This window comes from Deltaproteobacteria bacterium, assembly GCA_021737785.1.
GTDB lineage: Bacteria > Desulfobacterota > DSM-4660 > Desulfatiglandales > Desulfatiglandaceae > AUK324.
The window spans coordinates 1-115,343 of sequence record JAIPDI010000001.1; the positions used below are offsets into that span (position 1 = coordinate 1).

At 53.3% G+C, this 115,343-nt stretch carries 109 protein-coding genes and 3 pseudogenes (2 of these 112 only partly in view); 64 read left to right on the forward strand and 48 right to left on the reverse strand.

Annotated features, from left to right (window positions below; translation table 11 throughout):
• Positions 1-152 precede the first annotated feature (152 nt).
• From K9N21_00005 to K9N21_00015, 3 genes and pseudogenes are all read left to right on the forward strand, one after another.
• Positions 153-973: pseudogene (locus tag K9N21_00005) on the forward strand (4Fe-4S binding protein).
• Entirely contained in the window at positions 973-1,863 is an 891-nt protein-coding gene (gene rarD / locus K9N21_00010; protein ID MCF8142280.1) for an EamA family transporter RarD, read from the forward strand. Before K9N21_00005 ends, rarD begins: the two are co-directional and overlap by 1 nt.
• A 43-nt stretch (positions 1,864-1,906) precedes the next feature.
• The gene (locus K9N21_00015; protein ID MCF8142281.1) at positions 1,907-2,431 is read left to right on the forward strand and encodes a DUF3795 domain-containing protein; all 525 of its coding nucleotides are present in this window, start codon (positions 1,907-1,909) and stop codon (positions 2,429-2,431) included.
• Positions 2,432-2,499: 68 nt separating this feature from the next.
• Here the strand turns inward: K9N21_00015 and K9N21_00020 are convergent, their stop codons facing one another.
• The 6 genes from K9N21_00020 to sdhC form a co-directional block, all read right to left on the reverse strand.
• On the reverse strand, positions 2,500-3,234 hold the full coding sequence (locus K9N21_00020) for an MBL fold metallo-hydrolase (protein ID MCF8142282.1): 735 nt from the start codon (positions 3,232-3,234) through the stop codon (positions 2,500-2,502).
• Between the two features lie 589 nt (positions 3,235-3,823).
• On the reverse strand, positions 3,824-4,138 hold the full coding sequence (locus tag K9N21_00025; protein ID MCF8142283.1) for an NIPSNAP family protein: 315 nt from the start codon (positions 4,136-4,138) through the stop codon (positions 3,824-3,826).
• Positions 4,139-4,291: 153 nt separating this feature from the next.
• Positions 4,292-6,031, reverse strand: coding sequence for an FAD-binding protein (locus K9N21_00030; protein ID MCF8142284.1), 1,740 nt, complete (start codon positions 6,029-6,031; stop codon positions 4,292-4,294).
• A 28-nt stretch (positions 6,032-6,059) separates the two neighbouring features.
• Complete coding sequence (locus tag K9N21_00035; GenBank protein ID MCF8142285.1) at positions 6,060-6,782, reverse strand: succinate dehydrogenase iron-sulfur subunit; 723 nt, start codon at positions 6,780-6,782, stop codon at positions 6,060-6,062.
• A gap of 40 nt (positions 6,783-6,822) precedes the next feature.
• Positions 6,823-7,161 carry a succinate dehydrogenase, hydrophobic membrane anchor protein gene (gene sdhD, locus K9N21_00040; protein ID MCF8142286.1) on the reverse strand — a complete coding sequence of 113 codons (339 nt, stop codon included), beginning with the start codon at positions 7,159-7,161 and terminating at the stop codon, positions 6,823-6,825.
• Positions 7,162-7,173: 12 nt separating this feature from the next.
• Complete coding sequence (gene sdhC / locus K9N21_00045; GenBank protein MCF8142287.1) at positions 7,174-7,554, reverse strand: succinate dehydrogenase, cytochrome b556 subunit; 381 nt, start codon at positions 7,552-7,554, stop codon at positions 7,174-7,176.
• 391 nt (positions 7,555-7,945) lie between these two features.
• Between sdhC and K9N21_00050 the strand changes: the two genes are divergently transcribed.
• Together K9N21_00050 and K9N21_00055 are read left to right on the forward strand one after the other, a co-directional pair.
• Complete coding sequence (locus K9N21_00050) at positions 7,946-9,487, forward strand: sigma-54-dependent Fis family transcriptional regulator (protein ID MCF8142288.1); 1,542 nt, start codon at positions 7,946-7,948, stop codon at positions 9,485-9,487.
• Between the two features lie 283 nt (positions 9,488-9,770).
• Positions 9,771-10,256 carry a response regulator gene (locus K9N21_00055; GenBank protein ID MCF8142289.1) on the forward strand — a complete coding sequence of 162 codons (486 nt, stop codon included), beginning with the start codon at positions 9,771-9,773 and terminating at the stop codon, positions 10,254-10,256.
• A gap of 75 nt (positions 10,257-10,331) precedes the next feature.
• Here the strand turns inward: K9N21_00055 and K9N21_00060 are convergent, their stop codons facing one another.
• From K9N21_00060 to K9N21_00120, 13 genes are all read right to left on the reverse strand, one after another.
• The gene (locus K9N21_00060) at positions 10,332-11,105 is read right to left on the reverse strand and encodes a sulfite exporter TauE/SafE family protein (protein MCF8142290.1); all 774 of its coding nucleotides are present in this window, start codon (positions 11,103-11,105) and stop codon (positions 10,332-10,334) included.
• A 139-nt stretch (positions 11,106-11,244) separates the two neighbouring features.
• Positions 11,245-12,000 carry a sulfite exporter TauE/SafE family protein gene (locus K9N21_00065; protein ID MCF8142291.1) on the reverse strand — a complete coding sequence of 252 codons (756 nt, stop codon included), beginning with the start codon at positions 11,998-12,000 and terminating at the stop codon, positions 11,245-11,247.
• Between the two features lie 69 nt (positions 12,001-12,069).
• The gene (locus tag K9N21_00070) at positions 12,070-13,332 is read right to left on the reverse strand and encodes a thiolase family protein (GenBank protein ID MCF8142292.1); all 1,263 of its coding nucleotides are present in this window, start codon (positions 13,330-13,332) and stop codon (positions 12,070-12,072) included.
• A 15-nt stretch (positions 13,333-13,347) separates the two neighbouring features.
• Positions 13,348-13,854: an MFS transporter gene (locus tag K9N21_00075; protein MCF8142293.1), complete on the reverse strand. Its 507-nt coding sequence runs from the start codon at positions 13,852-13,854 to the stop codon at positions 13,348-13,350.
• A gap of 68 nt (positions 13,855-13,922) precedes the next feature.
• On the reverse strand, positions 13,923-15,392 hold the full coding sequence (locus K9N21_00080) for a pyruvate carboxylase subunit B (GenBank protein ID MCF8142294.1): 1,470 nt from the start codon (positions 15,390-15,392) through the stop codon (positions 13,923-13,925).
• A complete protein-coding gene (accC, locus tag K9N21_00085) occupies positions 15,370-16,752 on the reverse strand; it encodes an acetyl-CoA carboxylase biotin carboxylase subunit (protein ID MCF8142295.1) in 1,383 nt (460 codons plus the stop codon). Before accC ends, K9N21_00080 begins: the two co-directional genes overlap by 23 nt.
• Positions 16,749-17,243 carry an acetyl-CoA carboxylase biotin carboxyl carrier protein gene (locus K9N21_00090; GenBank protein MCF8142296.1) on the reverse strand — a complete coding sequence of 165 codons (495 nt, stop codon included), beginning with the start codon at positions 17,241-17,243 and terminating at the stop codon, positions 16,749-16,751. The genes accC and K9N21_00090 overlap by 4 nt, the downstream gene beginning before the upstream one ends.
• Positions 17,244-17,456: 213 nt before the next feature.
• The gene (locus tag K9N21_00095) at positions 17,457-18,686 is read right to left on the reverse strand and encodes a CoA transferase (protein ID MCF8142297.1); all 1,230 of its coding nucleotides are present in this window, start codon (positions 18,684-18,686) and stop codon (positions 17,457-17,459) included.
• Between the two features lie 90 nt (positions 18,687-18,776).
• Entirely contained in the window at positions 18,777-20,093 is a 1,317-nt protein-coding gene (locus K9N21_00100; protein MCF8142298.1) for a TRAP transporter large permease subunit, read from the reverse strand.
• Positions 20,090-20,605, reverse strand: coding sequence for a TRAP transporter small permease subunit (locus K9N21_00105; GenBank protein ID MCF8142299.1), 516 nt, complete (start codon positions 20,603-20,605; stop codon positions 20,090-20,092). Before K9N21_00105 ends, K9N21_00100 begins: the two co-directional genes overlap by 4 nt.
• Positions 20,606-20,851: 246 nt before the next feature.
• Positions 20,852-21,976 (reverse strand): TRAP transporter substrate-binding protein, encoded by a 1,125-nt coding sequence (locus K9N21_00110; GenBank protein ID MCF8142300.1) that lies wholly within the window; start codon positions 21,974-21,976, stop codon positions 20,852-20,854.
• 350 nt (positions 21,977-22,326) lie between these two features.
• Positions 22,327-23,010 (reverse strand): fumarate hydratase C-terminal domain-containing protein, encoded by a 684-nt coding sequence (locus tag K9N21_00115; protein ID MCF8142301.1) that lies wholly within the window; start codon positions 23,008-23,010, stop codon positions 22,327-22,329.
• Between the two features lie 62 nt (positions 23,011-23,072).
• Positions 23,073-24,002, reverse strand: a complete 930-nt coding sequence (locus tag K9N21_00120; protein ID MCF8142302.1) for a fumarate hydratase — start codon at positions 24,000-24,002, stop codon at positions 23,073-23,075.
• A gap of 795 nt (positions 24,003-24,797) precedes the next feature.
• Here K9N21_00120 and K9N21_00125 point away from each other — a divergent pair.
• The 9 genes from K9N21_00125 to K9N21_00165 all read left to right on the forward strand — a co-directional run bounded on the left by K9N21_00125 (position 24,798) and on the right by K9N21_00165 (position 33,475).
• On the forward strand, positions 24,798-26,258 hold the full coding sequence (locus tag K9N21_00125) for a HAMP domain-containing histidine kinase (protein MCF8142303.1): 1,461 nt from the start codon (positions 24,798-24,800) through the stop codon (positions 26,256-26,258).
• Complete coding sequence (locus K9N21_00130; GenBank protein MCF8142304.1) at positions 26,240-27,586, forward strand: sigma-54 dependent transcriptional regulator; 1,347 nt, start codon at positions 26,240-26,242, stop codon at positions 27,584-27,586. Before K9N21_00125 ends, K9N21_00130 begins: the two co-directional genes overlap by 19 nt.
• Before the next feature lie 249 nt (positions 27,587-27,835).
• The gene (locus tag K9N21_00135) at positions 27,836-28,282 is read left to right on the forward strand and encodes a universal stress protein (GenBank protein ID MCF8142305.1); all 447 of its coding nucleotides are present in this window, start codon (positions 27,836-27,838) and stop codon (positions 28,280-28,282) included.
• A 278-nt stretch (positions 28,283-28,560) separates the two neighbouring features.
• Entirely contained in the window at positions 28,561-28,971 is a 411-nt protein-coding gene (locus tag K9N21_00140) for a response regulator (protein ID MCF8142306.1), read from the forward strand.
• 120 nt (positions 28,972-29,091) lie between these two features.
• Positions 29,092-29,253 (forward strand): hypothetical protein, encoded by a 162-nt coding sequence (locus tag K9N21_00145; protein ID MCF8142307.1) that lies wholly within the window; start codon positions 29,092-29,094, stop codon positions 29,251-29,253.
• Between the two features lie 154 nt (positions 29,254-29,407).
• Complete coding sequence (locus K9N21_00150; GenBank protein MCF8142308.1) at positions 29,408-31,216, forward strand: SLC13 family permease; 1,809 nt, start codon at positions 29,408-29,410, stop codon at positions 31,214-31,216.
• 87 nt (positions 31,217-31,303) lie between these two features.
• Complete coding sequence (locus tag K9N21_00155) at positions 31,304-32,116, forward strand: cytidylate kinase-like family protein (GenBank protein ID MCF8142309.1); 813 nt, start codon at positions 31,304-31,306, stop codon at positions 32,114-32,116.
• A gap of 64 nt (positions 32,117-32,180) precedes the next feature.
• Positions 32,181-32,993, forward strand: coding sequence for a cytidylate kinase-like family protein (locus tag K9N21_00160; GenBank protein MCF8142310.1), 813 nt, complete (start codon positions 32,181-32,183; stop codon positions 32,991-32,993).
• A 71-nt stretch (positions 32,994-33,064) separates the two neighbouring features.
• The gene (locus K9N21_00165; GenBank protein ID MCF8142311.1) at positions 33,065-33,475 is read left to right on the forward strand and encodes a response regulator; all 411 of its coding nucleotides are present in this window, start codon (positions 33,065-33,067) and stop codon (positions 33,473-33,475) included.
• 41 nt (positions 33,476-33,516) lie between these two features.
• Here K9N21_00165 and K9N21_00170 read toward each other — a convergent pair whose 3' ends face one another.
• The 11 genes from K9N21_00170 to K9N21_00220 form a co-directional block, all read right to left on the reverse strand.
• Complete coding sequence (locus tag K9N21_00170; protein ID MCF8142312.1) at positions 33,517-33,825, reverse strand: hypothetical protein; 309 nt, start codon at positions 33,823-33,825, stop codon at positions 33,517-33,519.
• Positions 33,826-33,836: 11 nt separating this feature from the next.
• Complete coding sequence (locus K9N21_00175) at positions 33,837-34,274, reverse strand: hypothetical protein (GenBank protein MCF8142313.1); 438 nt, start codon at positions 34,272-34,274, stop codon at positions 33,837-33,839.
• A gap of 863 nt (positions 34,275-35,137) precedes the next feature.
• A complete protein-coding gene (locus tag K9N21_00180; protein MCF8142314.1) occupies positions 35,138-35,617 on the reverse strand; it encodes a DUF302 domain-containing protein in 480 nt (159 codons plus the stop codon).
• Between the two features lie 102 nt (positions 35,618-35,719).
• Positions 35,720-36,052, reverse strand: coding sequence for a hypothetical protein (locus K9N21_00185; GenBank protein ID MCF8142315.1), 333 nt, complete (start codon positions 36,050-36,052; stop codon positions 35,720-35,722).
• On the reverse strand, positions 36,042-36,755 hold the full coding sequence (locus tag K9N21_00190; protein ID MCF8142316.1) for an energy-coupling factor ABC transporter ATP-binding protein: 714 nt from the start codon (positions 36,753-36,755) through the stop codon (positions 36,042-36,044). The genes K9N21_00185 and K9N21_00190 overlap by 11 nt, the downstream gene beginning before the upstream one ends.
• Positions 36,755-37,507 carry a cobalt ECF transporter T component CbiQ gene (gene cbiQ, locus K9N21_00195; GenBank protein MCF8142317.1) on the reverse strand — a complete coding sequence of 251 codons (753 nt, stop codon included), beginning with the start codon at positions 37,505-37,507 and terminating at the stop codon, positions 36,755-36,757. Before cbiQ ends, K9N21_00190 begins: the two co-directional genes overlap by 1 nt.
• A 10-nt stretch (positions 37,508-37,517) precedes the next feature.
• Entirely contained in the window at positions 37,518-38,168 is a 651-nt protein-coding gene (locus K9N21_00200) for a hypothetical protein (GenBank protein MCF8142318.1), read from the reverse strand.
• Positions 38,169-38,264: 96 nt separating this feature from the next.
• The gene (cbiM, locus tag K9N21_00205; protein ID MCF8142319.1) at positions 38,265-38,870 is read right to left on the reverse strand and encodes a cobalt transporter CbiM; all 606 of its coding nucleotides are present in this window, start codon (positions 38,868-38,870) and stop codon (positions 38,265-38,267) included.
• Between the two features lie 234 nt (positions 38,871-39,104).
• The gene (locus tag K9N21_00210) at positions 39,105-40,244 is read right to left on the reverse strand and encodes a carbohydrate porin (GenBank protein MCF8142320.1); all 1,140 of its coding nucleotides are present in this window, start codon (positions 40,242-40,244) and stop codon (positions 39,105-39,107) included.
• Positions 40,245-40,270: 26 nt separating this feature from the next.
• On the reverse strand, positions 40,271-41,047 hold the full coding sequence (locus tag K9N21_00215) for a DUF4198 domain-containing protein (GenBank protein ID MCF8142321.1): 777 nt from the start codon (positions 41,045-41,047) through the stop codon (positions 40,271-40,273).
• 613 nt (positions 41,048-41,660) lie between these two features.
• The gene (locus K9N21_00220; GenBank protein MCF8142322.1) at positions 41,661-42,599 is read right to left on the reverse strand and encodes a sulfur oxygenase reductase family protein; all 939 of its coding nucleotides are present in this window, start codon (positions 42,597-42,599) and stop codon (positions 41,661-41,663) included.
• Positions 42,600-43,134: 535 nt separating this feature from the next.
• Between K9N21_00220 and K9N21_00225 the strand changes: the two genes are divergently transcribed.
• The 15 genes from K9N21_00225 to K9N21_00295 all read left to right on the forward strand — a co-directional run bounded on the left by K9N21_00225 (position 43,135) and on the right by K9N21_00295 (position 61,734).
• Positions 43,135-44,040 (forward strand): universal stress protein, encoded by a 906-nt coding sequence (locus K9N21_00225; GenBank protein ID MCF8142323.1) that lies wholly within the window; start codon positions 43,135-43,137, stop codon positions 44,038-44,040.
• 163 nt (positions 44,041-44,203) lie between these two features.
• Positions 44,204-45,532, forward strand: a complete 1,329-nt coding sequence (locus tag K9N21_00230) for a GAF domain-containing protein (GenBank protein ID MCF8142324.1) — start codon at positions 44,204-44,206, stop codon at positions 45,530-45,532.
• Between the two features lie 182 nt (positions 45,533-45,714).
• Positions 45,715-46,131, forward strand: coding sequence for a response regulator (locus K9N21_00235; protein MCF8142325.1), 417 nt, complete (start codon positions 45,715-45,717; stop codon positions 46,129-46,131).
• A 116-nt stretch (positions 46,132-46,247) separates the two neighbouring features.
• Positions 46,248-47,729 carry an MCP four helix bundle domain-containing protein gene (locus K9N21_00240; GenBank protein ID MCF8142326.1) on the forward strand — a complete coding sequence of 494 codons (1,482 nt, stop codon included), beginning with the start codon at positions 46,248-46,250 and terminating at the stop codon, positions 47,727-47,729.
• A gap of 125 nt (positions 47,730-47,854) precedes the next feature.
• Positions 47,855-49,285, forward strand: coding sequence for a sigma-54 dependent transcriptional regulator (locus K9N21_00245; protein MCF8142327.1), 1,431 nt, complete (start codon positions 47,855-47,857; stop codon positions 49,283-49,285).
• Between the two features lie 211 nt (positions 49,286-49,496).
• On the forward strand, positions 49,497-51,242 hold the full coding sequence (locus tag K9N21_00250) for a two-component sensor histidine kinase (GenBank protein MCF8142328.1): 1,746 nt from the start codon (positions 49,497-49,499) through the stop codon (positions 51,240-51,242).
• Positions 51,243-51,245: 3 nt separating this feature from the next.
• Positions 51,246-51,677 carry a response regulator gene (locus tag K9N21_00255; GenBank protein MCF8142329.1) on the forward strand — a complete coding sequence of 144 codons (432 nt, stop codon included), beginning with the start codon at positions 51,246-51,248 and terminating at the stop codon, positions 51,675-51,677.
• 12 nt (positions 51,678-51,689) lie between these two features.
• Entirely contained in the window at positions 51,690-52,085 is a 396-nt protein-coding gene (locus tag K9N21_00260; protein ID MCF8142330.1) for a response regulator, read from the forward strand.
• Complete coding sequence (locus tag K9N21_00265) at positions 52,072-52,491, forward strand: response regulator (GenBank protein ID MCF8142331.1); 420 nt, start codon at positions 52,072-52,074, stop codon at positions 52,489-52,491. The genes K9N21_00260 and K9N21_00265 overlap by 14 nt, the downstream gene beginning before the upstream one ends.
• Positions 52,492-52,763: 272 nt before the next feature.
• Entirely contained in the window at positions 52,764-54,071 is a 1,308-nt protein-coding gene (locus tag K9N21_00270) for a sulfite exporter TauE/SafE family protein (protein MCF8142332.1), read from the forward strand.
• The gene (locus K9N21_00275; GenBank protein MCF8142333.1) at positions 54,068-54,754 is read left to right on the forward strand and encodes a hypothetical protein; all 687 of its coding nucleotides are present in this window, start codon (positions 54,068-54,070) and stop codon (positions 54,752-54,754) included. The genes K9N21_00270 and K9N21_00275 overlap by 4 nt, the downstream gene beginning before the upstream one ends.
• 202 nt (positions 54,755-54,956) lie before the next feature.
• Complete coding sequence (locus tag K9N21_00280) at positions 54,957-57,503, forward strand: pyruvate, water dikinase (protein MCF8142334.1); 2,547 nt, start codon at positions 54,957-54,959, stop codon at positions 57,501-57,503.
• Positions 57,504-57,879: 376 nt separating this feature from the next.
• Complete coding sequence (locus tag K9N21_00285) at positions 57,880-59,538, forward strand: anion permease (GenBank protein MCF8142335.1); 1,659 nt, start codon at positions 57,880-57,882, stop codon at positions 59,536-59,538.
• A gap of 28 nt (positions 59,539-59,566) precedes the next feature.
• Complete coding sequence (locus K9N21_00290; GenBank protein ID MCF8142336.1) at positions 59,567-61,228, forward strand: two-component sensor histidine kinase; 1,662 nt, start codon at positions 59,567-59,569, stop codon at positions 61,226-61,228.
• Between the two features lie 44 nt (positions 61,229-61,272).
• Positions 61,273-61,734: a response regulator gene (locus K9N21_00295; protein ID MCF8142337.1), complete on the forward strand. Its 462-nt coding sequence runs from the start codon at positions 61,273-61,275 to the stop codon at positions 61,732-61,734.
• Between the two features lie 234 nt (positions 61,735-61,968).
• Here K9N21_00295 and K9N21_00300 read toward each other — a convergent pair whose 3' ends face one another.
• Positions 61,969-64,677, reverse strand: coding sequence for a bifunctional acetate--CoA ligase family protein/GNAT family N-acetyltransferase (locus K9N21_00300; protein ID MCF8142338.1), 2,709 nt, complete (start codon positions 64,675-64,677; stop codon positions 61,969-61,971).
• Between the two features lie 121 nt (positions 64,678-64,798).
• Complete coding sequence (locus K9N21_00305; protein ID MCF8142339.1) at positions 64,799-65,254, reverse strand: universal stress protein; 456 nt, start codon at positions 65,252-65,254, stop codon at positions 64,799-64,801.
• A 679-nt stretch (positions 65,255-65,933) separates the two neighbouring features.
• Here K9N21_00305 and K9N21_00310 point away from each other — a divergent pair.
• Positions 65,934-66,203, forward strand: coding sequence for a hypothetical protein (locus K9N21_00310; GenBank protein MCF8142340.1), 270 nt, complete (start codon positions 65,934-65,936; stop codon positions 66,201-66,203).
• An 84-nt stretch (positions 66,204-66,287) separates the two neighbouring features.
• Positions 66,288-66,965, forward strand: a complete 678-nt coding sequence (locus K9N21_00315; GenBank protein MCF8142341.1) for a CBS and ACT domain-containing protein — start codon at positions 66,288-66,290, stop codon at positions 66,963-66,965.
• On the opposite strand, the gene K9N21_00320 is transcribed toward K9N21_00315, so the two are convergent.
• Entirely contained in the window at positions 66,962-67,192 is a 231-nt protein-coding gene (locus tag K9N21_00320; GenBank protein ID MCF8142342.1) for a hypothetical protein, read from the reverse strand. The genes K9N21_00315 and K9N21_00320 overlap by 4 nt on opposite strands.
• A gap of 506 nt (positions 67,193-67,698) precedes the next feature.
• Between K9N21_00320 and K9N21_00325 the strand changes: the two genes are divergently transcribed.
• Positions 67,699-67,908 (forward strand): hypothetical protein, encoded by a 210-nt coding sequence (locus tag K9N21_00325; GenBank protein MCF8142343.1) that lies wholly within the window; start codon positions 67,699-67,701, stop codon positions 67,906-67,908.
• A gap of 429 nt (positions 67,909-68,337) precedes the next feature.
• Here K9N21_00325 and K9N21_00330 read toward each other — a convergent pair whose 3' ends face one another.
• Together K9N21_00330 and K9N21_00335 are read right to left on the reverse strand one after the other, a co-directional pair.
• The gene (locus tag K9N21_00330) at positions 68,338-69,033 is read right to left on the reverse strand and encodes a nucleotidyl transferase AbiEii/AbiGii toxin family protein (GenBank protein MCF8142344.1); all 696 of its coding nucleotides are present in this window, start codon (positions 69,031-69,033) and stop codon (positions 68,338-68,340) included.
• On the reverse strand, positions 69,020-69,610 hold the full coding sequence (locus K9N21_00335; protein ID MCF8142345.1) for a hypothetical protein: 591 nt from the start codon (positions 69,608-69,610) through the stop codon (positions 69,020-69,022). The genes K9N21_00330 and K9N21_00335 overlap by 14 nt, the downstream gene beginning before the upstream one ends.
• 452 nt (positions 69,611-70,062) lie before the next feature.
• On the opposite strand from K9N21_00335, the gene K9N21_00340 reads away from it, so the two are divergent.
• From K9N21_00340 to K9N21_00355, 4 genes are all read left to right on the forward strand, one after another.
• A complete protein-coding gene (locus K9N21_00340; GenBank protein ID MCF8142346.1) occupies positions 70,063-70,296 on the forward strand; it encodes a DUF4258 domain-containing protein in 234 nt (77 codons plus the stop codon).
• A 6-nt stretch (positions 70,297-70,302) separates the two neighbouring features.
• Positions 70,303-70,521, forward strand: a complete 219-nt coding sequence (locus K9N21_00345) for a DUF2283 domain-containing protein (GenBank protein MCF8142347.1) — start codon at positions 70,303-70,305, stop codon at positions 70,519-70,521.
• Between the two features lie 627 nt (positions 70,522-71,148).
• Positions 71,149-71,373, forward strand: a complete 225-nt coding sequence (locus K9N21_00350; GenBank protein ID MCF8142348.1) for a helix-turn-helix domain-containing protein — start codon at positions 71,149-71,151, stop codon at positions 71,371-71,373.
• A gap of 79 nt (positions 71,374-71,452) precedes the next feature.
• Entirely contained in the window at positions 71,453-71,998 is a 546-nt protein-coding gene (locus tag K9N21_00355) for a flavodoxin domain-containing protein (GenBank protein MCF8142349.1), read from the forward strand.
• A 43-nt stretch (positions 71,999-72,041) separates the two neighbouring features.
• On the opposite strand, the pseudogene K9N21_00360 reads toward K9N21_00355, so the two are convergent.
• Positions 72,042-73,236, reverse strand: a pseudogene (locus K9N21_00360) (cytochrome c3 family protein).
• A gap of 222 nt (positions 73,237-73,458) precedes the next feature.
• Here K9N21_00360 and K9N21_00365 point away from each other — a divergent pair.
• Positions 73,459-74,763 carry a cytochrome C gene (locus tag K9N21_00365; protein ID MCF8142350.1) on the forward strand — a complete coding sequence of 435 codons (1,305 nt, stop codon included), beginning with the start codon at positions 73,459-73,461 and terminating at the stop codon, positions 74,761-74,763.
• Positions 74,764-74,941: 178 nt separating this feature from the next.
• On the opposite strand, the gene K9N21_00370 is transcribed toward K9N21_00365, so the two are convergent.
• The 5 genes and pseudogenes from K9N21_00370 to K9N21_00390 form a co-directional block, all read right to left on the reverse strand.
• On the reverse strand, positions 74,942-75,151 hold the full coding sequence (locus tag K9N21_00370; protein MCF8142351.1) for a FeoB-associated Cys-rich membrane protein: 210 nt from the start codon (positions 75,149-75,151) through the stop codon (positions 74,942-74,944).
• A gap of 77 nt (positions 75,152-75,228) precedes the next feature.
• Complete coding sequence (locus K9N21_00375) at positions 75,229-75,783, reverse strand: hemerythrin domain-containing protein (GenBank protein MCF8142352.1); 555 nt, start codon at positions 75,781-75,783, stop codon at positions 75,229-75,231.
• Between the two features lie 232 nt (positions 75,784-76,015).
• The gene (locus tag K9N21_00380; protein MCF8142353.1) at positions 76,016-77,194 is read right to left on the reverse strand and encodes an FprA family A-type flavoprotein; all 1,179 of its coding nucleotides are present in this window, start codon (positions 77,192-77,194) and stop codon (positions 76,016-76,018) included.
• Positions 77,195-77,234: 40 nt separating this feature from the next.
• Positions 77,235-77,519 (reverse strand): annotated as a pseudogene (locus K9N21_00385) (HPP family protein).
• Between the two features lie 128 nt (positions 77,520-77,647).
• Positions 77,648-77,923, reverse strand: coding sequence for a winged helix-turn-helix domain-containing protein (locus K9N21_00390; protein ID MCF8142354.1), 276 nt, complete (start codon positions 77,921-77,923; stop codon positions 77,648-77,650).
• A 516-nt stretch (positions 77,924-78,439) separates the two neighbouring features.
• Between K9N21_00390 and K9N21_00395 the strand changes: the two genes are divergently transcribed.
• The 6 genes from K9N21_00395 to K9N21_00420 all read left to right on the forward strand — a co-directional run bounded on the left by K9N21_00395 (position 78,440) and on the right by K9N21_00420 (position 83,670).
• The gene (locus tag K9N21_00395) at positions 78,440-78,784 is read left to right on the forward strand and encodes a hypothetical protein (protein MCF8142355.1); all 345 of its coding nucleotides are present in this window, start codon (positions 78,440-78,442) and stop codon (positions 78,782-78,784) included.
• Between the two features lie 275 nt (positions 78,785-79,059).
• On the forward strand, positions 79,060-80,775 hold the full coding sequence (locus K9N21_00400; protein MCF8142356.1) for an ArsB/NhaD family transporter: 1,716 nt from the start codon (positions 79,060-79,062) through the stop codon (positions 80,773-80,775).
• A 78-nt stretch (positions 80,776-80,853) separates the two neighbouring features.
• Complete coding sequence (locus K9N21_00405; protein MCF8142357.1) at positions 80,854-81,324, forward strand: hypothetical protein; 471 nt, start codon at positions 80,854-80,856, stop codon at positions 81,322-81,324.
• A gap of 91 nt (positions 81,325-81,415) precedes the next feature.
• On the forward strand, positions 81,416-82,168 hold the full coding sequence (gene tatC / locus K9N21_00410; GenBank protein MCF8142358.1) for a twin-arginine translocase subunit TatC: 753 nt from the start codon (positions 81,416-81,418) through the stop codon (positions 82,166-82,168).
• A gap of 88 nt (positions 82,169-82,256) precedes the next feature.
• Complete coding sequence (secF, locus tag K9N21_00415; protein MCF8142359.1) at positions 82,257-83,309, forward strand: protein translocase subunit SecF; 1,053 nt, start codon at positions 82,257-82,259, stop codon at positions 83,307-83,309.
• 67 nt (positions 83,310-83,376) lie between these two features.
• On the forward strand, positions 83,377-83,670 hold the full coding sequence (locus tag K9N21_00420; protein MCF8142360.1) for a hypothetical protein: 294 nt from the start codon (positions 83,377-83,379) through the stop codon (positions 83,668-83,670).
• 162 nt (positions 83,671-83,832) lie between these two features.
• On the opposite strand, the gene K9N21_00425 is transcribed toward K9N21_00420, so the two are convergent.
• Positions 83,833-84,795 (reverse strand): calcium/sodium antiporter, encoded by a 963-nt coding sequence (locus tag K9N21_00425; GenBank protein MCF8142361.1) that lies wholly within the window; start codon positions 84,793-84,795, stop codon positions 83,833-83,835.
• A 389-nt stretch (positions 84,796-85,184) separates the two neighbouring features.
• Between K9N21_00425 and K9N21_00430 the strand changes: the two genes are divergently transcribed.
• The 11 genes from K9N21_00430 to K9N21_00480 all read left to right on the forward strand — a co-directional run bounded on the left by K9N21_00430 (position 85,185) and on the right by K9N21_00480 (position 98,101).
• On the forward strand, positions 85,185-86,735 hold the full coding sequence (locus tag K9N21_00430; GenBank protein ID MCF8142362.1) for a HAMP domain-containing histidine kinase: 1,551 nt from the start codon (positions 85,185-85,187) through the stop codon (positions 86,733-86,735).
• Positions 86,704-88,032: a sigma-54 dependent transcriptional regulator gene (locus tag K9N21_00435; GenBank protein MCF8142363.1), complete on the forward strand. Its 1,329-nt coding sequence runs from the start codon at positions 86,704-86,706 to the stop codon at positions 88,030-88,032. Before K9N21_00430 ends, K9N21_00435 begins: the two co-directional genes overlap by 32 nt.
• 267 nt (positions 88,033-88,299) lie before the next feature.
• Complete coding sequence (locus K9N21_00440; protein MCF8142364.1) at positions 88,300-90,132, forward strand: cell wall metabolism sensor histidine kinase WalK; 1,833 nt, start codon at positions 88,300-88,302, stop codon at positions 90,130-90,132.
• A gap of 9 nt (positions 90,133-90,141) precedes the next feature.
• Positions 90,142-90,864: a response regulator gene (locus K9N21_00445; protein ID MCF8142365.1), complete on the forward strand. Its 723-nt coding sequence runs from the start codon at positions 90,142-90,144 to the stop codon at positions 90,862-90,864.
• Positions 90,857-91,297 carry a TrkA family potassium uptake protein gene (locus K9N21_00450; GenBank protein MCF8142366.1) on the forward strand — a complete coding sequence of 147 codons (441 nt, stop codon included), beginning with the start codon at positions 90,857-90,859 and terminating at the stop codon, positions 91,295-91,297. Before K9N21_00445 ends, K9N21_00450 begins: the two co-directional genes overlap by 8 nt.
• A complete protein-coding gene (locus K9N21_00455) occupies positions 91,294-91,956 on the forward strand; it encodes a TrkA family potassium uptake protein (GenBank protein ID MCF8142367.1) in 663 nt (220 codons plus the stop codon). The genes K9N21_00450 and K9N21_00455 overlap by 4 nt, the downstream gene beginning before the upstream one ends.
• A gap of 12 nt (positions 91,957-91,968) precedes the next feature.
• Positions 91,969-93,459 carry a TrkH family potassium uptake protein gene (locus K9N21_00460; GenBank protein ID MCF8142368.1) on the forward strand — a complete coding sequence of 497 codons (1,491 nt, stop codon included), beginning with the start codon at positions 91,969-91,971 and terminating at the stop codon, positions 93,457-93,459.
• Positions 93,460-93,463: 4 nt separating this feature from the next.
• On the forward strand, positions 93,464-94,066 hold the full coding sequence (locus K9N21_00465; protein MCF8142369.1) for a hypothetical protein: 603 nt from the start codon (positions 93,464-93,466) through the stop codon (positions 94,064-94,066).
• On the forward strand, positions 94,063-95,433 hold the full coding sequence (locus tag K9N21_00470) for a TrkH family potassium uptake protein (GenBank protein ID MCF8142370.1): 1,371 nt from the start codon (positions 94,063-94,065) through the stop codon (positions 95,431-95,433). The genes K9N21_00465 and K9N21_00470 overlap by 4 nt, the downstream gene beginning before the upstream one ends.
• A gap of 47 nt (positions 95,434-95,480) precedes the next feature.
• Positions 95,481-96,137, forward strand: coding sequence for a TrkA family potassium uptake protein (locus K9N21_00475; GenBank protein MCF8142371.1), 657 nt, complete (start codon positions 95,481-95,483; stop codon positions 96,135-96,137).
• A 212-nt stretch (positions 96,138-96,349) separates the two neighbouring features.
• On the forward strand, positions 96,350-98,101 hold the full coding sequence (locus K9N21_00480) for a L,D-transpeptidase family protein (protein ID MCF8142372.1): 1,752 nt from the start codon (positions 96,350-96,352) through the stop codon (positions 98,099-98,101).
• Between the two features lie 30 nt (positions 98,102-98,131).
• Here the strand turns inward: K9N21_00480 and K9N21_00485 are convergent, their stop codons facing one another.
• Entirely contained in the window at positions 98,132-98,689 is a 558-nt protein-coding gene (locus tag K9N21_00485) for a DUF882 domain-containing protein (protein ID MCF8142373.1), read from the reverse strand.
• A 356-nt stretch (positions 98,690-99,045) separates the two neighbouring features.
• Here K9N21_00485 and K9N21_00490 point away from each other — a divergent pair, with 356 nt between their 5' ends.
• Positions 99,046-99,597: an HAD-IC family P-type ATPase gene (locus K9N21_00490; GenBank protein ID MCF8142374.1), complete on the forward strand. Its 552-nt coding sequence runs from the start codon at positions 99,046-99,048 to the stop codon at positions 99,595-99,597.
• Between the two features lie 55 nt (positions 99,598-99,652).
• Here the strand turns inward: K9N21_00490 and glgP are convergent, their stop codons facing one another.
• From glgP to K9N21_00510, 4 genes are all read right to left on the reverse strand, one after another.
• Positions 99,653-101,785 (reverse strand): alpha-glucan family phosphorylase, encoded by a 2,133-nt coding sequence (glgP, locus tag K9N21_00495; protein ID MCF8142375.1) that lies wholly within the window; start codon positions 101,783-101,785, stop codon positions 99,653-99,655.
• A 20-nt stretch (positions 101,786-101,805) separates the two neighbouring features.
• Complete coding sequence (locus K9N21_00500; GenBank protein MCF8142376.1) at positions 101,806-102,516, reverse strand: CBS domain-containing protein; 711 nt, start codon at positions 102,514-102,516, stop codon at positions 101,806-101,808.
• On the reverse strand, positions 102,513-102,992 hold the full coding sequence (locus tag K9N21_00505) for a phosphate-starvation-inducible PsiE family protein (protein MCF8142377.1): 480 nt from the start codon (positions 102,990-102,992) through the stop codon (positions 102,513-102,515). Before K9N21_00505 ends, K9N21_00500 begins: the two co-directional genes overlap by 4 nt.
• A 100-nt stretch (positions 102,993-103,092) precedes the next feature.
• Positions 103,093-103,992 carry a universal stress protein gene (locus K9N21_00510; protein ID MCF8142378.1) on the reverse strand — a complete coding sequence of 300 codons (900 nt, stop codon included), beginning with the start codon at positions 103,990-103,992 and terminating at the stop codon, positions 103,093-103,095.
• 762 nt (positions 103,993-104,754) lie between these two features.
• On the opposite strand from K9N21_00510, the gene K9N21_00515 reads away from it, so the two are divergent.
• The 8 genes from K9N21_00515 to K9N21_00550 all read left to right on the forward strand — a co-directional run bounded on the left by K9N21_00515 (position 104,755) and on the right by K9N21_00550 (position 114,309).
• The gene (locus K9N21_00515) at positions 104,755-107,397 is read left to right on the forward strand and encodes a cyclic nucleotide-binding protein (protein ID MCF8142379.1); all 2,643 of its coding nucleotides are present in this window, start codon (positions 104,755-104,757) and stop codon (positions 107,395-107,397) included.
• A 147-nt stretch (positions 107,398-107,544) separates the two neighbouring features.
• Positions 107,545-108,012 carry a cyclic nucleotide-binding domain-containing protein gene (locus K9N21_00520; protein MCF8142380.1) on the forward strand — a complete coding sequence of 156 codons (468 nt, stop codon included), beginning with the start codon at positions 107,545-107,547 and terminating at the stop codon, positions 108,010-108,012.
• Positions 108,013-108,236: 224 nt separating this feature from the next.
• Entirely contained in the window at positions 108,237-110,030 is a 1,794-nt protein-coding gene (locus tag K9N21_00525; protein ID MCF8142381.1) for an FAD-dependent oxidoreductase, read from the forward strand.
• Positions 110,031-110,050: 20 nt separating this feature from the next.
• Positions 110,051-110,449, forward strand: a complete 399-nt coding sequence (locus K9N21_00530) for a hydrogenase iron-sulfur subunit (GenBank protein ID MCF8142382.1) — start codon at positions 110,051-110,053, stop codon at positions 110,447-110,449.
• A gap of 15 nt (positions 110,450-110,464) precedes the next feature.
• Entirely contained in the window at positions 110,465-111,457 is a 993-nt protein-coding gene (locus K9N21_00535; GenBank protein MCF8142383.1) for an oxidoreductase, read from the forward strand.
• Complete coding sequence (locus K9N21_00540) at positions 111,454-112,917, forward strand: Ni/Fe hydrogenase subunit alpha (protein ID MCF8142384.1); 1,464 nt, start codon at positions 111,454-111,456, stop codon at positions 112,915-112,917. The genes K9N21_00535 and K9N21_00540 overlap by 4 nt, the downstream gene beginning before the upstream one ends.
• The gene (locus K9N21_00545) at positions 112,910-113,377 is read left to right on the forward strand and encodes a hydrogenase maturation protease (GenBank protein ID MCF8142385.1); all 468 of its coding nucleotides are present in this window, start codon (positions 112,910-112,912) and stop codon (positions 113,375-113,377) included. The genes K9N21_00540 and K9N21_00545 overlap by 8 nt, the downstream gene beginning before the upstream one ends.
• Before the next feature lie 362 nt (positions 113,378-113,739).
• Positions 113,740-114,309, forward strand: a complete 570-nt coding sequence (locus K9N21_00550) for a hypothetical protein (protein MCF8142386.1) — start codon at positions 113,740-113,742, stop codon at positions 114,307-114,309.
• On the opposite strand, the gene K9N21_00555 is transcribed toward K9N21_00550, so the two are convergent.
• A protein-coding gene (locus tag K9N21_00555; protein MCF8142387.1) for a KamA family radical SAM protein crosses the window boundary here: on the reverse strand, positions 114,215-115,343 show its 3' portion. The gene runs 17 nt beyond the window's last position; the window shows 1,129 of its 1,146 coding nt (coding positions 18-1,146); its start codon lies off the right edge, out of view; it ends in the stop codon at positions 114,215-114,217. The two genes, K9N21_00550 and K9N21_00555, sit on opposite strands and share 95 nt — an antisense overlap.
• Positions 115,254-115,343: the 5' end (the start) of a hypothetical protein gene (locus tag K9N21_00560; GenBank protein MCF8142388.1), read on the forward strand. Its footprint extends 258 nt past the window's final position; 90 of the gene's 348 nt are visible here — the first part of the coding sequence; it begins with the start codon at positions 115,254-115,256; the stop codon falls past the right edge of the window. The two genes, K9N21_00555 and K9N21_00560, sit on opposite strands and share 107 nt — an antisense overlap.

A 115,343-nucleotide genomic window follows, 5' to 3' on the forward strand; every position in this document is an offset into this window, starting at 1 on the left:
AAAATTATATCGAAACCCAAAGGGAAATGCAAGAGAAAAGTCGCCCCGAGGTCATTTTTTTAGGCCATTTCTCGGTCGGCAGCTAATGAGTCAGACTCGCGCCAGAGCCGCATAGTAAGTCCGACAGGCTGCTAGAAGGGTGAAAACAGATGATGAAATGGCTGCCACAGGCGGATGCGGAGATCAAAAAAGCGCCGTTTTTTGTTCGGAAAAGGGCCCGTCAGCGGGTGGAGGCGCAGGTTTCGGCGGAGGGCCGGGAAGTGGTGACGGTGGAAGATGTAAGGGCCGTCAAAAAGCGCTTTTTGACCCGAATGGATGAGGAGGTGAAGGGTTTTCAGGTGGACGCCTGCTTCGGTTCCCAGGGGTGCCCCAATCGGATTATTGAAAATGACGGCCTGATACGGTCGATTGAAAGGGTCTTTTCAGAGGAAAATTTGCGAGGCTTTTTGGAGCAGACAATAACCGGACCCTTGAAGTTTCACCATGAATTCCGCGTGACCCTGGCGGACTGCCCGAATGCCTGGTCCAACCGCAAATAAGGGATATCGGGATTATCGGTGCAGCCGCGCCGGAGCGAACGGAGGCCGTGTGCAGTGAATGCGGCGCCTGCCAGGACGTGTGCAGGGAGGCGGCCGTGGCGATTGATCCGGCCGCCTCCGGCCCGGTATTTGACTGGGATCGATGCGTCCAATGCGGCCAGTGCATTAAGGTCTGCTCCACCGGCACGATACGCTGCCGGGAGCAGGGGTATCGCCTGCTGGTGGGCGGCAAACTCGGCCGTCATCCAAGACTTGCGACCCAACTCACCGGCCTCTATGATACGGATACAGTGCGCCATCTGGTCAAATGGTGTGTCCGGAACTATAAGGCGCACAGCAGCGGCGGTGAAAGGTTTGCAGCCCTGGTGGAAAAAGCCGGGGCAGAATTTTTTGACCTCCTGTTGGCCGAGGCGAATGGAAAGAAAATTCGTTGATGATGGCAAATGATCAAAGAACAGGTTTTCTGCTGGCAGGCGCCGCATTCGTCTTCTGGGGACTCACACCCTTCTATTTCAAGGCGCTTTCGACAGTCTCACCCATGGAGATCGTATCCCATCGGATTATCTGGTCCACCGTGGTATTGGTGATTTTACTGCTGATCACCGATAGGGCCTTTTTCGGAGAAGTCTTCAATCAGATCAAACGCAATGGGTGGCCGCTTGTGGCCAGCGCCCTACTGCTGACGGTCAATTGGCTGACATATATTTATGCCGTCGTATCGGGAAGAGTGCTCGAGGCCAGCCTTGGATATTTCATCAATCCGTTGGTGAACGTGGCGCTCGCAGCCGTGTTTCTCAGGGAAAGCCTGACCCGGGTCCAAAAGATTGCAGTATTCCTTGCAGCTGTCGCCGTCACCCAGGAGATTTGGCGGTTCGGCCAATTTCCCACCCTGGCGCTGATCATGGCGGGCACATTCGGGGTCTACGGGCTGATCCGGAAAAAGACCAATATCGCCGGCAGTGAGGGATTACTCATTGAAACGTTGATAATGCTGCCCCTTGCAATCGGTTACCTGTTCTACCTGTCCCGAGAAAATTCTCTTGCATTCATGCACCAGGGTGTCTTGATCAACTGTCTTTTGCTCTCAGCAGGCCTTGTTACGACCCTGCCGCTCATCTGGTTTATCAGGGCCAGCAAAAAACTCAACTACTCCATTATCGGTATGATGCAGTACATCGCTCCGACCCTCATGGGCATACTGGGATATTGTGTTTATGGAGAAAATTTTCCTTCGGGAAGATTGATCACTTTTTCGCTGGTGTGGTTTGGCCTTTTGCTGGTACTCATTGAAAGTCTTGAACGCATGCGGAGCAGGAGATATTGAATGCTGCTGTCTTTATGTCTTTTTAATCACCCTTGGAGAACCGATGACGTCAAAAAACGATTCCTTTCCGGATAAGAGACTTGCCGCTGTTTGCGGGCTGTTCTGCCCGGCCTGTACGCTCTTTATCGGCACGGCAGAAAATGAACCCCAACGGTTGAAAGGCGTGGCAGATATTTATCATACCCCGCCGGACGCATGGGAATGTCACGGGTGCCGCTCGGAGAAGCGGAGTTACTTCTGCAAAAATGAATGCAAAATGGTGGAATGCGCCAAAGAGAAAGGCATCGATTTTTGCGTGGAATGTGACGAATATCCGTGTCGCGAGTTGCGCACCTTCAAGGAACTGCGACCCCATAGAATTGAAGTGTGGAAGAACCAGAATCGGATAAAAGAGGTGGGATATGCCCGGTGGTATGGAGAAATGCTTGAGCATTACGCCTGCCCTCAATGCCGGACACTCAACTCGGCCTATGATCTGAAATGCCGTTCATGTGGGACTGAACCCAGCTGTGCCTATGTGGATCGTCACAAAAATGAAATCTTGCATTATTTGAACAAAAAGAAGTGAGGTCAAGCCGTTGATCGGGGCGATGGTAAGCCTTCCCATCCCCCGCCGCGCCTGAGAAGAACCCCTTATTACTTCATTTTCCTGATGCGTACATCTATTTCATTCACATCTTTTAGTAAATCCACAATCTTTGATACATCCGTATCACTGTAATGGTAGGGATAAAGGATTTTCGGTTTGAAAGCCCTCACAGCGTCGGCTACCATTTCCGGCGTCATCGTGTAAGGGAGGTTCATCGGAAGGAATGCAATATCTATCCCCGAAAGTCCCTTCATTTCCGGGATATTTTCAGTGTCGCCGGCCACATAAACCTTTTTGTCGCCGAAGGTCATCACATAGCCATTGCCGATCCCCTTTGGATGGAAAGGTACCCCTTCACCGCGCATGTGAACGAGATTGTAGGCGGGCACAGCCTCTATGTGCAATCCTCCCACCGTCTTGGCATCTCCGTTCTTCATCACAATACCATCTCTGACCTGACTTGCGCAGGTTTCAGTCAATACCAACAGGCTTTTCTCAGTGCGGATCAGGTCCAACGCGTTCAGATCCAGGTGGTCACGATGCTCATGGGTCAACAGGATAATATCGGCTTTCGGCATCTTGGAATAATCGGCTAATCTGCTCCAAGGATCAATATGGATAACCTTCTCCCCAAAAACAAACATCAGCGAACCATGGCCTATAAAGGTGATTCTCAAATCACCGGCGGATGTTTCAATAATATCCACCTCAAATTCCTGTGCCATCGCAGTAATCGCAGAAGATGCAACCAGCAAATTGGCGATTAAAAATAATCTGGCCATGCGACACCTCCTTATTAGCTTTTTTCCGCCAATTGACGTCTCTTACGCCACCCCATCTCTCCTGCACTTGTCCTGCAGCCCGGATCAGCGGAAATTCGGGCCGTGTTCAAGAGAACGCCAAGACTGCTATTTGACAACTCGAATTGCGCCGATTTAGGGTCAATTTACCACATGGTACGGCCGGCTGCAAACCATTTGATTGCAGCCATGTCGGTGGCTTTTTCTATTCATAATCTGCGATTGGCGAAAGTTATGGTAAGGTGGGGCAGGCTTTGTATGACACAGGAGCTATCACCTGGATATCTCCAGAAGTCAGCAACTCCGAAATTTCAGAAGTTACCTATTTCCATTGCGCCAACATGCGGGATATCGGATTATTCATGATGACTTCGATGTTTAGAATCTTTTTTTGCAATACCGTCCTCTGGGACACCATGCCGAGAGGTTGATGTCTTATCGGTTAAGATCCTCATAGGCGCGCGCCCAGAAAGTTCTTGGATTTTGTGCCATGCCGCGAGATTGGCCTGGGTGTGATCGCTCTGCCGGACCAGGTTGTCGGGTTTCAGATGCGGCCGATTTCGCGGGCCTTTTAGGGTATTTTAAAGAACGGTGCCGGCACGAGGAGCTTGTTTTCCACATGCGCCACGAGTGGACGCATCTTTTTCGCATAGGCCTGCCATTCGGCCGAGGCCTGTAATTTTTTTCGGCGTTCAAACCGGTCGTCAAGGCTTTCGTACCCCCACATATGCACGATCTGGTTCAGCGGACCTATATCAGTGAAATAATAGCCCACCATCTTGCCGAGAATACGCAGCTGGCATTCCATCCCCTCCTCCTCGTAGAGTTTGAGAAAAACAGGCACCTGGCCCGCATGCAGCGTATAGATCCGTTCATCGACAAACATAGTTCCTCCCTTGTGTCATGGTCATCTTGACCATGGCCGCATTAACGCTTCAAATAGGCGCGGCATCTAAGACCTTTCCAGAGTTTATCCAAACTGTCGTCTTTTTGTTCCCGAAGCCCACGATTGAAACCGAGTTTCTCTTTCACCATTTCCTCAGCGTTTCTTGACTCTCTCAAAAAATCGGTCTTCTATTTTCTCCCGCTCAAACCGATTGAACTCAACGGGCTTTTCTGTTAATTCCAGCTCAAATCCATCAGCCTTTTTCTGGTAGATATTTTTCAACCACTTCTCATTATCAGTTGCTGGAAAATCTTCTCTGTAATGAGCGCCCCGGCTCTCCTCCCTGTGGCGCGCCGAATTGACAACCAGCCTGCACACGGTGATCAGGTTGGTCACATCAATGATATGGTTCCATTCCAGATTGTATCGAGAAAGATATCTGTCCGCCACGTTGGCCTTATCAATCTTTTCCATGAACTGGACCAGGCAATCCCAGGCCTCTGCCAATTGCTTACCCGTACGTACCAGACCCGCCTTTTCCCACATGAGATTTTCAATTTCATCTCGAATCTCATAGACGTTTTCTCCTGTGCCTCTCAAAAAAGGCTTCAGCCAGTGCATTCTCATCTTCTCGGCCTCGGTCTCCTGATAGGGGTGAAGATCTTCTTCGAATGCCATAGCCGCGGCCGCGTCTCCCGCCCTCCGACCGTAGACCGTTGAATCGCAGATGCCGTTTCCCCCAAGCCTGTTGGCCCCATGAACCCCGCCCGCATCTTCACCACACACCAGCAGGCCCTCTAAATTGCTCTGGCAGTGGGTATTTATCCTGACCCCCCCCATCTGGTAATGCGCCGTAGGGGTGACCTCCACCTTTTCCCTGGCCAGATCCTTTCCGATATCTTTTACCCTCTCCACCATGCCCGGAAATTTTTGCTCCACAAATTCGGCTCCCAGATGGCTTGCATCCAGATATACGGCATTGTTCTCCGTCCCTCTTCCTGCCATGATCTCCATAAAACTGGAGCGCGCAACCCGATCTCGGGTCGATCTTTCCAGACGATCAGGATCGTATCGTTCCATAAATCGTTCACCCAGGCCGTTATAGAGCCTGGCGCCTGAACCCCTGAGACCTTCTTCCAGGAGACTGCCGTTCAGTCGGGACCGTCCGGCGACCAGGCCCGTGGGGTGAAACTGGACCATCTCCATATCAACGAATTCTGCCCCGGCCCTGAAACAGATGGCCATCCCGTCACCGGTCTTGTCAAAAGACGGCGCTGATATTTTGTACATGGATGCACAGCCTCCCGTGGCAACAATCGTCACTTTGGCGTTCACAACGAAGATCTCTCCGGTCCTGATATCGGATAGGAGTGCCCCCACGATTCGATGCCCGTCCTTGGAACTCAGTAAATCAAGCCCCCTGGTTTCTTCAAGCACCTGTATCTCGCGGGCATATATTTGATCCGTCATCCGGCTGATAATCTGGATCCCTGTCAGGTCAGCCACATGAACTGTGCGGTCAAAAGACTGGCCTGCAAAAGGCTTCTGATGAATTTTTCCATCTTCACCGCGATCGAAGAAACACCCAATTTTTACCTCCAGTTCGTGAACCGCTTTGGGCGCATCACTCACCAGTGTCCAGGCCAGTTCCTGGTTATTGATGAACCCGCCGCCTTTGAGGGTGTCTTGAAAATGATTCTCCAGGGAATCCATTTTGTTCAGGACCACATTAAGGCCTCCCTGTACCATCCTGCTGCATCCACCCTTCCCGAGCAATCCCTTGGTCGCCATGACGACCTTGAGACGAGGATTGCTGTCGTATGCATGCAAGGCGGCAAAGAGTCCTGCGCCCCCTGCGCCAAGGATCAGTATGTCGGCCTTTAAGACTTCCACAATGCATTCACTCCTTATTTAAGGTCCTTTACTTGAATATGCCGAACTTTTTCAATACGCAACGTCGTTTCAAGCGCTGAATAGACCGGGTGGGAACAATATTCTTGGGGCAGACTTCCGCACAATTGAACTGTGTGTGACAGCGCCAAACACCGTATGATCTATCCACGGCCTTCAATCTTTCAACCCTTATGGCATCCCGTTTATCAGCAATTAAGGTGTAGGCCCTGTTAAGTGCTGCCGGCCCTAAATAGTCCTTGTTGGTCGCGACCATGGAACAGGCCGAATAGCAGCAACCGCAACTGATACAATCCAGCATATCATCGATGAACTCCCGTTCGTTTGACTCGGGCTGGACAGTGACCGGCGCATCTATCTCCCTTTTGGGAATATAATAAGGCTTTATTTTTTTCCATTTATCAAAAAACGGCTCCATATCAACAACCAGATCCCGGATGATAGGGAAGTTAGGCAGCGGCATAATGGTGATGTCTCGGGTTTTTAGAGAAGATACCTGGGTCCTGCAGGCCAGGCGGGCCCTGCCGTTCACATACATGGCGCACGACCCGCACATCCCGATACGACAGGAAAACCGAAAAGAAAGTGAGCGATCAAGGTAATTTTGAATATAAATGACTACATCCAACACAGCCATATTATCGAAAACAGGCACTTCGAAATCGTCAAACCTGGGTGCGACGTCACTCTCAGGGTTGAAACGGAAAACCTTTACTTGCAGTGGCTTAGACATTTCTTATCTCCAACAAATGGACCCTTTCCTTATGAACCGTTCAAAGCGAACGGGCAGTGTAAAGGAGGCCGAAGATTCCAAAACCCACAATACCCAGTCCCACGACGACAAAGAGTCCCAGCACAATCACCCTTTCTTTCTTACCGGAATCAAAGTCGAGGAAAACAGAATATAGGCCGTACAAGGCATGATATAGACCGAAGGTCAACAGCAGGATATCGAACACGATAAGAACCGGCGTCTTGAGACGGGCGACAACTTCGCCGTAATTGAGGGGTTCTCCGGTATTAGAGAAGTGAAGAAATCCTATGTGCAATCCTAATGCAATGATTAAGATAACGGCGCTGATTCTTTGTAAAACCCACGTCCAAGCATGCATTCTCTGGTCTCCTCAATAACCGAGTTTCACCAAAATGAACCAAAACCACAGGATAGCCCCTACACCCATGAATATCCAAAATAAGTTCTTTTGAGTTTGAACCCGTACACCTATGCCTATATCGAACAACAATATTCGAATACCGTTGAGGCCATGGTAAAGCACTGTTCCAAGCAACAAGATGTCCAGAGATTCGAAAACAGGATGACCCATTAAAATCGATAGGGTTGAATCAAAATTCTCTTTGCCGGCCAAAAGAGATGTCCCCATAAGGCCCGTGTGCAGCAAGATGTAAAACACAAGGCCAAGACCGGTGATTCGATGCAGCACCCAGGCCCACATGCCGGTTGCGTCCCACATTTGACTCCTTGTCATATAGGCGTCCGTGGACATCACGTGAGTATTGGGCATATTATGTCTCCTCCTTTTTGTTGCTCGTTTTGACAGCAGGCACCTTGTACAAGACGGCCGTCGACGAATATCTAACAAAATATCAATCGCTTTCCAGTCTGCCCAACGCCTCCTTATGCTCATCACATTTGATATCAATTTTTTTGAATGGATGAACCTCCCATACCCGCAATCATTCCAGCAAATTCTGTGCCGCATCTTTTTTACATATAACAGGTTAACTTTATTGCTAATTTTCAGTCGCTAGTCACATAAGTGCTCCAAATAGCCGAATTTTCGATTTGTCCGCCGACTTTTGGGCTTGAACAATTATTTCACTTTCATTATAAGAACATAGATCCTACCAAAATCACCTTCGCACTGGAGGAGCCAAATGCCTTGGCAATCGAAACAAAAATATGAATGCCTATTGAACATTAACAATGCAATTATTGCAAAGAAGACACGGGAGGGCCTTTTTGAAGCAATCGCCACCCAGCTCACGAAGGTTTGTCTTTGCGACCGTTGCAGCATTCAACTTTACGACCCCATGGACAGTTCCATTACCTATTTTGCAACTGCAAAAGGAATTAAACCGAATGGCATCAGCTGTGAAACCAGTCGCCCTTTATCAGCAGGGGCGGTGGCCAATATGGTTATAGAATCGGGAAAACCGATCGTTATCCAAGATCTCTCAAGTGTTGGGCATTGGACTTCGGCGGATTCCATGCTCATGGCAGGTTTAACATCCACGATGGCCTTTCCACTTATTATTCGAGATAAAATCATAGGTTCGCTGCATTGCTCTTTCAAGAAGTGCCCGGAAAACATAATGGAATTGGCTGGTTTTGTGGAAGAATTGTGTAAACAGGTATCTATTGCAATTGACAATATGCTTTCTTATGAGAAGCTAAGAAACATAAATGAGGCACTTGAGAAACAAAAGGGATTTGTATTAGAAAAAATAAATAAGGCAAATGAGGCGTTCTACTTTACGAGCCGCAAGATGAGCAAACTCAAGAATGATATGGATTTGGTTGCAGAATCCAACGCCCCGGTATTGATTATTGGCGAAACAGGAACCGGGAAGGATCTTGTTGCAAGATACATACACAATCATAGTCCACGGAACCAGAACTTGTTCGTTAAAGTGAACTGTGCGTCGTTAGCCTCGTCACTGATTGAGAGCGAATTCTTTGGACACGCGAAAGGCTCCTTCACCGGTGCGACAGTTAAAAGAATAGGGCGTTTTGAGATGGCGAATGGGGGAACCATTTTTCTCGATGAGATAGGAGAGCTTCCTCTGCAAAACCAAGCGAAGCTCCTTCAGGTGCTTGAGGATAAAGCCTTTGAACGCGTCGGAGAAAGCACTCCCATCTCAGCTGATTTCAGAATCATCTCCGCCACGAATCAAAACTTGACAAAAAACATAAGGGCCGGAAAATTCCGTCGAGATCTTTTTTATCGCATCAACACAATCCTTCTTGAGATCCCCCCGTTGAGAGAACGCATTGAAGATATTGAACTTTTAGTTCGATGTTTCTCCTCCAATTTTGCAAAAATAATGCAAAGGCCCGAGGCACAATACTCCTCATCGGCAATGGACGCGCTTCGTCAGTATCATTGGCCGGGGAATGTCAGGGAACTCCAAAATGCCGTTGAAAAAATAACGATTCTCAGCAATGGTCAAAAGCTTACTGAAGCGGATATCGAACGGCTTCTCCATCCATTTGCTTTCGAAGAAGGCCCAACACAGGAAATCCAATTTTTGACAAGAGATGAGATGGAAAAAAAGCATATTCAACAGGCCTTGGAACGATGTGGAGGGCGCACTGGAGGAAAACATGGCGCCTCCCAGTTATTGGGGATCCCCAGATCCACCCTTCAGTATCGGATGAAAAAATTAGGCATATCCCCTAATTCGGATACCTTTTGACGAAATGGCTATTTTTTGATGGGTCACGTAACTCTAAATCGTATTGTAGTCGATGGAATAAAGTTTGGTCAGAATAGGTTGGCCGGATGTTGATCCATGGGCCAAAGATGAGAATAGCGCTCACTTCGGAGTCTTAAATTGGCTCATACTGGAATGAATGTTTCGAAAACAGAATATAAGAGTGGCGTGGCCAGAAAACCGGTAGTTTTTCCTGAGCAGATAGATTTCGCTTAGGACTGAAGTACACTCATTTTGGGTGAAGCCACAACAGAAAGGGGTTACGATGTCAAACAAACATATGTTGGAGGGTAAAAAGGTCCTTGTTGTGGATGATGAGAAGGATGTCCTGGAATCATTGGAAGCGCTGCTGCCCATGTGCGATGTGGTAAAGGCTCACAACTTTGAAGAAGCCAAAAAGCATCTCGAAAATGAATATTTTGATATAAGCATACTGGATATTATGGGGGTTGACGGGTATCAACTACTGGACATCGCCAACGAAAAAAACGTCATCGCGGTGATGCTTACCGGTCACAGCCTGAGTGTGGATGATACCGTAAAATCATTTAAAAGGGGGGCCGCCTTTTATGTGCCCAAGGAAAAAATGGCCGATATTGCTATTTATCTAAACGATGTCCTTGAGGCCAAGAAGGAGAATAAGGGCTTTTTGGAGCGCTGGCTGGACAGGTTCGTGGGATACTATGACACTAAATTCGGACAAGATTGGCAAGATGAAGACAAAGCATTTTGGAAACGATTTCGTATCTGATCTCGGGATACCGGCCAAATAGTCAAGCCTCAATTCCGGTTAAATCATACATTACTGTTATTACTGTTACGGATATCAATGCCCGGCGAACATAAGTCTCATCCCGATGAGAAAAATGATCATGAGCACGATAATCCTAAATAAGTCTTGCGAGAATCGCTTGTTCAGGAGATTCCCAAACCATCCCCCAAGAATGATGATGGGAGACATCGCAGCCACCAACAAGGCAACCTCGGAACTAATAATGCCGATTTTTAAATAAGCACCTAACTTGAGAACATTGAGAACAGCAAAAAATGAGACGAGGGTCCCAACAAAGGCCCTCTTGTCTACCGGCTGCTGAAGCAGATAAATGGACATGACCATGCCCCCGGCATGGATGACGGTGCTTGCCGTTCCTCCGAGAAATCCGAAAAGAAGCGTCACGTATCTATTGGTATTGGCGGACTGCCCGACCCGTTTGAGACCCTTGTCTTTCCCCTTAAAGACAGCTTTACTTATGTGGTAGGCGGAAAAGAGTATCGCCACAACGCCCACACTGAATTTAAACATTGTGTCTGGAACCATTTTGATAATGATGACACCGACGAACACACCCATTACAGCAGGCGGGATGAGAGTGCCCAGCTCCTTTTTGTTCCACTCTCTCCAATAGTTCCTGAGCCCTACCACGTCAGAGATCAACATCGCCGGCGCTCCCAACCCCAATGCCAGCTTGGCGGGAAATACCAAGGCGAGAAAAGGAAGGAGGAAAATTCCCGCTCCGATGCCGACACTGTTCTTGATTATTGCTGAACCGAACACGGCCAGAGCGACAAGCGCTATTTCGTTATAGCCAAGGCCTACCATGGAGCGGATTCAAAGCCTCTTTTTTCGTATCAAAGCAAGTGGCAGCATATTCAACCCCTCCTGCAAATAATCGAGAGAAAATACCTCCCCCTTAACCCATTCATATGAAAGGATGGCTATCTCGTTCGCCCGGGATGACTCAAAATATCCTGAATAGATTTATAATGAGGGAGATAAGACCTGTAATAAAAATCAGTGATAGGGATATTTTCATAAACAGGAATGAACTCACCCTATTAAATATAACATTGCCAATATAAAACCCAATTATTCCTGCAGGGACCAATGACAAGCTCTCAATTACGCGAGAATTTGTTGCTATGCCCGCAAGTACGTATAAGATAATAGACAGGGTGCCGGTAAGTAGGAAAAGCACGGCAATTGTGCCCCTGAATATCTCTTTTGGCCACTTCTGGTTAGACAGGAATAAAATGAGAGGAGGTCCGCCCATACCAACCGCTGCACACATGACACCGCTAGCGAACCCTACGCCTAACGATGCCATGGCCTCCCTTTTAATGGGCATATGATACCCCATTAACAAGAGAATGGAAAAGATGATAGAAATGAAGGCAATGGCAAGACTCGTTCCAGAAGACGCCACCATATAAAGAATGTACGTTCCGAGAGGGACGCCGAGGATAGCAGGAATTATTAGGGGCAAGGCTCGGGCGGCATATATATGCCTTCTGGCATGGTAGACGACGAAAAGCAAATTGGCGATACCGGTAAACATTAGAATAATTACGACTCGTTTCGGTTCCAAGAAAAGAACAAGTGTAGGACCAGCGAGCAACCCCGCACCAAAGCCGGTCATCCCTTGAATTATACTTGCGAATAAAATGACAAAAAAAATGAAGGTCCAGTAGTAACTCCAAAGAGGGAGGCTTTCCATTAAATTTCCCTGTTGTCAACAAATCTCACTTTTTGCGGTTAAATATCAACAGTTTTACCACGGAATTCTCTACTTCCTCTCCAGAATCGTACAGATCCCCAATCCTCCACCCCCACAGATGGTCAGGAGGCCATAGCGGGCCTCTTGTCTGATCATTTCATGGATGAGCGTTGTGAGGCGGATGGAACCCGTTGCCCCGATAGGATGTCCCAAGGAAATTCCGGATCCATTCACATTTACCTTTTTATCCAAATCCTTTTCGTCGATACCCATCAATTTGGCATCTGCCAGGGCCTGCGCGGCAAAGGCCTCCTGAATCTCGATGAGATCGATCTGATTCATGTTTAAAGAGGCCTTCTTAAGCGCCCTGTTTACCGCCGCCGGCACGGCTGGATACGTCAGGGTAGGATCGGCTGCGGCAACAGCGAATGACCTGACATGGGCCAACGGTTCCTGGCCACGTTCTCTGGCCTTTTCAGGAGTTGTCAACACCAGGGCCGCCGCACCGTCATTTTCACTGGAAGAGTTACCTGCCGTGCAAATCCCATCTTCGTAAACCGTTTTGAGTCCCGCCAGCTTCTCCAGGGTGGTGTCACGGCGTGGGGTTTCGTCTGTATCCAAAAGGACCTGTTCCTTTTTCTGTCTCACCTCCACAGGCACAATTTCCGCCTTGAATTTTCCCGAATCAATGGCAGCGATCGCGCGCTGGTGAGAGCGGAACGCCCATTTGTCCGCCTCTTCCCGGCTGATCCCCTCGTTCTTTGCCGCGGTCTCGGCCCAGGTCATCATCGAATTCAACTCCCCGAATCTTTTTATGGGCTGGTGCATCGGCCTGCCCCGCTGGATCCTGTCATAAAATGGGAGTCCCCAGAGCGCCAGGCTGCCGTGCTGTCGAGGGAAAAACCCCCACTTCGGGTCCACCCTGCCGCCAACCCCCCATTTGAGGAACTCACCGGGGATGTAGAATTCGGCCCGGCTCATGCTTTCGACCCCACCGGCAACGATCCACGCTGCATCTCCTTCCTTGATCTGCAGGTTTGCAGACCAGATGGATTGCAACCCCGAACAACACCGCCTGTCTATGGTAAAACCGGGGATTTCAACGGGCCACCCGGCCTCAAGAAGGGCCAGCCGTGCGGCATTGGGGCATTCCCCGTTTGGAAACGATTGCCCCAGAATCACCTCATCCACTTCCTCCGGCTTGATATGTGCCCTCTTGATGGCTTCAGCAAGGACAATTGCGCCAAGCTTTTCCACAGGGACATCTCGCAGCATGCCGCAATATGCGCCGATGGGCGTCCGAACGGCACTGACGATCACTACCTCTTGCATGGTCTCCTCCTCCATTCATTGGGTGAAGATTATAAGCTGACGACGACCGATCGCACTCCCCAAGGGGATTGAGGCGTTCCATATCCCCATGATCCTGGCGCGCTTTTCCCCGGGGAAGAGGGCGGAGATCATGGCCGTCCCTCCAGGGGCATAGCCTGCCTCGCCGACCCCGATAACGGTCCTCGCCACAAAGAGCTGAACATAATTGCGGGTAAAGGCGCAGGCGGCTGTGGCAAGGCTCCAGAGCAAAGCCATCAGTCCGATACTCTTTTTTCGGCTCCATCTGTCGATGAATATGGAAACAGGAAATGTCAGGACCACAATCGACCACGACACACCGGAGATCAACATGCCGCACTCGGTATCGGTCAATCCCCAATCGGCCTTAATGAAAGGGAAGAGGGAGACCACCACCATCCTGTCAAGCCAGTCAAACATGTAGAGGAGGAAGAGGAGGGCAAAGATATAATGGGAGTACCCCTTTGAAATCAGATACCCGTCATCGGATCCGTTGTCGATCATGGGCCATCCCCCCTTACGCAGATACGGGCCGCTGTTTCAAAATCGGCTCCTTCCGATGGAATCTCCGTTCAGACAGATCCCCTTTTCAGGCTCAGCGAAAACCCCTCTTTTTGGACGCGGATATGGGAAATATCCTGCTGCTTCGTCAACTCGTGGACGAGGGCCATGACCGGTTTATCTCCTCGGGGATAATCCTTTTTTATAGGACCGGCGGAGATGGTCGCCTCCACATGCTCTTCCGGAAACAGAACCCGGAGCAGGAGTTCATCATCTGATATCCCCGGTCGCCCGATCTCTTTTCTCAGCTCCTGGATTGACGGCTGGGGCTGTTCCCAGTTCAGAAGTCCCTTCGCCTCGGGAAGTCCTGACATCTTATCCAGGACATTCGGATCAACTGGCGCAGGCGTCTTGCCGTAATGTCCCAACACATACCGGATGCCTTCCTCTGTCGCCACTTTGTAACGTTCCCCCAGGAGGACATTCAATACCGCCTGTGTGCCTACCAGCTGCGAAAATGGCGTGATCATGACCGGATAGCCCCACTCCTCCCGTATCACGCTGACCTCTTCCAGGACCTCTTCCAATCGGTGGGCCATGCCTCTCTCGGAAAGCATGAATTCAAGGTTGGAAATCATGCCGCCGGGCACCTGATGGATGTACTGGAAGGCATCGTACTCGACAGGGGCCCCCATGGGCTTGCCTTCCCTTCTGGCCACATATCTGAAATGCTCGGATATCTTCCTGACCCGACCCATGTCCACCTTGGGTGAAAAACCCAGCCTTTCAAGGTTCATGGCCATGTTTTCTATGGATGGGTGGGATGGGCCGTTCGCCAGAGGCGAGACACACGTGTCAATGATCCCAACGCCCAGTTTTACAGAATCAAGGCAGCATAGGGGAGCAAGTCCGGTGGTGCAGTGAGAATGCATTTCAAGCGGCAGATCTCCGATCTCTCCCTTGATCATCGGCACCAGAGTCTTGACACGCTCCGGGGTCAGAAGACCGATTGAATCCTTGATCATTACATAATCCGGATTCAATGTCCTCATCATTTCAGCTGTTTTTTTGGCGTAGAATTCGTCTGTGTGGACAGGACTGAGGGAATACACCAACGGGACCACCACTTGAATCCCCACCGCCTTTGCTATGGGCACCGATTTCGAGAGATTGTTCCAGTCGTGTAAGGCATCAAATATCATCAGGTGCCTGATCCCGTTGGCGCCACACCGCTCTATCCAGAGCTTAATCACGGAATCGGGTACAATATTGAAACTGGTGAGGGACCTGCTTCGAATCAAGGCGCGTAAGGGGGTATTGGGCAATGCCTCCGAAACCAGCCGGATTCGCTCCCATGGGTCTTCACGTAGATAACGAAGGCAGGCGTCGAAATGGACGGTTCCCATCAGCTCCGCAGCCATGAATCCGGCTTCGTCCAATAAAGGTGCAATGGGGAGCATGTGGGCGGTTCTCATCCGTGTTGCCCATAGACTCTGGTGACCATCTCTCAATGTGGTATCAACGAAACGGATTTCCTCCATTTTTTTCATACTCCTTAACCAAACGGTTTTCTATCCAATTGGTGCTGACGTTCCCGTTCAGATAGTCGGTGTGCCTCATGATAAACTGATGGAAAGGGATGGTCGTATCAATGCCCGAAACAACAAAATTGGCAAGGGCGTATTGCATCAAACCAATGGCCTCACGACGGTCGGTTCCTCGGGTGATGAGCTTCGCAAGAAGCGAATCATAATATGGCGGAACAAAATAGCCTGGATAACAGTGGGAATCAACGCGTACGTCTTTTCCTGTTGGGGCCTTCCATTCCCTAATGTAACCGGGGCAGGGTGAAAACCCCGCACCCGGCGACTCCGCGTTGATGCGGCACTCGATGGCGTGCCCGGTCAATCGGACCTCATCTTGTGAAACGCTGAAGGACTCCCCGGCAGCCACCCTGAATTGCTCCTTGACCAGGTCTATACCGCTGATCATCTCGGTCACCGGGTGTTCCACCTGAATACGGGTATTCATCTCAAGAAAATAGAACCGGCCGTGATCCTGATCCAACATGAATTCGACGGTTCCGGCGTTTTCGTATCCGATCTGTTTGCCGATCCTGACGGCTGCTTCACAGATTTCTCTTCTGAGTTCAGGAGACACGGCAGGGGACGGCGCCTCTTCGACCATCTTCTGATACCTGCGTTGAAGCGAGCAATCCCTTTCAAACAGATGAATGATATTGCCGAAACGATCCCCGATGATCTGAACCTCTATATGCCGGGCGTTTGCGATATAATGCTCCACATATATCCTATCGTCCCCAAAGGCGCTCAGTGCCTCGCCAGAAGCCTCGTCAAAGACGCTCCTCAGATCCTCGGCGCGTGCAACGATCTTCATCCCCTTTCCACCGCCGCCCGCGGCGGCCTTTAATAAAACAGGAAATCCAACCCGTCTTGCTGTCTCTGCCGCCTCTTCATGATGGTGTACAAGCTCCGATCCTGGAATGATTGAAACCCCAGCCCCACCTGCCAGTTTTCGTGCGTAGAGTTTATCTCCCATCCTCCTGAGATCATCCGCCTTCGGCCCCACAAAGATCAGACCGTGCGTGACGCATGCCTCGGCGAGTTGAGGCTGTTCCGCAAGGAAACCGTATCCGGGATGGATGGCATCCGAACCCGTGCCCAGGGCAGCGGCGATAATGGTATCCACCTTCAGGTAACTTTCCATGGGGGATGGAGGGCCGATGCATACCGCTCTGTCGGCCAGTCTTGCCGGAAGACTGTTTTTGTCAGCCTCAGAAACGGTGACGACCGACTCCAGACCCAGTTCCCGGCATGCGCGAAGGATTCGAACAGCGATTTCCCCCCTGTTGGCCACCAGAACACGGGAGATACCCTTCATGTGGCGATTTCCTCCTCCGCTGTCTCTACCGCCTCATCCACCTCTTCCACCAGAAAAAGCGTCTGCTGATATTCTACCATTTGTCCGTTTTCTGCGCAGATCTTGGCAATGCGTCCCCGAACGTTTGCCTTGACCGTATTAAAGAGTTTCATGACCTCGATAATGCACACCGAATCATCCGCGGATACCCATCGACCCACTTCCACAAATGGCGGCGCACCCGGTTTGGGCGCTCGATAGAAAGTCCCAAGCATGGGTGATCGTATGGGGATGTAACCCTCCTCCTGGTTCCCCTCGATCACCTCTATTTCATGCCTATCTTTTTCCGGGACAGAGGCCAACTTCCCAGGTTTCCTCTGTTTTACATCCATGGGTGCAGATTGCCGCTCTTGGTCGACTTCAGGATGAGTGACTATTTCTCCAGACTGAGAAGGCCTTTGGTTAATTTCGCTGCCCCCGTGCTTTTTTAATACCAGCTTGAAGTTCCCCATCTCCAGGCATAGTTCATCAAAACTCGATTCCTCAACAATTTTCAAAATCTGAACCACTTCATCTTGACTGATCGTATCCATTAACAACCTCCATTCGCACGATTTTGAAGAAGGGAACTCGTCACGACTATTTAACTGCTCAGGCTGAAAGAGCGCATCGGCCGCACAGCTACCTGGTGAGCATCGAATTTCCTTATTGATCCTGTCCGATTTTCAAATAATATTTTCTTCCTTCAACTCTTCCAGTTCCTCATCGGAAATTCCTAAAAGTCCCTTGTACACCTCCTCATTGTGCTCACCACAGTAAGGTGCCGGCCGTTCAAACCCGGCTTCCGAATCGGTAAACTTAATAGGAAAACCTGCGACTTTTAGGCCCGTATTTCCGCTGACCGGATGGATGACATCTTGAATCATATTTCTGTGATTGAGTTGAGGGGATTCCAGGACTTCCTCATATTCTAATACGGCATCACATGGAACTTTGTACTCTCTCAACCGTTTCAGTGCTTCCTGCCTGGTGAGATTCTCCAGCCACTGGTTCACTATATGTTCCACATCATCTGAGTATTTAAATCGTCCTTCTTGATTTTTGAATCGATCATCACCTTCAAGGTCCTCCCGTCCGGTGGCCTTCAGAAATGCATTCCACTGTGTATTGTTGGCAACACATATGATGAGATGCCCGTCTTTTGCTTTGTATGAATTCCACGGCGCCAATCTGGGGTTCCGATTCCCGGTCCTGACCGGCATTCCCAGAGACATATTATAATCCAAGGCTTCGTCGGTAACCACTGAGAAACAAGCGGCCTGCATCGCTATATCTATTTTGTCTCCTTGACCGGTTTTTTCTCTTGAATAAAGCGCCGCCAGGATACCCACCACACTATACAGAGAAGGGATCATATCCCCGATCCACGCCCCACACCTTGTGGGGGGCCCGTCCGGGTATCCTGTAATTCCCATAATGCCGCTTGTTGCCTGAATGGTAAGATCAAATGCGGTCCGATCCCTGAAAGGGCCGTCCTGACCATAACCTGAGATGGAACAATAGATAATTCCGGGGTTGATCTTCTTTAAATCCGGATAATCAAGTCCCATTCGTTCCATAACACCCGGGCTGAAGTTTTCTATAACGATATCACTCATGTTGACCAGGCGCCTGAATAGCTCTTTCCCCCTTTCATCCTTTAAGTTCAAAAAGATACTCCTTTTCCCCCGGTTTCTTTTAAGATAGAGGATAGACATATCCGTATTATTTTTCATTTCAAAGCTGACACCGTTGGGACCGGCAAAAGGCGGATTCCATCGGCATGGATCCCCGATTTTAGGCCTCTCAACTTTGATAACATCGGCACCCAATGCGGCAAGATTAAGTGTCGCATAGGGCCCGGACAGGTAAGCGGTTAAATCGAGGACTTTAACCCCTTCCAGGTGTTTTTTCATGTTTCGCCTCCATTCTGACGCTCATGCAAACAATTTTCGCTTATATGGATCCTTCCGGGGAGCCCGTCATGTTAACCGCACGCCAAGGCCTTATCGTGCCAGCAGGGAAGGAAGCCAGAGAACGATCTGGGGAAAGAAAAGGAGAAGCAGCGTCCCCACCGCTTGAAGCCCCATGAACTGTAACATACCGATGTAAATGTCTTTAAGGTCCCATTCGGGCACGACACCCTTCAGCCAGTAGGAGGCCAATGCCACCGGGGGAGACAGCCACGCCGTCTGGAGGCATACCGCCACCAGAATGCTGAACCAGACAAGGTTGATCTCGAATGCCTGGACCACAGGGAGCACGATCGGAACCACGATAAGGACAATCGGGATCCATTCAAGGGGCCACCCCAGGATGAATATGACCAGCAGGATGATCAAAATGGTCCCGAATGGTCCCAGACCCAGCCCGATGAGGGCCTCGGTAATCATGGTCGGAGTTCCAAGGCGCGAGAAGACGGCCCCGAAAAAATTGGAGGCACCAACAAGAAAGACGACCATGCCGGTCACCTCCAGGGTCTGCATCCCTGCCTTGTAGACTCTGGCCCACGTGAATCGGCGGTATGCCAGGATGAGGACCACCGACCCGCATGCGCCCATCGCCGCGCCTTCGGTCGTGGTGGCCCATCCGAACAGGATACTCCCCAGGCACGCCATAACCAGCCCTGCGGGAGGCACGAGACCCACGCCGAGTTCTTTAAGGATGAGGAGGAAGGAACTCGCCCGCTGGTCCTTGGAAAGGGCCGGGCCCATATGAGGCTGGATGAAGCTCCGCAGCAGGGCATAGCCTCCGAAGAGAGTGGTCAACAGGAGTCCGGGCACTATGGCCGCAGCGAACAGGTCCACCACCGACACTCCCACGATAGGCCCCATGACCACCAGCATGACGCTCGGTGGAATAAGGATACCGAGCGTTCCGCCCGCAGTGATGATTCCGGAGGACATGCGCACGTCGTACCCGCACTTATTCATGGTGGGCGCGGCCATGACGCCGAGGAGCACGACCGAGGCGCCAACGATCCCGGTGGCGACGGCAAAAATCGCGGCGCTGATTGCCACTGCCAGGTAGAGGGACCCCCGCACCGGTGCCAGGAGAAGTTGGAATGCCCTGAACAGGCGTTCCATCATCCCCGATTCCTCCAAAATCAGCCCCATAAAAAGAAACAGCGGCACCGCCGCCCAGATCGGGTCCTCCATTAGCGAGAAGTATTGATATACCATCAGGTCGAAGACAATCCAACCGAAACCGATGTATCCAAACACGATTGACAGGATGATGAGAGTGAATGCAACGGGAAAGCCGATGAACAGCGCCACTGAAAGGACGCATATGTAAACGAGGCCGAGCATCTCCGGGCTCATAACCGATGCCCCCGGAGCAATACATACAGGTTTTTCAGGAACTCGGAAATCCCCTGAAGAAGCAAGAGCGCCATTGCCACGGCCATCACCATCTTCAACGGATATATGGGGGCCATCCACGCACTCGTGATTGCCCGTTCCCTTATCATCCACGATTCATGCGCGAACCGCAAGGCGAACCACAGGAAGATGGAGATCCCAGGGAAGAAACAGGTGACATAGAATACGGCGTTCAATGCCGCCTGGGTCCGGAGCGACCACTTATCCGAGATAAAGTCGATGGCGATATGCCCGCCTCGATAGAGGGCGTAAACCGCACCTGTCATCCCCAAGAGGCCGTTGAGCATATAACTGAGGTCCATCGCCCAAATTGTCGGGCTGATGAATAACTTGCGGACCATCACCTCATAGACGAGAACGGCCATGAGAGGGATGACCAGCCACCAGGTGAGCCGTGCCAGCCAGAGCGTGATACTGTCCAGAACCTTTACGATCCTCTTAAGTGCGTGCATCCTAAAAACCTCAGTCCATGTCCATCCCAACGACCTCACCGAGGGTTCGACCTCCACTTGTTACGCCGTCATTGGCCGCTTCACGCTATCTACACTTCGTTTTCACCCACCTCTCGATAGCCGAAGCCTGCGGCACCGGCACAGCAAACTCCCCACTCAGTTTCAGCTTTAATATTGCATACAAGGCTGCGCCGGGTGCCGCAAAGGAAATTCGCGGTGCCCCTGATCCTTACGGCGTTGGAATTGCTACTTTTTGCCCTCCACCAGGAAAACGGAGCTATTGAGGGACGCCTTCCAATACGGGCGGATCAGGTCAGCGTAATCGCGTTGAGAGTCCAAAACCTTCTTGAAGAAGGGGTCTTTGGTATACTTTTCCAGCACCTCGTCAGTCGCCTTCATGTAGGCGGTGAAGATTTCTGGCGGCACATCGTGAACGATGACGCCATATTCTTCTGTGGCCTTCTTCAAGAGCTTGCCGTTATCTTCAAGCAATCGATAAAAAGTTTCCAAAACAGTAGCCCGGGAACAGATCTCTATCATCTTCTGCAAATCGGGTGAAAGCTTGTTCCAAAAATCCTTGTTGATGATCAACTCCCACGTCGAGATCGGGAAGTGTGCGCCCTGGAGATAGTAGTGTTTCCATATCTGGTGGAAACCCAAGGGGATATCATCGTATGGGCTCCCCCACTGCGCGCCGTCGATGACGCCCCGCTGACCCGCCGGAAGAATTTCACCGCCAGGCAAAAATGTTGCCGGAACTCCGATCTTCTTCCAGGTCTCGGCCACAAGACCCGGGCCCGACCGATAGCGGCGGCCCTGAAGATCCTTCAGGCTTTCTATCGGTTTCTTGAACCATCCCACGCTGAGCGGGCCATGGAAGCCCACCGGAAAGGCCACCAGGTTCATCTTGATGATGTCACGAAAATACTCTTCATGAAGCTCACGGCCAGGCCCGAATATCAGCCAGGTCATATGGCCGAACTGATCAATGCCGACTTTGCTCCCGCCACCCGCGGGCGGTGCGCCGAAGAGGGCGCCGGCCATGTTCTTTCCCGCGAAATATTGGGCATACGTAGCGCCTGCTTCCACCGTACCTGTGTTCACCGCGTCTGGGATCCGCGCCGTCGGGACGATGGCGCCGTCCGGGAAGACCTCAATGTCAAGGCGTCCGTCCGACATGACCCGAACCGCCTCTGCGAGCCGAGCCACCGATTGAAAGGATAGACTGACATTTGGCGCAGCCGTTTGTACCCGCATCTTTATGGCGGCGGCCATCACCGACGGCGTGGACCACGCGCCAAGAAGAAGGCATACTGCGGGTATCACCAAAAGCAAAACAATAACCCTGTCCCTCAATTTCTGCCAATCCATAACCGAACCTCCTTAAAAGTTAAAGGTTAGTAAAAATTTAACAGCAATCGCCTTTCCATCAATCCATACGACCATTTTAAAAGGGACACTTTAAATTGTTATTTCACCCCGACTATAGGCGTTAACTGGACTGGCAAATGGGACTAAAGCTCGCTGTTTTACGAACAGATTATTATCAGAGGCTCCATATCCCGGCTTGTAGGTCTGCTTGGCAGGCTCAATATTAAGGTACGTCAATGGTTTCCTCGGATCCAGGCTTTAACATTATGATCGCCGAATTCGAAAAAATTGAAATGGCCCAAGTGGCATGGACCACCAGATAAAAAATTCTACGTGTTATGCCGCTCCAATTACATAATTTCCTCCTCCGCTGAAGCGATTTCTCCCATTCGTTTCATCGCAAACCTCGGAAGTCCTTCGTAGAGTCCTAAAAAGTTGTCATTAATCTCGTTATTCACCCGTTCAAACAGATTCTCCCCCTGGGCATCGCACTCAACTATAAAGGGGCCGAATTTTTCCACTTCCAGAACCCATATCGCCTGAGCGAGTCCCAGCTCCTTTTTCCAGGCAACGTCTTTCACACTTAAGATTCCCCTGCCATAAATCGCACCCATTCCGTAACCGATAGTCGTCAGATAGATGGCACCATTTGGCTGGAAGCATTTCTTGTATACTTCTGAGGACATTCCGCCTTTTCCGATGAGTATGCGAATTTTGTACCGCTTTAGAAACTCTGACATATACTTGGCAAACCGAAAGCTTGCGGTTCCGGTAATAGATGGCACATGGTAAACCCCGGGCTCGATCTCTTTCACCGTGGGCGAGGCGTTGATTGTTGCTCCTCCAAGGGCGCCTATATCGATAGGCGGCTCTTTCTTCTTCTCAAAAATCATATCATAGAGACCTTCGCGTCCGGTAAACACAAGTCCATTCAAGAAAACGGCATCCCCAACCTTGAGGGGTGAAATATCACTCTCGCTCACAGGAAGCGTTAGATTGAACTCACGCAGCACTTTTTGATTTTTACCTTCCATGTAATCAGACCTCCGGTCATCAAACTGAGATTGCGATTAGAATTCAATAATTGATTCTGGTATTATTCAATGGTTTCTCTTCGGTAGTACGGTGTAAACCAACGGGGATCTTCTCTAAATTCCGTGATATTGTCGGCAAAAATGCGTACCGTTTTTCTTCTCTGGGCATAACAGAACTGCTGAATACCGACCGGCATTCCGCCTGTATGCGCATAGGCGACTTCAATATGAACATCCAGTACCGCTGAGTTCCCTGGAAACCCCATCGGCCCGAAACCGGCGTTGGCCCCAATTTCTGCCAATTCCTCTTCCAGGCTTGCAATTTCGGGATCCGGGTTTCGATCTCCCACAATGCGCAAGCAGGCCGCTTCTTTTGCCAACCGGACACATACATCTTTTGTGCCGCCCACACCGACCCCTATGGTTGCCGGCTGGCATGCCATGCCCCGGCGAAGGAACTCGGCTAATGAATCGAGAAAGAAGCGCTTTAGACCGGGAATGCCGTCTGCGGGGAATAGCATCCGATAATCGCCGCCGAACAGACCGCCTTTATGCGTCACCGTGATATCCATCCAATCTGCATTAGGTTCAAAACTGTAATCCACCGTGGGAGCGTGAATGCCCACGTTATTATTATTATCCTTTCTTGTAAATGGATGAACCCGGTTGGGGCGTAATGGGATGCTGGCGGTTGTGTCCGCAGTAGCCTGTCGAAGCGATTTCTCAAGTTGAACCATCCCACCCTCTATGACTGCATGATTTCCGATCTTTACGTAATAACGCGGTAGACCCGTATCTGCACACATGGCAACGCGATCCTCAGTGGCGGCATCGTAATTTTCCAGAATCTTTCCCAACACGTAGCTTGAAAGCTGATTTGTCTCATTTTTTGAAAGTTGCTCGACTTTTTGATAAGCATCCTTTGGGATATCAATGGCCGCCCTGACATTCAGTTCCCGCGCAGCATCCAGTATAATATTTTCTCTTATCATTATTAATGACTCCTTAGGACATTATTGTGGTGATATCCGTCGTTCTTAGTTGACGTAAACGGAGTGAGTCGACAGTCCTTTTCTAGCCTATTTATACTTCTTATGGTCGCTATCTTCCCCCATTGCATGATGGAAGAAAATTTAGATGTCTTATCTTTTAAGCAAACTCTGTACCAACTGCATGCCACGCTGTAACCCATCGGAAATTCACCTTGTTTTGTTTCAAAACGCATAAATGACTTCCATCGATCAAAACATAAACCCAATAACTGACGGATTTGCCCAATTTTGGGCATATACAAAAATGGAACGAACGTACGGGGAGTCACTTGATATGGATGTGGCAGGTTTCAGATGTTTCAACGAGTACATAAGAACAGTGCCATGCCCTGTGTATTGATAACCTTCTGAACTGGACAACCACTCGATCCCCTTCCCAAAACGGAAACCCACTGACCGCCCCCCACGGTTCTTCATGGACGAAAGCCTTCCCGTCGGATTTCTTCCAGTACCTGATTCCTCCTTCTTTTCCCAGAATACCCGGAACCCCGCAGACCGATTTTTCTTTCCGCTTTTGATGAATCATATTGCAGGAAACACCGCATGTTCCATTTGACATAAGGGTGCTTTTTCGAACGCATCAATTGATCAGAGGGCATTGTTTCTTTATTGCCAGTTGGATGCAAAAAGTGTATTTAATATTGATTAAGGAACGCCACGCGATGTCGATTCAGAGGGTAACCCCTCAAAGCATCCAGGTTGGAAAATTTATCCGTTTTTCAGAGGAGTAAGAGCTTGCATCCCATCCGCATGACCATTCGCGCGCAGATTATGATCGCGTTTATTATCACTTTCGCGTTCATGGCCGGGATTATTGCGGTCAACTATGGATACATCCACCGCCTGTCGCGATCCATGCAGTTGTTCGAGGTGGCCGGTGAACTCAACAGCACCCTTTTGGAGATGCGACGGTATGAGAAAAACTACTTCCTCTACCGTCAGGAGTTCAACTACGAAGAGAATGTCACCTATACCAACCGGCTGGCCATGATCCTTCAGCGGGAGAAGGAGGCCCTGGTCGAGGCCATCGGCAGTGAAAACTACGGGAAAGCCCTCAAAAATGTCGAGGAGTATTCGACGAAGATGGTCCAACTTCGCGAGGCCTCCTGCGCGGTGGGGGATTGCGCCCCGCTCGAAAGCCTGATCCGCGGTATCGGGCATAATCTCCTTCTCCTGGCCGATGAATTTCTCGCTACGGAGCGCAGAGACATTGACAGGCTTCTCGTGCAGATGACGCCCCTTCCCCTCATCGGTTTTCTGATGCTCGTGCTGTTGTCGGGATTTGTTCTATTTTTTATCGGTGAAAAGGTCATCCGTCCTCTGGCAAGAATCACCCGAGAGTCCGAAGCCGTGGCCCGAGGTGCTTTTCAGCGCATCACGCCCTATGGGGATGCCAAAAACGAGATTCACCACCTGGTGTCAGCCATCAACCGGATGATGGAGGAGTTGGAAAAACGGCAGGAACAGCTCATCCAGTCCCGCAAGATTGCCTCCATCGGCACCCTGACCGCGGGCATCGCCCACGAAATCAACAATCCGGTCAACAACCTTTCGCTGATTCTGGAATCCCTGGTGGAAGACGGCGACAACATGGACAACGATGAACGCCGGGGGCTTTATCAGGAGGCCATGGATCAGGCCGACAGGACCAGCGAGATCGTCAAAAATCTCCTCGAATTTTCAAGGGCGAGCCACCCGCGTCTGGAAGACGTGGATCCCTCGGAAGTGGTGGAAAAAACCGCCCGTCTGCTCCGCAATGAGATGGAATTGCGAAAAATCCGGTTCACTAAAGAAATCCAGCCTGGGTTGCCCAAGGTCCGCATGGACAAGGACGGCCTCCAGCAGGTCCTGCTCAATCTGTTCATGAATGCCATTCAGGCCATGGAATCCGATGGCGAGCTGAAGGCAATGGTAGGACCGGCGGACACACCCGGCGAGATCCGTATCGACGTCGTTGATAACGGGCCGGGCATCCCACCGGAAATTATTGAGCAGATCTTCGACCCCTTTTTCACCACCAAGAAAGAAGGTGTGGGAACCGGGTTGGGCCTTTCGGTGAGCTACAACATCATTAAAAAGAACGGGGGCAGGATCGAATTGGAGAGCCAGCCCGGCCATGGGGCACGCTTTTCCATTTTTCTGCCGCTGACAGGTGCATTGTTCAACGGGGAACAGGAATGGACCGATTCAAGATAGCCATAATAGACGATGAATCCATTGTCTGCAGGGAGATCAAACGGGGCCTGTCCAGGGAAGGCTACCATGTGGAAACCTTTGCGGACGCCGAGTCGGGTCTGAGCGCCTTTGAACGGGAGGCCTTCGATCTGGTGCTCTGCGACCTCCGGCTCCCGGGACTGGGCGGACAGGATGTGCTGAAGCACATCCGCACCCATTACCCCCGCACCGAGGTCATCCTCATCACCGGATACGGCTCCGTGGATTCAGCCATCGAGGCGATCCGGGCCGGGGCCTTCCATTATGTGGCAAAACCGGTGAAAATGGCCGAGATCCGGCTTCTGGTCAAACGGGCACTGGATAAGGTGGCCCTGGTTCGCGAAAAGGAGGCCCTCAAGGAGGCCCTCTTCGCCAGGGACCGACCGACTGAGATCGTAGGGCGCAGCAAGGCGATGAATGAGGTGTTTCGGCTCATCGAAAAGGTTGCGCCGTTGGACTGCACTGTGCTCATCCAGGGAGAAAGCGGCACCGGCAAGGAGATGGTTGCCCGGGCCCTGCACCGTCGAAGTCAAAGAAACAAGGGGCCTTTTGTGTCTTTCAACTGCGGCGGTTTTACCGAGGAGTTGATCAGCAACGAGCTGTTCGGCCATGAAAAGGGCGCTTTTACCGGCGCCAACGAAACAAAAATCGGCCTCCTGGAGGCCGCCCACACGGGGACCATCTTCCTCGACGAAATCAGCGAGATGCCGGCCACCATGCAGGTCAAACTGCTTCGGTTTGTCGAAGAACGCGTGTTGCTGCGTGTGGGCGGCGTAAAGCCGCTGCCGGTGGATGTCCGTCTGCTCGCAGCCAGCAATCAGGATCTGGCGGACATGGTCAAGAGACGCGCGTTCCGGGAAGACCTCTTCTACCGACTCAATGTCGTGGGCATCACCTTGCCGCCGCTCCGGACCCGGCGGGACGATATTCCCCTCCTTGTGCGGCATTTTCTCGAAAAATACAGCCACGCCTTTGCCAAGGAGGTCAAGGGGGTTTCCTCCGAGGTCATGCAGATCCTCTCCAGATATCCCTTTCCCGGCAATGTAAGAGAACTGGAAAACATTGTCGAGCGCGCCATCGCCCTGTCCGAAGAAACCGAGATCTCGGTGCGCGATCTCCCTTCCGATCTCCAGGCGCTTTCCATCAGCAGTCTGGAAAAAAATCACTGGCTGTCATTGGAAGAGAAAGAAAAAGAATATATCCGCGAGGTGTTGGTCCAGACCGATTACAACAGGAACCTCGCCGCCGAAATTCTGGGCCTGCCCCGGACCACTCTCTGGCGCAAGATGAAGCGCTTCGGCCTCGAATGAGGCCTTTCCCATTGCCCTGTCGACGTCTATCATCCTTTTCAGTATGAAACATGGGTCTTAACCTATTTAAATCCTTAGCTATCCTTCCAGATTAACTCCATTTCTTGTCCCCGCCTGTTTCAGAATGAAACCTTTTAGAAACCCCCGCCAATGGCTCTTAGGATTAAGCTATTGATATAAAAAGAGTTATTTCGTTTGGTATGCATATTGTATATTTGCAGGCGACAGGCACAGGCAGGGGAGACCGCAATGCTGCAAAAGAAGATACTCGTCCCGCTAAGGACCTCGGAAAAAAGTCTCAAGGGTGTCCATCATGCCCTGGCCCTGGCCAAACGACTCGGGGCCCGGGTTTACATTCTTCAGCAGGCCGCATCCACGGAAGCGGAAGACCCCCTTGGATCGGTTCTGGAGGAGGCCCTGATCGACCTGATCAACAGCGCCCGGGACGCCGGCCTGACCTTGTCGCACCATGTCGCAACCAGGAATTTGAAAGAGGAGATCGTGGGCATGGCGAGGGAAGAGGGGATTGACCTGATGGTGTTCGAGACAGACGACGAGATCGGCAGGCGGCTCCTGGGACAGGTCAAACCCCTGGTGGCGAGCCAGATCATTCAGGTCAAGGAAAAGGTTGTCAGCGATTGCCTGATCGGCGATGCCCCACAGGAAACTTATGGGATCGGCATTGAAAATGTTTAGGGAGGATGGGGACGATCGGGTCAGGGCGGCGAACCCCAAGAACGGCCGGGGCATCCCCAGAAGAAATGCTGAGCAAGTTCCCAAGGCGGCCTAACAGCCGCAATCAAAAAGGTATTGGTGCAGATCCCGGCAATTTTTCGAGCGCTTACCCATATGGCACCAACTTCTCCGCATGGTGCAGAGAAGTTACAACCAAAGATGTCTGAAACCGTGCAGCAAGGCATTTTCTGAACCGGACCCGGCGGCACATAACCCGGCATCAGGAAAAGGAGGGAATCATGAGAGATCCTATCAAAATAGTCGTTATCGATGACGAGCCTATCGTGGGGGAGCGCCTCAAGGCGATGCTGGTGAGGGACGGGCACCGGGTCGAAAACTTTGTCAATCCGCTGAGGGCCATCGATCGTCTGCAAGAAACGGATGTTGACATCGTGATCACCGATATCCGCATGGCGGAAATGGACGGGATTCAGGTCTTGGAGAAGGTCTTGGAGAAATCCCGGCATACCCGGGTTATCATGATCAGCGGGTATGCTACCCTGGACCTGGCAAAGGAATCATTGACCAAGGGGGCCTTTGACTTCATTGCAAAGCCTTTTAAGCTGAAGGAACTTCGAAACACCATTAAAAAGGCGGTCAAATCCCTGGACCGGGAAAATGACCAACCTGCCAGCGCGGCATCAGCCTGAAGCAAATGACGTGTGGGGCGCTTCACTGTGCATTCGACTTTTTTTTGGGTTTGACTTTGTCATGCAGAGAGGGGCGGCCAGGGAACCGAAAAGAAAAGTGCAATATGGAGGAAAATTGAAATGGAAGTATACAGAAGTCCGATGGAAAAAATCCTCAAGCAGCTCGAAGACAGCCTTGTGATCACCAATCCCAAGGATCGCTGCAAGGCCTTCCGGCTCAAGGTGATTTACCGCTGCGCCTACTGGGCCGATCGCGTTGCAGGGTTTTTTCACAGGCGTTGAAAGGCCTACGCTCCCCTTCAGGCAACCCCCGGGGATTGAGGCATGAAAGAAATGAAAGGGTTGGCCTTGACCAAAGGGGTGACATCTGAATTCCTGATTGGACCTCGGATTTCGGACACAATTCCTTCATGATAAACCCAGAGGAAATACGCTTATGGAGCAACTGACACCGGAAATGATCTTGGTAATGGGGATGATCGGCGTGGCCGTATTCCTGTTTATTGTGGAGTGGGTGCGCGTGGATGTGGTGGCCATTCTGATGATGGTCGCCCTCCCCCTCCTCCATCTGGTCACCCCCAAGGAGGCCTTTATCGGCTTGAGCAGCAACGCCGTGGTTTCCATTATTGCGGTGATCATCATCGGGGCCGGACTGGATAGAACAGGCATTATCAACAAGATGGTAACCCCCATCGTCCGCATTGCCGGCAACAGCCCTTCGCGGATTGTGATCGCCATCTCCTTTACAGTGGCCATCATCTCCAGTTTCATGCAAAACATCGGCGCCGCCGCGCTTTTCCTGCCTGCCATACAGCGCGTGAGCAAGTCCCTCAGGATCCCCATCAGCAGACTCCTGATGCCCATCGGCTTCAGCGCCATCCTGGGCGGGACCGTGACACTCGTGGGCTCCAGCCCCCTGATCCTGCTGAACGATCTCATGGCGCCCTTCAATCTCAAGCCCTTCGGGTTGTTCGATGTGACCCCCATCGGACTGGGGCTGGTGATCAGCGGCATCGCCTGTTTCGTCCTGTTTGGGAGGTTCATCCTGCCGAAGGGCGTGGACCCCACATCCGACCAGCAGGGACAGGAAGACAGTTCCAGCCCGCTGGAAGACATCGGCGAGGCATATGAACTCAAGGCGCCCGATGACTTTACCCACTACCGGGACCCGGTTCGGATCGACGATCTTCGCCGGAGATACCTGGTGCACGTGGTGGCCATTATCGAACCCCCTGATTTCAAGATCGTCAGCCCGCCCCCGGACATGGAGGTGCGGTCCGGCATGGACCTGGCGGTCTACGGCGCGGAAAGAGACGTGAAGCGGATGGCCGAACAGGAGGGGATGTTTCTGAAAGGCTCCCTTCAGGTCTTCCGGAATGAAGTGGCGGAAAGCGCTTCGGGGGCGGTGGAAGCGGTCGTGGCGCCCCGTTCTCCCCTGGTGGGAAAGACGTTGAGGCAGATAGACCTTCAGGATCGTTTCCGCGTGACGCCGCTGGCCGTTTATCGGCACGGGGAGACCTATCGCGCCGAGATCGGCGACCTTGCCCTCGGGGTGGGCGACGCCATCCTGCTTCACGGGACGTGGAAGCGGCTGAAAGCCCTTCAGGGAGAAAAGAGTCTCCTGTTCACCACCCCGGTTGATGTGGACCTGATGCGGCCCGAAAAGGCCGCTTTTGCGGGGTTCTGGCTGGCTACCGCCCTGATTATGATCATGGTTTTTAAAATCCAGTTGTCCGTCTGTCTGATGACCGGTGCCCTCGGGATGATTGTCACCAAGGTCCTCACCATCGACGAGGCATACCAGTCCGTGGACTGGAGAACCATCTTTTTGCTGGCGGGCCTGATCCCGTTGGGGATTGCAACCGAAAAAACAGGTACCGCGGCGTGGATCGCCCACGCGGTCCTGAGCGCCATCGGCACGGTGAGTCCCATCGTCCTGCTGGCGATTATCGGCGTGCTGGCCACTGTCTTTACCCTGGTCATCTCCAATGTGGGCGCCACCGTTCTGCTGGTCCCCCTGGTGGTGAACATGGCCATCGCGGCCAATGCCGATCCCCGGATGGCGGCCCTGGTGGTGGGACTGGCCACGAGCAACTCCTTCATCCTCCCCACCCACCAGGTCAATGCCCTCTACATGGGACCCGGCAGGTACAGGAGCGTGGACTTCATGAAGGCCGGCGCAATGGTCAGCGTGGTGTTTCTGGCGGTGATGATCGGCATCATCTCTCTGGTGTATGGGGTTTGATGTCCAATCGCACCCGTCGGCATTGTGAACATCTCATTGCGGGATGTCGAAGGCGGTTCCCAACCTTATGAAAGGAGCAATCGTCACATGTCAATCATAACCATCTCAAGGGGTTCATACAGCAAAGGCAAGGAGGTGGCGGAAAAGGTGGCCGCGCAATTGGGCTATGCGTGCATCAGCCGGGAAGTGCTCCTGGATGCCGGCGACCGGTTTGATATCCCTGAAGTGAGGCTCATCCGGGCCATTCACGACGCGCCGTCCATTCTGGAACGGTTCAGTCACGGCAAGCAGGCCTTCATGGCCTACATACGATATGCCCTCGCCCGCCGGGCACAGAAGGACAACCTGGTATATCACGGCCTGGCCGGCCACCTCCTGCTCAAGGGCATACCCCATATCCTGAAGGTTAGGATTATTGCAAACCTGGAAGACCGGGTCAAAAGCGAGATGAGCAGGGAAAAGATCAGCGAGGAGGAGGCCCGCTCCCTCATTCTCCGGGATGACCAGGAAAGACGCAAGTGGACCAGGAGCCTTTATGGCCTGGACCCCTGGGACAGCACGCTCTACGACCTGGTTCTCCACATCCATAAATTGACCGTGGACGACGCGGTGGCTTTCATCTGTGAGGCGGCCAGGCTGAAGCAATTCGAATCCACCCCGGAGACGCAGCGGAAGATGGATGATCTGGTTACGGCCTGCGAGGTGAAGGCTCTCCTTGCAGACGAATACGTGGATGTGAGCGTTGCATGTGAATTCGGAAACGTACTGATTTACACCCAGTCAGGGGAACGCCAGCAGCATAAACTGCAAGAGAGGGTGAGAAAATTGGGCCGGGAAATCAAGGGGGTCCATCACGTTGAGGTCCATCCCGGGGTCCCGGCCCCGGCTCAAGCAGTCTGACAGGCCGGATTGCGGTCTCCTTAGTGGTGAAGACAAAAAACGCACAGACAGAGGACCCGACATTATGTCCATCATCATTATTTCATCGGATTCGTACGAAAAGGGCGAGGAAATTGCCCGTACGACGGCCCAGACCCTGGATTACGCCTGCCTGGGCAGGGAACTTCTGGCCGCTGTCGCAGCGCAGTACCGGATTCCACAGGACAAGCTGGAGTGGGCCTTGGAATCGCCCCCTTTGTCCTGGGGACGGTCCGCCGGGCTTCAGGGCCGGTGCCTGGCATTTATCCAGAGCACGACCTTAGGCGAGTTGCTGAAGGATAACACGGTGTGCCACGGACTGGCCGCCCATCTTTATGTGGTCGGCATTTCCCACGCACTCAGGGTGCGCATTCTCGCCGACCCGGCCGAACTGGCACGGGATATATCAGGACAGGGAGAGGTCCCCCCTGAACGGGCACCAAGGTTCATCGACCGCCAACGGAAATTGCGACAGCACTGGTCCCTGACCCATTATCAACTGGATGAAACCGATCCTTCGCAGTACGATCTGGTCATCAGTCTCAGCCAAATCCATACGGATGAGGCCATCAAGATCATCGCCCAGACCGCCGGGTACCGCCGGTTTGCGGCCATGACCTATTCCCTCAGGTGTATCAAGGACGCTGAACTGGCAAGCAGGGTTCGTGCCGGGCTCTTGGAGGCGTACCCCAAGGTGAAGGTGCGTGCCGAGGGAGGGACCGTGATTGTCGAGACACAGGGGACCCGACGCAACAAACTGAAAAAGGCCGGTGCCATCAAAGAGGAGGTCCAAGCAATGGAGGGAGTGGATTATGTGGAGGTCCACGTCAAGAATGGTTTGTTCAAGAGGGCTCCATGAGGGTATTGTTTTCAATCCCCAAAATTTCTAAATCCCCACTTCCGGTTCATCCGGGTTAGGAGGTAATACCTATGTCCGAAAGACTGAGCGTCCTGCTGCTGGATGACGAACCGATCGTCGGCAGGCGGCTGGGACCGGCCCTGGCCAAAATCGGCTGCCATGTGGAGGCATTTGAAGACCCGAAAAAGGCGCTGGAGCGCATCGATCATAAGACTTTTGACGTGGTGGTGACAGACATCCGCATGGGTGAGATCGACGGCATGCAGGTCCTGGATCGCGTCAGGAGCAAGTCGCCGCGAACCAAGGTGATTCTGATCACGGGCTATGCCATGATGGAACTTGCGAGGGAAGCCATGGAAAAGGGGGCCTTTGATTTCATCTCAAAGCCCTTCAAGGCCAATGATTTGAGACAAGTGGTTGCCAGGGCCGCCCAGGCCCTGGGGGTATCGATGGACTTGGAAAAGGCAGCCATTTCAGGCTAATAACCCATTTGATTGGCCACCCTCCCGAGAATTCAGGCTGTTCAGGTTGCCCCCCTTTCCCTGAACGGTATCACGCGCAGCGTGAGTCTGTCCACCTTTTGGACAAGCACTCGATCCCCTTCCGACAACGGAAACTCACTGACCGCCCCCCATAGTTCTCCATGGACAAAGACCTGCCCTTCGGATTCCTTCCAGTATCTGATTTCGCCTACTTTTCCCAACATACCCGTCACCCCGCAGACGGATTTTTTCTTCCGGTCTTTGATATACCAGATTAGAGGAAAAACCACATGCTCTATAATCTCAAACAAGACAATCCCTGCTATCACAATGATAATGGTATTTTTCACCGCGGTTCCCCTCAGTCCATAATCAGGTGCCCTGCGACCAGCACCAGAATCCATGCTGAAAACACTGCCGGAGACGCATGCAAGCGACAAATGACGCCGCGCATCCACTTGGGCGCTATTTTGAATTTTACCATCACTCCCAGCAGAACCATTATCGCCACCATGAGCAGGCCCCATTCAGGAAGGGATGATTTGCCACAGGAAGACAATAAAAAGTGAAGACCGGCGATGCCCAGGGCTGCGGGATTTAAAACATAATGAAATCGCATCAGGTGCTTTTTTTGGAACTGATTGAAGCTCTTGATAACGCTTCTGGTTTCCGGCTGTAGACGAAGGTAGCGGCAGGCACCTTTCATAAGCATGCTCAGCGCCACAGTCATGTTCGCCGCCAAAAAGAGCCATGCGGCGGTTTGACCCGTCAGGGCATTCCCGTCATCTCCTCTTTTCAACCGTGGGCTTTTCTGGCCCTCGTTATCATGGTTTTCTATTCCCCTTTCCGGTCGGATGCGATGCCTCTCGCTCCCCTGGTCATCATTTCCTCCCACGGCCCCCGGCCAGATGGAGGAAACAAACAAAAGCAAAACCACCAAACCAAAGAATATCCTTCTATTCCTTCTTGAGCGTGTCACGAGCATAGATTCTCCTTTTCAGAGGCATTTTTAACACATGGTGGGGACTCTCCTTTCATATCATTGGTTCCTTAATCCGAAACGTTAAATCCTTGTCGACCTCAGTCATTCTGTGTTTTCGTGAATGCGGTCAGGAAGTGATAGAAAAATTGCTTAAACCAGCGGGAAGAGAGGCCTCAAGGATTAGCAGAGGATCGATAGGGTTTCCAGGTAGGTGGGTGCCGATGGGATTATTCTGCTGATATAATTTGCCTCAAAATTCATAATAGGATGATAAGTGGAGGGAGAATCGAAGAGAGCAGATGAACTCAATAGGGCATCAATGAATTTCGCACTGAATGTCAGTCCCGCAGAATTGACTGCTTTTAATGTCCGGCCCCTTTCCAACTCGCAGCTCTTACAGGGGATATCCGAGCACTGCATATGAACCGGAGAAGGTGCCTTTGCGTCCGGTCGAAGACAATGCAGACAGGCCTCTCCGCAGAAACAGGCTTCCGGCAATGCGCTGTTTGTGAAAACCCCCAATATCAGGAGCAATGCAATCAATATATTCGGGGCTTTCCCACATCCCATAAGGATTTCCCCATCAAGGTTAAAAAGTCAGATTATTTTTCTGCCGGGCTGAGACAAGAGACAGTCACAGTGAACGGCCCGATTTAAAAACAGGTCGAAAATTCACCGGCTCAGCGTACCGTCCTGGCGATAATCTTGGCGATCTCTCCGTCCGACGCCGACATCACCTCGACCACCTCCGGGCGCATCATACTTGCGAGAGCGCCTGTATTCATCCGGGAGATGAACACCTTCCCATCGGATAGCTGGTAGATGCTCACACGGCAGGGCATGAAGACGGAAAAGGGGCGATAATCATCGTTGCTCAATATTCGCACGCTGTATTTGCTGCTGCAAAGATCGAGGATCACCACCGGATGCAAGGTAAAGCCACGCTCGGAAAGCACCCCTGCCAGGTTGTTGACGTTCAGTAGACTCCAGCCTGCCCTGGTCACTTCTTCCTTGAAGGCCTTTAAGGTTGCTGGAAACGACTTCTGACTCTGTACCACATGGACCGGCTGGGGCGGATCACCTGCGGCGTCCTGGGCCACGGCAAGGCCGGGCAGCATGCAGATCACAAGGAACACCATGAGGCCGGCAGTCACCAGCATGGAAATTGTGTGCCTGGGTTCTGGGAACATGATTTTCTTAATCATCGAAAACGCTCCTTTACTGGGGTTGGGTGAATCCACCAAGTTTTACGAATGACGCGATTAACACTCACATGAAACCCGACTCGCTGTGTATCGGCTGCTATCGTTCTTCTGGCCACGGGGCACATTGGTCGCTTCGGCATATTCGCACTGCTCAGCCCTCTTCAACTTCATCATAATGAATATCATACCAGGTTTTCCAAATCCCTGCAACAACCCATGGCTGGAATAGGAGCTCAGGCCCAAACCCATCATCTGCTGAGAGATCGCTGAAAGGATGTCATCAACGAAATCATCTTCCCAACGGTAAAACCGAGAAACCGCCTCATCCTGGAAACCACGACCAGAGGCGGAACGAACCATAAACCGGTCCCCGCCCGTCTCAATATGCATGGGGATGCCTTGTCCAGTGATGCTTGTGGGAATGGCTGTGCAGCGTTGCCGGTCCTCCGTTATGAACAATCTGTCCGGCATTCATGCTGTAGATCTGACGGGTGGTCTCGGCCAGGAAATCGTATTCGTGGGAAACGATGACGTAGCTGATCGTGAGATGGTTCAGGATGGATACGATTGTGCCCCGGGCATCTTCATCCAGACCAGTGGTGGGTTCGTCCAAAAGGAGCGCTTTCGGGTGCATGACCAGCACCGTTGCCAGGGAAACGAGCTTTTTTTCGCCGCCTGAGAGCCTGTGGGTGACGCGATTTTCAAATCCTTTGAGGTTCAGCATCTCAAGCGTTTCCATTGCCATGGCCCGAGCCTCTTTGGGCGATTTTCCCAGATTGAGGGGGCCGAAAGTCACATCTTCCAGTACGGTGGGACAGAAAAGTTGATCATCAGCGTTTTGAAAAAGAAAACCGATGGTTCGTCTGACCGCCACAAAATCCTTTTTGTTTTGAACCGGTTTTCCCAATACCCGGATCCTTCCGGATGAGGGTTTGAGAAGCCCCATAATGATATACATCAGCGTGGTCTTGCCACTGCCGTTGTATCCGATCAATCCCACTTTTTCTTCTTGGTGGAGGTAAAATTCCAGGTTATTCAGTACGGGTTTGTTTTTTTCATAGGAAAAGCAGATGTCATCAAGTTCGATAATCATTATAAGTGTACCCATTCAAGGATAAATATCCCCAATATGATCGTTATTGTGAAGGAGAGCCAGAAGATATCATGCTGTGATCGGGAAAACTCGTAAAGGGAATGAAACTTCCCCTTGAAGCCACGACAAAGCATGGCCATGTACACCCGCTCGGCCCGCTCCGAGGCACGTACAAACAGCATTCCCACCAGATAGGCGAATGTCCTGTAGGTGTGCAGCCGGGTGGACCGCTGAAACCCGCGGACCGCCGCCGATCTGACCAGCCGGTGAAATTCCTCTTGCATAACGAAGAGGTACCGGTAGTTCAACAGCAGGAGATAGACGATTTTCTGCGGAACACCCAATGCACCGAGCGCGGCCCCCAGGGTTGCAACGGCGCTGGTGGCGATCAAAGCAATAAAGGCAAGAAGGATGGCATTGGATTTGAGTGTGATCCTCGCCGAAATCAGAACCCCTTCCTGGGTCGCATGGAGCGGTCCCAGCGAAAAGACCGGTTCACCCGGGTAGGTAAAAGGTATCACCAACCAGAAAAAGAGAACGAACCCGTTCACCAGGGCAACCCGTTTGGCCACTTCCCACAGGGGCAACCGGGATATTCCGATGACCACAAAGGAGAAAGCCAGACCCAGAAAAAGGGCGGGGAATCGGTTTGAAAGGGCCACGGCAAAGGCATAGAGCGTCGCCATGACGATCTTGAACCGGGGATCAAGTCTGTGAATCCGGGATGCTCCGTGAGCAAAGGGTTCCTGCAACATGAATTGTTCAGCCTTCCTTCTGCGATTCGATTTGACGGGTCTTGCGGCGAAAGTGTACATAGGCTGCCAGCCCCATCAAGCCGAAAACATAGCCGATGCCACCCAGAATATCTTGAAGGGTGGGGCCTCGATCCCGGGATTCCGCAAGCAGTTTAAGCACCGGGCCAAGCCGTCGGTCCAGGGATTGCTCCAGGATGTGCCGTATTTGGTCCAGGTTGACGGAGGATGCGGCCGCCCCTGACTGGGCCGTTTCAGATGGTCCTTCCTGCGATACCGGTGTTTCAGGAATGGGCGCGCGTGGGTCGATCTCGCTTAATGGAATGGTCCACTCGCCTCGATGCCCCATGCCCGCCTGAACCACGATTTTCATACCGGTTTTTTGGGGAATTCTAAAGGAAAATTCTCCCTGTGCATCGGTTCTGCCGGAGAGCAGCCGACTGCCTTCCAGGTCATATATAAGAACCTCGCCGTCTTTAACACCCTTTCCACCGCTGAACTTACTCTCCGTATGGACGGTCCCTCCTTCCACCCACGCAAATACGTTGACCCGATGGGCCATTGCGGAAACAGACCACATCAGGCAAAGGCTGACAAGACACGCGGACCCAAAAATAATTTTATGGCACTTAAAAAAAGCAACCGCTGGGAATTTTTTCATAATCTCCTCAACATAATAGGTACGGCCAATGATAATGCTCCCCTCTGTTCAATGCTCCTTGGTCTTGCGTCCTGAGCACTCACGGCTCGTTTCGGATCATCGGACATACCCCGGCAACATTTCAGGTTGTACCTTTTTCAAAAATGCCACACAGAAAGCGGTGATGATCCCTTCGATGATCATCACGGGAATATGTGCCATGACCACCAGATATGATGCTTTCAGAAAGTGTTCCTCGGTGAAGGCCAGTGCCAGGCCCACGATGACGGCGCCAAAAAAAACGGAAAGCAGGCCGCACAGAAAAGCCGCCGGCAGTGCAATCCGAGGCCCCTTTCCCACCAGATTGCGAAATACGTAGTAACATAAGACCGCGGGCAACGCCATGATCACGGTGTTGACCCCGAGGGTTGTGATGCCCCCGAACTGAAAGAAGACGGACTGAAGGGCGAGCGCTACAAGGATGACGGGGAAGGCTCCACAGCCGAGAATGAGGCCCACAATCCCGTTCAGAATCAGATGAACGCTGGAGGGGCCGATGGGAATGTGAACCAGGGAGGCCACAAAAAAGGATGCGGAAAGAATTGCGGCACGCGGGATGCGGTCGTAATTCAGTTTTTTGAGCCCAATGGCAGTGCCGGCCGCAGCCAGGACAATGCCGGAAATCAAAACCGGTCCGGACAGGATCCCTTCGGAAATATGCATGATGTACCCTTTATCATCAAGTATAATCAAAGGAGAAACAAAGCCATTTCGCCGAAACCGACCATGCGGCCTTGCTTCTCATAAGACCCGGCAGGGAGAGGGTCGGGCGGCCAAAGAACACAGAGAAAAGGGGATGTTCCCGTTTCTTTACAAAAAAATCCTTTGTGTGCTTTGTCTCTGTGTGAGTCCCGCCTGGCGGGATTGGTTGCGGGTATCCGCTTTAGTAATAAAGGTCTAAAATTCTGCGGTTGCCCGTAGCCCGAAAATCCAGCCCGATGGGCTGTCCCCAACCTTCATGGAATCCTTCATGTACTGGACGTCACCCGTAATGGCGAAGATGTGGTTCAGGACAAAGCGGCCGTAGATCTCAAATACGTCCGTGTGGTCCAAATCCAGATTTCCGCCCCTCAAATGGGCGTAACCGATTCCGATATTGTCGCTTTCGCGGCCCCACAAGTTTCCGGCGACGTTCAATCCGCCGGAATAGAGCGTCTTGCAGTCAAGGACCGCCTTATCATCCAGTTGCCAGCCGAATCGGATCCACGCCCCCAGAATTTCCCCCAGTTGCTGATCAAAGGAGATCATGGTACAGGTCATCCGTTCCTTTTTGGTTCCGGCAACATTACGAAAGTCGCTGCTGGTGGTATCCACGAGCAGGCGGTAATTGCCTTCACCCAATCCGAAGTCCACATTATACCCGAACTGGAGCCCATAGAAAACATAGGATTCCTCGAACTCCCCCTCTTCCTCATTGGATCCTATTGCCATGACAGCACCTTTTACGGAAAACGCTCCCAATTCCCATTCCACGGCACCGCCGATATCATAGGAGGGCAAAAAGGCATTGGGGCCGTTTACCAGGGCCTCGTTCATGAACTGGGTAAATTCGTCGTTGGAAAAAACGTTTTCATCCAGGTAATCCGTTGCGTCGATGATGCCGCCCGTAAACCCCAGGGTATGGTGCTCACTGAAGGTAAACGTGTGCTTATACCAGGCTGTAAGCAAATAATCACGATTTCGCCCATTGATGTTTTTGTAATCATCCTGCACATCCGAGGCCCACGGCGCCAGAAAAAAGGGCGATTCCCCTTCTTCCATTAAACCGTTTCCGGCCCCGAATCCGAATTTGGCAAAAACTTCGTCGCTGTCAGTGGGCGTGAAACTCACCTCCGGCTGAAAGACCAGAACGCCTCTGCCTTCACTCTCAAAGCCGGGCGCATCATTGATCCCTTGATGCTGGTACACGCCGGCGATAATGCCGCCGATTGACAGGGTGTCATTAATATCGTAAGCATATCCACTGCTTCCATAAAACAGAAAGATTCCCAGGATCGCCAGCAACAGCCCCGGATCAGGTTTCTTGATGTTGCCCATAACCTCTTTCCTCCGCAACGATTATGCTATTTTCCTTTCCAGTCGAGAAATTTCACCCAGAGCACCGCTCCCAGCTCCACATCCTTTTCCTCCCCATCATGCCTGATTTTTTCGTCAGAGGTATTCAAGGCGGCAAATCCCCACCAGCCGGCCTTTGGCGCCGCATAGGTGAAAACGCCGTTTTGATCCGCCTTGATGGTTTGGGTAACCATGTATTCGGTGGGCGCCTCTGTCTTCTTTTCTTGATTGTAATATTCGATCTCAACCTCGGCAAAGGGAACCGGGTTTCCATCCAGTTTCACGATCCCCTGAAAAACGTTTCCGGCATAAAGGCCGAAAGGCCTTGACAGGGAAACGATCTCGGTTTTGAGTCCGATCTCCTGATCCCACCCCTCCTCATCCCCAAAGGCCGCGACAACGGTCTTCGTCATGTGAACGATGAAACAGTCTTCCGCCGGTTCCCAGTAGGGGCTGGGAAGCATGTAAAACACATAGACGCCGGGCCGTTTGATGGTGTAGTCGGCTTTCCAGGACATATGTCCCATGACCTTTGTTTGTTTCAGATCTCCCAGAAGATCCTGTTTTTTACCGTCTTTCATGACGCCGAACGCCTGAGGCTTTACCAGCTCCATCCCTACGCTTTCGAAAGGGTGGGAAAAAGACAGAACCAGTGAAATGGTCCTGGGGTCTCCCTGCATGATCATGGTATCCGAGGGAATGAGCATTCCGAAATGGGCCGTGGCCACGTGGCCGGTACACAGAAAAGACACTCCCAATACCAGGCTGAACAGATTTTTTTTCATTATGATCCCTCCGCTTATCTTTTCACTGCAATTATGATACGTCGCAGCCGCCCGCTGCGACATTTCCGTTCTGAAACGATTTGATCGGTTCACCACACGGTCCGCAGCCGATGCCTTCCTGAAAAACAGCCCAAAAAAAAAGCCAAAAAGGCGGTTTCGGGATACACCCGATCCAGCCTTCTTGGCTCGTTTGGTTTATGCCTCAGATTAAACTTCTATGTGCAATTTCGTTTTGCACGGTTTGATGGGTCTGAATAAACCTTTGTCCCACTGTTGTCAAGGTGTTTTTCAGCCCATATCCTTATTAATCCTCCTGCGGGAGCTCCGTCCCATTCTCCAGGCCGAAAAGCTCAGATGAGTGGGTGAAAATCTGGAATCGTGAGAAGCGCTCAGCACCGGTATCGGCAATGGGGTGGCGCTCCCCCAAACCGTATCGACGGCCTGAGGGAGCTTATGGTAGTGGTGGGTTCTCTGAAACCGGGATTGATTTCAACTCACCGGAGCGCAGGCCGGCAAATGTGATTTTTCTGATTCTTACGCCCAGCAACCATCCCGGCGTTCAACTGGAAAGGGTTGCGTGTTCCCGCTGTAGCCGGATTCAGGTTTCACAATATCACAGCTTGGCCCGCCACCCAGGCTCTTCCATCATCGGCTGAAAAAACATGATATAGGGCCCCCGGATCAGATGGGCCATAACGCCGTCGTCGTGAATTTTCCGGATCCCCGTATTGACCAGGACCTTGGCAAATCCCAATTGAGCCAGTTCGGGCGCATCCCACTCACTGTGAATCAGGTACTCGGGAGGGCTGGGATATGCCTCAGGGGTCTTGAAAAGGGGTTTCGGGTCATCCGGCGGGTTGGCCCCCAGGGTTTCCAGGGACTGGCCCATGGATTTGGGATCCATCATAAAGCTGCCGAGGGCGCAGACGCCCATCTGCTTCAGGAGCATATACCCCAGAAAACCTGTGGAATCGGAGAGTGCCTCCATGGTGGCAACCGCCCCTTCCTCAAACGCTTTTTCAGTGCCGGGACGGACCGTGTGCTCGGCTATGGCCACACAGCGCTGGGGGGTGGCAAAGCGAATAAAAGGCTTCTGCTCCTGCATGTCTTTGCCCAGGTCGGTGATCTGGCCCATGGATCGGATCGGGGGCATCTTGGCCTTGACCACCCGGTACACGGGCTCCCACGGCCCTTCGATCACCATGGAAAGACAGCTCCCGCAGAGTTCGAAGATCCGCTTGAACTGTTGCTGATGAAATTCATCGTGATCCTGCCACCGGTTCCACATGGTGTACTGGTAATTGCGGAGAGGGTTCAATTCCTTTTCCATGTGGACCTTTCCGCCCCCGAAACGACCGGCCAGGGGGAGGATCCCGGTCTGGATATTGGCCTGAAATCCCACAAATCCGGGATGAGTGGCCGTGGTGATGCAGACCCGGGGGCCGACCTTCTTCATGATACGGAAGCTCTCCTCATTGTTGGCGACCTTGGACATGTTAAGCGCCAGATAAATAGGGCTTTCAGGTTCGGGTTCGGCCGCCCCGGCCCGCATCGCGCCCATTCCGACCCCGGACAGCCCGATCGCCCCGGCCGCCAGGGCCGCTGTTCTCATAAAATTCCTGCGATTTATACCCGTGTCAATCTTATGCATCACATGCCTCCTTTCCGTTACCGCGTTTATCGTTCGGCTTTCCTGCCGGAGAATTCCGGGCCTGCTCCCGCCATGCCACCTCCATCCAACCGCCGGCAGGCATCTCATTGATTGCAAGACATCTTATCACATCAGATAAAAAAGTGGAAGAAGACCCCAGTCCCCGTCGGGCCGAGCAGCGAAATTCCAACATTCACGAAGGCGCATCGCAATTTTCAAAAGCGAAAGATCGGATCATGGCCCGATTTCACCCAAGCCTTTTACAGGTTGTAAAATCATCCGACATGCGCATCTTCCTCATCCAGATGTGCCTCTGCTTTTCAAACGGTTTTTTGCCTTATACTTAAACAGGTTAGCCGCTTCCCCTGCCGGATCGATCTTTGGCATATCCGTTGCTTTACATGTTTTATATCGGAATTGCAGAGGAGGGAATACCATGAAACAAAACAAGGGCAAGAAGATATTGGTGGCGCTGGACGGTTCAGAGTCTGCGCTTCAGACGGTCGAATACCTCTCCAAACTCCCTTCACTACAGGACAGGGAGATTGTGCTGTTCACGGTATTTGCCAAGGTGCCGGAAGCTTACTGGGACCTCAAGTCTGCGCCTGCCTTGAAGCCGAGGGTCATGGAAATACAGTCGTGGCAATCCCAGCGATCCCTGGATCTGGATGCCTATATGAAGGCTGCCGGAGATGTTCTTCTGAACGCGGGATTTTCCCCGGAACGGGTGAACATCGTTATCCACGAACGGCAGACAGGGATTGCCCGGGACATCATCCAGGAGGCCCGAAAAGGCTACGAGGCCGTGGTCGCAGGCAAGCGGGGGATGGGAAAGATAGCGGGTATTGTTCTGGGAAGTGTCGCCATGAAACTGCTTCAGGGCATAACTTTTGCCCCCCTTATTCTGGTGGGGAAAGACCCGCGCTCCGGAAAGATCATGGTTGGGTTTGACGGATCCGAAGACGCAATGGATGCAGTCAGGGTCGTTGCCGCCATCCTGGGTGGAAGCGGATGGGAGGTCAATCTGACCCATATCATCCGATATGGAGAGGAGCAAAGGGAGGCCATCGCCGAGGCGGAACAGCAGATCGCAGGGGCAATGGATCAGGCCATGGAACTCCTCATGGCCGCCGATGTTTCCCGTGACCTCATAACAACACAAATCATTACGGGCGTGACCAGCCGTTCGGAGACCCTTGTCAAGGAGGCCCGCCAGGGGGGATACGGTACCATCGCCGTGGGCAGGCGGGGGCTCTCAAGGGTCTCAGCCTTCTTTATGGGAAGGGTCAGCAATAAGGTCGTTCAAATAGCCCGGGGACATGCGGTATGGGTGGTCAGTTGACCGATTGATGGTATTTGGGGCACTGCAACGGTTAAACTCCTGCAGGAGAGCTGTCGCAAGCTCCGAAGGGGGTTTCGCGGTTTGCCTTTTTTTTTCAGGTTCAGGACGGCGATATTTTCGGCCCTCACAGAGGGCCGGAGAGGATGGCCGATAGGCCGATCACATGACGGCATTGGACAATAAATACATCACCCTCGAGGTGGGCGAGGCATCCCTTAGGTCCAGAAATCCCGAGATGTCGCTTCTCTATGAAGTGAGTGATCTCCTGGCCACCCCTTTGCGGGTGGCGGATCTGATGGGACAGTGCCTCTCCAAGATCATGGCGTTTTTTGAAATTGACGCGGGACGCATATACCTGCTGAACGAGGAGGGGGTCCAGCTGCATCTGTTTGCCCATCAGGGAATAGACCCCCGCGGTCTCGAGAGGGTCAGCATCCATACGGGGTTCTCAGGCAAAGCCATCAGGACCAGATCGTTTATCGCACAGCACGTTTCGGAACTGGAAGACAAGGAACGGGTGGATCTTCTCACGAAAAGGGGGCTGGAAATCGTCATGTGTGTGCCATTGATGAGCAGGAACAAGGTGTTGGGGGTCATGAATCTGGCTGCTAAACACACCATACAACTTGACCACGGCAAGATCGATCTCTTGACCACCCTCGGCAACCAGATGGCCGTTGCCGTGGACAACGCAAAGCTTTATGTGGATTTGGAGAGACAGTTGGCTGCCCTCAGTGAGAAGAAAGAGCTGATCACCTTTTTCGCCTACTCCATCTCCCATGATCTTAAGAGCCCCGCCACGAGCCTGTACGGCCTTGCCAGCCGGCTCATCAATAAATATGCCTCCGGCCTGGATGCCAAGGGGAAGGAACACTGTGAACTGATTCTCAAGACGGCACAGCAGATCCTTTCGCTGGTGGAGATGATCAATGCCTACATCGCCGCCAAAGAGGCGCCCCTGTACCTGGAAGAGGTCTCCCTGGGCGATGTGGTGGATGCCATTCGGGAAGAGTTCTCCCAGCAGCTGGAAGCGCGCGGCGTTCAGATTCTGGGCTCGGAAGCACTCCCCTCGGTTGTTGCGGACAGGATGGGCATGACCCGCATCTTCCGCAATCTCGTGGACAATGCCCTTAAGTACGGGGGGGATGCGCTCTCGGAAATACGTCTTGAATGCCGGGATAATGGGGCCTTTTATGTGCTCTCCATCACCGATGACGGCGTCGGCCTCCCCGATGGAGGGAGTGAGAGACTTTTTGAGCTTTTCCAACGAAGGCTGAATTCAAACAAGGTGGCCGGGACGGGCATGGGCCTGGCTATTGTGAAGGAGATGGTCAGGAGACATGGGGGTCATATCTGGCTGGACCCAGACTACCGGGAAGGGGCTCGATTTTACCTCACCCTCTGTTCAGACTTAAAACCAGGACCGTCCGATACCCCCTTACCTGATATGCAGGAAAAATCCATCTTGGGCGAGGGTAAAGAGGTGCCCTGAAACCCGACATGCCTGCGATCGCACGCAATGGCCTCCTGTCCACAGGGTGTTACCATGAAAATGGGTTTGCGCGCATTTATCAGTAAGTTATTATCGATCATTGGGTGTCGGTGTGTGATTCTTACTCGGGGGCCAAAGGGACCCTGTAATGGGCGTCCATCAAAAAAGAAAGGGGATATTCCGTGGACACAAATTCCCCAGACAGAAGATTCACCATACTGGCGGCGGACCGGAACCCCCATGTCAGGGATTTCCTGAAGCGGGAAATGATGGCCGAGGGGTTCCGCGTGGATCTGGCCAAGAACGCGAAAGAGGTCCTTGAAAAGGTTTACCGGAACGAATCCATCGATCTCGTCATCATCGATCCGGACCTTCCGGATGCCTCCCAGGAAGAACTCCTGGCACGCATATCCGACCGAATCCCCAACCTGCCGGTAGTCATACATTCTTTCTCCACGGATCCTGCATATCAGAAGAAGGGACCGGTTGATGTCACTTTTGTGGAAAAGGAGGGGAGGAGTATAGAGGCCTTGAAGAAAGTCGTCATCCGGATTCTGAGCAGGAGACGTCAGCCACCCCCGGGCGATTCTTACCAATGACGCCCCGGCCCTCAAACAGATAACCCGTCAAATTTCTTGACAGAAGAAAGGGCCGGCCCTAAGATGCTTCCACATCTTTTTAAGAGGGGGGCCGTGGTAAAGGCGAAGGACCAACTATGTGGAGAGGGATCAATCTGCGAATTCGTATTTACCTCATCCTGGCCTGTCTTGTAGCCATTACCATGGGGGGCGGCGGGGTAATGGTCTGGTATACTTACCGGATGCAGCATCTCCTCTCCCATATCGTGGACAAAAATGTGGCGACCTTCCGCGCAGCCCTGACCCTTGAAAACGCCTTGGCCAATCAGAAGGGCTTTCTCACCTATTTTCTCCTGGATGGCGATCCCGACTGGCTTCGACAATTGGGGGAATACCGGCAGATTTTCAGACAACGCCTGGAGCATATCCGGCGACTTGTGACGGCGCCGGAGGAAAAAGCGGCCCTTGATATTATCGAGTCGGAATACGACGACTACATCCGAATCAAGGATCAAGTCATAACTAATTACCGGACAGGGAATCACCCCCCTGCCGCCAGACTGCACAAGGAGGTTCGGGATCGGTTCTTCAGTCTCCTGAACCGCTGTGAACAGTTCAACAACCTGGCCCTGCAGAAGATGTCCGAGGTACGGAGCAGAAGCCGTGCAGAGGCAGGGGAACTCCGGGTCATTGCCGTGGCGGTCATGGGGGTGGCCCTCCTTTTGGGGATTGCCCTGGCCTTTGTCCTGGTCAACCAGATCCTGAGGCCTCTCCGGATGCTGGCATCGGAAACCCGCCCCGAGGGGGTATTGGATGAATCCAACAATGAGGTAAAGGCCCTGACCCAAAGCGTCCGGGGTCTCATGGAGGATGCGGATCAAACCCAGGTGGCCCTGGCCAGGAGCCGGGAAAATCTGCTCCAGGCCGAAAAAATGGCCCTGGTGGGCAAGCTGGCCGCGGGCATGGCCCACAGCATTCGCAACCCCCTCACGTCTGTAAAAATGCGCCTGTTTTCCATGGGCCGGGGCCGTACCCTGTCCAAGAGGCAGGAAGAAGACTTTTCGGTGATTTCAGAGGAGATCCGCCACATAGACACCCTGGTGGAAAATTTCCTTGAGTTCTCCCGGCCTCCCAAGCTCAAGATACAGGCGATCAACCCATCCATGGTCGTGGACCGGGCCCTTCAACTGCTGCACCACCGGATCAAATCCTTCGGGGTGACCATCCAGACCGAGAGCAAGGGCTTGATTCCTGACATTCAGGGGGATATTGAACAATTGACCGAGGTCCTGGTCAATCTCGTCGTAAATGCCTGTGAGGCCATGGAAGGGGATGGATCGATCCTGATCCGGCAGGAGGTCGTGGAAGGGGAAGACGGCCCGGTCATGCGTATCGAGGTCTCCGACACAGGGCCGGGGATTCCGGAACCCCTCCTGTCCAAAGTTTTCGAACCATTCTTCACCACCAAAGAAGAGGGGACGGGCCTCGGTCTCAGCATTGTCAGGCGCATTGTGGAAGAACACGGGGGAAGCCTGGAGGTCCATTCCGGGGAAGGGGGCGGCGCCACATTCACCATTATCCTGCCGGTGGACCCCGGGACCCCTGAGCCGGTTTTCTGACGCTGAACACATCGTAACCGATGCCCGATAACGAATAACCGATAACTCTTTTCTTCTCCCTTTGCCCTTTGGGCTTTCACCTTTGCGCTTTGGACGTTTACCCCTGACCCATGAAGGGAACACCCGTGAGCACCATATTGATCATTGACGATGATGACCAGCTCCGCATCAGTTTTGAAAGGCTCCTGATCGAGGAAGGCTATGCGGTCCGCACCGCCCCGTCAGGGGAGATGGGGCTTAAGATCTTTGGAGAGCATTCCCTGGACCTCGTTATCCTCGACATGCGGCTGCCGGGGATGAACGGGCTGGAGGTGTTTCAGACCATCCATGCGCGGGAGCCCAAGCTGCCGGTGATCATCATGACCGCCTATGGGACCACGGATACGGCCATAGAAGCTACCAAGTTAGGGGCCTTCGATTATATTCTAAAGCCCTTTGATATCCCTGAAATGTTGAAGGTGATACGGCAGGCCCTGGACGCGGGCCGATTCATGCGCTCGCCCGTGGCCATGAACGCGGTTCCGGAGGCGACCCCCAGAGAGGCCATTATCGGGAGAAGCAGGCCGATGCAGGAGGTCTACAAGGCCATCGGCAGGGTCTCTCCCACCGATGCCACCGTTCTGATTCGCGGCGAATCCGGGACCGGAAAGGAACTGGCGGCCAGGGCCGTGTATCAGCACAGCCTTCGGGCTGAAAGGCCCTTTTTGGTCATCAACTGCGTGGCCATCCCTGAAAACCTTCTGGAGAGCGAGCTGTTCGGCTATGAAAAAGGGGCCTTCACAGGCGCCGTTCACCGCAGGGTGGGAAAGATCGAACAGGCCGGCAACGGCACGGTCTTTCTCGATGAAATCGGCGATATGCCGCCCGGCATTCAGGCCAAGATACTCCGGCTGCTCCAGGAAAGAAGCATAGAACGCCTGGGAGGGCGGGAAACCATTCCGGTGGACGTCCGCATCATCGCCGCCACCAACCGTGACCTGGAGGCCGCCCTGGAACAGGGTCGGTTTCGCGGGGACCTCTACTATCGCCTAAAAGTGGTAACCATCCATTTGCCGGCCCTGCGAGACAGGGCCGAGGATATCCCTTCCCTTGTCGATTACTTTCTTGCGCGGTTTTCCCATGAGATCGGGATGGACAACCCCGGAATCTCAAAAGAGGCCCTTGCCATCCTCAAGGGCCACCCCTGGCCGGGAAACATCCGAGAGCTGAGCAACACCATCCACAAGGCCTTGATCTTCAACCGTGGGGCCCCTGTCTCGCCGGAGGATATCTCACAGGTCTTTGAGTCGAGGGACACAGGCCAGGCAGTAATGCCGGAAGAAGATATTGAGCGCATCCGGCAGTGGGTTGGCCGTATGCTTGCCTCACAGAAGAGCGATGCCCTCTTTGATTCAATCATGGATACCTTTACGACAATCGTACTTGAAGAGGCCCTCAATCTTACCGGGGGAAACCGGAGCCGCGCCGCCAGGCTCCTGGGACTGTCCAGGCCCACGCTCCACTCCAAGATCGAAAAGTACGGGATCAAATTGGAAACCTCTGTCAGGGGTTCCTGATTGCCCCGTCCTTCCCCCTTTACAGGGTGTAAAAAAAGCTGACATTCCTTTTCCCCATTCCGATCCCTTCAATCTGCCGCTTTGCCATTGACATAATAATTGCAACAGGTTATGGTTTGAGTTGTCATCATTTTTCCGGCATGTTCCTTGCTGAGAAAATGAGAGAGGCCTGCGACCCGTTTGCATGGCAGGGATGACCCGTTAAGAGAGGATGCCCTTGAGAAATCAGCCGAGTCAGCGCGATCAGAATAGCGAAACCAAGGGGTATTATCGTTCCCTCACCCGAAACATGGTACTGACGATCATTCTCGTATCATTCATTCCCTACTTCATCGTCACCGCCATCCTACTGCAACAGTTTCATGCGTCCCACCGGGAAAAGGTCATCGCCCATCTCGAAAGTTTGGTCAAAAAGCATAAGCAGAATATCGACGCGTTCCTGAAAGAGAAGCTGGGGAACCTCAGCTTGCTTGCCAAGACCTATAGTTACGAAGAGCTTGCCAGCGATGAGTTTCTGAGGGACAGACTGGAGATGCTGCAACAGACCTACGGCCCCTTTTTCGTGGACCTCGGGGTGATCAATGCGAGGGGCATTCAGATGGGCTATGCAGGCCCGTTTCAACTGGTAAAGGCATCCTATGGGGACGCGGAGTGGTTCAGAAATGCCATGAGCAGGGAGTACTATATCAGCGATGTCTTTTCCGGCCTCCGGGGTCTTCCCCATTTTATCATAGCGGTGAGGGATAACTGGGAGGGAGACCCCTGGATATTGAGGGGGACCATTGACTTCGTGGCCTTCAACAGATTGGTCGAAAACATCCGCATCGGCCAGACCGGCTTTGCCTTCATTCTCAATAGAAAAGGAGAGCTCCAGACCAAGCCTTCGTACCCTGTACATCCCGATCACGAGCCCTATGCGGCGATTCTGAAAGAGGAGAATGTCCCCGAAGGCCTAATCCGGGACTTTGAATGGACGGATGAATCCGGGGTGAAACAGATCTATGTAACGGCCTTTCTCAAGGGCGGAGACTGGCTCCTGGTTTTTCAGCAGAAGGTTTCGGACGCCTTTTCAGATTTTGAGAGGGCACTGCGGGTAACCATGGGGGTATTGGCGTTGGGTCTTCTGGTCATACTGACAACGGCATTTCTACTGTCCAGAAGGATGGTGGGCCGGATCGCCAGGGCCGACCGGGAAAAACACATGATGAACGAACAGGTGGTGGAGACCGGGAAACTCGCCTCTGTGGGTGAACTGGCGGCCGGCATCGCCCATGAGATTAACAACCCCGTGGCCATCATGGTGGAAGAGGCGGGGTGGATAGGAGATCTCCTGGAAGAAGAGGATTTCAAGGACGGGGAAAATCTGAAGGAGTTCAGGCGCGCACTTGCACAGATAAGTACCCAGGGCAAACGCTGCAAGGAAATCACCCACAAACTCTTGAGCTTTGCCCGGAGGACGGATGAAAGGGTCCAGGAACTCGATATCGAGGAAATCATTCAGGATATCGTGGCGCTTTCAGCCCAGAGGGCCAAATACAGCAATGTGACGGTCAACTTAAATCTTGCGGAGGATCTTCCCAGGGTCAGGCTGTCGCAGGCGGAACTCCAGCAGGTGCTCCTCAATCTGATCAACAACGCCCTTGACGCAATGGAAAAGGAGGGGGGAACCCTTGAAGTAAACAGCAGGGAGGAGGAAGGGAACCTGGTGATAGAGATAGCCGATAACGGTCCGGGCATACCTGCCGCAAACCTGGGACGCATATTCGACCCTTTCTTTACCACCAAGCCAGTCGGCAAAGGAACGGGTCTGGGGCTGTCCATATGTTACGGAATAGTAAAAAAACTCGGCGGAGAGATCGAGGTGGCAAGCACAATAGGCGTCGGAACCACATTTCGCATAAAGATGCCTCTGGAAAAAATTAAGGCCCAAGGGTCTGCGAACGGGAAAGGAGAATAGTTTATGGCAATGGCAAAAGTCATGCTCGTGGACGACGAGGTCCCCTTTGTGGAGACCATGACAAAGCGTCTCACAAAGAGGGATCTGGAGGTTACCACCGCATTCAGCGGAAAACAGGCGCTGGATGCCCTGGCAAAAGACCAGGGCGTTGAAGTGGTGATTCTCGACGTCAAGATGCCGGGAATGGACGGTATAGACGTCTTGAGGGAGATAAAACGCCTGCATCCCCTGATCGAGGTGGTCATGCTCACCGGACATGCCACGGTGGAATCTGCCATAGAAGGGATGAAACTGGGTGCATTTGACTATCTTATGAAGCCGTGCGATGTGGATGTGCTTCTGGGGAAGGTCCAGGAAGCGGCAGGCAAAAAGAGGCAGCACGAAAACAAAATTGTGGAGGCGCGCCTCAAGGAGATCACCACACGGCGGGGGTAGAAGGATAAGAGGATGTCCGAGCGTATCAAACTTCTTCTTGTGGACGATGAAGAGGCCTATGTCAATGTCCTGGCAAACAGGCTTATTCGCAGGGGTATGGATGTGACCAAGGCCTACAGCGGCTCCGAAGGCATCCAGGCCCTCAGGGGCCGGGATTTTGATCTGGCCGTACTCGATCTCAAGATGGAGGACATGGACGGCATCGAGGTGCTCAAGATATTCAAGAAGATGGCGCCGGACCTCAAGGTCATTATGCTGACAGGGCACGGATCGGCCCAGGCAGCCAGGGAGGGGATAGCCCTGGGGGCCTCCGGGTATCTGACCAAACCCTGTGAGTTGGAAGAACTGGTAGAGAAAATTCGAGAGACTACTCGATTAGGGGAGGGTGAATCCATTGGACGGCGTTAGGGTATTGTTGGTGGATGATGAGGCGGAGTTTGTGAACACCCTGGCCAAACGGATAAACAAACGAAACGTCAACGCCTCATCTGTGGAGAGCGGCGAGGCGGCCCTTGAGTTCTTGGAGAAGCATCCCATAGACGTGGTGGTGCTGGATGTGAAGATGCCGGGAATGGACGGCATCGGGACGCTGAGGAAAATCAAGGAACGACATCCGCTGATAGAGGTCATTATGCTCACCGGCCATGCCAATGTGGAGGTGGCGATCCAGGGGATGGAGCTGGGGGCCTTTGACTATCTTATGAAGCCGATGGCCATCGACGACCTCTTGTACAAGATCGAGGACGCCTCGAAAAGGAAATTCCTTCATGAAAAAAAGATCGGGGAACGGGCCGGTGTTTCCATTGAAGATTGAGGTCCGTCACGCCTCGGCGTAACCGGTGATCCTTGAAGGTCCATGGCGTTGAAAATGGATGCCGGACAAATTATTAACCGTCTCATAGTTGTCTTTACACCGTCATTCCGGCGAAGGCCGGAATCCAGTTCCCGTACTTGCGGGGATCGAGTCCGGCATGACGAAGATGTCGGTACTATTTCGAGACAGTTAATATGATTACAGCAGTTTTAGAAATTCCGAGAGGTCTCATTAACCAGAGGTGTTGAATCCGCGAAAGGAGCAAACTGAAAATGAATTTCTTCAGAGCGTGGGGAAAATTTATGATGATGGGCGCGATGGCCCATGCAAGATGGGAGATCGATACATCCAGGACCATACTTGGAGACAGACGTCGATTGATCCTGTTGGGCCTTCTCACAATCCCGATCATATGGGGGGGGATTGCGTTTGCCGAAGAAATCGGCGCGGCCCTCCCCGAATTGTTGGGCGGGAAGAAGGCCTACAGCCCTGCCTTTTACAGTACGGGAATCTTCATCGTGTCTATTCTCATCGGGCTCGGGGCCGGCCTGATTACCGGCTGCATCGGCGCCGGAGGCGGCTTTATCATCGCTCCCGCCCTCATGAGCGCCGGAATCAAAGGCATCCTGGCAGTGGGAACGGATCTTTTCCATATCTTTGCCAAGGCGATTATGGGGAGCGTTATTCACAGGAAACTGGGGAATGTCTCGGTCCCCCTGGCCGTCGTCTTCCTGATCGGCGCCATCATCGGCGCGACCGCGGGAGGCCTGATCAACCGGGTGCTTTACGAGATCAACCCGGTGCTCAGCGACGCGTTTATTACAACCATTTACTCCCTCATGTTGGGTTTCCTGGGCATCTACTCCATGACCGATTTCCTCCGCGCAAGAAGCGCCGATAAGCGGGTTAACGCCCCCCATGGCGGCGGAGACGCCCACGGCGGTAGGGCTGAGGGCGCGGAAATGGGCAATCTCCCCAGAAAGCTCCAGGCCATGAAGATCCCGCCCATGGTGAAGTTCGATCATGATCTGGCCCCGGGAGGAAGGAGCATTTCATGGGTGTTCCTGGTCCTCAGCGGGGCACTGGTGGGACTGGCCGCGGGCATCATGGGGGTGGGCGGCGGGTTCCTGACCTTCCCGATCTTCGTTTACATGCTGGGCGTCTCCTCCATGACCACGGTGGGAACCGATATCTTCCAGATCGTCTTCACCGCCGGGTATGCCGCCATCAGCCAGTACGCCGTCTACGGGTTCATTTTCTATACCCTGGCCATGGGCATGCTGTTAGGATCTCTGATCGGGATCCAGGTGGGGGCCATGGTGACCAAGGTGGTCCCCGGCATCACCATTCGGGGGTTTTATGCCATGGCGGTGATGGCAGGATTTGTGAACCGGATCTTCGCGCTGCCGGCCAAACTGGGGGAAATGGACGTCATTCCCATCTCACGGCAGACCGGGGCCGTCCTGGAGACCATCGGTGTATGGGCCTTTTTTATTGTCATCGGTGGGTTTTCAGCCTGGGTGATCGGCACGTTTTTAGTCAATATCCGTGTACTCAAAGGAGAGGGGGTGCGATCATGATTGCGAACAAAAAGGAGTTTTTCGGCGGCCTGGCCATGCTGGCGGCATTTGTCGTGGTGCTGATCATCATATTCTCCCCTGTATTCAAAGGACATAACGGTCTCGAGTACCTGGATGCCCTGTACAATTCCATATCCAAGGGATCGGCCTACTATATCCCGGACGTCCTGAAAGAGACCGCTCAATTCAACGGCCGGTCCATAGATGCGACCATTGCTCTGGAGGATGAGAATCAGGCACAGGAGACGGCCCTCCTCTTCCGGAAAGGGGGCGCATCCGCCACCGTTGCCGGGACGTCCCTGCACGTCAGCGGCGATCTGGGGGGGATACTCGAAAACACGCTGGCCGACGCAGAAGCGATGTATCACAACAAGGGAGAAGCGGTGTCGGAGAAATACGGCTATAACGAGCGGCAGGTCCTTTTCAACTGGTGGAAGGCCCTCAATGCAATGGAGAAGGCGTTACAGAAACAGAAAAAATTCAAAGAGGACAAGGTGGTGGCCCTGGTGGTCAAAAAGGGGGTGGAGCCCTCTTACAACTATTACACGATTGAACCTCAGAAGATCTCGGATCGAATGGGGGTTGTCATTTTCTCCCTGGTTTTTTATGTGGTTTACACCTTGTGGTATGGCTTTGCTATCCTCTACATGTTTGAGGGGTGGGGCATGAGGCTGGAACACTGATGAATTGACAATTGAAAGAAACGGCATGGTCTGATAAAAAGGCTAAAGGCTGGCAGTATAGTGAGCCTTTAGCCTTTTTGATTCATGACCCAACCGCCAATGCGCCAAGGTCGGGCAGGGCATAACGAGCAACCAGGAAACCATGAGCCGCATATTCACTGTCATAAGGGGTCTCTTTCCAAAAGTGAAAGAGGATGTCGCGATGGATGTCGATGCCATTCGCAATGACTTCAAGACCCGGTATCATCATTTCAAGCTCCTCCTGAATGCCAATAACAAGGCCCTCGAAATCATGGCTGAAATGGAGGAAGGCCTCAGGGGAACAAAACCCTTCGGTATGAACTTTGTTCGGTCCCGGTGCACGGCCGTGTCCACCTCTGTCTGGCAGATTGCAAAGAACCTGAACGAACTCGCCCCCGGAAAATATGAAGGCCTTTACGATCGTTTCAAAGCGATCCAGTTAAAGATCAATCCTTTTCTTGCCCACTCCGATGCAGCCAGGGAAGGACCTCCGGTCATCTCTTTGGATGATATAGACACGGAAACAGCGGACCAGGTGGGGGGCAAGATGGCCAATCTGGGCGAGATCCGAAATCGACTTTCCATGCGGGTCCAGAATGGTTTTGCAGTCACTGCCGGGGGCTATTACCGGTTCATGGAATATAACGACCTTCAATCCGAGATCGATCGACGCATTCAGGCGACTGACGTGGACCGCCTGGACCAACTTCATGCCCTCAGCACCGCCATTCGGCAGTTGATTATCGGATCCCCCCTGCCGGAAGATCTCAGCGAAGCCGTTATGGAGGCGTATCACCGCCTGGAGGAGATGGACGGGAAAGACATCCGGGTTGCCATGCGAAGCAGCGCCCTGGGAGAGGATTTTGCCGGGACGTCCTTTGCCGGCCAGTACCTCTCGGAATTGAATGTAAACCGTGAGTTCATACCGGATGTCTATAAGGAGATTGTGGCCAGCAAGTACGGCCTGGCGGCCATGGCCTATCGTCTGAACCGGGGAATCCGTGACGAGGATGTGGCCATGTGCGTGGGGTGCATGAGCATGGTGGACCCTGTCTCGGGGGGCGTCCTCTATTCCAGGAACCCGCTCGATATCCGTGACGACGCCATTGTCATCAACTCGGTCTGGGGGTTGCCCAAGTCAGTGGTTGACGGCAGTTCCGCCACGGATCTTTTCATGGTCTCCCGCAAGGCGCCCATGACAATCCTGAGAAAAGAGATTGCCGTCAAGGAGCAGAAGTTCGTGTGCTATCCGGATGCAGGGGTGTGCCGATTGGATGCCACGGGGGATGAAAAGGAACTCCCCTCTCTTACGGACGATCAGGCCCTGGAACTGGCCCGCCTGGCAGTAGAGCTGGAAAGGCACTATGGCGTGCCGCAGGACATTGAATGGGCGATCCAAAACGATGGCGCCATCGTTTTGCTGCAATGCCGTGCGCTGCAGCAGGTCGAAGCATTCAGAGGCCGAGATCTCGAAACATATCTCGAAGAGGCGCACGAACCGGTGATTCTCAAGGGGGGCGTCCCGGCGAGCCCCGGAACAGCGGCAGGTCCGGTGTTTATTGTGAAAAAGGATGTGGATATGCTCCGGTTCCCTAAGGGGGCCATCCTGGTGACGGCCCAGGCCCTCCCTCGATGGGCCTCTCTGATGAACCGGGCCGCCGCCGTGATTACCGAGAAGGGGGGCGTGACCGGTCATCTGGCCAATGTGGCCAGGGAGTTCGGCGTCCCCGGCTTGTTCGGGGTGGAAGAGGCCGTCAGCCTGTTGAAAAACGGGCAGATGGCGACCGTGGATGCCGGCGGCCGGCGGGTGTACGAGGGAAAGGTCGACTCCCTGCTTGAAGAAACGCGGGAGCCCAGGAATCTCATGGAGGGGAGCCCGGTCCATGAGGCCCTGAAAGGGGTGTCGCAACATATTATCCCGTTGAACCTGTTAGATCCAGACGCCCCTGCCTTTACACCCAAAAACTGTCAAACGTTTCATGATATCACCCGCTTCTGCCACGAAAAGGCGGTGCATGAGATGTTCCGTTTCGGCAAGGATCACCGGTTTCCCGAGCGTTCCAGCAAACAGCTTTTCGTGGATGTACCGATGCAGTGGTGGGTCTTGAACCTGGATGACGGGTTCACGGAAGAGGTCGAGGAGAAGTACATCCGATTGGAAAACATCGCCTCAATCCCGATGCGGGCCTTGTGGGAAGGAATCGCTGCGGTGCCCTGGGAAGGCCCCCCTGCAATGGACGGAAAAGGATTCGCATCTGTCATGTTCCAGGCCACCACCAACCGGGCCTTTATCCCCACGGTCCGTTCCAAGTTCGCCAATCGAAACTATTTTATGATTTCAAAGAACTACTGCAGTCTCTATTCGCGACTCGGTTTCCATTTTTCCAGTGTGGAAACCCTGGTAAGCGAACGATCCGGTGAAAACTATATCAGCTTCCAGTTCAAGGGAGGGGCCGCGGATTACGAGAGACGGTATAAAAGAACGCTGTTTGTGGGAGATATCTTGGAAGAACTCGGATTCAGGATCTCCATAAAGGAAGACACCCTCATGGCCAGGCTGGAGGATCGGGACATGGACTTCATGAAGGGGAGATTAAAGGCGCTTGGCTATCTGACCATTCACACCCGCCAGTTGGATATGATCATGCTCCGAACGGCATCCGTCGACCATTACAGGGCAAAACTCACCGCAGATATCGCCGCGCTTCTCGGCCTCCAAAAACAGTAAGCCATTCCGCTTTACACTGTGTAAAAACTGCTGACAGATGGCTGCTCCCACCACCCTCCAGTTCTGCTGTCTTTACATGCAATCCGATTAATTTTCAAACGGTTATCACATATGACCGCCTTCCTTGGGGTTGGCACATTAATTGCCACAACCTCATACTGACTTTAAATAAAAGATAATGCAGTTCAGAACTTTTTGCACAGAAGTCCATCGTATGTGAAGCAATCTCTGGACTGCATGTTTTCCGTGAAGACCTTCCAGAAGACGGGTAAAGAGGCTTTAGAGGAAAAACCTGTGGGCCATCTTGATGTCAGGGATGGTGAGATTTTCGGGGTCGGTTTTCATGAGGCCCTGCAGACAAGGCAAGGAGGTTCAAATGGCATATCATTCAGCAGCAACAACCGCCGTTCAAACCGGCAGCATATGGAAGAGCAGACCGGGCTACAAGCCCTTGATTATCGTTCCCGCTGCCATACTGTTTTTTGTTCTCGTCATCATGCCTGCTCCTAAGAGCATGATCGATCTTGTGAGCATGGAAAAGCCGTCAGGCTATTCTTTGCCGTCCGACTGCAGGAACATCACGGACAGTGTGAACAAGAAACTGAGTCCTGCGGCTTTCAATGCGGCCCAGAAGGGAGAACCCCTTGCTGACTCACACGAAAAAGGGCTGTTGACTGAGACAGACGCGGCGCAACTGGCCAAGGTGATGTTGCTTATCTTTTGTCTGGCCGTGCTTTTTTGGGGCACGGAGGCCCTTCCCCTGGGGGCAACGGATCTTCTGGTCGCCGTCATGCTCTACGTTTTCAGCATATTGCCCATGCAGGAAATAGGGAAGGCCTATATGAGCGATGCCGTCTTTTTCATATTCGGCATACTGGTTGTGGCGGTGGGAGTGGCCAAGACGGGGTTGGACAAACGTATTGGGCTCATACTCTTAAGCCGCATCCACAGCGCAAAGGGCTTTGCCCTTATCTTTATGCCGCTTCTTGCCATTTCTGCAAGCTTTCTTTCCGAGCATGCCCTGGTTGCCCTCCTGATCCCGGTACTTTTGGGTGTCTATAAAGTCACATGCAAAATGCATGGTGTTGAAAAAGACAGGGCTTTGGCCATATTCCTTCTCCTCGGGGTATGCTTTGCGGCCAACCACGGCGGCCCGGGTTCCCCTGCTGCAGGGGGAAGGAATGCCATTATGGTAGGCTATTTCATGCAACAGGGGGTTCCCCTGTCGTTTCTGCAATGGATGAAGTACGGTATGCCCTTTGTTCCCCTCATGGGGGTTGTTATAGGGGCCTACATGTATATCCGCCTCAAGCCCAAGTTCATCGTAAAGGACATGAACCCGGGAGAGGTGGTCAAATCCGAGGTGGCCAGGATGCCCAAGTTTGGCGGCCAGGAAGCCTTGATGGCAGGCATTCTCATACTCCTGGTGGCGGCGTGGGTCATCCTGGGCGAGCACTCGGGACTTGGGGGTCCAACCCTGTACGCCGTATTGGCAATGTTTTTGGGTCGAATAATCACATGGGATGATGTTCAGGAGGGAGTCGCCTTTGACGTTGTAGGCCTGTACGCAGCGGCAACGGCCATGGGCGTTGCCCTTAAGTTCACTGGAGGCGCCCTGTGGCTGGCCACAAGCTTTGTGAGCATTTTGCCGGATTTTATGGCGAAAGGAGATATGCTGGTTATCGGCGTGAGTATATTGACGGGTACCATGACCAATTTCATGAGCGACGGCGCCACGGTAGCGGCCCTTGGCCCCATCGTCCTTCCCATGGCGGCCTTAAGCGGGGCCCATGTGTGGAAGCTGGGTCTTGCCTGCGCCTTTTCTTCTTCCTTTGCCAACTTCCTGGTTGTTGGAACTCCCAACAATGCCATTGCCTTCGGTATGGGAAGGGATCCGGTGACAGGGGAGAGACTTTTGGATATAATGGATTTCGTAAAGTACGGTCTGCCAGTTACCATCCTGGCATGGCTTGTGCTCTGGTTCTGGACCATTCTGGGTTATTGGCAGTTCATGTCTTGGCCGGTGATGAAATAGGGTTTGCGCGAGGCAGGCGGAGAGGCAGATGAGGAATGCCATTTATACAGGTCTTCGAAGAAAAATTACGGCCATTACTCTGGCAGTCTCCCTCGCCCCGCTCGTAGCCCTCGGGACAACGATTTACTATCAATTCTCCGGCATGTACCGCGATAAGATTCGGGAACAGATATATTACCGGGCAAGATCCCAGGCGAGGGCCGTAGACCTGTTTCTGAAGGAGAGAACCGCCATTCTGGCGGCCATGGCGGATACAAATCATTTCAACGAGATTGTCCGGGAATCAAATCTTTCAGCCATCTTCTCTATCATGAATCAGCGGGCAGGGGCCTTTGTGGACCTTGGAGTAATAGACATTGGAGGCCGGCACGCCGCCTATATCGGCCCTTACGAGCTTTCCGGCCTCAATTACTACCAGCAGCCATGGTTTGGGGAGGCCATGACCAAGGGTGTCTTCATCAGCGATGTCTACACGGGTTTCAGGAAGATCCCTCATTTCGTCATAGCGGTGAAGCGACAGGAGAACCAGCACAGTTGGATCCTGAGGGCCACCATCGATTCAGACGTCTTCGGCGCAAGCATCAAGGCGGCGCAGGTCGGCCGTACCGGGGATGCATATATCATTAATCGAGAAGGATATTACCAGACGCGGCCTCGTTTTGCAGGGGAGATTATGGAAAAATCCCCTGTCGATCCGTCCCTGTTCGGAGGTGGAACCACCATACTGGAAGGGGGTAATGGACATGGAAAACCGATGCTTTATGCCGGAAGCTGGCTCAACAACGACAAGTGGCTCCTGGTTGTCTCCCAGGAGATCCGGGAGGAAATGGCGTCGTTTTATGCCACCGGGAGTGTGGAGATCGCCATTATGCTGGCAGGTATCATGGCCATTGTCATCGTTACCGTCTTAACCACCGGAGTGACGGTGAAACGACTGAGGGAAAGCGATGAACGGATTGATGAACTCAACGCCCAACTGGTACAATCGGACAAGCTGGCGGCCTTAGGTAAAATGGCCGCCGGGGTTGCCCATGAGATAAACAATCCCCTTGCGGTGATACTTCAGAAGACAGGCTGGATAGAGGATCTCTTGGAGGAGGAAGATCTGGCTCAGAGCAAGAGCCACGAAGAGCTGAAGGCCTCCATTGCCAAGATAGAAGAGCATGTGGAACGTGCCAGAAAAGTGGTGCATGGCATGCTGGGATATGCCAGGAAGATGGAACCGAGGTTGGAGGATGTGGATGTCAACGAAATCATCAGGCAGACCATCTCTCTTCTGGGTAATTATGCCAGGATCAACAACATAGAGATCAAAACGGATTTCGCAGAGGAACTTCCGATCATAGCCAACGATCAATCCCAGCTTCAACAGGTCTTTTTAAATATTATCAGCAACGCGATTGACGCAATCGGTAAAGATGGGCATATAGTGGTCAAGAGCCAGCGGGATGGTCCCTTGATAGCTGTTGACATAACGGACACAGGACCCGGAATTCCCCCTGAGCAGAAAAAAAGGGTGTTCGATCCTTTCTATACCACCAAAGATCCCGGCAAAGGAACGGGGCTGGGTCTGTGGATCAGTTACACCATAATGAAAAAGATGGGCGGCGACATCCATCTTGAGACAGAGGCCGGGAAGGGCACCACCTTTACCATAAAGATACCGGCAGTGGCGCCTGAGAAGAAATAATCATCGTCGGTTGGGTCATGCGTAGCGAAAGGAGGGAGGAGCAAATGGATCTTTTTAGAGTACTTGTTGTGGATGACGAAAAGGATTTTCTGGAGACCCTGGTGAATCGTCTCAAGAAGAGGAATGTGGATGCCATCGGGGTCCTGAGCGGCGAGGCTGCCGTCGAAGAGATGAAAAAGCAGCTTTTTGACGTGGTGATACTGGATGTGAAGATGCCCGGAGGGATGGACGGCATCGAGGCCCTGCGAGAGATGAAAAAAATACAACCCCTGTGCGAGGTCATCCTGTTGACCGGGCATGCTTCTGTTGAAACGAGCATCGAGGGGATGAAGTTGGGGGCCTTTGACTATCTGCTGAAACCCGTAAGGCTGGAGGACCTGATGATCAAACTCGGGCAGGCCTTTGAAAAAAAGAACGCCCACGAACAGAAGATACGGGGGGCAAGGATCAAACAGCTCATGCGGTTTCCGGGAAGGGTCTTTGATCAGGAAAAGGAGGATGCCTAACCATACCCACAAATCCCCTTTCTGAAGCCCCTGGGAATAGGCCTGCGGTCGGTCGTCAGCGCCGAGGGCTTTTGCTTCTCAGATGCGATGACCCAACCAGGGGTCCGTCGGCGGAGGATCGGCTGTGAGTGTCCGGCCTTGAAACTTACGGACATATGTCTATGAAGGGATAAAGAACCTTTTTCAAATGGAGGGCTCCTTCCGGATACGGCTGGCGGGTATTCCTTCAGGATGTCATTTTGTTGCCTGCCCGCCGCCTTGGTTGTCATCCCCTTGGCCGGATAATCGCAATGCCACCCGGTAGACGCGACGATCTTCCGAAGGCCTTATGGAGAAGCCCAGCTTTTGTGCAAGGTTCAGCATGGTCTTGTTTTCGGGAAGCACCAGCCCCCAGATTTCTTCCATTCCCCTCTCCTTTCCGATAGCCAGGAGATCCTCCATGAGACGGGCCCCGATACCCAGCCCCTGCCAACTGTCCCCGATGACTACGGCGAATTCGCCCCGTTCTCCGCCGGGCTCCACCATCAGCCTGGCCACACCGAGAAGCCTTTCTTCTCCGTCCCGGTGCTCCACGGCCACCAGGGCCATATCGCGGTCGTAGTCTATCTGGGTGAACAGCGAAACCATCTGAGGGGGCAACGCCTTTAGAGGACTCAGAAACCGGTAGTACACCGACTTCCTTGAAAGGGTGCTGAAAAGCTGGATCAGTAAAGATGCATCCTCCGGTTTTATGGGCCGGATGCCGTAAGGTCGGCCATCCCGGGTAACGGCATCGGATTCATATTGTTCGGGATAGGGGCTGATCACCAGATGGGAAGGTGCCTTCACCGCCGTGGGAGTGACAACCACCCTCGCATCAACGGCAACTGCCTCTTTACCCCTGAGGATCAGCGGATTGATATCCAGTTCCCACACCTCAGGCAGATCGGTGAGGAGCTGAGAAAGACGTATCAGGATTTCCTCCAGGAGGGGCATATTTGCGGCCTCCCTGTTTCGGAATCCCTTCAGGACCTGATAACAGAGGGTTTTTTCCATGAGCCGCCGGGCGAGCAGCCGGTTGAGAGGAGGAAGTCCCAGGGCCCTGTCTTTGAAAATTTCGGTCATCACGCCGCCCATGCCGAAGAGGATCACGGGGCCGAATTCCGTGTCCTGCTTGGCGCCGACGATGAGTTCATGTTCTCCACCCAGGATCATCGGCTGGAGGGTCGCTCCATCGATCTCCGCCTCCGGAAAGTGTTGCCTTGCGCCTTGGATAATTTTTTGAAAGGCGGAGGCAACGGCGCGGTCGCCTTCGAGATTCAATAACACCCCTCCGATATCGCTCTTATGGGTGATCTGTCGCGACAAGACCTTCATGACGACCGGACCCCTCATTTCCCTGGCTGCTGAGACAGCGGCCTCAGCAGAGGCGACCGCTCGAGTCGGATTCACCGGGATCCCATAAGCGCAAAGAAGGGCCTTCGATTCCATCTCCGTGAGAAGTCCGCCTCCTTTTTCCAGGACAGGGGTCAGAATGTCTCTTGCCTTGTTTCGATCAAACAGGAGGGTCGTTTCAAGTCTCGGGGGGACCTCTCCCAGCAGCTCCAGCTCCCTGGCATATCTCCGGAGATGGACAAAGGCCCTGACCGCCCTTTCAGGGGTGTCGTAGGTCGGGATGCCGGCGCGGTTGAGGAGTTGCCTCGGCTCCCTGGCGCTCTTCCCCCCCATCCACACGCCCAGAACCGGATAATGGGGGCCGGCCCCGAGACGTTCCACAAGCGCCCTGGCCACCTCGGTTCCAGGGGTCAGGGCCTGGGGGACAAAGATGATGAGAAGGGCCTGAATCTCCCGGGCCTCCAGCATGATTCCGACCACCTTCCGCCATCGTTCAATGGTGGCGTCTCCCAGCATATCGATGGGATTCCCCCTGCTCCAGTAGGAAGGGAGCACGCCATTCAGCTGCTGGATGGTTGAGGATTCGAGTTGGGCGGGCACCAGACCGCTGGTTGCCAGGGCATCGGCGGCCATTACGCCGGGGCCCCCGCCGTTTGTCAGGATGGCAAGGCTGGATCCCTTGGCCGGGGTCTGTTTGGCAACGAGTTCCGCACAGTCGAATAGCTCCTGAATGGTATCCACACGTATGATTCCGGCGCGTTCAAAGGCGGCATCATAGATGGCGTCTTCTCCGGCCAGCGCCCCCGTGTGTGAGGAGGCGGCCTTGGCCCCTGCCGGGGACCTTCCGGATTTGAGCACGATGATCGGCTTGAAGCGGGTCACTGTCCTGGCCGCGCTCAGAAATTTTCTGACGCGGCTGAGCTGCTCTATGTATAGGAGGATGCTGCTCACCTCCGGGTCATGCCCGAAATAATTGATGAGATCGCCGAAATCCACGTCAAGCATGGACCCCACGCTGACAAAATACCGAAATCCGATGCTCTCTTCAAAGGACAGATCCAGAATCGCCGAGCAGATCGCACCACTCTGAGAGAGGAAGGCAATCCGTCCGGGAAGCGGCATCTCTTCGGCAAAACTTGCATTGAGTCCCGGTTCAGCCGCGATGATCCCCATGCAGTTGGGACCTACGATACGGATCTTGCCCTTGGCGGCCGCTTTCTGGATCTCTTTTTCACTCCTGATCCCTTCCTTGCCGATTTCTTTTCCCCCGGCAGAAATGACAATCGCACCGCCCACCTGTTTTTGGGCGCACGCCGCCAGGACCTCCGGGACGGTATTGATGGGGGTGGCGATCACCGCCAGGTCCAGCGGCGCTTCGATGGCCGATATGGAAGGATAGACAACCGCTTTTCCCAATGCCTTGCGGTGGGGATTGACAGGATAGACCCTGCCCTTGAACCTCCCTGTGGTCAGGTTTCTCCACAGGGCATGCCCGATGGTTCCCTCCCTGTCGGTTGCACCGACAAGGGCCACGGACGTGGGCCTGAAAACCCTGTCGAGATTAACCATGCTCATACGAAGCCCCTCCCCCCGGCCCGCCCTCCCGACTCGGTTCGATATTCGGGCGACAGGGCCGCGGCACTCTCCTGCATCAAAAAACGGAATTCAGCTGTCCGCTTTTTTCTCAAGATTATGGGTGCCTCTCCCGGATGCTGAGAACAGGACGCCTGGCAAGCCGAACGACCTTTTCTGCGACCGAACCGAAGACAAGGCGTTTTAATCCGGTTTGGCCCCGGGTGGCGATGACGATAACGTCCACGTTTTCATTTTCGGCGGTATTCACAATCTGATCGGCGGGATCGCCCGAAGATAATATCCTGCGGGTCGAAACACGTTCAGGTATCCTCTTTCCGATTTGCTCTTCCAGGACCTTCATCGACGATGCTTCCATTACCTTCTGATATTCCTGAACATTGAAGGCTGCTGGGCTCCTGTACTCCGTTGCGATAACCGGAATCGGCGCTACGACGTGGATGACGATCAGCTCGGAGGAAAAATGCAAGGCCAGTTCGGTGGCCACTTCCAACGCCTCAAAAGATGGATCGCTGAAATCCGTAGGACATAGGATCTTTTTTAAAGGCAACATGTAGACCTCCTTTCTTGGGTGGACAATGTGGATAAGATAATGTGGTCCATGGCATGTCGGGTGGAAAGCAGTGCGGTCCGCTCCCCGCCTTATCCCATCCCTGATGAAATGCAACACCTGTGCCTTTCCTGTCAGGGGGTCTGCAAAGCTGCCGTGGATCGCTGCAAAAGGATCTCCTCATGTCGCACCGCACCGGGGGAGCAGCAAATCCATCTCCTGTTTCCGAAAACAGGCAGCCGTCTAAGTCACTAAAAGAATTTGTTTTTGACAAAGTTTCCATTGTCCATGATTTTCTTTATCTCTTCTAATCTCAAAAATCTGCTGTCTATCAAATTTGCAGAAATCATTTGAAGCTCAGGGGGGAACTGAATGATCTATTCCGGAAAGTCTCACGCTGCGGTTTACAGTTAGTAAAAGAAATCGACACATGTCGCTGTGAATCGAATCCCAAACATATTTGTGCTCTATGAAAAACAATAGGATTTCAATTAATTGGGATCTTACTCCCTCTTTTTCTTCTGTTGGCACATCGGTTGCTAGAGAATGACAGAAGAGAAGATGCGTGGATACGTCGCGCGACCCATATACTCATTTAACGTCGGTACGAGAAGAGGGGGAAGGCATTCCCCGGAGGTCGCTGCAATCATTTTCATCCGCTTGAGGGAAAGGGGGTGTCAGCATGGACTCCGAGTTCAAGATACTTACGCATGTAAACGGTGACTACCTGCATCTCAAACTCATAGGAAAATTCAACGGCGTTTCGGCCAGGCAACTGATCGATTTGCTCTGGCGGTATGTACGAAATGTATCGACCGTTATTATTCACACCAGTTCCTTGGTAAAGGATATTCAATTCGCCCAGGATGAGTTCAGGGATGATCTTCTGTTTCTGAGGAAACAACCTGTCCGATTTATCGTCACAGGTGAATTTGCTTCACTGTTCAGTTGAGGCATTCGATAATCGCGTTGGATAAGACAGCCGATCCGGGGATGAAAGATATCCCGGTCGCATAAAGGAAAGGGAGGTGCTGCAATGTTGGTAAAAGACTGGATGACAAAGACGGTCATCACTGTCGATGCGAATGACTCCATGCATGAGGCCATGGGGTTAATGAAAAAGCATATGATCTCCATGTTGCCTGTTATGAAAAGGGGCAAGTTGGTGGGAATCGTTACGGACAGGGATATGAAAAGGGCCTCTGCATCCGATGCCACCACCCTGGAAATGCATGAGTTGCTTTATTTGATTTCAAAAATCGCAGTCAAGGACATCATGACCAAAGAACCGGTGACCATACCCTTTGATTTTACGGTTGAAGAGGCCGCCGAGATATTAATGAAAAACAGGATATCCGGCGCCCCGGTGGTGGATCGGGAAGGCCGGGTGGTGGGGACCATTACCAAGGGAGACATCTTCAGGGTCCTGGTTTCTCTGACCGGTGTGGGGCAACGGGGGATCCAGTTTGCCTTCCAGGTGGAAGACCGCTCAGGGTCCATCAAAGAGGTCGCGGATATCATCCGGAGTTACGGGGGCCGAATGGTGAGCATTCTGAGCACATACGAACATGTTCCCAAAGGCTTCAGAAAGGTATTCATCAGGATGTATGGGGTGGATCGGGACAAACTTCCCCGTCTCGAAGAGGAACTCCGACAAAAAGCCGAACTCCTCTACGTGGTGGATCACCGGGAAAACAGGAGAGAAATCTTTTAGTGCGCAACATTCGCAGCCCGTCCCTGCGCCTCTCCTGGTGCCGCCGGGCTGATGGTGCCCATACTTATTGATTCGTTGGGCATGGCCTTATTTCCCCTGATAAACTCCTGAACAAGTCGGGGCTTTCCCACCGCCTTCAGGCCATAGACGGGGATGAACCGGAATCCAGGGACTTGGGAGGCCCTTTCCAGGGCCGCCGGCGCCGCTTTCCCATCCACAAATTTCATATGGGCTTACCTCAGATTTCTGTGCCTTTGAGAGGAGGCTCGCGCCCATGGGTCAAGTTTCACGTCAAAAGAACCTCACAGGTAACACCACGATTCGCAGAAGACTCTTCTTTCTTCTTTATATTCTCCTAATTCCGATATTATCGGTACAACTGCTTATTTATCGAGACCGCATCAAAGATCTCTCTAATTCCGCGCTAAGATCCAATATGGAGGTGGCACGCGCGGCCGCCACATCCGCTTATTCATTCGTCCAAAATATTGCCTTATATCAAAGAGGAATCTCGTTTCTCCTCATTTCTCGGAACTCTCTGAAAGTCGACCCCATCTCGGGTGGGATCTCTAACCTGATTTTGACGGTCGATGGAAATGTGCGACTGCAATCTATTGTTGGAAGAGTTCAGCCCAAGTTGCCGGAGAAATGATCGAGCTTTGCGGTCTTGGACTTTCAACGAGAAGCCGGGGGCAATTCTCGGGCCAGAACACCCATACCGGGAAGCGGGCATATGACGGCGATGAAGGTAAAAGCGCTTTTCAAGGAGTACTTGAAGGAGTTATCCGATACAACCCTGCGGGGGGACGCACGTGAGGAAAGCTTCTATCCGGCCCTGGCGAACCTGTTTCACGAGGTCTCCGAGACCACCGACCGCTCCCATGTCCCTGTCACCACCCTTCCCAAACCCACGGACGCGGGCAACCCCGACTTCCGCCTCTAGAACGGCACAGACCGAATCATCGGGTACATCGAGGCCAAAAGGCCCACTGAGGAATGGCTCGATCTCATTGAAGGCACTGACCAGCTTCGGCGCTACCGGTCCACCTTTCCCAACCTCATCCTGACCAACTTCCTCGAATTCCGCCTGTACCGGAACGGCGAACTGGTGGAAACGATCCTTTGCGGCCGGCCCGTGGTACTCAACAAACTCGGCATGGCCCCGCCCATGACGGGTATGGGCGTGTCGCCAAGGGCTATGGATATCACAGGATTTTTGAGCTTGACGATGTTCTGGGTTTTGACATAAGGAATAGGATAATACACGCGGATGGGATTTTTTGAATTCGATGCAGCGTTCTCATCAAGGAACCGTAGGCATATCTCACGTTTTCGATGTCCGGAATTTTTTGAGTTTTAAAAAGATACACCTTTACATCTGCTTTTTGATCAGCCGCTCAAGGTCGGCAAGGAAGGATGTCTGTATCCAGTTCCTGTAATCCTGATTTAAAAGCTTACCGGTGTCTCGAAGGATTTTCTTGGGATCTGCTGTCTTGACCGTATTCAACAGGGCCTGAAAAAACGCCGAACGATTCTCAAACGCTCGCGCTATCATGGCTTCATCCAGGGGGTATGCGCCGTTCAGGATAAACCAGGTATCAAAGATGTCTCTGCCGGCCTGGCGGTCAAGATACGTGAGAAGCTTCTCTGTCATTAAGAAGGAGGGCTCCAGCGTGACGATGGGCACGCCTCTGAGGGGGAGAATGGCGGTTTTGAGTTCCTTTTCCCTGGTGGAGATTTCAATTTTTATATGGAAATTTCTGTCAGGCCCCCTGAATCGCAGCTCTACAAGGATTGTGTGGTATTTTAGGGCGTTGTCGGTTACCTCCCAGCGTTTCTTTGTGCAAAGGCTTTTGATGATGCCGATAAGCCCATCGGGCAATCCCCCTGGAAGGACATCATAATCGATATCCTCGGAGTAACGGGGCAGATCATAGAAAAGCTTGAGTGCCGTTCCCCCCTTAAAGGCGATTTGTGAACCGGCATCGGATTTGGCCAGGGCCTGAACAACCTCTATGATGACGTTTTCCCGGTACTGATTGAAAAAATCCTGTTTATTTGGCTTCATAGTTCTGCTTCCTGAAAAAACGAACCAGTTCTCTCACCCTGTCAGGATAAAAACGGCCGTAATATGTGAGAATGTCCGTATCCAGTCTGCCCATATTCACGTCTTCCGGGAGGAGTTCGACAAGCCCTTTTGTCCGCATATATAGACTGTCCAGGAAGGCCTTTTCCGGATCGGCAATGTAAAAATCTTCGACCTGCACCTGTCCGAAACGCATCAGCGGGGGCGCTATGCGCCGATAAACAAATGTGGTGTTTTCGACTTGATACTGATAACTCTTAAGTGCCGTGGAAAAAACAATCTGTGGAACCTGAACAATCAGTCCCCAATAATTGAGAGCCGATTCCAATGAAACGACAGATGGTTGGCATAGGGCGTTCGCTAAGGAAAACAGGGAGTACTTTCTGTTGATAAGGGCATAGAGATCACGACGAATGCGGGTGAGTACGCCCCGTTTGACAAGTCTGGTCGTGATCGTCCGGGTGCTCTCCCTTGATGCCTCAAAAATGACCTGGAGGGACGACGTCGTGAAAAACGGAGTGTCGGCACTCAATAATCTGGAGATCTTGTCGCCTGCCATGGCCAATAACGTTCCTGGTAAATAAACACTTTTGTTTATTTATTATTATCCTAATTGGGAGTATTTGTCAAGTCTCTTCGGAGCAGTCTGTGGTCTCAGAGGAAAAAGGCAGCCACATGCCCATAGAACTATCGCATCGACGGATATATGGTCTGCGAGAAATGGCTCAAGAATCGGTGGGAGCGGCGTCTGGAACTGGACGACATCCGCACCTATTGCCGCATTGTAACTGCCTTGAAACTCACCATCGACATTCAAACAGAAATTACCGCCTTATACCCAGAGATTGAACAAGCACGCCTATCGTTGCCCGCCTGAGAAAGAGATCTGGCCGCAGGAGACGATCGAATTGGTCCGATTTTATAATTTTATATCCTGATTGGCAAACTGTCAGAAAATGTAAACACTTTCCTGTTGCCGACCGGCCATAAGAACTGATAACATGTTTATAAATGAAACCCATCACATATACCCGGCACGCAAAAAACAGAATGCGGTGGCGCAGGATTCCAAAAGCCGATGTGGCATCCGCGATTGCTTCTCCTGATTTTGAGGAGCCTTCGCTCGAGGACCGAAGGAATGTGTGGAAGAAGTTTTCAGCTAAATATCTAAGGGTTACCTATAAGGAATCAGAAGAAAGCATACTTGTTGTGACCGCAGTCAACAAGACCAAGAGTTGGAGGTGATCGGACATGCGCATTGAGTACGATAGAGAAGCCGACGCACTGTATATCCAGTTACGGGATGTATATGTGGAAGATAACATCGATGTTGAAGAGGGCATTTCCATCGATCTGGACAAAGAGCGGCATGTGGTGGGTATCGAAATCCTGGATGCAAGTAAGAAATTGACATCGCGGGATATGGCGAACATAACAATTGAAAATCTCCCCTTGGAAAAAGCCGCCTGAAGTATCCTATCGAAAGCGGTCTCCAACTCCGCTCCCTGCCGATAGAAGCCTGCAGACTTGAGGCGGCGTCAAGGCCCTGAATCCTGAAGACTACGAGCAATGACAAGGATATTCTTCATGACCATGGCAGCCGCCAAAGCCCAGTCCGACAGCCGCTCGACCCCCTCCTGGCGATCAAGGAGGATATTGGCAATCAGGATACCCAATATCTTGTGGCCGTCGGACAGGCACGCTAGAAATTTAGGCCTGGGGCTATGTAAGGTTATCAGGTTCTTGATGGGTCAAAATTTTTGAGATTTCCAAAACATAGCTTTCTGCTTCAGATAGTTGCTAGACGCGATCCGTTCTAACGTTCGGTCAAGCCTCTGTGGTCATGGATATACCATCTCCGGCTACCACCCTATGCATCTTCGAACCTCCCACAGCCTCGCGACCCCATACCCATCAACAGAGATGTCACAACCACCTTTTTGGCGCGGAACAGTTCTGGTATCGCTCTATTCGTCTTTGTCCCGCACCATCTCACTTACCCCCTCTCTAAACTTAATCCTATTTTTGCTTGCCTATTAAAACATATCATGGTATAAGCCATTCATTCTAAAATAACCCGCAAATCGAGGAGGTCCCATGGCTCAAATCATGACCACCAAGGAAATGTCAGCTTATTTGAAACTCCATGAAATCACCATCTGCAAGTATGCTGCTGAGGGTGTAATCCCAGCGATCCGCATCGGGCGAGTCTGGCGCTTTGATAAAGATGAGATCGACAGATGGATCGCGGAAGGACCCCAACTGAAGGCAAAAAAAACCAAAAAGACAAAAACACGCTCCCGAAAACCAAGGAATAAATAATAGACAAAGATCTACGGTCCATATCCAACTTAGAAGGATCGAATCAATCCTGTCATCAGGAGAATGCACGAGGGAAACGATGAAGGCGCTTGTTCTGTACGATTCATTGGGTGGCAACACGGAGAAGGTCGCGGATATGATTTACAACACATTACGCCAGGGAGGATTGGAGAGCGAACTCATCAAAGTTTCAACAGATACAGATATGGATCTTTATGAATATGACCTATTGTTTCTGGGTTCTCCGGTCATAGCCTGGGGTCCGACTGATACGATGAAAGAGTTTGTCATGAGAAAACTCCGCGAGTACCATAAATCAAGGATAAAACCCTCCGCCCCGATCAGACCCGGGAAGTTCGCCGTCAGCTTCTGCACGTTTTCAGGCACTCACATCGGAGAGAATGAGGCAGTGCCCCTCACGAAATGGTTCAGCTCATTCCTGGGGCATTTAGGGTGCCAGGTAATGGCTGAGTGGCACATCGTGGGCCAATTCCATAACAAGGAGGAGGCCAATATCCATGGCAGGTTGGGTGATATACGCGGTCGCCCCAACGAGAATGACCTGATGGACGTCGAAAACCGCGTTAAAGGCCTTTTGGCGGGGCTGGCGTCTTGGATGGCATAACGGATTCTTCTTGTTGCCCCCGGTTATGCGTCCTCGTCATCATTCATTTTTCTTGCTTTTCGGGAAATACCGCTGTCGGTCGTTGGGTGCTGCCAGTAGCGTTGGGATAATTGGGGTAGACATAGGCCTTCTTCCCGGTCTTGAGGAGATGGTCGGCCTCTTCGTTAGATTCATTAAACCTGGATTTGACCTCGTAAAACCCGTGCCACCACGCATAATCCGGGACCATCATCATGGCGCCCATGCGGGCCCGCCTCCCCTCGTGGTGCCAGAGTTCGTAGAATTGAAGCTCCAGGTGCTCGTCGAAATACCGGGTCTTATCCAGGAGTCCCTTACTGTACAGTTCATCCAATTTGACCTTGGCCGGCGTGTAGTAGATCTCATTATATTCTTCCACCGCCTTGTCGAACCCCGCATAAAAATCATCGACCCATGAGTTCCCGTGGCACTGGAGACACACGGCCTTCATCTTATCCCGTTCCACCTTCCAATCCGTTTTGGCGGGAAAAAGCCTGGAAGTCCTGGGGACGGACGGTCAAAGGGGCCTGGGTCTCCCAGGACAGTCGTTCGGTCACGTCATGACTGGTGAGGACCTTGCCGCTCCCGGACATATGGCAGGCCGCGCAGGTGGGTGCCCGATAGTCGACCCCAGGGGTCCAGGTCCCCCCGGCCGCGTCAAAATTATACTCGTTCTTGTAGGCGTGATACAGGGTTCCGTGCTTGGACTCTTCATAGATCTCGATCTGGGGATGGTCAGGACCCAGATGGCACTGGTCGCAGGCCTCGGGCATGCGGGCCTCGGCCACGGAGAAGCGGTGCCGGGTATGGCACGAGGTGCAGGACCCTTTGCTGCCGTCCAGGTTGATCCGTCCCACGCCCACGTTGGGCCAGGTCTGGGGATCGAGGTCGCCCTTATTGTCGATCTTAATCACCGTGCCGTGACAGGTAAAACAACCGGTCTTCCGCTCATTGTCGGAGTTCATGCCGTCTTTCAGCCAGGAATCGATCTTCCAGATGATCTCGATGGTGTTGGCGTGCTTGGACCGGTTGTATTGCATCACTTCATCGGGATGGCAGCGGGAGCAATCCCTGGGCGTTGCAATGGATGCGACAGGGACCTTGTATTTGGCTTCGCCGTAGGGCAGATCGGACCGGTTGTAATACTGCTCATGTCCCTTGGCCATGTCCTCATCCCCAGGTTGGACCAGATGACAGTAGGAGTTTTGTGCTGTTGTCATAAACGGTTGTGACCCGCTACCTCATTTCATCGTCAGATGGGCATACCCATGCATTCGGCACTCAGCATGCTGGAACAGGTTTTGACATAGGTCAGCAGAAGGTGTATAAAAACAGAGAGCATCGAGTGGGCGTGGGCGAGGCGGATCTTTCTTGAATTCCCGATATGGGCCATGTGGCGAGACATCAGTCGCTTTTTCAACCTTTATTTATGGAGGCAGGCTATGAAACGGCGCAGGTATTTCGGATGGATGGTTTTAGGGGTTTTCTGGGCAATTTCAATCTCCGGTGGGGCCATGGCGGCGGAGGGCGACAAAGATCCCTGTATCGCCTGCCACCAGAAGGTGTCTCCCGGACAGGTGGCCGACTGGCAGGCCAGCCAACATAGCAAAGAGGATGTGGGATGTATCGCGTGCCATGGGGAAAAGCACACTACCGCAGAGGACTATAAACTGGCGGTGCTTCCGGACGAGAAGCTGTGCGCCCAGTGTCATGAGGACCAGTTCAACCAGTTCGTCAAGGGAAAGCACAATCTGGGCTGGTCGTCCCTCATGGCTTTGCCCGTCTCCCACCTGGAGCCGAACGAGTTGATCGAAGGGGGCCGGGGATGCGGCGGGTGTCACAACATGGGGGTCAAGAGCGAGGCCCAAAAGCAGGAGCAGGCGAAACTGGGCTATCGATATCAGAACAATTCCTGTGATGAATGCCATACCCGCCATGCCTTTTCCAAGAAGGAGGCCTTGAATCCGAGGGCCTGTCAGCAGTGTCACATGGGGTTTGACCATCCCCAGTGGGAGCTGTGGAGCAGCTCCAAACACGGGGCCCGCGCCCTCATTAAGGAGGTGGGCGACCTCCCCGATGGCGCCAATGCGCCAAAATGCCAGACCTGCCACATGCCGGACGGAAGCCACGACAACCACACGGCCTGGGGGTTTCTGGCAGTGCGGCTCCCCCTGCCTGAAGGCCCGCAGTGGAAACAGGATCGCATCACCATCCTCAAGGCCCTGGGGGTGCTTCATCCCGAGACCGGGGAACCCACTGCCCTGCTGGATGCGGTGAAGGCCCTGGATCTGGCCCGGCTGACCCGGGAGGCCTGGCAGACCGAGCGGGATAAGATGCTCAAGATCTGTGCCCAGTGCCACTCCAAGTCCTACGCGCAAAAGCAGTTGGAAATGGGGGATGGCATGCTGCGACAGGCGGATCGACTCATGGCCCAGGCCATCGAGATCGTGGCCGGGCTCTATCGGGAAGGCATTATCCAGAAACCCGCAAGCTATCCATACAACTATCCCAACCTCCTGTTTTTCATGCGCACCGGGGGCGGCGACCTTACTAAGCTCTCGCATATCGATCAAACCCTCTTGAAGATGTATCTCAAGCACCGGATGCGCACCTTTCAGGGCTTTTTCCATATCAACCCGGACTATGCCTACTGGTACGGTTGGGCCGGGATGGTGGAGGATCTGGGCAAGATACAGGAGACCGCCAGGCTCATGCGGGCGACCCACGCCAAGAAATTACAAAAATGAGGGCGTGAAGGGGTTTTAGACTCTTTGACTGTAACTTCTACGCAACGTGCGGAGAAGTTTTGGTGAACCGCGCAAAGGACGCGAAGAGGTCTTGATGGGTTCGTTCTGATCCTGAAAGAAAGCTCAGGATCAGAACACACCAGGCTCTAAGAGGCATACCCCGGCATCATGAACTGATTCATTTTTCATTTTGCTGGGTGCCAGTCTCACGGGGTCGAATCACGGATTGCTGGTTGAGCGGACACCCGGATCTTTGCCCGCATGATTCACAGCCGCTGGTACAATCGATCCCTTCTCCTTTACCTGGCTTGAACTTTTTCCAATTTCTCCGGATGATGTACAGTGCTGCGAGGATCACAATCAATACTACGGTGATTTTTTGCCACATGGTCAATCCCTTACAATAAAGAACGGTATTGGCCGTTATCAGCTTTCTCTGCGTCGCGCGTTGCTTCCTGTTAGGGGTCAGTCGAGGTATTCATCCTGCAATCGATGCAAGAGCGCATGGAATTCCCCATGCTTGCCCACGCCGATACGCTCTTTCTCGAGGCGTTCGAAGGCCTCGATAAGCTCGATATCTGAATTTGCATCCAGTTTTTCATCCGCCATGGGAAACAGAACGGTGTTTTCCTTGACGATATGCTGACTGAGCAACGTCACATACTCACCTACGATCGCCTGAACCCCGGCTTCGTTCGATACGGCGCCCGATTGAAGGGCCGCCAATGCGCCTTTGAGCCGCGAAACAAGCACGCGTCCCTTCTCGTGCTCTTTCAGCATAACGCCTATGGGGCCACCCTCTCGAGGCACGCCCGCCGCCTCCAGTGCCGGGAACAGAAACTCCTCTTCCTTGCCGTGATGGCATTTGTCCACAAAAACAGTAAGGAATTCCATGATGCCGCTAAGGTGGTCTGGCGCGACCTGTTGACCCTGATCGAGTCTGGTCGATACAGACTGAAGGATGTTCAGCATCAGTTCGATGCCGTGGTGTTCTTTCTTAAGTTCGTCGGTCGCTTGCATTGGCGTCTCCCTTTATCGGTTGGTGTTAGCCAGGGCGTTGTCTCCCAGGTTCATGAATTGTCGGTCGCTTTCTCCTTTTTATGTCTTGACATCACGTATTTCTTCAGAGCAACCGCTTGATTGTACCGGGTGTCTCGGGCGGAAAAGAGGAGGGTAACCGGTACGTCGCTACGAGGCCGTGCGATGGGTGGGGTCTTTTGATTCGAAAGACATCAGACATCGCCGCCCCATGCTATGCGAAACCATTCTCCTTATGTTTCTGGGCAATAGCGCCGGCCAGCCGGTCCAAGGCCTCAAAATCCGTCTCAGAAGGCAACCCCTTGCACAATACCGGGTCCAGCACCTCCACCTTCAGGTTGGGGATCATGCCCGCGAGGGTCTCCACGGTCTTGCCGCCCCATCCGTAGGAGCCGATGATGGAGAGAAACTTCACCCCGGGTCTCAGGGCATTGGCCAGGAAGGTTGCATAGGCAGCCATTGGGTGAGGACCTGCCAGGACCGTTGAGGTACCCACCACCAGGGTCGCCGCATCCACCAGGGACATGGCCAGCTTGCCGATATCCGTGACCGGGAGGGAAAACAACTCCACGCGGACGCCCTTTTCCACCAACGCCGCGGTCAGGTAATCCACCATCACTTTGGTGCTCCCATGCATGGATACATAGGGAATGACGGCCAGGTTTTTAGGGGCGCCTGCCACCCACTCCTGATAGGCCTCCATGATCCAGGCAGGTTTGTCGAAGATCTGTCCATGGCTCGGGGCGATCATCCGGATGTCAACTTCCTTGAGCTTTTCCAGGTTTTTTCTGATGATGGTCCGAAACGGCATCATGATCTCGGCAAAATAGCGTTTGGCCGCCTCGTACACCCGGCCCCAATCGGTCACGAAGAGATCACTGGAAGCAATATGGGAGCCGAAGAAATCGCAGCTGAACAGGATGCGGTCTTCCTTCAGATAGGTCACCATGGTTTCGGGCCAGTGGACCCAGGGGGTGTGGATGAACTGGAGGGTCTTGTCTCCGAGGGAGAGGGCCTCCCCGTCTTTCACGGTGACAAAGGCGTCTTCAGGGATATTGAGCAGGTCCATGAGGAGGCCCTTGGCCTTCTCGGACGCCACCACCTTGGCCTGCGGGAATTGTTTAAGCACACGCGGAATGGTCCCGGAATGGTCCTGCTCCGCATGGTGGGAGACGATGTAATCGATGTTGCTTACGCCGGCCAGTTGCGCCATCAGTTCCTCGGCCATGGGCGGATCCACTGTGTCGAGCAAGGCGGTCTTGTCGCTCCCTTCAATCAGGTAGGCATTGTAGGTGGTCCCGTCCGGAAGGGGAATGAGAGAGTCAAAGAGGCGTCTGTCCCAGTCCAAAGCGCCCAGCCAATGAACATTTTCCACTATTTTTCTCTTTTTCATGATCAATTATCCTCCTTGGCTATGGGTGGTTTTTACCTGTTTACATCCAGAATTCGGGATAACGCCGGTTGGGCGCCACATTGTTCACCAACAAGGCGATGATCAGCATCACGAGCGCCCCCAGCCCGGCGGGGACGAACACATAGAGGTAGCCCAGTTGGTGGACGCTGTCGCCTCCGATAACGGCAATCAGCGCGGTGGCCCCGCCCGGCGGGTGCAGCGTTTTTGTCAGATGCATCAGGGCGATGGCGATGGAGACGGCAAGCGCCGCTGCCAGCCACGGGATGCCGCCTGCGAATTGAAAGGCGGCCACGCCGATCACGGACCGAAAATGGCAAGTGTGGCTCCAAAATGGAACTAGGGGACCAAGAATACCACCTTAAATCTCTGGACCCTTAAACCCATGAACGGTTACCATATTTTTTACACATATGGTCCGACGTTCCATAATTCCTAAGGCCCTGCGAGTAATGAAAGGAAATCCCTCACCGAGACATGATCAATGATTCTATGTCTTAACTTGGCGTTCTTGTTGACATTATAGGCGTTGCCCCTTCCTTCCCTTTTCCTCTTCACAAAACCATCCCTCTCCAACTCGGAAATAATCTTGTGAACGGTCCACTCCGTGACATTGACGGCTGAAGCGATTTCTCGAGCCGTGCTTTTGGGGTGCTTCGCAATATAGACAAGAACCAGACCGTGATTGGAGATAAAATTCCATTCCACCATGCAGATGCTCCCTCAGGTAACGATCCCTCAAAATGTTTCTTGACACCCTGAGAAGATCTCGTTAATATATGTGATAAATCTAATTTGTTTAAACATGCATGATAAGTCACATTAGTAATGCCTCTATTAAATTAAAAAAATGGTGTTCGAATGTCAAACGCTTTGTAGATAAAAGGAGATAGGCCATGTTAGAGACTCCCTTATGGTTTAAAATTGTGTTCGCTATCTGGCTCGTAGCCTTTATTTTCATACAGGCCGCTTGGGATCCCATTTGGGAATGGATAACACGGAAATTCAAATCTTTTATCAAGGGCCTCCATACCCGGCATCGGATCGGGAAAAAAACGGCCTGAGGAAATGACGTCATCCTAAAAGAGACTCAGGTGTTGGCGGAATAGGAATCTGGAACAAAGCAGATGAGGTGCCTTTGTTCTGGAGAACACATCTCCATCAATATCCGGTTGCCGGAATTGGTACATCTCACAGGTATTTTTTCGTCAACAAATAGGTTTCGCAATGGAAAAAACAACCCTCAACCTTTGGTATATCACCCACCTCCTCCTCATGGGCGTGGTCTTTTGCCTTTTCGTTTCCACAACGATGGCAGCGGATCGCGTCCATACTGTAAACCCGTCTGAAACCGAGGCCGTTGAAATGGCCACTGCCATGGGGGTTCCCGATATATCCGTGACGAGGGAATCCCCATGCCCTGGGGAGAACCTTTTTCCCTGCCCTCTGGCAAAAGAGACAACGAAAACCGGCAGCGACAATGCGCTTGAATTTAGAGATCGATATACGATCTGCTCGAAGACCGTTGATAAGGGGTGTTTGATTACAGGCCTGACCGAGACGAGGAAATAGAGCCAGTTCAGTCCCTGGAACTGGTGTATCCTCGGTCAAAAAGAATTTAAGGGACGTCTTTTCGTGGTGAGATTGGGGATCGCAAAATTTGCGATCCCCTTTTTTTGTGCGGCCGCGCGGTTCCCTGGACGCCATGCCCGGGGTTTGTGCGAAACGGCAGATTGGCTTTGACAGGTGACTCAGGTGACTCATCTGGGTGCAGCCCGCACTCAATCAACATCGGGAGGAACATCGGACCTATGGAATTACCATCGAAAACAGTCAAATTCATTGGTATGCGCATAGCGTTAATGGGAATCATTCTCATCTGTCTATCACCCTGCATCGCGATAGGGTCGCCTCAACGCTCCGGCCCGGCGGATATCCTGATCGTCACCGGGACCGTTACGAATGCCCAGGGCAAGGGGGTCAAAGAGGCCATAGTCGGATTGTTCGTCGACGGAAAGAGGGTGGAATTTGAACATGAACATGTAACGGAAAACCTTGGCACCTACAAGGCCGAAATTGTTTTGCCCCCAGGGACCCTTTCGATTGCCAAGGTTGCCGTGAGTGTAAGGAAGCCCTGTTACGAGGATTCGGGGCCAATGTCACTGGATACCATCGTCCAGGAAAAAAGCGATGGAAAAGGGTCCACGACCTATTTGGCCCATCAAAATGTGATGCTCAAAAGGACGATCGGACCGGCCTTCTGGATTGCAGCTTCCGTACTGGTCCTGGTTTATGCCCTGATCGCCTTCGAGCTGTTGCACCGGACCCTTTCGGCCCTCCTGGGGGCAGCAGCCCTCCTCGTTGTGAGTTATACGGCCGGGACATATCATCCCGGCTATCGAATCCTCACCTTTGAAGATGCGATCCACGCTATGGATATGAATGTCATCTTTCTTCTCATGGCCATGATGATGATCGTAGGGGTCTTGAGGAGAACCGGCCTCTTTCAGTGGATGGCCTTTCGATCCTATCAACTGGCACGCGGCAGCATTTTCGCCCTGTCCGTGATTCTGATGTTTGTGACCGCCTTTACATCGGCCTTTTTGGATAATGTGACCACAATGATCCTCATCATCCCGGTCACCATCAATATCGCATCGGTCCTCAAAATCAACCCACTGACCCTTCTCATGCCGGAGGTGTTTGCGTCCAACGTAGGCGGTACCGCGACTCTCATCGGAGACCCTCCCAACATTATGATCGGGTCCTATGCCCAGTTGAGCTTTCTCGATTTTGTTCAAAACCTGGCCATCATCTGTTTCATTTCACTGGCCGTGACCATGGTCTATTTCATCTACTGGTACAAAAAAGACTATTTGAAGGCCCAGGCCGTGGATGTTAAAAAAATGATCGGCGAATTGAAAGAGACCTACCGGATCACCGACAGGAAGCTCTTGTTCCAGTCCCTTCTGATGCTTGGCATCACCATCTTTCTCTTCATCATACACGGCGCCCTGCATATGGAGCCCAGCATCGCCGCCATGGCAGGGGCTGCAATACTCCTGGTGATCAGTCGGGTGAATATCGTCGAAATGCTTGAGCATGAGATCGAATGGCCCACCCTCGTCTTTTTTATGATGCTGTTTGTCATCGTGGCCGGTGCTGAAGAAACAGGCCTGATCCAGATCATTGCTGACTGGGTCAATCATATGTCCAGAGGGTCCATTGTGGTAGCCATTGTCATGATCCTCTGGGTATCGGCTCTGGCTTCGGCCATTATCGACAACATCCCATTCACTGCAACCATGCTTCCCATCGTGGCCTATCTGAACCAGGTTGTACCCGGAGCCGAAAGCGGAATCTTGTGGTGGGCCTTGGCCCTGGGGGCCTGCCTCGGCGGCAATGGGACCATGATCGGGGCCAGCGCCAATGTGGTCACGGTTGGCATTGCCGAAACCCAAGGTTACCGGATTACCTTTATGAAATATATGAAAACCGCCTTTGTTCCCATGATCATCACTATTGTTCTTTGCACCATCTGGCTGTTGGTGGTGATGAGATAAGCAGAGCTTGTCAATTGGTTGGATAAAAGCATTCCCGTGGGACGACCCCGGGAGTATGACAAAAAGAAAGGAGATTCCATGAAAACGTTTATTAAATGTTCGTTGCCTGCGCTTTTTTTAATGGCCGCTCCGGTCCTGGCCGGGGATTTCCTAAGTGCACCGGTCCGCTCGGGAGGGCAAACCTTTCGGAGCGACAAGTCATTATTGGAGATGCACTATCACCTTCCTCAGGAAGAGATCATCCAATTTTACAGGGATGCCCTGAAGAACCAGGAGGATCTGGTGTACAAGGATCGTGGGGAAAGCCTGGAAATTGAGGATCATGGCAAACGGGCCTGGCACAAGATCGTGATCGAAACAACGGAGAAGGGGGAACTTGCCGTAACCATTACCAAGGATAGCTGGACCTGGATTATGGGAACCCTGGCCATCCGGTTTGTTGGGGTTTTCGTGGTCCTGCTGATTGTATATCTGGGTATGGGCGCATCCACGTGGATCATAACCCGTTCCGTAAAGGCCGTGGAGGCCAAGGGCGGAGGAAAGGCCTGAGCCAGGGCAGGCATGCCCTGAGAAGAGTCCTAAGGAACAGGCCGATGCGTCAGGTTGGGGCCTTGGGGCGGGAAAAGGAGACATACATCCATTGGACAGAGATGCGATTCTGAAAAGCCTTGAGGGCGTCCGCACCCGAATGGTCATCTGCGTGGCGATCGTGGGATTGGGGTTTGCTGGGGCCTACTCCTTTAGTGAAACCATCGTGACATTCTTGATGCGGCCCATGACCCGCGTCTTGCCGGCCGGAGAAACGCCTGTCTATACATGGCTCCCGGAGGCCTTCTTCTGTCATCTCAAGGCAGCGCTCGGCGTGGGATTCTTGCTGGCCCTGCCTGCCGTTCTATATGCGATCTGGTCCTTTTTCGCGCCTCACCACGGCATAAAGGGAAAGCTGCCGTCTCTGCTGGTGGTCGGCCTGGCGACCCTTCTTTTTATTGCAGGCGCCTGCTTCTGCTATTTTCTTGTCATGCCCTTTGCCTTTAAATATCTGATCGGCCTTGCCCCTGAGTCGGTCCGTGCTCTGCCCAGGATGGGGGAATATTTCGGGCTGGCATGCTGGCTATTGTTTGCCTTTGGCGCCATCTTCGAGCTTCCTTTGCTCGTCAGCATCCTGTCCCGCGCGGGGATCGTAACCCCCGCCTTTCTTCAAAAAAACAGGAAATATGCCTTCCTCATGAGTTTTGTTTTAGCGGCCTTTCTCACCCCGACCCCCGATGTGTTTAATCAGTTGCTGATGGCGGGACCCTTAGTGATCCTGTATGAACTGGGAATCCTTGGTGCGCGCATTTTTGTTCCGAAGAAGCCGACTGATCTGGTGCCGGCCCTGAAGGTTCCTGTCTGAAACGGTACAGGAATACAATCAGTACGCGATTGATCCTGATAAGCATAAGAAACCCTTTGTTAGCTGTAACGGAGAGAGAGTGAAACCAATGGAACTTGTCAGACCTGGAATGAATATCGATTTTGTAGGCAAACGAAACTGGGCCTACAGCGTCTCTTTGCTGATGATTGTTGTCACTATTGTCCTCTTTATTTGGAGGGGCGGTCCGAACTATGGCGTGGATTTTGCCGGGGGAACGGTCGTCCAATTCAAACTGGGGAAGAAACAAGCCGTCTCTGAAATAAGGGAAGCACTCAACCGCTTTTATATAGAGGGGACTCACATCCAGGAATTCGAGGAGGAGGGCCAGGCGGAATATCTCATACGGATAGGGAAAGGAAGCGAAGTAGCGGGAATCGGGGAAAAGGTAGAGGAGGCCCTTGAGGCAGCGTTTGGTAAAGGGGGATTGGAGATCAGACGTGTCGAGAGCGTCGGTCCTCAGGTGAGCGAAGATCTGAGGGAGAAGGCGCTCTTTGCCATCTTCTATTCCATCCTTTTCATGGCGGTATACATATCGGGCCGCTTTGAAATGAAATGGACGATGAGCGTGGTTATGGCCCTTTCCCTCTGCGCCGTCACCTATGCAGCCCTCCGAATGGGGATGAGTGTGACCTGGCTCATCGTCATTGCGTTGCTGGTCACCTTAATCCTGTGCTGGCTGCTGAATTTGAAATACGCACTCGGCGCCATCATTGCGCTCATACACGATGTGGCGATCACCCTGGGCGCATTCGCACTTACCGACCGGGAGTTCTCTCTCACCACCATCGCCGCGCTCCTCACCATCGTGGGGTATTCTCTGAATGATACGATCATCATATTTGACAGGATCCGGGAGAATCTCCGGCGCACTCGAAGGCAGAATCTGGCTAAACTGATCAATGACAGCGTCAATCAAACCCTGAGCAGAACCCTGATTACCTCTGGCACGACCCTGATAGTCGTGGTAGCGTTGTTTATTTTTGGCGGCAACGTGATCCATGATTTCGCTTTTGCCCTGATGGTGGGATTCGTGGTGGGAACCTATTCGACCATATACGTGGCCAGCCCAATTCTGCTGCTCTTTGAGAAGAAGAAGCAGATGGCTGAAACATTGAAATAGATGGTTGAAGTGGAATGGATGATATGAACGGTTTCATTTGCGGAAAAGGAGATTGCATAATGTTAGGATGAAAAAACAAATTCTTTCGGAAAAGAAGAAGGCAATTGCAGACATAGAACAACTTGCTCCGGGAAAAAGCCTTATCTACCGGTTGCCAACAGTTTATCACAGTGCTATAGGTGCGTTTGCGATTGTTGAACTGAATCAGGATTTTCCCAAGAATGGTGGGAAATATATTGTCAGTACAGACATGGCAGAGAATGGCAACCCGAAAGGCGAAAAGATGCGTCGCTGGGATACCAATAAGACCAAGCGAATCATAGACTGGCTCAAGGATAAAGGTGCCACTCCGTTCAATTGATGCCCATGGGGCTTTTTCATGATACGTTTTCGGCAATGATCTGCTCCTAACGGATTGAGGCATTCGCTATTCCATGCTTCCAGTATCCCTGGATTATAAATCCAAGGCCGGCCGACGTGTTGCTTTTAAGGCATTGGGCGGCTATCCACAGAATTCTTTGCATTAAGAAAGGGGGGCGGATCCCAACAGATAAAAAATATATCCCCCATATGCTGTCAACAGGATCGCCCCCTCCCACCGGTTGAGGCGAAACCCGCTGCGGGCCATGGGAAGCACCAGGATCGCGACGCCCAGCATCACGCCCATGTCGATCATGCGAATGCCCCCCATTTCGATGGGATGGACGAGCGAGGTTACGCCAAGAATACAAAGGATATTAAAGATGTTGGAGCCCACCACATTCCCGACGGCGATGTCCCCTTCTTTCTTGAGGGCCGCCATCATGGAAGTGGCCAGCTCCGGCAGGCTGGTGCCCAGGGCCACGATGGTCAACCCGATAAAGGCCTCACTGACGCCAAGGTTTCTGGCCAGGGAAACCGCCCCTGTCAGAAAGAATTGGGCGCCCGCCATCAGGAGGCCCAACCCCCCTGCCACAAAGAGGAGGCTGACCCATACCCTGCCCACGGGGGCCTCCGAGGTCGTCGGCCCGGATGGATCCCCGTCGAGGCCTCCCTTCTCTTTTCGAGCCAGGTAAAGGCTGGCGCCCATATAGACCAGAATCCCCAAAAAGAGACAGGCGCCTTCAAAACGACCGATGCGTCCGTCCAGGAGAAGAACAGTCAGGAGGATGGAGATGAGGATCATGATGGGGATCTGCAGCCGAACCACCTGCGCATCGATCCGAAGGGGCTGGATGACGGCCGAGATGCCCAGGATAAGCGCGATATTGCAGATATTGGAGCCTGCCACGTTTCCCAGAGAAATCCCATAAAGCCCGTCGAGGGCGGCCTTGACGCTCACCACCAGCTCGGGCGTGCTGGTGCCGAATGCCACCACCGTCAATCCGATCACGAGTCGGCTCAGACCCAGTTGAAGGGCCAGGGCTACGCTCCCGCGCACCAACCCCTCTGCGCCAAGGTAAAGACCGAAAATCCCGCCCGATAAAAAGAGAAATGACTGAAACATCCGTACCTCCATATAGTCAAGGTTTGAGACCACTATTGTTCAAAACAGACGCATTCCCAGTGAAGACCAAAAGTCTCCCCTGACAGCCGGGCATCGATTTATCTCTTTAGTCTCGGAAAAGGCTGAGCCATTAAGCCCTTTATACCACAGATTCTCCTATATCTTGTCCTGTATTTGAACCCAAAGGTGTAAAACCAGCAAAAAGCGGTTAGGATCACGTCTCCAACAAATGCGATTTGGTCTGGATGCTTACACCTTCTTTTGGAGTGCGGCCTGTTCCATTTGCGTCCGGACCCGGCATGTGGTAATTTGCTCTCGAAACCGGCCATATGTTGATCACGGCTATTGAAGATGAATGACTTCCTTCATATCTTATGGGGTTGACCAAGTTGAAACAAAAGAAAAATGGGCCCATCCGGCACTCCATAAGGTTCAAAATTTTCCTTGTGAGCCTGGTGCCGACCATTGCCTTGCTGATGGCCGCGCTTCTCAATAATCAATACTTGAACTCGCTGGGGGAGAGTGCTGAGCAGATTCTGTCCAAGAACTACAAGAGCATTCGCGCCGCTCAAGAAGCGCGAAAGACTCTGGAAGAGATACGAAACCTGCTCCTGGAGCAGGTCCCACGGGATCAAAAAACGATTATTGTTCCTTTGGAAACCCTTCGGAAGTTGTCCTCCAATCTCAACATCTGCCGGGAAAATATCACAGAGGAGGGAGAGCGTGAGCTGATCGATCGTTTATTCGACAGCTATCGTCGATATCAAGCGCTTGCTCGTTCCCTCGTTGAAGCAACCGGCCCTCTTTGGCCCAGTGACCGTTTTACGGGCTTTCTCAAATTGACGGCCGGGATGGTGACCCTCATCGATGATCTGGTCGCCGTCAATGAAGGGGCTATGGAGCGTGCAGAGCAGGAGACTCGCCTTCTGGCACGCCGGGCACAACGGAACGCTGCCGTGCTGTTCGGCATCATCATTACGGCCATATTGGCCTTGAGCTATTTTTTGTCTTACCGTATCGCCAAGCCCATCATGATTCTCGCCCGTGAGCTTTCAAAGACGAAGGAGGGGGCCGGCAGCTACCCCATGATTCCTTCGCGAACCAATGACGAGATCGGGTTCTTGACGGAATCCTTCAACCGCCTGTTCAGCCGCCTGGAACAATACGACCATCATCGCGATGACATCATCGCCGCCGAGAGGGAAAAGGTCCGCCGAAGCGAGGAGGCCAAAGGACGGTTTATTGCCGAGATCTCTCATCAGCTCAAAACGCCGATGACATCACTTGCCATGAGTGTGGGCATGCTTTACAGCCGGGGCCAAGGACTGGATGCCAAGAAAAAGGCCACACTGGTTTCCACAGCCCATGACGATTGCACGCGGTTGACCGCGTTGATCAATGAGCTTGTGGATATATCCCGCCTTGAGACCCTGTCGCGACCGCGACCCAAAGAGACCCTTGACATCGGCCTGGTTGTCCGGGAATGCCTGGCCCCGCTGATGAAACAGGCTGAAAGCAGGGGCATTTCTATTGAGATCGACATGCCGGACAACCTGCCGAAAATGACGATCGATTCTTTCCGGTTTCCTTGGGTGCTAACGAATCTGGTGGGGAATGCCCTCCGATATACGGATCGCGGTGGTCGGATCATACTGAAGGTCTTTATTGAGGGATCGCGTTTTTATTTTCAGTGTAACGACACCGGCAGCGGCATCGATCCAGAATTTCTTCCCCATATCTTTGATCGGTTCGCCCAGTTTTCGGAACGCGGCAAAAGCGGCACCATCGGGCTCGGACTGGCGATCGTAAAAGACATCATCGAACAGCACGGCGGCGACGTCCAGGTTCAGAGCAAGGTGGGGGAAGGGACGACATTTACGTTCTGGATACCGGCTTTTAAGGAGGAAAATGGTGAAAAAAACGCTGATCATCGACGATGACCGCAACATCCTGACCACCCTGGAGATGTATCTCGAAAATATGGGTTTCGATGTGGTTACGGCGACCTCGGGTGAAGCGGGACTTCAGAGTCTTCGAAGCGACCCCCCGGACCTGGTGCTGCTGGATATGAAACTGCCGGATCGCAACGGGTTGGAAGTGCTGAAAGAAATCGTTGCCAGCGGCATCAAGACCCAGGTGCTGATGATCACCGCCTATGCCACCATAGAGACCGCGGTTCGTGCCGTCAAAATGGGCGCATTCGACTATATTCCCAAACCATTTGCCCCGGATCAACTGGATCTTGTCTTGGAAAGGCTGAAGCGGTTTCAGAACATGGAGGTGGAGATCGCCACCCTCAAGGGCATCTTCTCAGAGGGGGGCATCCTGACGCGCAACCCCAGGATGCGAAAGATTCTGCAGACAGCGCGTCAGGCGGCCGATTCAGAGGCCATTGTTTTGATCAGCGGAGAAAGCGGCACCGGAAAAGGCCTTCTGGCGCGCTTGATTCACGACTGGAGCCCACGCTCGGGTCGGCCCCTGGTTACGGTCGATTGCGCGGCCCTGCATGAGAATTTGCTTGAAAGCGATCTGTTCGGCCATGTCAAAGGGGCATTCACCGGCGCTCTGCGCGATAAGGCGGGCAAGCTTCAACTGGCCGAGGGCGGCACGGTTTTTCTGGACGAAGTTTCGGAGATACCGACAGCGGTTCAGGGAAAGCTCCTCCGTTTCATACAACATCGCGAGTACGAACGGGTGGGCGACCCCAGGCCGCACACCGTGGACGTGCGCATCATCGCTGCGACCAACAAGGATCTGGAAGAGATGGTTCATGAAGGGGCGTTTAGAGAAGACCTCTATTTCCGCCTCAACGTGCTGGAACTCTTTCTCCCCCCCTTGCGGGATCGACCTGAAGATATCCAACTCCTTGCCGAGCACTATCTGCAGCGATCAGCCCGCCTGAACCATAAGGCGATCCAGGGCATCACCGCCGAAGCCATGCAACGGCTCCAGAGCTATCCCTGGCCCGGGAATGTCCGCGAACTGATCAACACCATCGAACGTTCCGTGATTATGGCGCATGACATGGAACTCAAGCTCACCGACCTGTCTTCAAACATTGCGAATTTCAATCCCAACGCCCTTGCTGATGCTTCTTTACAGAGTCTGACCGACATGGAAAAACGGCACATTCAGAAGGTGATCCTCCATTCTCCTTCCCTTGAAGAGGCCGCCAGGGTGCTGGGCATCGACCCGGCCACCTTGTGGCGCAAGCGCAAAAAATACAATCTGGATTGAGCCTTGCAAGTTGCAATCCGCTTTTCGTGCAAAATTCAAGGTAACCTTCGTCATCGTCCCACAAGCCTCAGGCTAACATCACCATTTCCCATGCAATTCCAATAAGATCGAATTAAGGGCATCCTTTTTGCTTTCCGCAGAGACTATGCAGATTCCCCTATGCCTGTCCTCATTCATAAGCCGAATTAAGCGCAGCGATGGATCTGCATGCATTTCTGTTCGTTCTAACATTGATGGCTGCGGAGAGCGACGGCGGGACCGTGTCCAATGACGTTAAAGAAAAAAATTCTCATCGGATATGGCGTTTCCTTTGCCCTCATGGGTCTTGTGGTCGCATGGGCCGTTACGAACCTGGTATCTCTGGGCAAGGCCACCGACGCCATCCTGAGCGAAAACTACCGGAGCATTCTTGCCGCCGAAAACATGGTGGATGCACTGGAACGGCAGGACAGCGGCATTCTGCTCATGTTCCTGGGTGATACAGAAAAAGGGATCGCTCAATTCCGTGAAAACGAGGCGGTCTTCCTGGGGTGGTTTGCCCGCGCCGAGGACAACATCACGATTGCCGGCGAGGCGGAGCTTGTCCAGTCTATTGCGGCTGATTACGCGACCTATCGGCAACATTTTTCCGCCTTGACCGATTTGCGCGTTGCGGAAAACCCGCCCTTGCGGCCCGCCAATTATCAGGAAACGGCCTACCCCCTGTTCGCTAAAGTGCGAGAGGTGTGTATTCAGCTGCGTAATCTTAACGAGGAGACCATGTACTCCGCCAGCGTGCGGGCCGGCAAGGTGGCCAATCGCGCCATCTGGTCCACGGTGATCGTGGCGGCGTCGGCACTGATCGTGGCGTTAATGTTCAGCTTGTATCTCGCGGAGCGGATCGTCCGTCCGATCCGGCGTTTCATGGAGGCATCCAGGCAGATCTCCTCGGGCGATTATGCTGTTCAGGTGCCCGTGGAAACCGGTGACGAACTGGGCCGTCTGGCCGGCGAGTTCAACCAGATGGCCTCCCAGCTTGGCCGGTACCACGAGATGAACATCGAACAGATCGTCTCGCAGAAGAACAAGGGGGACGCGATCCTTTCCAGTATCGAGGATGGTCTGGTGGTCTTCGACACCGGCCTCAAGATGACGGACATCAATCCGGCCGCACGCCGGATGCTGGACTTGGAATTCGCCGAGGCCCCGACCCTGGCGTGCGCGGACATCCTGCCCACTCCCGATGTGTGCGAGATAATTCGAGAGACCGTCGAAACGGGGATGCATCCCAATATCCCCGAGGAGCAGCGGATCATTACCCTGCCTGAGGGAGATCGGTCGCGGCACTATCTATATTCCGTGGCCGCGATTCGCGGAAGGGATCGCACCCTGTCCGGCATCGTGCTCCTGCTCAGGGACGTCACTCGTTTAAAGGAAGTGGAAAGGCTCAAAAGTGACTTTGTTATGGCTGCCTCTCATGAGCTGCGCACACCGCTGACCAGTCTGGGCATGAGTGTGGATCTGCTCCTCGAACACGCAGCCCAAGCTCTTGGCGAGAAGGATCGGGACCTTCTCCGGGCGGCTCACGAAGAAGTCCACCGCATGAAGGCACTCGTCAATGATCTGCTTGACCTCTCAAAAATCGAGGCGGGCAGGATCGAACTGGAGTTCGAAAGTGTTCCGGTCCCCACCTTGTTTGGGCACGTTGAAGCGGTTTTCAAAAGTCAGACGGACATGAAACAAGTTTCGCTGACATCAGAGCCTACCGAAGAGTTGCCCAAGGTTCGCGCGGATGCCAACAAAATAACATGGGTATTGACCAATCTGATTTCAAATGCTCTGCGATACGTGAGCAAAGGCGGCCACATACGTCTCTCAGCACACAGGATCGGGCCTCACGTTCACCTCTCCGTGCGAGATGATGGGCCGGGAATCTCTCCTGAGTACCAGTCCAGGATATTTCAGAAATTCATCCAGATTAAGGGTCAAGAAGCGGGTGGGACGGGTTTAGGCCTGGCCATCTGCAAGGAGATCGTTCGCGCCCACGGAGGCGCGATTTGGGTCGAATCGTCCGCAGGTCAGGGAAGCACCTTCACATTCACCCTGCCGGTGGCCCAATAGGAGGAACACATGGAAAAGAAACCCATTCTGGTCGTTGACGACGAGAAGAACATCCGTCTTACCATGTCGCAGTCATTGGAGCCGCTGGGTATTCCAATCCAGACGGCCGTGAATGGCGAGGAAGCGCTTCGGAAGCTCCGCGAAACTCCGTTCGGCTTGGTGTTTTTGGATTTGAAGATGCCAGGGATAGACGGGATGGAGGTCCTTCGGCAAATCAAGGACGACTGGCCCAAAATCCGGGTGATCATCATCACTGCACACGGGACGATTGAATCCGCGGTTGAGGCCATGAAACTCGGCGCGGTGGACTTCATTCAGAAGCCTTTCAACCCCGGTGAGATTCGAGAGTTGGCCACCCAAGTGCTCCAGCGCGAGGCGCTGAGTGAAGAGAACGCTGTCGATTACCTTTCGTTGATCGAGCTCACCAAGCGCCACATCTCGGATCGTGGATTTTCAGCCGCCCGTGAAACGGCGCGAAAGGCCATAGCGGCGAACCCGGCTAAGCCGGAGGCATACAACCTTCTCGGGGCGTTGCTTGAAATCAAGGGTGATTGGCTGGAGGCCCAGAAGTTTTACCGGGCGGCCTTGGATATCGACCCCACGTTCAAACCGGCCTCTGCGAACCTGAACCGGACCACGTCCTGGAATAAATTCGGCGGGATCGATCTCGGGCCGGACAAGAAAGCCACGGATTCAAGGGACGACAACGCCGAAGAGGGCTCGAATGAGTAATAACCGCTACATCGTGATCGTAGGCTGCGGCCGGCTTGGCTCTCATCTGGCCAACCACCTCAGTCGCGCCGGAAATTCGGTAGTGGTAATCGATAGGGACGAGCCGACTTTCAACGACCTGTCGCCCGATTTCAGCGGCTTTCGAGTTCACGGGGACGCCACCCAGATGGCCGTGCTCAGGGAGGCCAAGGTCAAGAATGCGGATGTTCTGATTGCCACGACACACGAGGATAACGTCAATTTGATGGTGGCCCAGGTGGCCCGGGGGATTTTCAGTGTTCCCCATGTATTGGCCAGGGTTTTCGACCCCAAGAGAGAGGAAGTCTACGCGCAATTGGGCATTGATACCATATGCCCGACTTCCGTGGCCGCAAAGATGTTCCTTCGGGCCGTTGCCGATGGCGCCGCCGAACGGGAAGGCGCACAATCATGAAGATTCTCATCGTCGGAGGCGGTAAAACGCTCTATTTTCTTAGCCGGAATTTTGCAGCGCGGGGATATCAGGTCGTCATCATCAACCGGAACCGGGAAGAATGTGTCCAGTTGGCCCGCCAACTGTCCGCCACGGTGGTTTGCGGAGACGGCAGCGATGCCGGGATTCTCAAGGAAGCCGGCGCAATGGGGGCCGACGCCATACTCGCCATCACGCCGAACGACCAGGATAATCTGGTTATCTGTCAACTGGCCTCCCTCAAATTCGGTGTTCCCAGGACCGTGGCCCTGGCAAACGACCCCGACAACGCCGAGGTGTTCGAAAAGCTGGGGGTCTCGGGCTTTTCCACAACCCGCATCGTCGGGAGTCTGATTGAGCAGCGGGCGTCGCTGGAACAGATCACCAATTTGCTGCCCGTGGGCGAAGGCCGGGTGAATGTAACGGAGATCGTGCTCGATGACGATTCTCCCGTCGCAGGGAAATTGCTAAGGGATATCGACCTGCCTGAAAACGCCTTGGTGGCCGTCGTGATCCGCGACAACAGGCCGATCGTCCCCCGTGGAGCCAATGACCTGTTGGCAGGCGACCGCGTGGTCCTGATTACGCTGCCGGAAAACCATGGCCCGGTGCTCAAGGCGTTCACCGGCGAACGGATTTAGAGGGGCCGGGCCTTGCGAGAGAAACAATACCTTAAACAGCGCTATGCCGCGATCATTTCCTCCGTCGGCATGATCCTGCTTCTATCCAGCGCCGTGATGTTGACCCCACTTCTGATTCTCCTATCGCATCCCGGGGAGGCCGATCACGCATGGGCCTTTGGTCTGCCCTCGGCCTCCCTTTTTCTCTTAGGAATTGCCTTGTGGAAGGCATTTCGTTCCCCGCTCAACATCACGCTCACTGTTCAGGAGGGCGGCATCATCGTTTTGTTGAGCTGGATCATCGTCATCCTCTTTTCAGCATGGCCGTTTGCATCCGCTTTGGGTCTCCCCTATTCACGGGCACTATTTGAATCGGTAAGCGGATGGACCACCACCGGACTCTCGGTCGTGGACGTCACCAGCGCAGGCAAGATGATTCTGATCTGGAGAAGCATCATCCAATTGGCCGGCGGAGCAGGGTTGGCCATCCTCATGATGTCGGCCATCGTCGGTCCCGTTGGTGTCGGTATCTCGAGCGCGGAGGGCCGAAGCGACCAGCTCGTGCCGCATGTCCGGCAGTCGGCCCGGTTGGTTCTGATCATCTATGGCTGCTACGCCCTTGCCGGAACCTTTGCCTACTGGATGGCGGGCATGTCGCCTTTTGACGCGGTCAACCATTCCTTCGCAGTTGTGTCCACGGGCGGATTTTCCACGCGAGTGGAGAGTATCGGATACTGGGACTCAACTGCCATCGAGGCCGTGACCCTGCCGCTGATGATTCTCGGTAGTTTAAGCTTTGTCACCGCATGGTTGCTGTGGCGCGGCAAGCTGCGCATGGTTACGCGAAACGGCGAGGTGCGCCTGCTGGTTGTGCTCATTCCTTTATCGGCCGCGGCCATTTTCCTCCTGACGAGCCACACGCTCTACCTACAGCTCGGGAAATCAATCCGAGTCGCTGTTTTCGAGACAGTGACGGCTATAACCACCACGGGATTTTCAACCGTAAGCTACGGCAATTGGAATGCCTTTGGTATGTTCCTGTTGATCATTCTGATGCTGATTGGCGGCGGAACGTGTTCAACGGCCGGCGGTATCAAGCAGTTTCGTGTTTATCTATTGTGGAAGATGCTCTACTGGGAAATCAAGCGCTACCTCATGCCCCGCACCACGGTTTTGGAACGTCCCATGTGGGAGGGGAACAGGCGTGTTTTTGTGGATGACGCCAGGATTCGCCAGGTGATGGTTTTTATCTTCTTGTATTTGGCGACCTACGTATTCGGAGTCATGATCTTATGCGCTTGCGGCTACAGTCTTGGAGATTCTCTCTTCGAATTCGCTTCTGCTATCGGAACGGTTGGACTTTCGGTTGGCGTCACCACCGCCCAAATGCCGGATGCCGCCTTATGGACCGAAACCATTGCCATGTTTCTCGGGCGACTTGAGTTCATTGTGGTGCTCGTCAGTCTACTTAAGATCGGCGGGGACGGTCGGCGAATGTTGGCGCGGACACCAAAGGAAAAATGATGTGATGAAAAAAGAAGAGATCAAACCAACTGGAGCGGATACCGGGGGAAACCTCCGGTTCTTGCTATGCGACATCGCCGGCGGCATCGCTGGTCCGTCATGGCCCAAGGAAGAATGGGTTGCCAGCCCGATCCAATGCCTCGACAGGGCCGTTGACTGGAAACCTAAGATTATTGTGGTTTTATTTGGGCAGATGTCCATCCGGGAACGCGAAGCCCTCGTGGAATTGAGTACCGCGCTGAAACGAAACAGCCACACCAAACAGTGTCCCGTGCTGGTTCTCCTGCGTTCAAAACACCGCAAGTTGATTGAAGATCTGGAGAGAGCAAAAGCCGATTACGTGCGGTATATCGGTGAAGTCAAGCTGAATTCAAGTATAGTGCGGGAGATCATCGAAAATTTGGGATCAGAAGACCGTCTCCAGCGACACCTGGAGACGCTATGCCCTTTTCTGCATTACAGCAAGATCGATTCACAACGTGAGATGACGGTATGCGGGGCGTACCTGGACCGGATGTTCCTTGGAGGTCGTCGCCTTCACGAGCTGTGTCAAACCAAAGCCCACCTCCACTGTGAATACTATTTGAATCCGAGAGTGAAGAGATGATCTTTCGCAGTCGAATCCTCAAATTGCACCCGGCGACACTCGTGCTGAGCAGTTTTCTCTTGGCCATCACCGTGGGCGCGCTCCTGCTCAAAATACCGATTTCCACCCATCCCGGTCATATCCCCTGGGTGGATGCGCTGTTTACCGCCACTTCGGCCGTATGCGTCACCGGGCTGATTGTCGTGGATACGGGGAGTTATTTCACCCCGTTTGGGCAGGGTGTGATCCTGGCCCTCATCCAGATGGGTGGATTGGGGGTCATGACCATAGCGGTTCTGCTGTTTAAATGGATCGGCCGCAGCATCTCCTTTCGTCAGCGAATGGCCATGCAGGACCTGTTTGCCCATACGCCCCGGGAGGATATTCTCGGGCTGGTCAAGGGTGTTGTGGTGTTGACCATCACAGCGGAAGCCATCGGCGCTCTCTTGTTGACCATTCACTGGAGCAGGGAGTTTCCATTCCTGCGAGCGCTCTATACAGCCATCTTTCACTCGGTGTCGGCCTTCTGCAATGCCGGATTTTCCATTTTTCCCGACAGCATGATGCAATACAGCGACGACCTCCTTCTCAACATGACCATGTGCGGGTTGATTATCGGCGGGGGCATCGGATTCCCGGTTCTCCATGACCTGCGATCCTGGATCAAGTTTCGCAAACACCAGCGCCAGAGGCTTTCGATTCAAACCAAGACGGTGCTGCTGACCACCTTGATCCTGATCGTGTCCGGGGCCTTGATGTTTGCCTTCCTGGAGCGACAACCCCTTAGAGACGCGCCATCCTTTTCCCATCATATCCTGACCCCCATTTTCCAGTCCATCACCTGCCGAACCGCCGGTTTCAACACGGTGGATATTTCGCGCCTGAAAGAGGCCACGCTCGCAATGATGATTTTCCTGATGTTTTTCGGCGCATCGCCCGGCTCTTGCGGGGGAGGGGTCAAGACAACCACGCTGGCCCTCATCACCGTATTCATGGTGAGCCGGATCAGGAGAAGGCGGCGTGTCAATATCTTCAAAAAAAGCATTCCCGCAGAAACAGTGACCCGAAGCGTATCGCTGATTCTCGTTTCCATCGGAATCATCGCTTTGATTCTGTTTTTGATCCTTGTAGGCGACGCTGTGAGTGGTCGAGACGACCCTGCTCAGGCGGGATTTTTTCTCGCTTGTTTTTTTGAGACGGTATCGGCCTTTGGAACGGTGGGTTTGTCCATGGGTGTTACACCTCACCTGAGCACATGGGGCAAGTGCTTAATTGTATTAATGATGATTATCGGCAGGGTGGGGGTGCTCACCTTCTCTTACATTGTTTTGCGCACAGGGATCGCCAATGGGATCGAGCACGCCGAAGAGAACATGATGATCGGCTGAGAGGTAGCAGAGCATCCAGTATTCATCATCCAGACAGGAGCCTAAAAATGAAACGATTCGCGGTCATAGGGCTTGGCAATTTCGGTTTTCACGCGGCCAAGGCCCTGTATGAAGATGGAAACGAAGTCATCGCCATTGACCTCAACAAGGGGCGGGTACAGGCAGTCGACCCCCACTGCAGCGAGGCGATCGTCCTGGATGCCACGGACAAAGAGGCCTTGAAAACGCTCGGATTGGAAACCATGGATGGGGTGATTGTGTCCACAGGCACCAAAATCAGCAGCAGTATTCTGATCTGCCTCTATCTGCAGGAGATGGGGGTCAAAAAGATCCTTGTCAAGGCGTTGGACGAGGACCACGAAAAAATTCTGAAACGGGTGGGAGCGACGGATATCATCCATCCTGAAAGGGACATGGCCCTGCGAATATCCAGAGGCCTGTCCCGGCCGAATATGCTGGATTTTATCCCCCTTTCCGACGAGTTCGACCTTGTCCAGATCGGGCCGCCAAGAGACTTCATCGGAAAAAGTCTAAATGAGCTGAATCTGAGGGCCAAGTACAATGTCCACATCATCGCCATTCACGAGATTGTCCCGGAGAATTTCCGTCTTGTCCCTCCGGCAAACTTTGTGATCAAGGACAGCGACATCCTGATCATGCTGGGCAAATCCGAGGATATCAGGCGGATCAAGGCGTTGAAATGAAATTCGGGTTTACTCTTTATCACCCCTGACACCTGAAACCCGAAACCTGGCCGTGTGAACTGAAAAACATTCTGCCTGGGGCCGCCTTATTGCAGAACGCTGTCAAATCTGGTAACATCCGACGCTTCAAGCCGGTTCAAAGCGTTCGGCAGTCGCGCCCGGGACAGGAGACCCACGCTTCCGGCATTCCAACTCAAGGAAAGGGTCTATATATGCGTTCCCGACGGTTCTCTCTCGTTGGCCTACTCGGAGCCCTTGCATTCTACCTGCTGATGTTTACCCCAGGCGCCGCCCTCGCAATGGCCGACCGGGAGGAGGTTTCAAAGGCCATCAAAGGATATCTGGAGACGGCGGAAAGGCCCCAATCGTTCTGGATCGGGGGTGAGCCGGTTTATGCCGGGAAGGACCTCATGGAGTTCTACAGCCGGCGCGGATACGAGCCCATTTGGGTCTCTGAAAACGGTCCTACCGAAGCGGCCGGCGTACTTGTGGCGGCACTGGGAAAGGCCGAGCGTCACGGCTTGTCCAGCCTCGACTACCATTATGCCTGCCTTTCAGAATGGCTGAAAACCAAGGTTTCAGACCGGCCGGCCTCAACCAGGGCCATGGAACTGGCAGGATTGGAGATCGTCCTTTCGGACGCCTTCGTCAATTTCGGAAACCATCTGACCAACGGAAAAGTGGACCCTGTCACCATCTACCCTCAATGGTTGACCGAAAAGAAAAGGCCGGAGGTCTTTGAATTCCTGGCAGGGATTCAGACGGGCCAGGATGTTCGCGAGACCCTGGAGGCGCTGGCGCCCATCAGCCATGGCTATCTGGTTGCCATGGCTGAGGCAGGACGGTTACGGGAGGTAATCGCCTCGGGTGGTTGGCCCATCATCCGCCCGGGGAAAACCCTGCGAAAGGGTGACTGGTCTCCGAGGGTCACCCCGCTTAGAAAGCGGCTTTTCCTCGACGGCTGCCTCCCTGAGGCCGGCATGGAGAATGACCGGGTATCTCTTTTCGACCTGGATCTGGAAAAGGCGGTGGCTCAGTTTCAATCCCGGCGCGGGCTTTCACCGGACGGCGCGGTCGGGCGCAAGACGCTTGCCGCGCTTAATCGCTCCCCGGAAGATCTTCTCGAGACCGTCCTTGTCAACCTGGAACGATGGCGGTGGCTTCCGCGGGATCTTGGCAGGCGCCACATCATGATCAACTCCGCGGCATTTGCACTGGAAGCCTTTCAAGACAATCAAAAGATTTTGGAAATGGCCATCATTGTCGGCGAGGCATACACCCAGACGCCGGTATTCAGCCAGGATATGGCCTATCTGGTCATCAATCCCTATTGGAATGTTCCCCGTGGGGTTCTATCGAGAAAAATCCTCCCCAAGATCAAGAAAGATCCAGGCTACCTCTCCAAGAACCACTTCGAGTTAATCAAAGGCTGGAAGGAACCGGCTGCCCTTGTGGACCCTGCAACCGTTGACTGGTCAACGGTTCATGCCGCCAATTTTCCGGGCCGGCTTCGACAGAGGCCCGGACCCTGGAACGCCCTCGGGCGCATCAAATTTATTTTCCCAAACCGATTCAGCGTCTATCTTCACGACACCCCGGAACGTGACCTGTTCCAACGAACGATCCGCACCTTCAGCAGCGGTTGCATCCGGGTGGAAAAACCCATCGATCTGGCTTGTTTTGTTATGGAAAACAACCCCTCGTGGAGCCGAAGTCGGATAGACGATATCCTTGCGGGCGGCAAGAGCACGACCGTTCCTGTCCAGGACGCCGTAACCGTTCATCTGGCTTACTTGACCTTCTGGATGGGAGAAGAGGGGAAAACCCACTACCGGGGGGACATCTATGATCGGGACAGGGTGCTGTTGAAAGCCCTGCGTGCGGTTCCAGGAACCCGCTTAGCGAGACCTCCGAGGACCTTGCCCGAAGTGGACCCAAATGTTGCGGTGGAGCCTAAAGGGTAGTTTCGTGAAAAAAACTTGCGACGAGGGGGCCTACCAGCACCGAACGGGCCCAATATCCACGTGGACGAATTCCGAGTACAAACCCACCCCGCCCCCTTGAATCTGTTTCGCCTCCCGGCACAGACCCGTGAGGCTGACCCCCCTAATCTGAATGTCGGCCGCCATCCCTTTCAGGTGGTAACTCCTCTTGACCACCCCCCTTCCCTTGGACATCAGCAGTCGGTTGTATTCCGGCGATCGGTATCCTGAGATCAGATTCAGGGGACGTCTGCCTGCGCCCAGGCGTGTGTGGATCCGATCCATGAGCAGGAACAGGTCCGGATCAATGGGCTTCACCCGGTCGCTGTAATGGCATCGGAACAAATGATTCAGCCTCCACAGGGCATCCGGGATCCACTTCCCGTCGGCGTCCAGGTATCGGATGAGCAGGGACTCGTCGGTGTGGGTGTTGGTAACGGAAAGACGGCCCGAGATCTCCTCACGTTGGGTTCGGCTCTGGGCAGGGGATGCGGCCAGCCATGGGATGGTCAATGCCGTGGCGCCGCCAAACAACGCCTGTTTCAGAAAAGACCTTCGCGATATGGGCATGTCGATATACCGTTTCCTTACACTTCTGATGGGTGGTTGTGGGAGACCGGAGACCAATGATCGGCGACAGACGATGAGAAGTCCTTGTTTGGAAAAAGACCTTATGGGAATTCAGATTTCGGGTCAAGGAAAAAAGGTCAAAGGTCTTCATTACCTTGCATGCGGGTTATCTGGCATTCCTTATCGTTCAGGGTTAATCAGATCCTGTAATAGGAGCGACTGAGGTTCCTGACGTAAAAACAGCCTGCTGATTCACAGAAGCCAGATATGTTGTGACTGCTTTGTCCTTGACCCACGAGGTATTTTTCGTATAATGTGTCGATGTTAATTTATGTTAATATTAATTAGAGTAAATAATGAAGAAAGAAGATAAATCCCGTGTCTCATGGCATGCCCCGGAAACCGATCGCGTATTCGAGCAATTAACGACTGTGCCCGAGGGGCTGGCCCATGAGGACGCTCAAAGGCGCATGCTGGAATACGGGCCGAACCGTCTGCGGCCCAAGAAAAGGCGCAGTGCCTGGACTCTTTTTCTGAACCATTTCAAGGAGCTTCTCATTTACGTCTTATTGATCTCCGCAGGCGTCACCGCTGTTATTGGTCACTGGGTGGACGCAGGCATCATTCTTGGTGTGGTTATCCTGAATGCACTCATTGGGTTCATACAGGAGGGAAAGGCTGAAAAGGCCCTTGAGGCGATACGTGACCTGCTCTCGTCACAGGCCACTGTCATGCGCGGCGGAGAACGGGTCATTATTCCATCTGAGCAGTTGGTTCCGGGAGATATTGTCTTGATACAATCAGGCGACAAGGTCCCGGGAGATCTGCGGTTGTACAAAACGAAAAGTCTTCGTATCGATGAGGCCTCACTCACGGGCGAGTCGGTGCCTGAGATTCTTTTCACCTGAGTGCCTGTCAGCGCGGTTTGAGATCGGGCAAACGCGGATCGGGGCGACCTGTTTTTCAAAAAAATAGCGCAGTTTTTAGGGCGTTGCCATATAGATGGCCAACATAATCTCTTGCCATTCTGCGCGAGGAAAACTTCGGAAAAGTGCTGGTTATCGATTCCTTCATGATCTTGACCCAATTATGGGGGATGCCGTCCTCGGAAGTATCGTAAAACATTGGGACGACTTGCCTTTCAAGTATTTCATAGACAGCTTCCGCATCCTTCTTGTCGCGGTCTTCGGAAGGGGTATCCTCTCCAAAAGACCATCCGTTCTTGCCATTAAAACCCTCCGCCCACCAGCCATCCATAATGCTTAAGTTTGGCACCCCGTTCAGGGCGGCCTTCATTCCGCTGGTGCCGCAGGCCTCCATCGGCGGAATCGGATTATTTAACCAGACATCTACGCCATGTACCATATACTGGGCAAATTGCTCTCCGTAATCCTCCAAAAAAGCGATGCGCCCGCCCAGTTCAGGATCCCTTGCCGCATTATATACTCTTTGAAGAATCCGTTTGCCTTGATCGTCGGCTGGGTGCGCCTTGCCGGCAAAAACGAATTGGACGGGCTTCCATGGGTCACTTACAAGCCTTTTCAGTCGCTCGTAATCATAAAAGATCAAGTCCGATCGCTTGTATGCTGCAAATCGGCGAGCAAAGCCGACCGTCAGAACCGAAGGGGTCAGCATGGTTCCGCCTGTCAAGATAATAGAAGGATTTCCTTTATCCTCAGCCCATCGACCGCGTGAACGTTCACGAATAACATTGAACAATTTCATCTTCAACCAACAATGCGTTTTCCATAGTTCGTCATCCGGGATATCCAAAACAGCATGCCAGCATCTGGCATCTTCATGCTTCAGCAGCCAATCCGTTCCCAGGTATTTATTGAAAAGCAGCTCCATCTTTGGCTCGATCCATGTCGGGACGTGAACACCATTCGTCACATATTCAATCGGTATTGCATCCTCCGGCATACTCGGCCAAAGATTCCTCCACATTTTACGTGCCACTTCCAAATGCTTTCTGCTGACGGCATTGCGATAACCGGACATCCTCAGCGACAATGCCGTCATATTGAAACCGGCCCCAGGTTCTTCAGGATGAAGCCCGAGGCTCAAAAAACTGTCCCGGTCCAAGCCCAGGTCGGGCCAGTAAGATCCGAAATACTTTTCAATCAGGTGAAAAGGAAAAACATCATGTCCGGCCGGGACAGGGGTATGGGTGGTAAATATGGTTGTATCCCGGATGTCCCTCGCCGCTCGGTCAAAGTCCGCGCCTGCATTCACACGATCTCTGATCCGCTCCAGAATGGCAAAGGCGGGATGGCCTTCATTCAGATGGAGCACAGAGTGCCTGATCCCGAGGCTCTCAAGCACTTCGGATCCGCCGATGCCGAGAACGATTTCCTGCCTCAGCCGCTGTTCCACGTCTCCCACATAAAGGTGGCTTGATATGATGCGGTTCCATGGGTCATTGAGTTCATGATCCGTATCCAGAAGATAGAGAGGAATACGGCCTACTTCGATTTTCCAAACCTTGACAAATATGGGAGGATCGATCAGCGGAACCGTGACAACCAGTTCCTGACCGTTCGGTTGAAAAACTCTGGAGATGGAAGCGGCTTCCCTGTCAAAATGCTCGACGTGGCTCTCCTGCCATCCGTCTTCACGGATCTTCTGACGGAAGTATCCCTGCAGATACATGAAACCGACGGCGATGAGAGGAATACTGAGATCGCTGCACTCCTTTAGAAAATCTCCTGCCAGAAAGCCTAAACCTCCGGCATAAAAGGGCAGAGAGTGATGAAGCCCGTACTCGGCGGAAAAATATGCAATCGACCGGTCGTCCGGAAGATAGACGTCCCTCAGCAAGTCACATTCCCTCCGCCCCAGCTCTTCTCGAAACCGGTCCATGACCAGATCATAGTCCCTTATGAAATCGGTATTTGTCGCTGCCGATTCGAGCAATTCAATGGGAATCTGCTTCAGCACCTTATCAGGATTATGACCGCTTTCTTTCCAGGTCCGTCGATCAAGGCTTTTAAAAAGCATCCTCGCCGACGGGTGCCAGCTCCACCACAAGTTCTCAGCCAGATCTCCGAGTCCGGCAATCCTGTTGGGGAGATGGGGGAACTGGTTCTTTCCCATGGCGTTGCAGGCGGTTTCATTCATCCGATGTGCCTTTCCGTCATGGGCGGTTCATATTCCCCGTAGAAATCCGTTTTGTTCTCGCCCAAGTCCGCCACATACAGCAGTTTTCCCAATTTCTGAAGATCTTTTGTCATCTCTGAAAGTTTTGTACGGTCGCATTTGCACAAACGCAAATAGACATGACGAAAACGTTCCACCTCCTTGAACGTGCTCATCATGCCAAGGATCCTGCACCCATAACCACGGACGATTTCCTCTACTTCGGCGACTGATCCGGGACGGTTGACGAGTTTAAGTGCCACCTGAAGACCTTTTTCGCGCAGTCCGCTCAACGAAATCAGCACTCTCAGGATGTCCTGCCTTTCAATAATACCCTTGAGCCTTCCTTCACCATCTACAACGGACACTCCGCCGATTGCCTTGTCCAGTAGGATATCAGCCGCTTCCTCTATCGTGCGATCTTCCAGCACCTTTTCCGGGTTATGGTCCATCCGCGCACTCACTTTAATTTCAGGAATCACGCTGAGCATATCATGAATTTTAAGGGAAGGGGCCTCGGAAACAATCGCCTGTTTGAGGTCGTTAACAGAAATGGTTCCAACCAGATTATGCCCATTGACCACAGGCAGCCAATTGCTGCCGTTTACCTTCATCCGTTTTGCGGCTTCGAGAAGCGTAGCGTCATGAGCAATCGATATGGGTTTGCGCATCCAATTTCTTACGATCATTTTGAGGCCCCCTCTTTTAGGTTTTCTTGTGTGTCCCTTTTCCTCAGCAGCCAGTACGTGACGCCCAATGAGAGAATTACAGCCCCTGATGCGTAGATGTAATTCGGACTCAGTTCCTTATAGTCAAAGACAATCACCTTACGGGCAATCGCCATAAGTGCCGTCGCTACGACCAGCCTTACATGAATCACGTCTTCCCTGAGATAGAGGGTGATGTTCAAGAATATCTCTATTGCGATCAATACAACCAAAATGGCGCCAAATAAATGTAAGATATCAGGCACTTTCAATACAAGAAACGGAGGATCTCTCAGCCTCTTGACAAAAACCCATACCACGTCAAATATGGCCCACAAGATGATAAGCAACATCAGTAAGGCCAAAACTTTTACACCCCAACGGATCACATTGTTGAGCAATCGAATATAGGGATCCTTGTCGTATTCAGACAAGCTGGAGTATTCTTCATCTTTCATGCCTGGTACTCCTTTGCGTCACTTAAGGATGCAACCTTCAGGATGGTTGCCCCCCACTCAACCACCCCTGAATTGTCGCTCGCTGAATGATTTCCGTATTTCAGTTGACGATCCATAAAGTCAAACCTTTGGCCTGGTACGCCACCTTGTTCGTCACGCGTCCAATGAAAAATTCTTCCACCTTCGATAAGCCTCTACGCCCCATTGCGATGGTGCCGTAGTTTCCGGATCTCGCTTCTCGAACGAGAGCGCCGGACCGGCTTTCCTCTCCGAATAAAATTTCCGTCTCTACGTTTTCTATTGGAAATCCATATTCAGCGAAGACCGCTTTTGCCGCCTCGAATTGCTGTTCCATCTCCTTTTGTACAACTTTCTCCAGGGCTTCTTCGTTACTTCTGACCACGTGCAGCAATTTCACGTGAAATTGGCTTTCCCGAAGTGCGATGGCGACAAAACGAACAACCCGCATCGCATTTTCAGAGCCGTCAAATCCCACGATGGTCTTCCCGGGGGCGGCCTCCTTCCCTACCAGCATCAAGGGTGTGCTATGAAGTTTTTCCATGAGTTTCATGGAAACGCTCCCAAGCACCGTTTCCTTCAACTGGCCCATCCCCCTGCGACCCACGGCAACAGCGTCATACCCCCTCGTAGATACATTAAGAATGTCCCGGGCGATTCCCTTTTCTCTTTTTTTGATTTTTAACGTCACCGCCTTTTCTGAAAACCCCTTGTCAACCAGGAGTTGTTTGGCAGTATTCATTTGCTTTTCAAGTTCGCGCTTTTGTTGTATTTCCCATGCAACGATTTCGCCGAGTCTGGACCGATATTGCTGCTCCCAACCCAATTCCCGATATGCCTGAGGCACTTCATCGAAGACGTTCAGAAGCACGAGTTCACATCTTTTGAATGACGGGATGTTGCCGAGATATTTGACAACTGCCATCGCGCGATCCGACCCATCCAGCCCGACCAGGATTTTGCCAAGTTGCTTCTTCGTCATATCGCTTTCTCCTTTCATGTTTCTTAAATGCTCCGATGCTACTGCGAGCAACCGATCCCTGCTTGTTGAAAGGATTTCCTGCGGCCGTTTGCCGGCCATTTTCCCCTAAAAAATGGTTAATCTAAATGATTATGCCAGAACTCTTGTTGCATTTCTTATAAGCATCCTATAACATTATTTATCGATTGTTATCAATAAAATATCATTTCATTCATAATAGTTATAGAGATCTGCCGAGGAATACAATCGATTTTGGTGACCATGAGGCCAAAAAACGGCAGCTCTGATTCTTCAGTCCCTAATCAAGAGCCCGGAACCTTTGGAAACGTCTATTTCCATCTCCATGCCCGGCATTGTCGTGCACCCGGTTTCGGGGGCACCCAACTGATCGGGTACAGGCCATCTCTACCTGTTTCAGTAATGATAAGGTGGAAGCCGTCTACAAAGACGACTTCCTGACCATTAAACTCAAAAAGACGGCCAAGAGCACGGCGAAGAAGATTGAAATCAAGACGTGATTGAGTTGCACCCAAAGGTATGGGGGGTCGAGCAGAGAAAGTCATATGATTTTCTCTGCTCATTTTTTCCGCGCATGCAACTCAAAAGCCAGCGTCGTTGAAGGCTGAGGAACTTTAAATGCATATCAACGCCTATCGCATGAAGAGACCAGAGATCATTTCCGCCGTTCGGTAGGCAGAGAGAACAGGGCGTGTTCTGAATGCGTGCGCGGAATGCCTGCAACATCGGGGTAAAAACAGGGCAATGTTCAGACTCCTTTGGAAATGGCTGAATGTCTACGAAGATGAGGCGGCGCTTTTTCTTTGGGCGGCCTTCCTCCTCTTCATCATCCACGTGGGGAATATTCTTTTCACCAACACCGCGGAGACGGCCTTTCTCAAACGCTACGGAGTTCAGTATCTCCCTGTCATGTACATGATCAATGCGGCGGTCACCTTTTTTGTCATGGGGATGCTCACCGGCGCCATGGCCCGTATGCCGGACAGCCGGCTCCTGTCGTATATGCTGGTGGGGAGCGGGGGACTGGTGGGGGCACTCAGGTTTACGATCCCCCTGGGCCACGACATCATCTATCCGGTTCTGTTCCTCTTGAAGTCCCAGCTTGAGGTCCTCCTGGCCGTGGTCTTCTGGAACATGGCCAATGATCTCTTGACCACCCGTCAATCCAAGCGGCTCTTTCCGCTCTTGACCGCAGGAGGGGTGATCGGCGCCATCTTGGGAAGCTTTGCCACGTCGCCCCTGGCCCGACTTGTTCGCATGGACAACCTGCTCCTGGCCTATTTGGCCATCTCCTTGATAGGAGCGGCCGTGGCCCGTCTCATGGGACACCTCTATCCCACGTTGCTGGTGCAGGACCCGGCGGCCGTGAAAAACGGAAAGGCGGCCAGCCGCAGCAACATGATTCAAGAGTTCAAGAAGATCCTCCCCTTGGTGAAAGAATCCACCCTGGTTCGGGTCCTCATCGCCCTGTCCCTCATGGCCAACATCGTGATTACCATCATCAATTACCAGTTCAATTTCGCCGTGAATGCAAGCTTCGCCACCGAAGTCGGAATGATCCACTTCTTTGCGGTATTCAGGGGGTTCCTCAACATCATCAGCCTGGTGCTCCTTCTTTTTGTTGGGAGGCTCTATGGCAGATGGGGCCTTCCCGTTGCCCTCATGATCCACCCCTTCAACTACGTCATCGCCTTTCTGGCCCTCCTCTTCCGATTTGACATCTATTCGGCCATGTATGCCCGGATATCCACCAATGTCCTTCGGACTACCATCAACGCCCCGGCCATGGCCGTGTTGATGGGGCTGTTTCACTCCTCCCAACGGGCCGTGGTCAGGCCCTTCCTTCGCGGAACCGTGGTCCGGATCGGTACCCTGGTGGGATCCGGGCTGATTTTGCTCCTGGGGGGCGTGTTTCATCCCAGGTATCTTTCCATCATTGCGCTTTTCTGTATGGGGATATGGCTGGCCTATGACGTCATCCTTAAACAGCAGTATCCCAACATCCTTCTGAACCTCATCTCCCGGAAACTACTCGACCTGAAGTCCCTGGAGCAAAAGGAAATCGTTCAGGTCTTCAAAGACAAAAGAATGCAGGCACGGTTGCGCGACCTGTTTCTATCCTCCCGGGGAAAAGACGCCCTGTGGTACGGCGCGCTCCTGAGAAACCAGGATATACCTGATGTTGACAATGTCCTCCTGACCGTGCTGAAGCGGGAGGACGACCAGATCCGGATTGGTCTCTTGGACCTCCTGTCGGATCGGGCAGGGAGCGCGGCCATCCCCATCTTCAGGGAACTGGCAGATCCCGGCAGGCCCTATCTGATGGTGGCCATGGCAAAGGCGGCCCGCCGGTTCCCCCCTCAAGTCAGCCGGGACTTCTACAACGAGCTCTTCAACACCGTTCAAGAGCCGGAAGCAAGGGGCTATGCCCTGGCCGGCCTCTATGACGAGGCCCCCAACCGGTACCAAGAGATCATTCGATCGTTTCTTTATTCGAACATGCCCGAGGAAAGGTGGGCCGGCGTGATCGCGGCCGGTGAGTCCGGGAATGAAGCGTTTGCAGATACCCTTCGGGAGAGGCTCGGTGCAGAAGCGGATCAGAGGACCCTCTGCGCCCTCTTTCGGGCGCTTCGCCAGTTGAAAAACGCCCGGCTCAACAGCATCGTATCTCCCTATCTCTCCCATTCATCGGAGACGATCCGGATGGGGGCACTCGAGGCCTTCGAGATCCAGGGTGACGAGGACCTTCGCAGGGTTATCGGCCTTATGGGAGACCCTGTCCCGGAAATCGGCGCAAGGGCCATGGAAATGATCCAAGCCAGCGCCTATCAAAACCCCGCGGTCCTGGTGAAATCCCTCAATATCCCCAGCCGTAAGGTGAGAGAGGGGCTTTTCCGCGTCCTTGAAACGCTCGATATCAAGGCCCTTGATGTCTACCGGTTCGCCCGGACACAGCTCAAAAAGGCCTATTCCTGCCTCCTCGAAAAAGAGGCCCTGAAGGCGCTTCTTGAGAGCCCGGAGCGGGACCTGCTCATGGATCACTTGATCCAGGAGGGAAAGACCAGAATCGAAAACGTCCTTCGCGTCCTTTCCATTCAGGACACCTCGGGCCGAATCCGGGTCATATGGAGAGGCCTTTCTTCCTCTGACGCGCGGCAGCGATCCAATGGCATCGAGGCCTTGACCCATGTGGCGGACAGGGCCCTCACGACGATCCTGATACCGGTCGTGGAGGACCTGCGGCTGGCAGAAAAACTGAAAGCCGGTAGAAAGACCTTCGCGTTCCCGGAATTCAGAGAAAAGCCATCCTTGATGGCCCATCTCATGGCAAAAGGCGACTGGGTGACCAGTCAGTTGGCCCTGTCTTTGGCGGCAAAAAGGGTGTGAAGGGATGGATCCAAAAGCCCTTACAGCCCTTGCGGCCTCTGAAAATCCGTGGGTCAGCAAGAGCGCGCTCAGGTGTCTGCATGCCTCAAATCCTGAAAGAGGCGTCAAGCCAACCGACCAACCGATGAAATCGATCCGGGTCTACGGATGCTCCATCTCAAAAAAGTCGGCATCTTCCAGGGACTCTCTGTGGGTGAACTTGCCGCTATCGGGATCATGTGCAAGGTGGTATCATACGGAGCAGAGGAGGTCGTGATCCGTGAGGGCGAACCAGGGGATACCCTGTATCTCATTTTTGAGGGAGACGTCTCTGTGATCAAGGGGGAAGGTCTGGAAAAGTGCAGCGAGATTGCTGTCATGACCGCCGGGGACTACTTTGGGGAGATGGCGTTAATCGATGACGCGCCCCGGTCGGCAACTGTAAAAACCAAAACCAAGGCCCGTTTCATGATCCTGACCAAGCGCGACTTTGGCCGCATCGCACGCGAACACCCCCCCCATCGGCCTCAACATCTGCAAGGCGCTGAGCCGAAGGATACGAGACCTGCACGGAAAGCTTGGGCAACCGGAAAAAGTGTCCGGCGAAGGTCAGGAGACCAAGTGCCCGCTCGATAATCCGTCTTGACAACCGGAGAACCCCTGATATACCATTCCCGGTCAATGACCCTGACGATCCAAAACCCAAATCATTCCGCACAGGGAGCCCCCGGTAACAGCACAAACAGACATGGCTTCACGGGCGGGCTCGGAATCTAATCGTGATGTTATTCCAGGTCACCCTTTTCAGGGGAGCTCGCTCAAAAGACCCGCCCTTGGTTCAAACTTAAGGAGAAGGGATTATGTGGAACACCGTGAGCAAAGGCGCGTCAGCGGTGGAACCGGCAGTCAAGCAGTACCTCCCCCCCTGCCAGGAGCAATGTCCCATCAACGAAGACATCCAGCGGACCAACGTCCTGATTTCCCTCCTCCCCAAGGACCCTGCGAAGGCTGCTCCGGGCATTCTCCAGATCGGAGACTATCTCTACGAAAAGAACCCCTTCTTTGCGGTTTGCGGCTATGTCTGCGGCCTCTGTGAACTGGAATGCAACTACCACGCCAAGGGCGGCGCCATCAAGAGAAGGCTTCTCAAACGCTTCATCTCCGACACGTATATACCTTATCTCGAGACGCGGGACGAATGGAGCCTGATCAAGCACAAGGAGAATGTGGCTATCGTGGGCGGAGGCCCGGCAGGGCTCATGGCCGGCTATGAGCTCAGCAGGCGCGGATACCGCGTGACCATCTTCGAGGCATCGGATCGCCTTGGGGGGGCCCTCTGGCTCATCCCCCGCTACAGGCTGCCGGAACGGGTGCTGATGTCCACGCTGGAGGGCCTGGTACGGATGGTCGGCATGGACGTCAAATACAACACGCGGATCGGTCAGGGGAAGTGGACCCTGGACAGGCTGCAAAACGAGGGATTCAAGGCCGTCTTCATTGCGCAGGGGACTCCCACCCCCCGGACCCTGACCTTTGGGGGGGAACAGGTGGAAGGCCAAGACCTTTCGGGCGTCATGTACGGCCATACCTTTCTGTATGAGGTCAGTCACGGCAACATCCGCCCCGATTATTTCAAGGGCAAAAAGATCCTGGTGATCGGTGGCGGAAACGTGGCCTTTGACGTGGCAAGAACGGCCCGAAGACTGGGTGGGGAGACCACGGTTGTGGCCCTCGAATGCGAGGACAAGACCTCCCACAACGGCATCCCTGCGGACGTGGAGGAGATCCGAGGGGCCTGGGAGGAGGGGATCCGGATTGTCTATTCGAGAGGCGTTCAGCGAATCATCGGCGAGGGAGAGCGCATGAAGCGGATCGAATGCCCTAAGTGTCTTCGGGTCTACGACGAAAAGGGCTTCGACCCAAAGTTCGATCCGGAGGACACGATGGTCTTGGATGGGGATGTCCTCATCGTCACGGTGGGTCAGGGCCCGGATTGGACGGCCCTTCAGCGCGAAGGCCTCGTGGACGAACACGGAAGGCTGGCCGTGGACCCCTTGACCCTACAGAGCCGGAACAAGGACTGGGTCTTTGTGGGAGGCGACCTCCTCAAGATCGGATTCATGGTGGAGGCCATGCAGGATGGACTGACGGCCGCTGAATCCATCGAACGTCATCTTCAGGATCGTGATATGACCGAGGGAAGAAAGCGCCTTTTCGAGGTCCAGGACATCCCCCTGAGGCGGCATTACTTGTCCGAGCCCGAGGTCGTCTGGATTCCCCCTGAAAAACGGATGCACTTCCAGCTATTCGAGCGGGGGTTCACCCTGAAGGAGGCCATCGAGGAGGCCCATCGCTGTCTTGCCTGCGGTCCCTGCATTGCCTGCAAGGCCTGCGTGTCCATCGGGCTCAGGGAGTTCCTTAACCCGGTGGAGGTCCTGACGGATCGTTGCTGCGGGTGCGGCATCTGCGTGTCGGCCTGTTTCTACAGCGCCATCCAGCTCAAGGACGTGGAGATGGGACGCATCTCCATTACAGACCCTTTCAAGTGCAAGTCCTGCGGGATGTGTGTGTCGGCCTGTCCTTCGGATGCCAGGGAACTTAAAGACGATCCCCTGGAGGGGATGCTGCAAACAACCTACGGCCGGCTATCGTGACCAGCGCAAGGAGCGACCCGATGGGCTACGACCCGAAACTCGTATGTTTTTCGTGCAAGTTCGGCTGGGGGTATCTCATGGATCTGAATGCCCTGAGAGAGGAGGCGGCCTTCCTCACTCCTGTGGAGTGCAGCGGGAGGCTGGATGCACTTCACCTGCTCAAGGCGTTCAAGGAGGGGGCGGACGGAATCCTGATCCTTGCCTGCGAGGAAGGGCATTGCCACTTCCAGGAAGGAAACTTCCGAACCCTCAAGATGCTGTATCTCTTGAGAGATGTTCTCCAGGCACACGGCATCGAAAAAGAAAGGGTGAGAATTGAGTTTTCCCTGGATCCGGAAGGCCGAAAGATCCGGGAGCGCATCGCCCGAATGAAGGAATCTCTCTCAGCGCTGGGTCCCGTGAACAGGACCTTGCTGTAGGGGCAGGAGGTCGGAATGGGAGAAAAACCAAAGGTTGCCATCTGCTGGCTCGGGGCCTGCGGAGGCTGCGATGAGGCCATTGTCGATCTGAACGAGGGCCTGCTGGATGTGGCCGAGGCCGTTTCCATTGAACTCTGGCCCGTGGCCATGGACTTCAAGTATGATCATCTGGCGGCCTTCGGGAAAGACGACATCGCGGTGGGACTTGTGAGCGGCCATGTGAGGAACTCCGAACATGAGGAGGTGGCGCATCTCTTGAGGGACCGATGCAGAATCGTCATTGCGCTTGGAACCTGCGCCTGCTTCGGGGGAACCCCAGGCCTTGCCAATCTCTTTCCCAGAGAGGAGATCCTCGATGCGGTCTATTTGAAGTCCCCCGGTGTGGTCAATCCGGATGGGCGGATCCCGCAGGTTGAGACCCTGTGGGAAGGAGAGATCCTCCACCTCCCCGCGTTCTTCGATCATGTCTACGCCCTGAATCAGGTTGTTGATGTGGATTTTTACATTCCGGGATGCCCGCCCCCTTCGGAGCTCATCCGGAACGGGGTCCGGGCCGTCCTGACAGATGATCTGCCGCCAAAGGGGTCCACCCTCGCCCCGCGTAAAGCCCTCTGTGAAACCTGCCCCAGGAACAAGACCAAGCCGATGCGATTGGAAATCCACGGGCCCATCCGGCGCATCCATGAGGTGGAGGCAGACCCGGAGATCTGCTTCCTGGCAGAGGGGATCCTGTGCATGGGCCCTGCCACCCGGACCGGGTGCGGCGAGACCTGCATCCGCACCAATACCCCCTGTCGGGGCTGCTTCGGACCTGTTCCCGGCGTCGCCGATCCAGGCTCCCGGTTTATCTCATCCCTCGCCGCGCTCCTCAAGGTCGGGACCGCAGGGGATCCCGATACTGTCATGGCCTCCATCGGCGACCCGGTGGGGTATCTCTACCGGTTTACCCACCCCATATCCACCCTGGGGGTGAGACGCTTGAGCAAACCAACAAAGGAGATCCCATGACCCAGAGGATCACTATCAATCCCGTAACAAGGATCGAGGGACACGGAAGGATCGAGATTTTTCTGGACGATCAGGGGGAAGTCCGGGACGCCTTCTGGCAGGTTGTTGAGCTGAGGGGCTTCGAGAGGTTTTGCGTGGGAAGGCCTGCGGAAGAGATGACGCGGATCGCCCCCAATATCTGCGGGGTCTGCCCCTCGGCCCATCACATGGCTGCGACAAAGGCACTGGACGCCCTCTACAGCGTCGAGCCCACTCCCACCGCAAGGCTCCTGCGTGAACTGGAATTCAATGCATTTTTTATTGAAGACCATTTCATCCATTTCTTCTTCCTCGCCGCCCCTGACTTCATCCTGGGACCGGACGCCGACCCATCGGAGCGAAACATCCTCGGGGTGATCGGGAAGGTGGGAAAAGAGATCGGATTGAAGGTCATTGACATCCGGAAGCGGAACCGCGACATCATCCGGCTCCTCTTCGGCAAGGCCCCCCATCCTGAGGGCGGGCTCCCCGGGGGCGTGCCGCGGGGGATTGCCGAGGAGGATCGAAAAGGCCTCATCGCCACGGCCGATGACTCGGTGGCCTTGGCCCTTTTTGCCCTCGATCTGTTCAAAAAGGAGGTCCTTGGGCAAAAGGCCTTGAAGGACCTCATCCTCAGCGAGGCCTATGCCCTCAAGGCCTATTCCATGGCCCTTGTGGATGGAAACGATTGCGTGACCTTCTACGACGGGACCGTCAAGGTCGTCGCGCCCGATGGAAAGGAGTTTGTGCGGTTTCATCCTAGGGACTATCTGGCGCATATCGCGGAATGGGTGGAGCCGTGGACCACGGTCAAGTTCTGCTTTCTGAGGCAATTGGGCTGGAAGGGACTGGTGGAAGGGGAGGAGACTTCCCTGTACCGGGTGGCCCCTCTGGCCAGACTTAATGTAGCGGGCGGCATGGCGACCCCCCTCGCTCAAAAGGAGTACGAGTTCTTTTTCGATACCCTCGGAGGGAGACCTGCACCCCATACCCTGGCCATGCACTGGGCAAGGCTCATCTGCGCGCTTCAGGCCGCAGAGCGTAACCGGGACATCGTGAGGGATCCCCTGCTGACAAGCAGGGACCTCCGAAACATGGACCTCAAGCTGGTACGCACAGGCGTAGGCTGCGTGGAGGCCCCCCGAGGGACCCTTTTCCACCATTATGAGACAGATGAACGGGGCATCCTGACACGGGTCAACCTCATTGTGGCAACCCAGAACAACGCAGGCCCCATCTGCCTCTCCGTCAAGAAGGCGGCTAAGGCCTTTGTTCGGGGGCCGGAGGTGAAGGAGGGGTTCCTCAACAGGGTGGAGATGGCCTTCCGCGCCTATGACCCCTGCCTGGCCTGCGCGACGCACTCCCTTCCCGGAAGGATCCCCTTTGTGGTGAACCTGAGAGACCCTTCCGGAGAGATCATCCGGACCCTTGGGCGTGAATGAGACCTGGGAAGGTCTGATCATCATCGGCATGGGGAATCCCCTTCTCTCCGATGACGGGGTAGGCCTCCATGCGGCGAGGGCACTGGGGAGATCCTTTCCCGGCGCTGCGGTGCATATGACGCCGATGGTGGGGATGGACATCCTCGAACTCATTGTGGATTACGACAGCCTGTGCCTCGTGGATGCCATGACCACCGGAGAGTTCCCGCTCGGGGCCGTAAGCCGTTTTCGTCCCACCGGACAGGGTCTTCATCTCTCCTCTTCTCACGGCCCGGACCTGGAGGGCCTCCTTTCTCTGGGGAAGACTCTGGGCCTGAACATCCCCCGAGTCATCCTGACCTACGGCATCGAAATCGGCAGGGAAATCCCCTATGGGGAGGAGCTCACTCCGGAACTCCAAAAATGTTTCAACGGCGCAGTCGCAAAAATCGCAGCGGATATGCGCACCACCCTCTGTTAAGAGGCGCTCCGTAGGCCCGGAAACCGGAGGCGGCGGGAAGACTGGCACGCGGCGTGGCCCACGACTTCAACAATCTCCTGTCCGTGATCCCGGGCTATGGGGAGATGGCGCTGGAAGATCTCCGGGCGGATTATCCCCGCATCGCTTGACGCATATTCGCGATGCAGGGAACAGGGTCGGGAACCTGACGCGGCAGTTCCTGGCCTTCAGCCGCAAACAGGTCCACGAGACGCAGTCGGTGAGGTCAACGGTCGCCCTGAGGTTGGCAAAAGATGCCGCAGTTCGCAAGATGCCGGGGTGCGGAACAGGGGGAACAGCCTTTGTTCACTTTTCAATTCTTCATTCTCAATGACCGGTGACTTATGACCGAATGGTATGCTACGTTGCGATTTCGCATCATTCTCATTGTCGTTATTTCGGTGCTTCCGGCCCTGGGCCTTGTGCTGTGCGGCGGTCTGGAGCAACGGCGGCTCGCAGGCCTCGAAGCCCGGCAGGAGGCCCTCCAGCTCGCCCGGCAGGCCTCCCTGAATCAGAAAAATCTAATCACCGAAACGCACCACCTGCTAAGCATGATCGCCGAACGGCAGGCGGCACGCAACGGCCAGTGGGAGGAATGCTCGGCATTCATGGCCTCACTGCTCTCCGAGTTCAGCCACTATCTCAACTTCGGGGTGATCGACCTGGAGGGGAACCTGCAATGCAGCGCCCTGCCGTATTCGGGGACGGTCTCTGCAACGGATCGCACCTATTTTCAGAGGGTATTGCAGACCGGGGACTTTTCAGGGTTAAGACCCTCGCCGCTTCGGATATCCTTGCAGTCCCCATGTCTTTACCCATTCATTTCCTATTCGGATTGTGTCTTGCCGGTTTTCCTTCGATCCTTTCGATCGGATCGTTTACATAGACTTTTCCCAATCCAATGGCCGAAGTAACAACACCTCCTTTTCTATTTTCACTGATTCCGTCCGAATATCCGAGATCTACCGGAATCTTGCCTCTTCCACCTTGCGCATCCACAACATAGGTAGGCCGAAGGAAACCTGTGGTGGCTCCGCAGAGATCTCTGCAGATTTCTTTTCCTTTGTAGATTTCCGTTCTGAAATGACCTGTTCCCTCAACAAGATCGGCGTAATATAGATAGTAGGGTCTTACGCCCATTCTACCGAGGCCATGCACCAGGTCTCTCATGACATCCGTATCATCATTGACCCCCTTGAGCAACACGCTTTGGTTCGCGATTGGAATGCCCAGATCCTTTAAAATTTTAATGGCTTGATAACTCTGATCGGTTATTTCATTAGGATGATTGAAATGGGTGTTGATGTAAAACTGGGGGTCTTTCAGCGACCGAGGTGTATGTTTTTTCAGCATATCAATCAATTCCGTATCTTCAACGATTTTCTGCGGCCATACGCAAGGAACTCTCGTGCCGATTCTGAACAAATCAAGGTGTTTGATTTCCCTTAGCTTTCCGATGATTTCATCAAGTCTCCGGGTTGAGATCAGGAATGGGTCCCCACCGGAGATCAATACGTCTCTAATCTCCTCGTGAGACGCAATGTATGCGATCCCCTTATTGATTTCCTCTAATGAGGGATTCTTACGGTCGTCGCCGACTTTTCGTTTTCTGGTGCAGAATCTGCAATACATTGAACATTCGTTCGAAACAAACAACAGCACCCTGTCAGGATATCTGTGGATAATGGTTCTTGGACCACCCAATGGGATATCTCCTTCCTCGTCCAGAGGATCTTCCGACAAATCCATATAGTGCACGAGTTCCTCCACATCGGGAATTGCCTGTTTCCAGATGCCGTCATTCATCTTTTGAATGAGACTGAGGTAATACGTATTCACCCTCATAGGGTATTTGGCAATGACATCCCTGAGCCGGGGATCCACTTTCGCCTTCCGTCCAATGAGCCATTTCTCCAAATCTTCGAATGTCTTCACGCCGTTTTTCAAA

Bases quoted from the DNA above. Each gene is read 5' to 3' on its own strand.
- K9N21_00130 (MCF8142304.1), top strand. From the start codon at position 26,240: ATGGACCGATTCAAGATAGCCATAATAGACGATGAATCCATTGTCTGC.
- K9N21_00330 (MCF8142344.1), bottom strand. From the start codon at position 69,033: ATGAAGCCAAATAAACAGGATTTTTTCAATCAGTACCGGGAAAACGTC.
- K9N21_00365 (MCF8142350.1), top strand. From the start codon at position 73,459: ATGAAACGGCGCAGGTATTTCGGATGGATGGTTTTAGGGGTTTTCTGG.
- K9N21_00210 (MCF8142320.1), bottom strand. From the start codon at position 40,244: ATGGGCAACATCAAGAAACCTGATCCGGGGCTGTTGCTGGCGATCCTG.
- K9N21_00120 (MCF8142302.1), bottom strand. From the start codon at position 24,002: ATGATAAGAGAAAATATTATACTGGATGCTGCGCGGGAACTGAATGTC.
- K9N21_00520 (MCF8142380.1), top strand. From the start codon at position 107,545: ATGCTCCATCTCAAAAAAGTCGGCATCTTCCAGGGACTCTCTGTGGGT.
- K9N21_00105 (MCF8142299.1), bottom strand. From the start codon at position 20,605: ATGCACGCACTTAAGAGGATCGTAAAGGTTCTGGACAGTATCACGCTC.
- K9N21_00350 (MCF8142348.1), top strand. From the start codon at position 71,149: ATGGCTCAAATCATGACCACCAAGGAAATGTCAGCTTATTTGAAACTC.
- K9N21_00480 (MCF8142372.1), top strand. From the start codon at position 96,350: ATGCGTTCCCGACGGTTCTCTCTCGTTGGCCTACTCGGAGCCCTTGCA.
- K9N21_00380 (MCF8142353.1), bottom strand. From the start codon at position 77,194: ATGAAAAAGAGAAAAATAGTGGAAAATGTTCATTGGCTGGGCGCTTTG.
- K9N21_00445 (MCF8142365.1), top strand. From the start codon at position 90,142: ATGGAAAAGAAACCCATTCTGGTCGTTGACGACGAGAAGAACATCCGT.
- K9N21_00050 (MCF8142288.1), top strand. From the start codon at position 7,946: ATGCCTTGGCAATCGAAACAAAAATATGAATGCCTATTGAACATTAAC.
- K9N21_00070 (MCF8142292.1), bottom strand. From the start codon at position 13,332: ATGCAAGAGGTAGTGATCGTCAGTGCCGTTCGGACGCCCATCGGCGCA.
- cbiM (MCF8142319.1), bottom strand. From the start codon at position 38,870: ATGCATATTTCCGAAGGGATCCTGTCCGGACCGGTTTTGATTTCCGGC.
- K9N21_00530 (MCF8142382.1), top strand. From the start codon at position 110,051: ATGGGCTACGACCCGAAACTCGTATGTTTTTCGTGCAAGTTCGGCTGG.
- K9N21_00240 (MCF8142326.1), top strand. From the start codon at position 46,248: ATGTGGAGAGGGATCAATCTGCGAATTCGTATTTACCTCATCCTGGCC.
- K9N21_00180 (MCF8142314.1), bottom strand. From the start codon at position 35,617: ATGCTGGTGACTGCCGGCCTCATGGTGTTCCTTGTGATCTGCATGCTG.
- K9N21_00420 (MCF8142360.1), top strand. From the start codon at position 83,377: ATGAAAAAACAAATTCTTTCGGAAAAGAAGAAGGCAATTGCAGACATA.
- K9N21_00295 (MCF8142337.1), top strand. From the start codon at position 61,273: ATGGATCTTTTTAGAGTACTTGTTGTGGATGACGAAAAGGATTTTCTG.
- K9N21_00470 (MCF8142370.1), top strand. From the start codon at position 94,063: ATGATCTTTCGCAGTCGAATCCTCAAATTGCACCCGGCGACACTCGTG.
- K9N21_00270 (MCF8142332.1), top strand. From the start codon at position 52,764: ATGAATTTCTTCAGAGCGTGGGGAAAATTTATGATGATGGGCGCGATG.
- K9N21_00435 (MCF8142363.1), top strand. From the start codon at position 86,704: ATGGTGAAAAAAACGCTGATCATCGACGATGACCGCAACATCCTGACC.
- K9N21_00305 (MCF8142339.1), bottom strand. From the start codon at position 65,254: ATGTTGCCTTTAAAAAAGATCCTATGTCCTACGGATTTCAGCGATCCA.
- K9N21_00220 (MCF8142322.1), bottom strand. From the start codon at position 42,599: ATGCGGGCCGGGGCGGCCGAACCCGAACCTGAAAGCCCTATTTATCTG.
- K9N21_00310 (MCF8142340.1), top strand. From the start codon at position 65,934: ATGGACTCCGAGTTCAAGATACTTACGCATGTAAACGGTGACTACCTG.
- K9N21_00285 (MCF8142335.1), top strand. From the start codon at position 57,880: ATGGCATATCATTCAGCAGCAACAACCGCCGTTCAAACCGGCAGCATA.
- K9N21_00490 (MCF8142374.1), top strand. From the start codon at position 99,046: ATGAAGAAAGAAGATAAATCCCGTGTCTCATGGCATGCCCCGGAAACC.
- K9N21_00550 (MCF8142386.1), top strand. From the start codon at position 113,740: ATGACCGAATGGTATGCTACGTTGCGATTTCGCATCATTCTCATTGTC.
- rarD (MCF8142280.1), top strand. From the start codon at position 973: ATGATGGCAAATGATCAAAGAACAGGTTTTCTGCTGGCAGGCGCCGCA.
- K9N21_00485 (MCF8142373.1), bottom strand. From the start codon at position 98,689: ATGCCCATATCGCGAAGGTCTTTTCTGAAACAGGCGTTGTTTGGCGGC.
- K9N21_00370 (MCF8142351.1), bottom strand. From the start codon at position 75,151: ATGTGGCAAAAAATCACCGTAGTATTGATTGTGATCCTCGCAGCACTG.
- K9N21_00025 (MCF8142283.1), bottom strand. From the start codon at position 4,138: ATGTTTGTCGATGAACGGATCTATACGCTGCATGCGGGCCAGGTGCCT.
- accC (MCF8142295.1), bottom strand. From the start codon at position 16,752: ATGAAGGGTATCTCCCGTGTTCTGGTGGCCAACAGGGGGGAAATCGCT.
- K9N21_00110 (MCF8142300.1), bottom strand. From the start codon at position 21,976: ATGGATTGGCAGAAATTGAGGGACAGGGTTATTGTTTTGCTTTTGGTG.
- K9N21_00140 (MCF8142306.1), top strand. From the start codon at position 28,561: ATGAGAGATCCTATCAAAATAGTCGTTATCGATGACGAGCCTATCGTG.
- K9N21_00155 (MCF8142309.1), top strand. From the start codon at position 31,304: ATGTCAATCATAACCATCTCAAGGGGTTCATACAGCAAAGGCAAGGAG.
- K9N21_00535 (MCF8142383.1), top strand. From the start codon at position 110,465: ATGGGAGAAAAACCAAAGGTTGCCATCTGCTGGCTCGGGGCCTGCGGA.
- sdhD (MCF8142286.1), bottom strand. From the start codon at position 7,161: ATGCATGCTTGGACGTGGGTTTTACAAAGAATCAGCGCCGTTATCTTA.
- K9N21_00190 (MCF8142316.1), bottom strand. From the start codon at position 36,755: ATGATTATCGAACTTGATGACATCTGCTTTTCCTATGAAAAAAACAAA.
- K9N21_00060 (MCF8142290.1), bottom strand. From the start codon at position 11,105: ATGGTAGGCCTTGGCTATAACGAAATAGCGCTTGTCGCTCTGGCCGTG.
- K9N21_00290 (MCF8142336.1), top strand. From the start codon at position 59,567: ATGAGGAATGCCATTTATACAGGTCTTCGAAGAAAAATTACGGCCATT.
- K9N21_00375 (MCF8142352.1), bottom strand. From the start codon at position 75,783: ATGCAAGCGACCGACGAACTTAAGAAAGAACACCACGGCATCGAACTG.
- K9N21_00440 (MCF8142364.1), top strand. From the start codon at position 88,300: ATGACGTTAAAGAAAAAAATTCTCATCGGATATGGCGTTTCCTTTGCC.
- K9N21_00075 (MCF8142293.1), bottom strand. From the start codon at position 13,854: ATGATCGACAACGGATCCGATGACGGGTATCTGATTTCAAAGGGGTAC.
- K9N21_00215 (MCF8142321.1), bottom strand. From the start codon at position 41,047: ATGAAAAAAAATCTGTTCAGCCTGGTATTGGGAGTGTCTTTTCTGTGT.
- K9N21_00540 (MCF8142384.1), top strand. From the start codon at position 111,454: ATGACCCAGAGGATCACTATCAATCCCGTAACAAGGATCGAGGGACAC.
- K9N21_00525 (MCF8142381.1), top strand. From the start codon at position 108,237: ATGTGGAACACCGTGAGCAAAGGCGCGTCAGCGGTGGAACCGGCAGTC.
- K9N21_00055 (MCF8142289.1), top strand. From the start codon at position 9,771: ATGTCAAACAAACATATGTTGGAGGGTAAAAAGGTCCTTGTTGTGGAT.
- K9N21_00095 (MCF8142297.1), bottom strand. From the start codon at position 18,686: ATGAAAAAACACCTGGAAGGGGTTAAAGTCCTCGATTTAACCGCTTAC.
- K9N21_00200 (MCF8142318.1), bottom strand. From the start codon at position 38,168: ATGAAAAAATTCCCAGCGGTTGCTTTTTTTAAGTGCCATAAAATTATT.
- K9N21_00345 (MCF8142347.1), top strand. From the start codon at position 70,303: ATGCGCATTGAGTACGATAGAGAAGCCGACGCACTGTATATCCAGTTA.
- K9N21_00355 (MCF8142349.1), top strand. From the start codon at position 71,453: ATGAAGGCGCTTGTTCTGTACGATTCATTGGGTGGCAACACGGAGAAG.
- K9N21_00315 (MCF8142341.1), top strand. From the start codon at position 66,288: ATGTTGGTAAAAGACTGGATGACAAAGACGGTCATCACTGTCGATGCG.
- K9N21_00390 (MCF8142354.1), bottom strand. From the start codon at position 77,923: ATGGTGGAATGGAATTTTATCTCCAATCACGGTCTGGTTCTTGTCTAT.
- K9N21_00090 (MCF8142296.1), bottom strand. From the start codon at position 17,243: ATGGGGAACTTCAAGCTGGTATTAAAAAAGCACGGGGGCAGCGAAATT.
- K9N21_00405 (MCF8142357.1), top strand. From the start codon at position 80,854: ATGAAAACGTTTATTAAATGTTCGTTGCCTGCGCTTTTTTTAATGGCC.
- K9N21_00160 (MCF8142310.1), top strand. From the start codon at position 32,181: ATGTCCATCATCATTATTTCATCGGATTCGTACGAAAAGGGCGAGGAA.
- K9N21_00015 (MCF8142281.1), top strand. From the start codon at position 1,907: ATGACGTCAAAAAACGATTCCTTTCCGGATAAGAGACTTGCCGCTGTT.
- K9N21_00500 (MCF8142376.1), bottom strand. From the start codon at position 102,516: ATGATCGTAAGAAATTGGATGCGCAAACCCATATCGATTGCTCATGAC.
- K9N21_00510 (MCF8142378.1), bottom strand. From the start codon at position 103,992: ATGACGAAGAAGCAACTTGGCAAAATCCTGGTCGGGCTGGATGGGTCG.
- K9N21_00465 (MCF8142369.1), top strand. From the start codon at position 93,464: ATGAAAAAAGAAGAGATCAAACCAACTGGAGCGGATACCGGGGGAAAC.
- K9N21_00035 (MCF8142285.1), bottom strand. From the start codon at position 6,782: ATGTCTAAGCCACTGCAAGTAAAGGTTTTCCGTTTCAACCCTGAGAGT.
- K9N21_00250 (MCF8142328.1), top strand. From the start codon at position 49,497: ATGCCCTTGAGAAATCAGCCGAGTCAGCGCGATCAGAATAGCGAAACC.
- K9N21_00165 (MCF8142311.1), top strand. From the start codon at position 33,065: ATGTCCGAAAGACTGAGCGTCCTGCTGCTGGATGACGAACCGATCGTC.
- K9N21_00450 (MCF8142366.1), top strand. From the start codon at position 90,857: ATGAGTAATAACCGCTACATCGTGATCGTAGGCTGCGGCCGGCTTGGC.
- K9N21_00185 (MCF8142315.1), bottom strand. From the start codon at position 36,052: ATGCATATTGAGACGGGCGGGGACCGGTTTATGGTTCGTTCCGCCTCT.
- glgP (MCF8142375.1), bottom strand. From the start codon at position 101,785: ATGGGAAAGAACCAGTTCCCCCATCTCCCCAACAGGATTGCCGGACTC.
- K9N21_00255 (MCF8142329.1), top strand. From the start codon at position 51,246: ATGGCAATGGCAAAAGTCATGCTCGTGGACGACGAGGTCCCCTTTGTG.
- K9N21_00020 (MCF8142282.1), bottom strand. From the start codon at position 3,234: ATGGCCAGATTATTTTTAATCGCCAATTTGCTGGTTGCATCTTCTGCG.
- K9N21_00065 (MCF8142291.1), bottom strand. From the start codon at position 12,000: ATGGAAAGCCTCCCTCTTTGGAGTTACTACTGGACCTTCATTTTTTTT.
- K9N21_00515 (MCF8142379.1), top strand. From the start codon at position 104,755: ATGTTCAGACTCCTTTGGAAATGGCTGAATGTCTACGAAGATGAGGCG.
- K9N21_00325 (MCF8142343.1), top strand. From the start codon at position 67,699: ATGACGGCGATGAAGGTAAAAGCGCTTTTCAAGGAGTACTTGAAGGAG.
- K9N21_00425 (MCF8142361.1), bottom strand. From the start codon at position 84,795: ATGTTTCAGTCATTTCTCTTTTTATCGGGCGGGATTTTCGGTCTTTAC.
- K9N21_00400 (MCF8142356.1), top strand. From the start codon at position 79,060: ATGCGCATAGCGTTAATGGGAATCATTCTCATCTGTCTATCACCCTGC.
- K9N21_00340 (MCF8142346.1), top strand. From the start codon at position 70,063: ATGAAACCCATCACATATACCCGGCACGCAAAAAACAGAATGCGGTGG.
- sdhC (MCF8142287.1), bottom strand. From the start codon at position 7,554: ATGTCCACGGACGCCTATATGACAAGGAGTCAAATGTGGGACGCAACC.
- K9N21_00280 (MCF8142334.1), top strand. From the start codon at position 54,957: ATGGATGTCGATGCCATTCGCAATGACTTCAAGACCCGGTATCATCAT.
- K9N21_00335 (MCF8142345.1), bottom strand. From the start codon at position 69,610: ATGGCAGGCGACAAGATCTCCAGATTATTGAGTGCCGACACTCCGTTT.
- K9N21_00320 (MCF8142342.1), bottom strand. From the start codon at position 67,192: ATGAAATTTGTGGATGGGAAAGCGGCGCCGGCGGCCCTGGAAAGGGCC.
- K9N21_00260 (MCF8142330.1), top strand. From the start codon at position 51,690: ATGTCCGAGCGTATCAAACTTCTTCTTGTGGACGATGAAGAGGCCTAT.
- K9N21_00395 (MCF8142355.1), top strand. From the start codon at position 78,440: ATGGAAAAAACAACCCTCAACCTTTGGTATATCACCCACCTCCTCCTC.
- secF (MCF8142359.1), top strand. From the start codon at position 82,257: ATGGAACTTGTCAGACCTGGAATGAATATCGATTTTGTAGGCAAACGA.
- K9N21_00145 (MCF8142307.1), top strand. From the start codon at position 29,092: ATGGAAGTATACAGAAGTCCGATGGAAAAAATCCTCAAGCAGCTCGAA.
- K9N21_00135 (MCF8142305.1), top strand. From the start codon at position 27,836: ATGCTGCAAAAGAAGATACTCGTCCCGCTAAGGACCTCGGAAAAAAGT.
- K9N21_00150 (MCF8142308.1), top strand. From the start codon at position 29,408: ATGGAGCAACTGACACCGGAAATGATCTTGGTAATGGGGATGATCGGC.
- K9N21_00100 (MCF8142298.1), bottom strand. From the start codon at position 20,093: ATGAGCCCGGAGATGCTCGGCCTCGTTTACATATGCGTCCTTTCAGTG.
- K9N21_00475 (MCF8142371.1), top strand. From the start codon at position 95,481: ATGAAACGATTCGCGGTCATAGGGCTTGGCAATTTCGGTTTTCACGCG.
- K9N21_00230 (MCF8142324.1), top strand. From the start codon at position 44,204: ATGACGGCATTGGACAATAAATACATCACCCTCGAGGTGGGCGAGGCA.
- K9N21_00275 (MCF8142333.1), top strand. From the start codon at position 54,068: ATGATTGCGAACAAAAAGGAGTTTTTCGGCGGCCTGGCCATGCTGGCG.
- K9N21_00080 (MCF8142294.1), bottom strand. From the start codon at position 15,392: ATGGAGGAAATCCGTTTCGTTGATACCACATTGAGAGATGGTCACCAG.
- K9N21_00505 (MCF8142377.1), bottom strand. From the start codon at position 102,992: ATGAAAGATGAAGAATACTCCAGCTTGTCTGAATACGACAAGGATCCC.
- K9N21_00115 (MCF8142301.1), bottom strand. From the start codon at position 23,010: ATGGAAGGTAAAAATCAAAAAGTGCTGCGTGAGTTCAATCTAACGCTT.
- K9N21_00225 (MCF8142323.1), top strand. From the start codon at position 43,135: ATGAAACAAAACAAGGGCAAGAAGATATTGGTGGCGCTGGACGGTTCA.
- K9N21_00455 (MCF8142367.1), top strand. From the start codon at position 91,294: ATGAAGATTCTCATCGTCGGAGGCGGTAAAACGCTCTATTTTCTTAGC.
- K9N21_00300 (MCF8142338.1), bottom strand. From the start codon at position 64,677: ATGGTTAATCTCGACAGGGTTTTCAGGCCCACGTCCGTGGCCCTTGTC.